Raw genomic sequence first — 115343 nt, forward strand, 5'->3', positions numbered from 1 at the left:
AATGGTGCCTCGACCCGGAATCGAACCAGGGACACGAGGATTTTCAATCCTCTGCTCTACCAACTGAGCTATCGAGGCACTTAAACAGTGCTAATTAAAAATCTTAACGGATTTTTAATGCAATTCCCAGCTAGCTCTACTGACTGGCTATCTGGGCGTGCGGCGTATTAAACGAGTTTTGCCCCTACAAGTCAACTTTTTTTTTCTTCTTTATAATCGTTTGAACGGTTTTCAAACAACTCGAGGCTATTTTCGTTAATACAGTGTATTTATCCAACAAAAGAGTTTAAAAAACGTAGTGAATTATTTTTTTTAGGTGTTACGATTGAATAATAACTTTCGGTACAGGCTTACCGTTTTAATAATAAGACCACAGGAAAACTCATGCAGAGCAAGCCCTCTTCAGCAATAAAAGGCCTACTACCTTTATTCTTAGTTAGTAACCTTATAATAACCGCATTATTTGTAGTCGCCTTTGCGCTTTATTCACAAAGCAATGCGGATAACAATACATCTGCTCCAGCCTCTACTTTATCGTTAACAAAACTTGCTGAGCGTCTTGATCAGCCTTTAGCAGAAGCATTAACAATATACGAGCAAGACAAGGTCACGCAATTACTCGATATGACCACCTTACTCAATGATGATTATAAATATACGCTCCACCGTTTTAATGCCAATAATCAAGCCGAGTTAGTTTATAGCAATAACAGTAAAGCAATTGCGCCTTTAGCTGTTAATAAACATATTAAAGAACAAAATACTCTTCATCATTTAATCTCATCAAAGGGGCAGATAATTGGAGAGCTTATTATTAAGCAAACACAGCCCTCAGTTACACCATCAAATCAACACTCACCACTAAATGCCTATGTTGTAGCCTTTGCTGCACTGGTGGTGCTGTTTGTATTAGCATTCATGTTGAATAAATACATTAACAAGCGATTACATAAAAATACAGATTCACTTACTCAAGAACTAAAAGAAATTACGCAAAATGATAACTATCAAAGCACCCTAAATGAGCAACTAGAGGGTGGTTTAGAAACGGTAGCTCAACAAGTTAATTTATTACTCAAAAAGGTGAGTAAGGTTCAAGCTGACGATCAAGCGGCAAAAAAAGAGTTAAAAAAATTACAAACAAGCCTTGAAACAGAAGTACAAAGCAGAACCTTTGAGTTAGAAAAACAAACGCAAAAAGCGCTAAAAGCCAGTGAAACTAAAACCACCTTTTTAGCCACTATGAGTCATGAAATAAGAACACCAATGAATGGCGTAATCGGTACCATTGATTTACTTCGTCAAACAGAACTTGATGGTGCACAGCAACGTTTAAGTACAATTATTCGTGAATCTGCATTTTCGTTACTCAGTATCTTAGATGATATTTTGGATTTTTCTAAAATTGAAGCAGGAAAGCTCAATATAGACCCGACTCCCTTCTCTGTTGCAGATACGCTAGAAGAAGTCGCAAAGGTGTTATCGTCTGTTGCAAAAAACCGTCACCTAGAACTCGATTTATCAATTGCACCCGATATTCCTAATAACCTTATGGGCGACTCAGTCAGGGTTCGCCAAGTACTTTATAACTTATGTAGCAATGCCATTAAATTTACCAGCACTAACGGCTCTACTCAAGGTAGGGTGAAAATATCGGTTGAAGTTGCACACAACACTGCCGATCATTTTACACTCCGTTTTTGTGTAGTTGATAACGGTAAAGGAATGAGTCAGTCTCAATTAAGGAAAATATTCAGCCCGTTTACTCAAGCTGAAAGCTCAATTACCCGAGAATTTGGCGGTACAGGACTTGGGCTTTCAATTTGTAAAAGCTTAACCGAGCTAATGCTTGGTACTATACATGTTACAAGCCATGAGGGGATTGGTAGTGAGTTTACCGTTGAACTGCCTTTTTCAACGGCAGGTAAAACTGAATTTGCTCATAAAAATACACTCAATAATAAACATGTTGTTGTTGTTAGTGACAATGCTGAACGCGGCAAGGTAATTTATCGTTACTTGTCATTCATGGGTGCCAAAATAACCTATGCCCATGAGCAAAAAGATATAGAAGATCATCAAGACACAAAGGATATTATTTGGGTTGTTGATGGTATTGACGACATGAGTAGCATTAGCACCTTGCTAAGAAGTTTACTTTACTCACTAGAAGATAATAATCAGCAAATGGTGGTATTAAGTAAGCTAGATGAAGCCGTTATTAATCATAAAAATATTTTTTATATTAATGCTTCACCACTGTGCAAATCTAACTTTATGCTTTCAATTTTGGTTGCGGCAGGCTTACATAAACCTAAGCAAATAAAAAAAGCTAAAAGCATGAATCATTACTTAAATTCAGAAGAAGCACTCGCTGCGAATAGGCTTGTTTTATTGGTAGAAGATAACTTACTAAACCAAGAGGTACTTACCGAGCAGTTACACATACTAGGGTATAGTGTGGAAGTAGCGAATAATGGTGAGGAAGGCATAGAGATGTGGCGTAAAAACAGCTATTCGCTCATCCTAACCGATTTACATATGCCGAAAATGTCTGGCTACGATATGGTTGAAAAGATTAGAGAAGAAGCAGCACTGTTAGAAGCAATCGACGCCCAACCTTATATTATTGCTGTAACAGCCAATGCCTTAAAAGGCGAAAGAGAACGCTGTTTAGCTGTGGGAATTAATGACTTTATAACTAAACCGATTGAGTTAAATGCGCTTGAGGACATATTAAATCAATGGAGCGATTTAGATAATAAACAGCCAAAACAAATTAGCTCAGCTGAAAAGCCAGCCATGCCTATTAACATGGAGTCTGCCAACAAATATATAAATGGCGATGATGCTAAAAAAATTCGCTTCTTTAAAATGTACTTAGAGCAAAGCCAAGAACAAATTAAATCAATCAACTTTGCGGTACTACAAAAGAGTCAAAGTGAAATTATAGCTGCCTGCCATCAATTGAAATCTATATCAAAAACAGTGGGGGCTAATATTGTGGCTGATTTAGCGCAGTCATTTGAGGATAAGTGTAAGGCTGATGAAATCAATGCCGATGAGTTAATTGAGATGAGAGATGAGCTCGAAATTGAATATTCAAGAGCAGCACAATTTTTAAAAGAACAAATTAGAAACCACGATCAACAAGATGACTTGATTTAACTAAACTGTTCATAGGTATGCACAACAAAAAAGGGCTTTTATAGCCCTTTTTTAACGATTATTTTTCTACTGGCTTATAGCCTTCAATCTCAACCTCTTTGCCTTCAAATAAAAAGCCAACCATTTGCTCTTCTAAAAAGGTACGATGTTCTGGGTCCATCATATTTAAATGCTTTTCGTTGATCAGCATCGTTTGTTTATGCTGCCACTGTCCCCATGCTTCTTTAGATATATTATTAAAAATCTTTTCGCCAATTTCCCCAGGATAAAGTTGAAATCCAAGGCCTTCAGCTTCTTTTTGTAACTTTTGACAAAATACAGTACGTGCCATGATTTATTCTCTCTAACGCTAAATGCTGCTAGTTTAACCTATTGGGCTCATTTGTTTAACCAACTTTTTAGTCGGTGCAGCTAAACCCACCTCTATTGATTGATCAAGTGGATACCATATTAATTGCTTGTCGTTCACCACATCAGGGATTTGCTGAACATTGAGCACATGTGGGTTTATGGTTAGCTCAAAATGTGAGAACACATGGCTAAAAGGCGCTAATATCTCAAGCTCACTTTTTAGCCCTTGCTGTGCTAAAAAAGTATCAAGCTCACTGTGCTCATTAAATTCAAAAAATCCAAATAACCCCCCCCAAATGCCACTACTTGGGCGTTTTTCCATGAGTACTTTGTCGTTATGTTTAATAATTAACTGATGACAACTTTTTTTAGGCACTGCTTTTTTAGGTTTAGAATGTGGGAACTCTTTAACCTTACCCGCATTAAAAGCACCACATTGTGTTTTTAACGGGCATGCTTCACAGTCAAAACGACTTCGTGAACAAAGGCTTGCCCCTAAATCCATCATAGCTTGATTAAACTCAGTCACATTATTTTTAGGGGTGAGTTGTTCACTTAAATGCCACAGCTGATTTTCTACCTTTTTGACGCCATACCAACCTTCAACCATGAAAAATCGTGCAAGCACCCTTTTTACATTGCCATCAAGAATAGGATGATGCTGCCCCAACGATAAAGATAAAACAGCACCGGCAGTGGAGCGTCCTATTCCGGGTAAATCCATTACCTCTTCAAGCGTGCTGGGAAACTGGCCTTGATATTTGTCTCGCACTATTTTGGCCGTTTTATGCAAGTTTCGCGCGCGTGCATAGTAACCTAGACCAGTCCAGTGATGCAGAACCTGATCTTCATCAGCATTTGCTAAAGCAATAATATCGGGAAAGCTTTGCATAAACTTTTCGAAATAGGGAATAACAGTCACAACTTGGGTTTGCTGCAACATCACCTCAGACACCCATACTTTATAAGGTGTTTTAGCTAATTGCCATGGCAATGTTTTGCGCCCATGGAGATGATACCAATCAACTACTTGGTTAGAAAACCAATCAGACTGCTGCTTTTTTAAATCCAACATATTTACTTTTTTACTAATGCTTAATGGCGGCTCAGTCTATTGTAGTTGTTGAAAAGATCAAGCTATAACGCCCTAGAGCTTGTCAAGCTTGCGCGGGTCAGGGATAATACGCAACCATTTTTAAACACACTGTTTTGTCAGGCCAATAATATGAGTGAATCAAGTAACAACAACCTTGAGCAAGCTAAGCAAGAAGGTAAGTATATCCGCACTATTCGTAGTTTTGTAAAACGCGAAGGCCGATTAACCAAAGGCCAAGCCGCTGCAATCGAAAAATGCTGGCCAACAATGGGGCTTGAGCATAAAAAAGGCCTACTTGATTTAAACGCAGTATTTGGCAATGACAATGATGTAGTGTTAGAAATTGGCTTTGGTATGGGCAAGTCATTGGTTGAAATGGCAAAAAACGCACCACATCTTAACTTTATCGGTATAGAAGTACATCGCCCAGGCGTTGGCGCGTGCTTAATGGATGCCGACGAAGCAGGCGTTACTAATCTTCGTGTATTTGAACACGACGCCGTTGAAGTCCTTGCAGATTGTATAAGTGATAAAAGCTTATCGACCTTACAATTGTTCTTCCCTGATCCATGGCACAAAAAGCGTCACCATAAGCGCCGTATTGTACAAACTGAGTTTGCAGAAAAACTACGTTCTAAATTAAAAATTGGCGGCGTTTTTCATATGGCAACCGATTGGGAAAACTATGCAGAGCATATGCTTGAAGTAATGCAAGCAGCACCTGGTTACAAAAACCAATCAGAGACTAACGACTATGTACCACGTCCTGATTTACGTCCGCTGACTAAGTTTGAACAACGTGGCCATCGTTTAGGCCATGGCGTATGGGATTTAATGTTCGAACGTACTAAATAACCGTTAATTAAATAATCAAGTAAGGTAAAGCCATTTATGAGCGTATTAACCAATCCGAGCCTATTATTACTTCGCAACAGCGAGGAGATAAAAGGTAAATCAATATTGGTGGTCAACTTTGTTCAAGATGGCTTTTTAAATGAGCTAAAAACGCTCAACCCACAAAGTAAAATAACGGCTTTTAGCTATAACCATGCAAATGGTGAATTTGCTAAAAACATATCGGGTATAAATGTAGAAGTTAATCACACGATTAGCGCCGGTGAATATGATTTAGTAATTCTTTATTACCCCAAGTCTAAGCCCGAGCTATTAATGGCATTAGACAACATACGCGCAGTGATAAGTAAAGAAGCTGAGCTGCTAGTCGTTGGCGAAAACAAAAGCGGTGTAAAATCAATTGAAAAGCAACTCGCCAATAAAACGGCGTTTAGTAATAAAATTGACTCTGCAAAACACTGCGTTTTATATTCATTTTCAGAAATAACCCTTAATTCAACATTTGATATTAGTACTTACCACAAAGAGTTTGTGGTAAACGTAAGTGATATTGAGTTTACTGCTGTAAGTATTCCTGGCGTGTTTAACCATGGCGCCCTTGATACCGGCACTAAAATGCTACTAGAAAATGCACCAAATTTAAAACACGGTAACGTTCTTGATTTTGGTTGTGGCGCGGGGCTTATTGCTACGTTTTTAGGGCTAAAAAATCCGGCTCTTACATTTACATGTAGTGATGTAAGCGCACTAGCTGCCTATGCAACAACACAAACGCTTAAACTTAATAACGTTAATGGTGAAGCCGTACTGAGCGATGGTTTAAACAGCATTGCAGGTAAGTTTGATTTAATTATTAGTAACCCACCATTTCATACCGGTATTGCAACTGACTACACAGTGGCCGAATCGTTTTTAAATAATGCTAAACAGCACCTAACTAAAACAGGTAAGCTCACTATTGTTGCTAATAGCTTTTTAAAATATCCACCTATTTTAGAAGCCCAATTTGATAGTTATCAAACGGTGTTTAAGAATAATAAGTTTGCTGTATACAGTAGCTAAAACTTATTATTAATCCCCTATCAAAACATAAATATGCGGTATATTAGCCGCATATTTACTTTATGACGTAGATTAACTGAGAATAAATAGTGTAATTAAGCTAATCTTTTTGCTTCACTTTTTCCTGTTTTTGCTAAACTAGTATTTATTACATTCACAATTGACACGGATGACCCTCTCGCAATGCCTAAAACTGTAGAGCAAAATAGCATTCGTAGCATATTGTTTAAAACCATCATGCTTATAACAGCCATCTGTTTGCTATTATCTCTTTCTATTTCTACTTACTTAAGTACACAAGAGCAAAAAAAGCAGCTGATTAGTAAACTTGTGCTGGTGTCAGAGATCATTGCCTTTGATGCAATGCCGTCATTACTAAATAAAAATAGACCTGCAGAAGAAAGGCGGTTAAAGCTTCTTCAACAAGTCTCATCGGTTACAAACTTACATATTTATGCGCTAGATGAGCAAACAAGAAAACCAGTATTTTTTACCAGTTTTAATGCCCGAAAATCGCCACCTGTACCAATCAAAACAGACAGTATTAACGACTTTATAGAACCCCAAGTAGGTGATGAGTTTATTGAATACATTACTCCAATACTCAATAATGATCAGTTACTGGGTTATGTGTATATTAGGGGCAGCTTGGATAACTTAAATGAGCTTATCACTAAAAAAATTATAATTGATATTGCCATTATCGCTTTAATACTTATTTTTATCTCTTTGATTATTTTAAGGCTACAAAAAAGGATAGCCAGCCCAATAGAAAACTTAAGCTTGTTACTGCAAAACATAGCTAAAAATCATAACTACTACGCCCGGGCGCCTTTAACAAACTTAACTGAAATAACCCGGCTTTCTAACAGCTTAAATGTAATGCTGGCGCGAACACAAAGACAAATAGAGCGCCACGAAGAAGATAAAAAAGAAATTAAGCTACTAAACTCAAATCTTGAAGAAAAAGTAAGCCAACGAACCATCGCGCTCAGAGAAGCAAATAAAGAGTTGCTATCTACACTTGAAAAGATGCACCAATACCAAACTCAAATTGTCGAAAACAAAAAAATGGCTTCATTAGGGCAAATGGTGGCAGGTGTAGCTCATGAGGTAAATACCCCTATAGGGCTTGGGATCACCGGTTCTACTTTACTAAGGGATAAACTCGCGGAGCTACAAATTAACTTTCAAAATAAGTCATTGACTGCCAGTCAATTTGAGCAATTTACTAACGATGGCATTGAAAACTTAGACCTCATCTACAGTAGTTTAAACCGTGTCGCAGAGCTTATTTCTAACTTTAAAAAAGTGGCCGTGATCAAAGATGATGAAATCACTAGCACCGTTCACTTACAGCAGCTCATAAACGATACATTATTGTCTATGGGGCAAGAATTAAGAATAAAAAATCCTAAAGTTCTTATAAATTGTCCAGCAGATTTAACCGTTGAAAGTAAAAAAGGGCCACTGCAGCAAGTTTTCCATCAACTAATTTTAAACTCCCTACTACACGGATTTGTAGCTGGCGGTGACAATGTAGTGCAAATTGATATTGTGGCAACAAACACAAAAACACAAATTACCTACACCGATAACGGCCTAGGTGTAGAGAGCAACATAAGAGCGAAAATTTTTGACCCCTTTGTTACTTCAAAACGCGGTCAAGGAGCCAGTGGATTAGGCATGCATTTAGTTTATAACTTAGTGACCCAGGCTTTGGCTGGAGAAATTGTGTTAGATACTGAGTATCAATCAGGAGCACGATTTATTATTACGCTATTTTAAAAAGTGAAATAAATCCGTTGTCTGCTCTTGAATTACGACTTTATGACCATACTAAGACAGCACTCATTGAACAGTTGTACCATTAATGCTGTATTTTCACACAATTAATGAACTTAATTGTGTTTAACATATCACATACATTGATGAAAAATTGTAAAGTGATATAATTTCGTTTTGAATTAGTCTGATTATTTTAAGTATCTTTAGGTGGTTGATGGATGTATCAATTATTAAAGGGAAATGGCTTCGACTTTATAATTCAAATTATACATCCAACGTTAAGTATCAATTAAGCCGCGGTTTTTAATAATACGTCAAAGTAGGTTTGGGCGCGCAGCTGTTTTTATCTAATTTGTTTTTACTTGTTAACATTTAGATATAATCCTATAATTCTAGTAGTCGGTTTTGATGATCACACCGATTTTAAAATAAAACACACTCCAAAAAGGTTAATTAAAAATGCAAACGCCAGTCATTCTGATCGTAGAGGATGAAGACGTAACTAGACTAAACCTCGTTAGTTTATTTGAAGCCGAAGGTTACAAAGTTATTGAAGCCATTGATGGCGATGATATGCATGATAAGCTTACAAATAACGATGACGTCAATCTTGTAGTTATGGACATCAACCTGCCAGGTAAAAACGGGCTTATTTTAGCTCGCGAATTACGCCAAAAACGCAAAGTTGGTCTTATTTTCTTAACAGGCCGTGACAACGATGTAGACCGTATTTTAGGTCTTGAAATTGGTGCTGATGACTATATTACTAAGCCTTTCAACCCGCGTGAATTAACTATTCGTGCTCGTAACTTAATTACGCGTACTGCATTAGGTGGTGAAGAGTCTGCTATTGAAACAAATGGCGTGATCACCTTTAACGGTTGGGAACTTGACGAAAACAGTCGTTGCCTTACTTCTCCAAACGGAGACGCGAAACGTCTACCTAAAGGCGAATACAGAGCACTGCGTTTAATGCTTGACTCTCCGGGTCGTATATTTAGCCGTGAGCAACTAATTAAACACATGACTGGCCGAGAGCTCCGCGCTAACGACCGTACGGTTGACGTAACAATTCGTCGTATCCGCAAACACTTTGAAAGCGACAACTCAACATCTGAGTTAATCAGCACCATCCATGGTGAAGGTTACCGTTTCATTGGTAAAATCGACAGCTAATTAGTTATTACTCTAATTGCTGTAAAAATAAATGAAGGGCCTGTTGTCCTTCATTTATTTTATCTGTTAACTCCTCAAGCCACACAGCTAACACTTCATCACTTTGCTCCAGCGCCCCATGCTCCATTTGCTTTGCATGCAACTGAACATCATTAAGACCCACCGAACCAGCGGCACCTTTTAATTTGTGCGCAACCGATTTGTACTCTTCTCTATCAGCAGCGTTTAACGAAGCTAATAGCTCTTGTTGGTACTGCGGATTTAGCTTTGCGAACAACTGGCTACTGCGTTTAAATACTTCAACGCCCATCGAATTTACAAAGTCTTCAATGGTTTCAACATCCAACAAGTCAGTATTAATTTGATTTAATAACGCTTGATTGACCACTCGTTGAGGAGCCTCGGTTAGCGCTTGCTTAATGCCAAAGAGTTCAGCGAGCATATTATCTAACTTGCTTGTGTTTATTGGTTTAGCTAGTGCGCCTTGAATAGATATACCCTCAAGCTCTTCTTCAGCACTGCGAACATTGGCCGTTAATGCCACTATTGGTAGCTGATCAAAATGACTTTGAGCGCGAATTTGTCTTGCTACTTCGTCACCATTAATATCAGGCAACTGCATATCAAGTAATACTAAATCTAAGTCATCTTCAGTTTCGACAAACGATAAAGCATCTTCACCCGTTTCAGCCCACAGCACTTCGTGTCCACGTTGCTCTAGTAGGTTAGTAGCAATTTCAGCATTAAGTGGCACATCCTCCACTAATAAAATATATAAGCTACGCCCAACATAACTATGTTCGGTAGGTGCACTACATAAATTCAGCGGAATTTGTACCGTAAAGCAGCTGCCCTCTCCTGGGGTACTATTAACCGTTATTGTGCCTTTCATTGCGCTTACTAACGCTTTGGTGACAGCTAAGCCAATACCTGAACCTATGGCATTGGTGCCTTTAAGATCTGGCGCTTTATAGTACATGTCAAAAATGCGTGTTAGTTGCTCTTGTGGAATACCTTCACCGGTATCGAGTATTTTAATAATAAGCCAAGGGCCATCTTCACGGTTTTCTCTGGCACAATCTAAGATTACGCTCCCTTGTTGAGTAAACTTAACGGCGTTATTAATTAAGTTCCACACCACTTGGCGTAAACGAGTCGGGTCAAGCAAAGCATATATGTCAAGCATGCCAGAACGCTTCACTTCAAACGAAAGCTCTTTTTGCTCAGCAATAAGGCCTGCAAAGTTAACTACATCGTTGATAAAGTCCGAAACATTAATTTCGTTGGCGGCAATATCTAACTGCTCACGGTCAATTTTATCTAAATCTATAATATCGTTGAATATGTTACCTAGCGTTTCGGCGCTTGAAAACACGGTATTACACCAACTGCGTTGCTGTTTGTTTAATTCGGTATCCAATAGCATACGCGTTAAGCCCACAATACCATTAAGCGGTGTACGTAACTCATGGCTTAATGTGGCAATAAATTTCCCTTTATCTTTATAAGCTGTTTCCAGTGCCTGCGCAGCTTCTTTACGACTGGTAATATCACGGCCAAACGCAAGTAAACCAATGTAATCCCCTTGTTCATTAATAAAGGGAAGTTTACGCAATTCAAACCACCTAATTTCACCGTTTACTGAGTACTCCACATCTATAGTTAAACCTTGGTGCGTACGCTCAACTTGCTCATCGGTTCTGAGTACTTCTGATAAAAAGTGGCTTGGGAATATTTCTTCTGCGGCTTTACCAATAAGTTCACCACTGGTTTTGCCCATTACCTCTTCAAACATTTTATTACAACCGGCAAACACCCCGTTGTTATCGCGGTAATAAAATAAATCCGGCGAGGAGTCTACTATTGAGCGCAGTAACATGCCTTGCTGTGCGAGTTCTTGTTGTGTTTTTTTACGCTCTGCAATTTCACGCCTAAGCTCTTCTATTGCTCGGTGTTTGGCATGAAAAGCCATTTTACGTTCGTCAATTTCAATATTTAAGCGGTTAATATTGTCTTTGAGGGTTTGATTTAAAAGCTTCTCTTGTTTTGTGGCACTATCTAAATAAGCATAAGAGGCATCAAGTTGCCGAATAGAGTTTAATAATATACTGATAACTAAAGGAGAAACAACCGAGGTAAAAAATACCACGGCGAGTATATCAACCAAGTTTACTTCGCCTATGGCAACGTAATAAAACATACTTGATAAAACCAGCGATATTGTTAGTAATAATGCATAGCAAATAGCAGCAGTTTTAAACTCACCAAAACGAGTTATTGAACTGGAAAGAACTCGAACCCACGGGTTCAAAGAAGAATCAGTCATATATCAGTTTTTCTCTTAGCTAAATGCTTAGGGTCTGTTGACCTTTCAAGGTTAAAGGCTAATTTTAGCATTTTCTATCAGCTATTTTCATGTTGTGCGACAAAAACAATAAAATTTCATGTTTGGTGTTATTTGCTGCATTTCAGCAAATCTTTATTTAGTGTAAAATGCGGCGTTTTAAATATTGCAAATAACGAGTAACGTATCATGCAAAAAACTATGCCAGATATTGCTAACACGGCTGCCGCATTACAAACAGGTAAATTAGACTGGGTAGGTATGGGCGATATAGAGCTGCCTTTTATTTTTGAATCTCTTGATTTAGCTCCAGTTACCGTTAATGCAAAAGCACGCGCCTTTGTTAATTTACACAAAGAAGATGCTAAAGGCATTCATATGTCGCGACTATTTTTAGCGTTGGATCACCTCTCAACTGAGCAACAGGTCAATCCACAAACCTTAGCACAAGCCTTAGATACCTTTATCACCAGTCATGAAGGCTTAAGTGATAAAGCACACATTGAATTTAAATTTGAATTGCCGCTACGCCGTAAGTCATTACTTAGTGGTAAAGCAGGTTGGAAAAGCTATCCCATTGTACTTACCAGCACTATAAATCAAGGCGTTATTAGTTTTGAGCTCAGCGTTGATGTGACTTATTCATCAACTTGCCCCTGTTCTGCAGCACTGGCTCGCCAATTAATTCAAAACGCATTCAGCGAAAAGTTTTCTCAAGAAACACTCACTCAATCAGAAGTTTTAGAGTGGCTTGGAACAACTCAAGGGATTGTAGCAACCCCGCATTCACAGCGTTCAATTGCTAATGTTAAAGTTAAATTAGCAAATAACATTGAACAGTTTGATGTGGTTAACTTAATAAACTTACTAGAAGATGAGCTAAAAACACCAGTACAAGCTGCGGTAAAACGTGAAGACGAACAAGAGTTTGCTCGCTTAAACGGTCAAAATTTAATGTTTTGTGAAGACGCAGCACGAAAAATTAAAACGACGTTAGAGTCAAAAGAGTTTAGCGATTACTTCCTGCAAATTAACCATTATGAGTCTTTACATGCTCATGATGCAGTTGCGATTGCCGTAAAAGGTATTGAAGGCGGCTATAAAGCATAATAGCGATCATCCCCATTCGTTAATAAAACAACCATAACAACTATTTGGGCACATAAATTGCTTTAGAAAAGCAGTGTCAATTTGTTGTTATGGAGTTACCGTATGGAATTCGCTTTATTATTAATATTAGTGCTAGTTGTTGGGGCATCTGTCGTTGCGTCAAAATTTAATGATGACGGCGGAAACCCTTATCCTTTTACTCGTAAGCAAAGTGTATTTACCCAAGTAGAAGGGGCGTTTCTGAATTTATTAGAGCGCGCTGTTGGCGATCAATATAAAATTGTTAGTCGCGTTAAACTAATCGATGTGATTGACTGTAAACAAGGCCTGTCTGTTAAATCTAAACGTGCGGCAATGGCTAAAGCAAAAAATAAGCAGCTAGACTTTGTTTTAGTAGATAAAGAAAAAATGACCATAGTGGCTGCGGTTGACTTAGTTAATAACGCCAATAAAGATGGCCACAAAGCACAGCGCGACTGGTTTGTTAATGGCGCATTGGAAGCCGCAGGTATTCCACATATTCGTATGAAAGTGAAGGCAGGCTACCGCCCAAGCGAAGTACGCGATGCAATTATGTTTAAATTAGGTAAGCCAGCGGCATCTAAACCTTCACGACCTACGCGTGCTAGAGTTCATAAACCTGCGGTATTGTCTCCTTCTCAAGCAAAGGCACAATCAACAGCCCTTGCTGAAATATAATCAATAAGTTTATAAAGTGCGGGCTTTTTAAGCTCGCATTTTTGTTTGTTTTACCCCACGTTATTTTTTGCAGTATAATCACCGTATTCAAACTCAGGAATTTAACACTATGAATGTTGGTATTATTGGCGCAATGGAGCCAGAAGTTAAAATTTTGCGCGAGGCGATGCAAAATCCACAAGTTTTAACCAAGGCTGGTTTTACTTTTTACACAGGCGAGCTTGCAGGCAATACCGTCACTTTAGTGCAATCAGGTATTGGTAAAGTCGCTTCGACAATCGCAACCACATTACTTATCGATAACTTCAATCCAGATTGTGTTATTAACACTGGCTCTGCCGGTGGATTCGACCCATCACTAAACGTTGGCGATGTAGTAATTTCATCTGAAGTACGTCATCACGATGTTGATGTAACAGCGTTTGGTTACGAAATTGGCCAAGTACCACAAATGCCAGCAGGTTTTACTGCTCACCCTAAACTTGTAGAAGCAGCCGAGCAAACAATTGCACAAATTAGTGAAGTAAAAACCCTTGTTGGTTTAATTTGCACTGGCGACTCGTTTATGTGCGACCCTGTTCGTATTGAAAAAGCACGCAGTGACTTCCCTACAATGCTAGCAGTAGAGATGGAAGGTGCATCAATTGCGCAAACGTGTTTTGCACTTAATACACCATTTGTTGTTATTCGCTCAATGTCTGATATTGCAGGCAAAGAGTCGCCGCAATCATTTGAAGAATACTTAGAAACAGCCTCTATAAATTCATCAAAAATGGTCGTAGCTTTACTTGAGAAATTAACGGCGGTTACGCTGTAAATGCTCAATAATATTGTTCAAAATCATTTGGACTTTATTGTATTTATTTGTGCGCTCCTTGCTGAGCGCTTTTTACCTTTAGTAAGTTGGTATCACCCTAACCACATACTCTCTGCTATTTTTAGCGCTATAAGCCAGCGTATTTATAAAAAAACAGACACCAAGCAATATCATTATTTAGCAGCCTCAATGGCAAGTACGCTTATACTTAGTACTGTGCTTATTATTGTAGTTTTACTGCTTCAGTTTGCCTTTTACCCCGAGCTGTTATCAGGTCTTATTTTATATTTATGCCTAGAAAACAGTAGCCTGAATAAAAAAGCGATACGCATAGCTAGGCTAGTCAAAAAAAATCAAAAATCGACAGCACGCGAATTATTAAAGCCACTAGTAGCCCGTGAAGTTAATGCACTTTCAAGCCCCGGGATCATTAAAGCCATTATGGAAAGTGTCATACTTAGAACGGCGCGTCATTACTTTGTGGTAATTTTCATATTTTTAGTATTGGGCCCCGTCGCCGCTCTCGCCTATCGTTTAATCACTTTAATTCAACAGGCGTGGCGAAGTGATATAGCCCCTAACAGCTCTTTTTTGATGCCGCTTAAACTGGTTCTTTTTATTGTTGAGTACATTCCCATACGTTTACTCGCGCTGACAATTGCCTCACTAAAGGCCAGTAAAAAAAGCATGCATTATATTAAGCATTATGGCCGACACTTCTATCAAACCAATACAGGCTGGTTACTTAGTGTATGTTCTGCATCTTTGGGGGTACAACTTGGTGGGCCTGCTATTTATAATACACAGCGTTTTAATAAAATGCGTGTCGGTGTAGAGCGTCTTCCCAACGCCGATGACGTACCACAACTACTCAATACACTTAACCAAACTCGCTTTTTTTGGCTTCTGATTATTATTAGCGTTGAAATTATTAAGGCTGTTCTCGTTTTTAAGTTCGTATAAAAAAACCAGCCGTAGCTGGTTTTTATAATGTCCGCAGTTTTAAGCTACGGTGATATTTGCAAATTTGCGTTTACCTACTTGGTAAATAGCCGTTGTGCCTTTTGCAATTTCCAATTTGGTATCTGTAATTTTGTCTTCGCCGTTAAGCTTTACAGCACCTTGTTTGATCATCCTCATGGCCTCTGAGGTACTCGCCACTAAGCCCGCTTCTTTAAGTAAGTTAGCGATTAAAATTGACTCTTCATTAATATTAACTGTCAGCTCAGGGATTTCATCTGGCAAGGCTTTTTTCTGAAAACGCTGAATGAAATCATCATGAGCAGCTTGCGCATCAGCTTCACTGTGAAAACGCGCAATTAGCTCTTTAGCTAATTCAATTTTAATATCGCGCGGGTTAGTACCCTGCTCTACACGCTGTTTTTGCGCTGCAATTTGCTCAATAGAAAGGCTACTTAACAAATCGTAGTAACGCCACATGAGTACGTCGCTAATTGACATGATTTTACCGAACATATCTGAAGGCGTATCAGTAATACCAATATAATTACCGAGTGACTTCGACATTTTCTGAACGCCGTCAGTTCCCTCAAGTAAAGGCATCATTAATACTGTTTGTGGTTTTTGACCTTCATCTTTTTGCAGCTCACGACCCATTAATAGGTTAAAACGCTGATCGGTGCCCCCTAGCTCAACATCTGACTCTAATGCGACTGAATCCCAGCCTTGCACCAGTGGATACAAAAACTCATGAATCGCAATCGATTGACCGCCAGCATAGCGCTTTTTAAAATCATCACGCTCAAGCATACGCGCCACAGTTTGACGCGCGGCTAATTTTATCATCCCCGCAGCGCCCAACTTCTCCATCCACGTAGAGTTAAAAGCGACGGTTGTTTTAGCCGGGTCTAAAATTTTGAACACCTGCTCTTTATAGGTTTCGGCGTTGGCAAGCACGTCATCACGTGTAAGTGGTTTACGGGTCACATTTTTGCCCGTTGGATCGCCAATCATACCGGTAAAATCACCAATTAAAAAAATAACCTCATGACCTAAATCTTGAAAGGTTTTCATTTTATTAATGAGTACCGTGTGACCTAGGTGTAAATCTGGAGCCGTAGGATCAAAACCAGCTTTAATTTTTAGCTTTTTCCCCGACTTTAATTTTTCAACCAACTCATCTTCAATTAATATCTCTTCTGCACCGCGTTTTATCTCTGCTAGAGCGGTTTGTAAATCCACTGTGTGTTACTCCAAAAAATTCTGACAACGAAGGGGTGTAATATGCTCACGGTTTATTGCTAGCGCGTTATCACAAAGCAAATAAAACTATTTAGCTAACATAACAAATTTCCACCTAATTAGAACAACTTTTTTAACTAATCGCAGCACCAACTAAAATGCAGGGTGTACGTTCTAAAAGGGGATATAAACGAGCGATTAATAATACGCCAAAAGTGTTTATCACAAACTAAAAACAGTTTACAAATTAATCACTTCTCGTAATTAAACCGTTTTATAAGCTAATTTAACATTATGATGAAAAAGCAAAGTATCCAAGAATATAAAATAGTGTAACAGTTCAACTTTAAACACAAACAGCCTGAATACCCTATGATTTTAGCCTAATTTAACTCGAGTTTAAATCTACAAAATACTAGTATTCACAGATTATTCGTTATATCCTGCAATATAACCTATTTATTATCTTGACAGCAGAAAAAGGCACGTTATGGTTCACGTGGTTAACACGCTCCCCAAAAAACACAAAATGCTTATTCTAGGTTTGGTTTCTGCTATTGTTGCCTTAGCCTTTCTTCCTTCTGAAAAAGCCACTGCATCCAAAGACAATAGTGAAAACACACTAGAAATTGGTAAGCGCTATGAATTACAAATTAAAGTAGGTGAGAACGAAAAACTCACTGACCTTAATTCAGAGCAGGCAGCACAAAAACTTCCAGAATATGATTTTGTCGATCACCAAGTTAAAAATGGTGACAACTTAGCGATTATTTTTAAGCGCGCTGGTTTTTCTGCACAAACGCTGCATAAACTTGTAAACACCAACGCTGAAACACGTAAGCTAACTAAAATTCACCCAGGTGAAACGTTAAGCTTTGCTACCGCCGAAGACGGTTCATTAGCTCAATTACGCTACGTTATTTCTAAAACGGATACGCTATTCGTCACACTTAATGACGAAGGCCAATACGACACCTCAATTGACAGCAAAGAAATAGAAACACTGAGCAAAACAGCCGGTGGGGAAATTTCAAGTAGCTTTTGGACCTCTGCAATTGCAGCAGGTTTAAGTGAACGCCAAATCATGAACTTTGCCGATATATTTGGTTGGGACGTCGATTTTGCAAACGACATTCGCAAGGGTGATGAATTTGGCTTAATTTATGAATCTCATTTTGTTGACGGTGAGTTTATTGGCACCGGTAAAATTATTGCCGCTGAATTTATAAACCAAGGTGAGCGTTACACCGCTATTCGTCACACAGACGGTAACTTTTACACCCCTGAAGGCCGTAGTATGAAAAAAGCCTTTTTGCGTGCGCCTGTTAATTTCAAATATATTAGTTCAAGCTTTAACCCTCGCCGCCTACACCCTGTTACAGGGCAAGTGAAAGCACATCGCGGCATTGATTACGCTGCACGCACAGGCACGCCAGTTGTATCATCGGGTAATGGTAAAGTAATTAAAGCAGGCTATAGCAAATATAATGGTAATTACGTATTTATTAGCCATGGTACTCAATATGTTACTAAGTACTTACACCTTAACAAGCGCCTAGTCAGAACAGGGCAAAAGGTAAAACAGGGAGAAAAAATAGGTACTGTTGGCTCAACTGGTCGTGTAACCGGTGCGCATTTACATTATGAGTTTTTGGTTAACGGCGTTCACCGTAACCCTAAAACCGTAAAACTACCTAAGTCTGAACCATTACCTCGTTCAGAGCTTGCTAAATTTAAGCCTATTGCTGATAACTTTATCGCACAACTAGAGCGTAATCGTGAGCTACAACTAGCACTTAGATAACCACTTCACTGATTAAATAAAAAAGCCTTTGTTGGGGTTACCCGCAAAGGCTTTTTTGTGTGTGATATTTAAGTTTCAATCTTAATTTACAAGTACATAAATTAGCTGCACAACCAAAGATATCATGACTAATGGCCAAATATACTTGCTGTATTTGGTAGCACCCTCTAGCCCCATTTTACTTTGGTACTTTTCTAGCAAAGGAATAATGATCACCAAAGCAATTACTAAGCTAATTAAAATGACAAATATATTCATATCAACACCTTTGTATTATACCAATTCGTTTAAATAATATTGAAACGGGTATTAACTTACGGCAAAGCGCAGCCTTTCGCGCTAATATATAACTCATACCAATGCTCTCGACTTAAGTTAATATTAATTGCATCACTCGATGCCTTAATACGATCTACATTAGTTGTGCCTATAATTGGCTGAATCGATGCAGGATGGCGAAGTAGCCATGCCAATACAATAGCTTCTGCACTTGTGCCATATAAAACGGCAAGCTTACTAACTAAAATACTCGTGTTTACATCCGCTTGTGACGCTTTTGATAGGTCACCGCCTGAGTATAAACCTTGGCACAAACTGCCCCAACTCTGAATTTGAATGTCATGCTCACGACAATACTCAACACACCCTGGGGTAAAGTTTATATCTTTGCCATCGGCATTACCTACATAAATGCCCTCATCAACCCACTGATGTTTTTGTAAACTGGCCTCTATTTGATTTGCTACAATTGGCATATCTAAAGCGCGCTGCAAAAACCTTATTTGATGTTGAGACATATTAGAAACTGCAAAATGACGCACTTTGCCACTTTCTTTTAAACAGCTAAATATTTGCGCAACTTCCTCCACCTCCATTAATGGATCAGGGCGATGCAACATAAGCACATCTAAGTAGTCGGTATTTAATCGTTTAAGTGAGCCCTCAACAGAACGCTCAATCCAATCAGCAGAAAAATCATAACGCTGCGGGTTTTTCTCATCAGCAAAGCGAATACCACACTTAGACTGAATATACATTTGTTCTCTAAGCTCAGGACGTTCAGCCAACGCTTTACCAAAAACGTGCTCAGCTTTGCCTAAGGTATAAATATCAGCGTGATCAAAAAAGTTAATCCCGCTTTCAAATGCTGCGTCTATGCATGAATGGGCTTGCTTTAAGTGCCCACTGTTGATGGCGTCTTTATTCCAAGCACCTCCTAAACCCATACAACCAAATACAAGCTTACTAACCTTGGGTAAATATTTTGCCAGCGGAGTGTGTAACATTTGACAGCCCTTTTAAAAAAATGAAGAGTGATTACTTTAAACAAAAAACCCTATACAAGAAACCGCTTAATCTAAAACATTAAATTTTAGGCAAAAAAAAAGCGCAGTAAACTGCGCTAATGGTTGGATTAAATATTACTTGCCAACAAGTGCTAATAAAATACCTGCAGCAACAGCACTTCCCAGTACGCCAGCTACATTAGGCCCCATGGCATGCATCAGTAAAAAGTTGTGCGGGTTATTTTCAAGACCGACTTTATTAACTACACGAGCCGCCATAGGAACAGCCGATACACCCGCTGCACCAATTAATGGATTAATTGGGGTTTTTGATATTTTATTTAAGCCTTTTGCCATAAATACACCTGAGGCCGTACCAATAGCAAACGCCATTGCGCCCAGTACTAAAATACCAATGGTTTCCACTGTTAAGAACTGCTCGGCAGCAAGCTTAGAGCCTACCGCTAGTCCTAGAAATATGGTGGTTATATTAATAATTTCGTTTTGAGCACTGTTACTTAGCCTATCGACCACACCCGACTCACGCATTAAGTTACCCAAACAAAACATACCAACCAGTGGAATGGCGGCTGGTAAAAAGAGCGCAGTTAAAGTAAGTACCATCAGCGGAAAAATAATTTTTTCCTTTTTTGATACTTTACGCAGTTCTGGCATTTGAATTTTACGCTCTTCAGGCGTTGTAAACGCACGCATGATAGGCGGCTGAATAATAGGAACCAACGCCATGTATGAGTACGCTGCTACGGCTATAGCGCCTAATAAATCAGGCGCCAGCTTTGACGCTAGAAAGATAGCGGTTGGCCCATCAGCGCCACCAATAATGGCAATTGCTGACGCATCTTGTAAACTAAACTCAAACCCTGGAATAAAGTTAAGTAAAATAGCCCCAAATAAGGTAGCAAAAATACCAAACTGCGCCGCAGCACCTAATAACAACATACGCGGGTTGGCAATTAAGGCACTAAAGTCAGTGAGCGCGCCCACTCCCATAAATATTAATAACGGAAAAATTCCGGTATCAATACCTACATAGTAAACATAATAAAGTAAGCCACCAGGGTCAGATAAACCTGCCACAGGAATATTAGTTAAAATAGCCCCAAAACCAATGGGCAGCAATAGTAGCGGCTCAAAGTTTTTAACTATAGCTAAAAATAATAACAAACAACCAACGGCAATCATGATCAGCCCAGGAAATGTAAAGTTAGCAATGCCTGTGGCATGCCAGAGGTTTAAAATACCATCCATCCTCTAATTACTCCTTAAGCTAATGCAATCATTGCATCGCCGGTTGACACTGAATCACCTTCAGAGACAAGCACGTCTGCAATTGTACCGGTATGCATGGCGCGTACTTCGGTTTCCATTTTCATGGCTTCCATAATAATCACCACATCACCTTCATTTACTACCTGACCTGGCTTTACTTTAATTTTAAAGATATTACCGGCAAGTGGCGCATTAAGAGTTTCACCTGAGGCAACTGATGCCGACTGTGGAATATGCTCAGAGTCTTTTAGCGTCACCTCTTTAAGCTCACCGCCTTGAGCAACCACGACATCGTATACTTTGCCATCTACTTTAACGCTGTATTGCTCAGCCTTAACGCCTTTATTGTTTGCCGCTGATTTTTCAGGTGCTTTATTGGAGCTATCATCAGCGCTAGGAACAGGTTCAAATGCGTCAGGGTTATTGCGGTTTTTAATAAACTTCAAACCAATTTGTGGGAATAAGGCATACGTGAGCACATCATCAATTTGCTCATCAGCAAGCGTTAAGCCTTGCTCTTGCGCAAGTTTACTTAATTCAGCCTCAAGCGTTTCAAGTTCAGGTTTGATCACATCTGCAGGGCGACAGGTAATTGCTTCGCTGCCATCAAGTACACGCTCTTGTAACTCTTTATTCATAGGAGCAGGTGTCGAACCATACTCACCTTTTAATACGCCAGCGGTTTCTTTGGTGATGGTTTTATAGCGCTCGCCAGTAAGCACATTAAGTACTGCCTGAGTACCAACAATTTGCGAGGTCGGTGTAACTAATGGAATAAAGCCCAAATCCTCACGCACCCGTGGAATTTCAAGTAATACTTCGTTTAGTTTATCAGCAGCGCCTTGTTCTTTAAGCTGATTTTCCATGTTAGTTAACATACCACCTGGCACTTGGGCTAATAAAATTCGGCCATCAACACCTTTTAAACTGCCTTCAAACGCAGCGTACTTTTTACGTACGTCTCTAAAGTAAGCTGCAATTTCTTCAAGGTGGTTTAAATCAAGCCCAGTATCACGCTCAGTACCTTCCACGATTGCAGCAATTGTTTCAGTTGCTGAATGACCATAAGTCATACTCATAGACGATACAGCCGTATCGAGCATATCAATACCGGCATCAATCGCTTTTTGATACGTTGCGGTACTTAAACCCGTTGTTGCATGACATTGCATGGCAATAGGAATTGAAACCGTTTCTTTTAAGCCTTTAATCAGTTTTTCTGCATCGTAAGGCTTAAGCAATCCCGCCATATCTTTAATACAAATTGAATGACAACCTAATTCTTCAAGCTGCTTAGCAAGTGTTAGCCACATATCCAATGTGTGTACTGGGCTTACCGTGTAAGAAATCGTACCTTGGGCATGCGCGCCTACTTTAACCGCCGCTTTTATGGCAGTTTCTAAGTTACGTACATCATTCATGGCATCAAAAATACGAAATACGTCTACGCCATTTTTGTGTGCGCGCTCAACAAACTTTTCAACAACGTCATCAGCATAATGGCGATACCCCAATAAGTTTTGACCGCGAAGTAACATTTGCTGGGGTGTATTTGGCATCGCCTTTTTAAGCGCGCGAATACGCTCCCACGGATCTTCGCCTAAATAACGAATACATGAGTCAAAGGTAGCCCCACCCCAAGACTCTATAGACCAATAACCTGCGTCATCAATTTTTTTTGCAATAGGTAACATGTCGTCTAATCGCATGCGGGTAGCTAAAAGCGACTGATGTGCGTCTCGAAGTACGAGTTCTGTTATTTTTAATTTAGCCATTGGTATGCTCCTCTAATTATTATTTGTTTTGTACTGAGCAATGGCAGCACTAATTGCAGCGATGTGCTCATTTGGCACACCTTGAGATTTAAAAGATGGTGTTCTCTGTGATACTTCAAGTTCTGGCTGAGAAAATTTGCTAGCCAGCTTAGACATAACTGTCACTGCACCAATCAATAAAGAAAGAAATACAAACACCCCCACCATACCGGTTAGCATTAAATTGCCTGCAGTTGTGAGCAAAGCCCCTATATCCATAATTCTCCCCTGTTCAAAACTGAATACATAAAAAGTCAGTTTATTTAAATAAATATTCACCAATAGTAACAAAAACTATTCTTTTGTCTACACATTGTAAATTGGTAAAACCAATTAATCTAAAAGTAACATATCACCAATAAGGTTAACACCACCTAAAATAGCTTATTTAACCTATATATATAGATGGTAAAAATGTTCGTTATAAACAAAGAATATATAAAAACCCTAATATTCTGTAAAAACACATAAAAATATACCTAATGAGCTAATCCACTAAAAACTGCCAAAGCAAATGTTAATTGGTCTTACCAAAGTAACGACTGTAAAAACTATTTATTGTCTCATCAGACACCACTGTGAATAAGTTACAGATAAAACCGTAAAAATTACCAACCTAATATAAAGCTAAACTCAAAAAGATAAATTAAACCATTGATTTAAAACAAAATAAAATACTGGCACATTACTCGCTTATATAAAAACAACACTTTAACACTTAGATAAATCAAGGAGATGACAATGTTACGCTGGACAATTACATTTTTGGTGATCGCACTAATCGCAGCCGTTTTAGGATTTGGTGGTATTGCAGGAGCCGCAGCAGGAATTGCTAAGATCATATTTTTTATCTTTTTAGTTTTACTGGTTATTTCACTTGTCTCTGGCGCTTTACGTGGTAAAAGCCCCAGGTAGATAAGAAACAACGAACTTTTTTAAATTTATATACAAGGAATTACATTATGAAATCATCAACACTTAAAGCAGCAGCTATTGGCCTATTCGCAAGTGCATTTATTATGGGTTGTGAAGACAATCATGCAGAAGAAGCAGGTGAACGCATCGACGAAGCCGTGACAGATGTTCAAAATAAAGTAGAAGATGCCTGTGAAGAAGTAAAAGAAGGTGTCAACGCTGAAGAAACAAATTGCTAATTCAGCCCCTTTTTAAAAAGCGACCATTTGGTCGCTTTTTTTTTGTGTTTAGTATTAGTCGCCAAGTTGCTACCCATTAATTATAAACTCTGAACTATTAATTCTTTTTAAGCTGCGCATTTGCCACATAGCTTGCTAAAATGATAAAAAATAGCTTTTAAGTATAGATGCATGGTATTTACGACAACCTATAAACTCGATAAACCTTACTTTTATGAATGCTTCGACCAATCGCTGCCTTATAGTAAACGCGCGCAACCTAAATATTTTTTATTAGCACTGCTTGTTGTATTGGGATTATTTGGTATTTATGGTTTAGGAGATCATTACCTAGGTACATTTTTGCTGATGCTAGCCCTACTCGAATGCATCGCCTTTTACTATCGCCGCCCATGGTGGGTAACCAGGCAAATGCTAAGCAGAGCGTCTGGTTCTGAAGTCACTCTCACCTTCGACGAAGACGGAATAAAATCAACCAATCATTACAAAAATTACCAGTTAGCTTGGCACGACATTAACGAAATTATTACTACAGATTGTGGACTATTGTTAAAAAGTAAAAGCGGTATGCAATACATTTCTAAGGCAATACTCGACGAAGAAACGATTGATTTTATAAACAAAAAAGCCACTCAATGAGTGGCTTTTACAAATGTCATAGTTATATTAACTAGCACATTTTATACTATGTTGATTAAGCATTGCCCGGATTAGGGTTAGACTTTTCAGCTTGTATGCGCATGTAAATTTCTTCACGATGAACTGATACGTCTTTAGGTGCGTTAACACCGATACGAACTTGATTTCCTTTAACACCTAGAACAGTAACGGTTACTTCGTCACCAATCATAAGGGTCTCGCCTACTCTACGAGTTAGTATTAGCATTCTCTTGCTCCCATGTTCCAATAAAATTATAAGATTCCGCACAAACATTTTAATTAAAATTAGACTAAAAAGTAAGTAAAAACTCTCAATCTATTCATTTTCTGTTAAAAATGTCTTATGTAATGCACGAACAGCCAGCTCTAGGTATTTTTCATCTATTAAAACTGAAATTTTGATCTCTGAGGTGGCAACAAACATCACATCAATGTTTTCTTGTGCTAACGAATCAAAAAATAAACTCGCTACCCCGGAATGAGATTTCATCCCCATACCCACCGCTGACACTTTCGCCACATTGGTCAATCCGTCAATTGCCTGTGCGTCAAATTGCTGTTGCTCAGCCGTTAACAAATCAAGTGCGTTTAAGTAATCATTAAAATGCACAGTAAAAGCATAGTCGACTTTTTCAACTTTATGATTAATTTGATTAATCATATCTATTTCGATGCCATTACCAGCAAAAAGTTTCAAAACTTTTGCAAGATGTTTGGTGCCTTGCGGCATTCCATGCACCTTAATTAAGCACTCATCTCGATTAAATGCAATACCCGATACGACATTGCTTGTCACGTCGCTCTCCTCAAAACTAATTAACGTGCCTTCATCGGGTTTAAAGCTAGATAACACCCGCAGAGGAACATTGTGTTTACCAGCAGATTCTACAGAGCGAATATGTAACACTTTAGCGCCTAAACTTGCCAGCTCAAGCATTTCAGCAAAGGTGACATGACTTAAACGTCGTGCGTTAGGTTCCACACGCGGGTCTGTAGTATATACGCCATCAACATCGGTATAGATCTGACACTCATCGGCTTTTATTGCACCAGCAATTTCAACCGCTGAGGTATCGGTGCCACCACGGCCAAGCGTGGTCACGTTGCCCTCAATATCGCGCCCCTGAAAGCCGGCAATAATAGCAATACGGTTATGTTCAAGTTCATGTTTTAAACGCGTTGCCGCAACTTCTTCTACACGGGCTTTACCGAACATGTTATCGGTTAATATATTTACTTGATCGGCTAGTAAGCTTACCGCTGAATGGCCGCGTTTAATAATGGCCATCGCTAATAAAGCAATAGAGACTTGTTCACCGGTACTGAGTAATACATCGAGTTCACGACTACTCGGGCGAGAGTCGATTTGTTTGGCAAGATTAATTAAGCGATTGGTTTCTCCCGACATTGCCGAAAGCACCACCACCACTTGGTGGCCTTGTTGCTTGGTTTTAACAACAAGGTCGGCGACCGCTTCAATACGCTCTATTGAGCCTACCGAAGTGCCGCCAAATTTTTGAACTATAAGTGCCACTTAAGCTTAAGTACGCTCAGTTAACCAAGCTGTTACGCTATCAAGTGCTGCAGTTAAATTTTGTGGCTCAGAACCACCCGCTTGCGCCATATCTGGACGACCGCCGCCTTTACCACCGACTTGGCCTGCCATGTGATTAACTAACTCACCCGCTTTTACTTTGCCAGTTAAGTCTTTAGTTACACCCGCAATTAGGCTTACTTTGTCGCCGCTGGCAACACCTAAGGCAATAACACCTGAGCCAATTTTATTTTTAAGGTCGTCAACCATACCGCGAAGCGCTTTTGATTCTGTGCCCTCAACGTTGGCCACTAACAATTTAACCCCGTTAATTTCAACCACTGAATCAAGTAACGATGCACCTGCCGCACTGGCTAGTTTATCGTTAAGCTGGGCAACTTGTTTTTCAAGCCCTTTCGACTTTTCAAGCAAGGCAGTTACTTTTTCAAGCACTGACGTATTGTCACCTTTTACAAGCGCTGCAACATCAGCTAATTGTTGCTCTTGCTCGCTTACATAAGCAATTGCCTCTGCACCTGTTACCGCTTCAATTCGACGAACACCAGCAGCAATACCGCTTTCAGATACAATTTTGAATAAACCAATGTCACCCGCACGCTCTACGTGTGTACCACCACAAAGCTCGATTGAGTAATCACCAATAGTCACAACGCGCACTTCGTCATCGTACTTTTCGCCAAACAGTGCCATTGCACCTTTTGCTTTAGCATCATCAATTGCCATTAGCTCAGTGTTAAGAGCAAAGTTACGACGAATTTCGTCATTCACTACGCGCTCAATTTCGCGCAGTTCTTGTTTGGTCACCGCTTCAAAATGTGAGAAGTCAAAACGCAGACGATCTGGCTGCACAAGTGAACCTTTTTGCGATACGTGCTCACCTAAAAGCTGACGCAGTGCTTCATGCAAAATATGCGTAGCGGTGTGGTTTTTCTTAATACTGTCACGGCGCGCATCGTCAATAGTTGCATCCACTTTATCGTTAACGCCAATACGCCCTTGAACTGCTCCATGGTGAGCAAAAGCATTACCCAGTTTAGTGGTATTAGTCACCACAAACTCACCGCCGGCTACTGTGATTGTTCCGCTATCACCAATTTGACCGCCTGATTCAGCGTAAAACGGAGTACGGTCTAAAACAATAATACCTTGTTGACCATCTTCAAGTAATGATACAGCTTCGCCACCGGCAAAAATTTCTACCACTGTGCCACTGTAATGAGTGCTATCGTAGCCTTTAAAGTCAGTGTGCTTGTCTGATTTTAATTGGTCATTGTAATCAGCCCCAAACTTACCCGCTTGTTGTGCAGTTTTACGTTGTACTGCCATGCATGCTTCAAAACCTTGATGGTCAATCGTCATCTGGCGCTCACGCGCAACATCGGCTGTTAAATCAGCAGGGAAACCATAGGTATCGTAAAGCTTAAATACTAAGTCACCCGGGATCACATCCCCGGTTAAATCACTTAAGCTTTCTTCTAAAATAGCTAAACCACGCTCAAGCGTTTTACCAAACTGCTCTTCTTCAATACGTAGTACTTTTTCAATAATTTCTTGTTGCTTAGCAAGCTCTGGGTACGCTTGACCCATTTGCTCAATAAGTGCAGCAACCAATTTATAGAAAAACGCACCTTTAGCACCTAACTTATTACCGTGACGTACTGCACGACGAATAATACGACGCAATACATAACCACGGCCTTCATTTGATGGCATAACCCCATCTGAAATTAAAAATGCGCACGAACGAATATGATCGGCTACCACGCGAAGTGATTTATCATCCATATCTTGTGCATTGGTAACGCTTGCAGCGGCCGCAATTAAGCCTTGGAATAAGTCGATTTCGTAGTTTGAATGCACACCTTGTAAAATAGCTGAAATACGCTCAAGGCCCATACCTGTATCAACAGATTGCTTAGGAAGTGGCTCCATAGTCCCGTCGCTTTGACGGTTGTATTGCATAAATACTAAGTTCCAAATTTCAATGAAACGGTCACCATCTTCTTCAGGTGTGCCCGGAGGACCGCCCCAAATATGCTCGCCGTGATCATAAAATATTTCAGAACATGGACCACAAGGACCCGTATCACCCATAGACCAAAAGTTATCGCTCGTTGCAATACGAATAATACGATCTTCAGGTAAGCCTATATCGTTAGCCCAGTAGCCAAAGGCTTCTTCGTCATCATGGTAAATAGTTACTAACAGCTTTTCTTTTGGTAGTTTTACAACCTCAGTTAAAAACTCCCACGCAAATTTAATTGCATCTTGCTTAAAGTAATCACCAAAACTGAAATTACCTAGCATTTCAAAAAAGGTATGATGACGTGCTGTGTAACCTACGTTTTCTAAATCGTTATGTTTACCACCAGCGCGCACACAACGCTGCGAACTGGTTGCGCGTGTGTAAGGGCGGCTTTCAGCGCCTAAAAATACATCTTTAAATTGCACCATACCGGCATTATTAAATAACAACGTGGCATCGTTACCCGGTATAAGCGAACTAGAAGGAACAACTTGGTGTTGCTTGCTGGCAAAAAAGTCTAAAAACTGTTGCCTAATTTGTGCGGTAGTCATGTGCTGCATGTGAAAGTCTCACCTGTATTTACTGTGCTTGCATTGCAAAATTTATTTGATCATAGCTAAATCCTCGATACATTAAGTAGCGCACGCGCTTAGCTTTTTCTTTGTACTCGAGGTTTGCCGGTGTCGTTGAATATTTTTTGTTGTACGCTTCCTGCGCGAGCTCAAACCAATCTATTTCCAGCTCTTCAACCACTGTTTCAAGCAGTGCTCTATCAATCCCTTTACTCATGGCCTCACTTTGAATTCGCTTTAAGCCATGGCATTTAAATATGTGTTTTCTTACAAACCCTTCACAGTAACGCTGCTCGTTAATAAAATTGTGCTTTTCGCACCAATCAAGCAGGTTTTCTATGAACTCGTCGGTTGCTTCTCTTTGCTGTAACTTTTGGGTTAACTCTCGGCGCGAATACTCTTGCCTTCCTAGTAACCAAAGCACATAGTTTTTTAACTTTTGTTTTAACGTATCATCCATTAAGCGTCAAAGCGCCCGCTTTGCTCGCTACTGAAAGGCTTAATGTTACTGTCATCACTTGGTGGCACAACGGGCATAAAAATAGCCTGATAAGAAACAAAGAAACTAATGTAGCAAATTGGCATTAAAATCAACAGCGGTAGTAGCGATAAGAACATCGACACCACAATTAATAATGCGCAAATAATACCATAAACACTCAATGGTAAAATATTATAATAAAACACCATAAACGAACTTTTTAAGGCATTTAAAATACGTTGTTCTTTATTAAAGTAAACCAGCGGTACCGCATAGGCAAACGAAGTAAAGTATATCGACAGCGCAATTAAAAACAGTGCCACATTGGCAAACGAAATACTCTCAAGCATTTGGCTAATTGCTGTATTAGGATCTAAGTCAGGCTGCGTCATAACCGCCATCGCATCGGCAAATAACCCATTGGCGAGCAGCGCAATTAAAATACCGGCACCCATTTGATAAAGCGCTAAGCGAAATAAGCCTAACCGATTTCCTTTTGCTGAAAAGGGCTTCAAAATGTCGGCTAACATAATTTTTCCGCCTTGCTGCTTGGTAAGCACGGCTTGATAAAAACCAGCGGTTAAAAATGGTGTAGCCAATGCTGCGACTATTTGTAATAACGGCAAAAATAAAGACAACAAGCCAACAATGCCAATAAACAAGTGCATAAAGATAAAGGTTAATGGCTGAGTTTTAAAAATTAGCCAACCCGCTTTAAACCATTTTAATGCCGCATCCGCTTTAAAAATTCGTAATTGTGTAGACATACTTGCTCTTAATTAAAACAAAACACGCCGAGTATAACTCGGCGTTGGTTGGTATTACAGAGGTGGCGGCGATAAATGCCGTTAATATTAGGGTCTGTTGACCTTTGCGGATTAAAATTTGTTCAAACTAGGGGCGATTTAATCGCGGCGCGAGGTTTGTAACCTAGTGGGCTAAGTAAAAACCGAGCAACAAAGAGTAAATCGCCCCTAGGCAGAACCCTTCGGGCAACGCCTGTTTGGCATTGATGCTGCGTTATCGCCTATTTATGGGGAATAACCACACCACATAGGCTCTGCCTTGCCTAAATACCAAACAGACTGCTGCAAATTTAACCTTGAAAGGTCAACAGACCCTAAGGTTTTTTAATTTTCTTAATATCTAGCATATGAGAGCCATGCTTAATTTTAGTCTCTAAATACGCCTTGTTACCTGAAAGCCCAGCTTTAATGTGTGCATGAGTGCCCACAACAGAGTCCACCTCTATGCCAGCATCTTTTAATGCGTTAAGCTTTTTAGGATTGTTAGTCATTAATTTTACATGCTTTAAATTGAGCGCATTGAGCATTAATACAGCATCCGAAAAATCACGTAAATCATCAGCAAAGCCCAAATGATTGTTGGCCTCGTAAGTGTTCATACCTTGTGACTGCAGTACATACGCATCAATTTTATTGTATAAACCAATACCACGCCCTTCTTGGCGTAAATAAAGTAAAATACCGCCTTGTTCGTGCATCATTTCAATACACTCATTTAACTGCTCACCGCAATCACAACGTGACGAGTGAAACACATCACCGGTTAAGCATTCAGAATGCATACGAATAAGCGGAACATCTTGCTCGGTATCGGCGTTTTTAAACACTAACGCAACATGCTCTTGGCCATCTTTTAAGCCACTAAAGGAAATAATTTCTGCAGGAATATCACTATTTTTGCCAACATTAAGCTGGACTCTTGCTCTTACTTGCGCCACGACCAATCCAAATATTAAAAAACTACGACACGATAAAGTGATAATATCACAAAATAGGTTAAATACACCGTAGTACAAGACTGTTTATGGCAAATATATGGCGACGGTAGCGACTATTTTCAATCTTAAACCGCAAATATATTACTAGCGAGCGTTTACCTTGATTTACCTAAAGTGATGACATATACACAAGGATTTGCTAATTTGTTATCGACAAATAATAGGGATCATTATGAAATTAAACAAACTTGCATTACTGATGGGCTTAGGTTTACCTGTATTGAGCACCACGTCATTTGCCGAACAAACAAATAACGCTCAAGCCGTTTTCAACAACGCGTATCAAAATTACTTAAATGCGATTAAAACCAAAGAAAATGTGCAACAAGCCGCGGAGCAGGCTTACACATTAGGTAAAACTGTTTACGGTGAAAATGCTGATAACACCGCAAACTTAGCGATTAACTATGCAAAATCAATTAATCGATACGGTAAACAGTGGATTGAAAAGCGTTTTTCGCTCTATCAACAAGCCTATACTATTTTAGTTGATAACCATGGTAAGCAATCGCCTGAAACCATTGATGCTTTAGTCGGTATGGCTAGTTTTGCTCCTTCTGCTCAAAAAGCGGATTATTATTTAGAGCAAGTGATAGCAATCGCAAACACACAAAACAACCCTAAGTTTGTGGCTGATATGAAACTAGAAGCGGCAACCATACTAGCTAATAAATTCAGCTATGAAAAATACCGAGAAGCTAAAAACTACCTAGAAGAAGCCGATGAGTATTATCTGGCTAACTTACCTAAAAACTCAGTTGAACAAATAAAAGCTGATTTTTTAATGGCGTCATTTGCGGAAGGTCGAAAAAGATACGATCAAGCAATAGAACGACTTAACCGTGTAGTAAATGTGTTTGATGAAAGCTTAAGTTACGATCACAACGCCGAGCTTACCGCACACTCAAGGTTAATTGGCTTGTATGAAAAACAAGGCAAAAGTGATGAAGCCACCAAACACTGCATCGCGATTGCTAAAATGGTGCCGTGGAAAGAAAGCCAAGAACAAACGCCGCTATACCGCGTTAACCCTAAATACCCTAAAAACAAGGCGCGATTTAGTAAAGATGGCAGTGTAGTTATGGAGTTTGAAGTAGATGAGTCTGGCTTTGTAAAAAATCCGCAAGTAATTAGTTCTGAAGGTGGCGTGGCCTTTGAAAAATCGGCAGTAGAAGCATTAGCGCAATGGCGTTATGCACCTAAATTTGAACATGGAAAAGCGGTTGCAGCAACTTCCAAAGTACAGCTCGATTTTAAAGTAAACCGTTAATAACATACCAAAGGCGCGTTGAGCGCCTTTTTAGTTTATTCTACTTTAACTTAGCTAAAATGTTATCGCTGGCGGCCTCTATTAAATCAAGTACCTTTTCAAAGCCATCATCACCGCCATAGTAAGGATCGGGAATTGCGCTTTGTGTTTGCTCGCCATACTCTAAAAATAACGCCAACTTATATTGCAAATGCTCGGGGCAGCGTGCGGTTAGATCCGTCAGGTTTTGTTTATCGGCTGCTAAAATTAAATCAAACTCGCTAAAATCACTACTGCGCACCTTGCGTGAAAAAATACCTTTAAAACTATAACCACGTTTCTCGCCAGCTTGCATAGAGCGTTTATCTGGCGGATTACCTTCATGATGACCAATAGTCCCAGCCGAGTCCACTAGCAAATCAATGCCTAACTCTTTAGCGCGAGCTTTTAATACCGCCTCAGCCGTCGGTGAGCGACAAATATTACCCAAACAAACAATCAGTACTTTTTTCAATGATAGCTCCTTTATTGTTTAAGATTTTGTAAAATAAGCGACATTCCAGTCACCAACATTAAAAAGCTACTTAAGCGAGGCTAATATTTTTTGCTCGCCTTCAAGCATTGTGTGCATGGCAGTGCCCTGTTTTACACGGCTATGCAATGCTGCAAGATTAGGCCAGCGCGACTCATCAAGTTGCTCACCACCATGCTCCATATTCATTAACTGGCAGCTCACAGCAATGTCGGCAAGGGTTAAGCTCTCGCCAACAAAAAACTCGTTATCCCCTAAATAACCTTCTAAATAATCAAATAAAGGCGGTAGTTTTTCATTTAATGCACTTTGCACTAAGGCTTCATCGGTTGGCTTTTGCATTGTGGGAGCAATAATACGTTGCTGAAACACCGTAAATGTTGCAAAAGGAGCCAGCTCGTAATCTGCGTATTTTTCTAACCAGCGAACGGCTGCACGTTGCTCTATAGTATCACCGAGTAAGGACGCTGAATTAGGGTGTTTTTCATCAAGATATTGGCAAATAACGCTAGAATCCGCCAAACTTAACTCGTCGTCTTTTAGCGCCGGAATTCGCCCTAGAGGGTTCAGTTCTAAAAACCAATCAGGTTGATTAAACGGCGAGACTATTTCGAGTTTATAGTCTAGTTGTTTATGCGCTAAACATACACGCACTTTACGTACATAGGGAGAAAGCGGGACACCATAGAGAATTATGCTCATTGTGATTCCTATAAATTAAAACTGCTTTAAAATTGCGTCATCGTAGTCATCGGCATTAAGAGTTAAATTATATTTAGACGCAACGCTATCTAACTCGGCTTGTTTAATCGCTAAATCATCCATGGTGATGGTGTTATCGTCAAGCTGCCATAACAAGCGTGAACCTGCATAACTATAGTGAATGGCCAATAGCGCATCAGGATTACCTTCACGTCCCGCCGCTTTAAGCTTTGCCATCTTGCGGGTAATTTTATTAAGCGCTTGCTTAAGCTCCCATACATACACCACCTCGGTCATAAAAGGATGTGTACGGTATTTATTTAACAACCAGCCAATACCAATACTAGTAACAATAACGCCTAATAAGTTCCAATGAAAATGACTACCACTTTCATCGGGGAATAATGCAATAAGCGTTTGTGAAATAGCTAAACTACCAATCGCTAAGCTTGCGGCACAACCGACTATAACGCGGTTTAAATGTTTACGATAACGAGCTTTATCTATTTGAATAAGTTGCATAGTTGCCTAAAATTAAAAAACTAAAAAATACACAGCCACCATTGTAGCTAAACCCACCACAGAGTTTCGACTCTTTTTAATAAAATACCCGTAGTTTTTGATTTAACGCCGGTTTTATACTGCTTGCAACATAAAACCAACCAACGATTTTATTTGCACCCACTTATTAGGCATAGGATAGTAGACAACAAATACGACTCAGTTTAGGACCATCATGATAAAAACACTGATTACTGCAAGCTTAATTTTTTCTTCTTCTAATGCGTTAGCTAATTTAAACACACCGCTAACCCCAGAAGAATTGCGAATTGAAAAAGCCAGCCAAGCGATGCCTAGCGTGCTAAGCGCTTTTGCCAGCGAAGTTAATCAATTTGAGCAGCAATTCAAGTCACTCTCAAGCTATGCACAAGCCGTAGATGCCGTTAATGACTACTCAAAACGATTATGGTTTAGTGCAAAAAAACGCATCGCTACAACGCAAAACTTAGATGATCGCGCACTTTACTGGGCTCGCTTACAATCAAGCAAAATTATTCGCACCACAAAGCCTGCATTTTCGCTGAGCGCGGCGCAGCAAACAGTGTTATTAACACTTCTAGAGAATGGCAGCCGGGGTCGCACCGATCTTAGCTACTCACAAAACACCTCTAAAAAAATATTATTAACTGGATTTGACCCGTTTTTACTTGATAGAAATATAAACCAAAGCAACCCATCGGGTGTTGCAGCACTGCTTCTTGATGGCCAAGTAATTAACTATAAAGGTATTAGTGCTGAAATAAACACAGTGATGGTGCCTGTGCGTTATGAAGACTTTGATCACGGTATTATAGAATCCTTACTTGCCCCTTATTACGCACTTAATAATGTTGATATGGTGGTTACCGTTAGCATGGGTAGTAAAGACTTTGACCTTGAGCGCTTTCCAGGCAAGCGCCGCAGTGTAACAGCGCCCGACAACGCCAATGTAGTGTATGGAGGCAGTAAAACAGCGCCGCTCATTCCAAGCTTGAACGACCGCCCATTACCAGGTACTGAGTTTGTAGAATTTAGCTTACCCGTTAGCGCTATGTTAAGCGCAAAAGGCCCTTTTCCTATTAATGATAACCATCATGTTATTACCCTAAAAAAAGACTTTGAGCCTAATAGTTTCGATGAATTAAAAGACGCTATTGCAGTGCGAGGCGGTGGCGGTGGTTATTTGTCTAACGAAATTTCGTATCGCAGTATTCGCCTGCGAAATCAGCTAAATTCAGATATTCCGACAGGGCATATTCACACCCCACGAATTGCTCAGTTTGAACCCGAAACTGAAGCTAAAATAGTAAAGCAAATTCAAACTATGTTAGAGCGCAGCTTAGTCGCACTCTAACATCGTTTGCTTTTTCAACTTCAACGTTAGAACGACTATTAATTAATAAACGTAGGAGCACTTAAATGCTTCTACGTTTTTTTGCTTTAAACCGCTAAAAAAGCATGCTGAAATTACATTAAAATTAAAAGCGCTCTGTATCAATCTCGGCTATTTTATAATAAAAACTCATTACTTTAATTATTAACTAGATCTTCACAAATTGTGTTCTATGCTCATTTGAGGTACAAACCTTATTACAGGGACATAGTAATGCTCACAATTAATCACTTTTTTAATTCTTTAAATTTAACAAAAAAACTTATTTCCGCCTTTTTAATTGTTGCTCTAGTGCCAATAGCAATAATTATCACGGTCACTATCAATACAGCGTCAAACTCGATGACTGAACAGGTTTATTCCCGTTTAGATGCGGTGAGTGAAGTAAAACAAAGCGCTGTTAAGCGCTACTTTAACAATATTGAAAATAAACTAAATGCGCTGCAAGCAAATCCAGAAATGGCCACTATTGCGACAAAGTTTATAGCAGGATTTAATGATATCTCCCCTTCAGATTCATCAGCGTCGCTAAATCGCTTTTATGAAGAGTCTTTTACCCCAAAATTTAAACAGCTAAACCCAACAAATACAGTCTCTTCATCTCTATTAGAGCAAATGAATCCAAAAAGTATTGAGCTGCAATCTCGTTATCTAGCTAATAACCCAAATCTAATTGGTGAAAAACAAAAACTAACCACCACAGAGCAATCAGACAGTTACGAGCAAGCGCACCGCCAATATCATCCTTATCTACGCGATATGACTAATATAAATAAGTTCTACGATATTTTTATTATCGACCCAGCAAATGGCAATATTGTTTACTCTGTTTATAAAGAAGTCGACTTTGCAACATCGCTGCAAACAGGCCCCTACGCTGATAGTAATTTAGCGAGCTTGTTTCAACAATTAAAAGACAGCAACGACCCACAAGCAATTGCATTTGCAGATTATAAACAGTACTCCCCTTCATATAACGCCCCTGCCAGCTTTATAGGTAAGCCTATTGTTGTTGATGGTAAAACAATTGCTATTTTAGCCGCCCAATTATCGATTGAAGATGTCAATTCAATCATGAAAGAACGTGGCGGGTTGGGCGAAAGCGGAGAAACCTACCTTGTAGGTCCTGAGGGGTTAATGCGCTCTGACTCTTATATTGACCCGAAAAATCATTCTGTAGAAAGCTCATTTAGAAACCCAAATAAAGGCACAGTAAATACCTTATCTGTAATCAAAGCACTGAGAAATGAAAAAGGACAACATGTTATAAATGATTATAACAATGAAATGGTGCTATCTGCATTTGCACCTGTAAATGTATTTAATGTTCGCTGGGCACTCATAGCAGAAATGGACGAACAAGAAGCTTTTGAGTCGATAACAACACTTTCCCAACAACTCATTGTTATTCTTTTTATCACTATTTTTATTGTTACTATTGCCGCATATTGGTTTGCGAGAACACTAACAAAACCTGTACATGCACTGGCTGATACAATGAAAAAAGTGGAGCAACAAGGTGACTTTTCATTACGAGCAACTGTCTATTCAAATGATGAAATAGGAGTCAGCACTCAAGCATTTAATACTCTTTTAAATGCACTACAGCTATCAATTAGTGAAACAAACCGTGTTATGAATCAAATGGCTGCGGGTAAATTTGATCAACGTATTGAAGCACCATGTCGAGGGGAATTAGATACGTTAAAACAAGCAACCAACGATTGCGCAAGTTCACTAAACGGAGCAATAAACGAATTAAATACCATTGCGATTGCTATGGCTGATGGTCAATTTGATATTCAAATTAATGCCTCAATGTCAGGCGAGTTAGGCACCTTAAAAAGTAATATTAACGAGTCGCTTTCTTCAATAAATAACACAATGAATAGTATCGTCGATATTATGGCTAACGTAGAACAAGGTAATTTTAAAGAACAAATCACCTATCCAGCGAAAGGAAAACTTGCGCAACTAAAAGACAGCGTCAATAACTCAGTTAGTAGTTTAAGTATTGCCATAGATGGGATTAGTGACGTTATGAGTGCATTACGACAAGGCCAGTTTTCTGCGCAATTAGAGGCCCCCTTAGCTGGCCAGCTTGATATTTTAAAACAAGATATTAATTCCAGTATGGCTAATTTAAATAATGTAATGAATGAAATAGGTGAAGTCATGACCTTTGTTAGTCAAGGTGACTTTAAAAAGATGATAAAAGGTGAAGCCAGCGGTCAACTTGAGCAGTTAAAAAGTAACATCAATACATCAATCACTGCTATTGATACTGCTTTAACTGAAATTTCATCAGTCATGCTAGCAATTAGTCAGGGGCGTTTTGATCATACTATTTCATCGGCTATGACAGGCCAACTAAATAGTTTAAAAACAGATATAAACCATTCAGTAACTAACCTCGAACGTGTCATAAACGACCTCAACCAAGTAATGGCTGCGATGGCAAACGGCGATTTTTCTCATCAATTAAAACAGCCATTACAAGGCCAGTTGGAAGATTTAAAAAATAATGTTAATGAGTCTACCTCATTAGTTTCATTGGCAATAAATGAAGTCAGTAGCGTTTTATCAAACTTAGCTAAAGGTGACCTTACCAAAAATATAGAGGGACAATATCAAGGCGTATTCGATACCCTTAAAAGCGACACCAACGCGACTATCGATAAATTAACTAATGTCATTCAAGAAATTCAAGTGTCGGCTAGTCAAGTTATGCAAAATGCGGGTGAAATAGCTTCAAGTAATACTGAAATAAGCAAACGCACAGAAGAGCAAGCAGCCAACCTTGAAGAAGCAAGCTCAAGTACTGAGCAAATGCTAGATGAGCTAACTAAAGTATCTGAACAATCAAAAAGTGCCGTGGCATTGGCAAGCAATGCAGAGCAAATTGCTGAAGAAGGAAATCGCCTATCAATACAAACCGTTAGCGCGATTGATGACGTGAATGAAGCCAGTAAAGACATTAACGAAATACTTACGGTTATTGACAACCTCGCTTTTCAAACAAACTTGCTATCACTTAATGCCGCCGTGGAAGCTGCTAGAGCTGGCGATCATGGAAGAGGCTTTGCAGTAGTCGCTAATGAAGTAGGTGATTTAGCGGGGCGTAGTGCTAAATCGGCAAAGCAAATAAAAAGTATTATTGTAAATAGTAATCAAAAAATAGCGCTTGGGACGGAATTAGCAGACACCTCAGGGAAGAAATTAAAACACATAATGCAAGCTGTTAGCGATGTTAATAAAAATATCATACATATAGCGCATTCAACCTCCGCACAAGAGCAAGCGATTAAAGAGGTTAACCTTGTTGTACAACGTTTAACCGGTTTAACCCAAGCAAACTCGGCTATTACAGAAGAAACAATGGCGGCAGCACGTCAAATGGCAGAACAAGCTACCGAGATGAGAGTGCAACTCAATTACTTTAATCTAAAAAAAGAGCAACAATAGACTAAAGGCGCTGCAAGTTATTTTGCTAACACGATGCCTTTTTTAACTTAAGTAATTCAATGAGCCATTATTGAATAATGGCTCATCATAACGTTACGTTACTTTACCTGCTAAATTAAAACGTGGCTGAGTATATAGCTGGGTTTTAACCACCTCAGCCAAAATCGTGACCGCATTCCATATATCTTCAAATGAGGTATAAAGAGGTGTAAAACCAAAGCGTAATATATTGGGCGCACGAAAATCAGCAACAACCCCTTTTTCAATTAACGCTTGGCATATAGCGAACGCGTCTGTATGTGAAAACGCCAATTGGCTACCTCTTTGACAGGCATTTTCAGTAGAGCATAAACGCAAATCACTTAAGCATGAATGTGTTTGTAGCAATTTAATAAATACCTCGGCAAGTGCAATCGACTTTTCTCTTATTTGAGAAATGTCTACGTTTTGCCATACATCAAGGGCGGCATCTAACGCACTCATAGCAATTACACTGGGTGTGCCACACAAATACTGATTTATATTATCAGCGCCCTGATATTCAGCATTAAAAGCAAATGGTTTAGCATGACCCATCCAACCTGATAGTGGCTGCTTTACACTAGCCTGATGACGTTTTGCCACATATAAAAATGCGGGCGAGCCCGGGCCGCCGTTTAAGTATTTGTAGCCACAGCCAACAGCAAAATCTGCATTACAGTTATCGAGCTCAACCGGTAAAGCCCCCGCGCTGTGGGCTAAATCCCATATCACTAAAATGCCTTTTTCGTGGGCAAGCTTGGTCAGCTTTTGCATATCTAATAGCTGCCCGGTTCTAAAGTTTACCTGCGTTAATAGCAGCACCGCCACTGAATCGCTAAGGCTTTGTTCAATGTGTTGCTCTGCTACTAATTTAAGCTGACATAAGTCAGGGCCTAATAAGTCACTTAACCCTTGTACCATGTATAAGTCGGTTGGAAAGTTATCTTGCGTGGATAACACCACATTTCGGCCAGGGCTTAACGATAACGCACTACTTAACAGCTTGAACAAGTTAACTGAAATAGAGTCACAACAAATCACTTGGCCTTTTGCAGCACCAATAATCGGCGCTATTTTATCTCCTACCTGAGTGGGTAAATCAATCCATTGGTGATCGTTCCAACTTCTAATTAAGTGACTACCCCATTGTTGATTTACCACCTCTGCCACGCGCGACTTAACGGCTTTAGGTAAAGCACCCAGTGAATTACCATCGAGATAAATAGTGTCTGCGGGTAAATCAAATTCATCGCGTTTATTAGCCAGCGGGTCGGCTTTATCAAGCGCTACAATCTCATTAAAATTCATTTTTATATCTCATTTAAATTTTTTATTAGTGTACTAAATGCCTCAGTTCCTGGGTGGATCCAATCAAAATGCCCCACGCCTTCGATCATCACCACCGGGCGTTTAAGCTGCGCTAAATTAAAAGCGGGGACAATGGCATCTTTGTCGCCTTGTAAAATAATGCTTTGGGGATGAAGTGGCTGCTCACTCGGGTTAGCTTGCGTGTAAGCCTTAGGTTTATCAGTTGGCATACCTTGCATAAAATCTTTTGTCACTTTTTGACAGCTGTTATTACCACGTGCATATGCTTTTATATCAGTGATAGGGGCTAAGCCAATAACGCCTTTAAGCTGGCTTATTTCACCACCTGCAAGCAGTGCTAAATGTCCACCAGCAGAGTGCCCTACAGCAACCGAGTCAGCTAATTTAAACTCGCCATTATTGTAAGTACTTGCCGCTAAAATACCGGCTTTTATATCATTAAATGTGACAGGCCAGCCACCACCGCTTGTACCACTTCTTCGATACTCTAATGACCACACGTTAAAGCCAGCTTGTGCAAGCCCCGTACTTAACGCATACGTGTGTTTAATATCGTACTCACTAAGCCAACAGCCACCATGGAGTAAAATAACTAACGGCGTTTGCACCAGTGCTTGCTTTGCGCGCCAAAGTAATGCGTACTGTGACTCATCACTGCCGTAGGCTATTTTTTCATCGGCTAAGTTAAATCCCAATGAAGCCACTTTTGCATAAGCTACATCATTTTCAACATCAGGAAATTGAACTGGTTGCTGCGAGGCACTATTTGCTAACAAAGGCCATACACTAAAAAATAAAACCACTAAGCTCTTCAAAATAAACTACTTCCTTTTTACCTAAAAACGGTATAACAAAATAACGCTGGTCAATCGTCTACAAACATTTTGTTGTACGACCTACCAGCGCTATAACGTCATTCATAATAAAATAAATATAGTGTTTATTGTTGTTTGAAAATTACGCCTTCTTTCATCACAAAATCAACATCCATTAAAGCGCTAATATCGCTAAGTGGGCTGGAATCTAAGGCAATAATATCGGCAAACTTACCAGGCTCTATAGTGCCTAAACTCTGGCTCATATCAATTAAATCAGCAGCATTGACGGTTGCCGACTTTAAAATATCGGAGGTACTCATACCGGCTTCATACATCAATACGGCTTCTTTTGCGTTAATACCATGCTTTGATACGCCACTGTCAGTGCCAAAGGCAATTTTAACGCCGGCTTTGTAAGCCTTAGTAAAGTTGTTGAGCATATCACCCCCCACTCTCGTTGCTTTAGCCTTAATAGGTGCAGACATAAAATCTGAATTTTTTGCCATATTAACCACAGTATCGCCAGCTAATAACGTTGGTACAAGGTAAGCGCCGGTTTCTTTAAAGAGCTTAATGCCCTCTTCATCGGTGTAACTGCCGTGTTCAATACTATCAACCCCTGCACGAAGTGCGGCATTAATACCTTGTGCAGCATGGGCATGGCTTGCTACTTTTCGTCCTAACCCATGTGCAGTTTTTACAATGGCTTTTAGCTCATCGTCTTCCATTTGTTGACCTGTCCCCGTGGTGGTATCAGAAAGTACACCACCTGTAGAGGCCACTTTAATTAAATCCGCCCCATACTTAATTGCATAACGTGTTTTTTTACGACACTCAACTGCGCCATCACACACTGTTGGTGGCGTTTTTATGGTGAGTAAATCAGGACTCATACCATCAACATCTAAATGCCCACCAGTAATAGTAACTCCAGCACCGGCAATAATACGCGGACCATTAACCCAACCATTCGCCACCCCTTTTCGTAATGCGTACATTTGCTCGCTTTGGCTACCTACATCACGCACGGTGGTAAATCCCGCCATTAGGGTTTTATTAGCAAAATGTACACTGCGCATTGCTACATCTGCATCAGACATTTCAACCAGTTCTTTTTTATTATCTGGCCCAAGCTCACCTTGTAAATGCACATGCATATCCATGAGCCCTGGCATAACAAAGCTGGTCGATAAATCGATTAATTGGGCATCATCACCAAATCGAGATGCCGGTAAAAAACCAGCGGATACAGACACTATTTTGCCATTTTCTATTACTACAGTTTGTTTTTGCTGTGATTTTTCGCCAGGGACGCTTAATAGCTCTCCCGCATGAATCACTTTAGTATTGGCTTGTGCACTGCTGGCGCAAAAATTTGCGGCTAAAAAAATCGAGGTAATAACACTCAATCGAAATATGCTCATGAAAATCTCCAATGATTCGTTTTTCGTTAACAACAACGAAACAACGTTAAAATATTGTTATCCAACCAATACCTTATCAGGAAAGTCACAAAAACAAACCTGAAATACGTTTTTAGTAAAAATTCTGACCACTATTTACACTGCCTTCAAACGGAAAAAATAAAAGAAGATGTCTATACTCAACCATATTGTTGTAATACTTTTCATATGTAGGGAGCTTATGGATATTAAAGACATAAATATAGCACTGCTAGAAAAATGCAACTTTCTTTTAATGGTATTTGATAACCATCATCAGCTCAGTTATCTCTCAGATGGGTGGTCAGAGCTAAATATTACAACCAAAAACATGCCAACCATTGAAAGCCTGTATGCCTGTTGTACAACTCAAAGCAAAACACTATTACAACAACAAATTCTCGCACTAAAATCGCAACATAATGAGTTAGACCAATTTGATATTGAGCTCACATTTGCAACCGATTACTCTATTAAACTGAATTGCTGCTTACATAATGTGGATCAAAACCAACACCAATATATGGTTTTAGTTTTTAACCAGCATTTTGCCCAAGTGTCCTCTGTTATTAGTAATAACGAATTACAAACCATCATAGAAAACGCAGGCGAAGTTTTAAAAGTAGGTTATTGGCAGCTCGACTGTAATAGCAACCAATTATTTTGGACCGATGAAATTTACACTATCCATGGTGTTTCCCCTAGTCGCTATTCACCACAGTTAGATACTGCAATAAACTTTTATCATGCAGATGATAAGCCCAAAATAGCCAGCGCTGTCGAAAATGCGCTTTTAACTGGGCAAGAATGGAGTTGTATAAAATTACGTGTTGTAGATGACGACCAACAAGAACGCACGGTAATATCAAGCGGTAACGTATCAAGAAATAAAAATGGTGAAATTACTAAGCTATATGGCATTTTTCAGGATATAACAGGAAGTGAAAAAATAGCCCTTGAACGAGACTTTTTAGTCACTGCACTCAAAGAAACTACGGTAGGAATGGTCATTGCCGATAAAAATAAGCATGTTATTTGGGTTAATGGATCATTCGAAAAAATGACAGGGTATAGCCTTTTTGAAGTCGAAGGAAAAAAGCTCGGCTCTATTTTACAAGGTGAAAACACTGATTTAAAAACGATAGCTAAACTTAAAACTCATCTCAAAAAAGGGCTACCTATAAGCACCCGAATTTTAAACTACACCAAAAGTGGGGAACCCTATTGGAATGAGTTGGCAATATCGCCGATTTATAGAGATGGAAAAATCGCTTATTACTTTGCGGTGCAAAACGATGTAAGCAAAGAAATAAACATAGAACACAAACTCATAGCCCTTAATACTAGTTTAGAGCAACGAATACAGGCGCGCACTCAAGAGCTATTTACACTTAACAAAGAGTTAGAAAAACAGGCTAATGTAGACCCACTTACAGGATGTTTAAATAGGCGAACCTTATACAGGTTTCTTACCGATGAGCTATTAAAAACACAAGATGAAAATACCTATATTTCATTATTAATGCTCGATATAGATCACTTTAAAGCTATAAATGATAACTACGGCCACGAAGCTGGAGATAAGGGTTTAAAAGAACTCGCTAATATTTTACATGGCCTCACCAGAAAAAATGACGCCGTATTTCGCCTTGGCGGTGAAGAGTTTTTAATTATTATGCCTAACACAAACAAAGCCGAAGCTAAGCAAGCCGCTGAGCGTATTAAAAACGCAGTGAATGAACATAAAGTTTACTATCGTAATAAAAATATTAGCTTTACTCTCAGTATTGGACTGCTTACCCACGATGGCACAATTAGCCTACAAAGCAGCTTAAAATACGTTGATGACTATTTATACGAGGCAAAAAATAGTGGTCGAAATAAAATTGTTGATTGACTCGCTATAAGACGGATTGTTTTAAATCAATTCGTAAAAATTTAAAAGGTCATATAAGCTAAATACTTAAGCACAATAATTTAGCTTAAATTTTCAACAGTAGATAAATTCGTAAATAAAAATACACTTTAAGCAAATTGACATTAAACGCGTATTTTTTCATTTTATACTAGGGTCTGTTGACCTTTGCGGATTAAAATTTGTTCAAGCTAGGGGCGGTTTAATCGCGGCGCGAGGTTTGTAACCTAGTGGGCTAAGTAAAAACCGAGCAACAAAGAGTAAATCGCCCCTAGGCAGAACCCTTCGGGCAGCGCCTGTTTGGTATTGATGCTGCGTTATCGCCTATTTATGGGGAACAACCACACCACATAGGCGCTGCCTTGCCTAAATGCCAAACAGACTGCTGCAAATTTAACCTTGAAAGGTCAACAGACCCTAGCTAATGCGTTATTATTTTTATTCTATTACTCATTGTTAAGCATAACAAAAACAAGGTTACATAATGATAAAAGCGTCAACACCTGAGGATGAACTATCACGGCTAAAAAACTTATATGAGTATGACGTTTTAGACACTGAAGCTGAAAAATCCTTTGACGATTTAACCCAGCTTGCATCTGATATTTGTGAAACGCCAATCTCACTAATAAGTCTTGTTGATCCTGACAGGCAATGGTTTAAGTCAAAGCATGGTATTGATGTAGCCGAAACCGCACGAGATATTTCGTTTTGTTCTCACGCAATTCTAGAAAACCAAGTATTCGAAGTTCAAAATGCACTTACTGACACCCGCTTTCACGATAATCCCTTAGTTACAAACGACCCAAATATTCGCTTTTATGCAGGTGCACCTCTCATCACACCAAGAGGAAACGCTATAGGTACGTTATGTGTTATTAGCGATAAACCAAAAAAGCTTTCAAGCAAACAAATAAATGCACTCACGGTTTTGAGCAAAGAGGTCATTGCGCAATTAGAGCTTCGGCTTAATAATAAAAAGCTGTTTATGGCGTTAGAAAAACAAAAAGAACACAATAAAGAGCTAGAAAAGTTAAAAGAAGCCGCGGATATCGCCAATAACACAAAGAGTAAATTTTTGGCAAATATGACTCATGAACTGAGAACCCCATTACATGGAATTTTAAATTTAGCTGAGTTTGCGATCTCAGAGACCACCACAGAGGAAAAAAACAGTACCTTAAAAAGCATATTAAAGTCAGCACATTACTTATCAAATATTGTTAACGATATTTTAGACTTTTCTAAAATTGAGGCTGGCAAATTAGAAATTGAACATATCAACTTCAGTCTTAATGAGGTTATTAGCGATGTAATAAAACCCCAGTTACAGCAGGCATCTGCTAAAGGCATAAAGCTGATTACATCGATAGACCCTAAAATAGCAGACAATTTAAAAGGCGATCCTCTTCGGATTTCGCAAATTTTAAATAACCTGTGCTCAAATGCGATTAAATTTACCAACTTTGGCCAAGTAGAACTGAAGATAAGTGTTAAAAATAGTACATTGCAAACACAAGTACTCACCTTTGAAGTTATTGATACAGGCCTTGGTATTAATGAGACTGTTCAAGAGCATTTATTTAAAGAGTTTCATCAGGCCGACTCATCAACCTCAAGGAAATATGGAGGCACAGGTTTAGGCTTATCAATTTGCGCTCGTTTAAGTGAGTTAATGCAGGGGCACCTTAGCTTTACCAGCAAAATAGATAAGGGCTCCACGTTTACCTATGAGCAAAGCTTTGAGATTGCTTTATTGCCACCAACCTCGAAGCAGTGTACTGATATAACAAACCTTCAAGGTAGTACTGTTTTAATTGCCGAAGATAATAAAATAAATCAGCTTATTATTGTCAAAATGCTCAAAGCACATAATGCTAATTTAATTATCGCAGAGGACGGTAAAGAATGCGTTAAGTACTTCAAGGAGCACTCGGTAGACTTAATTTTCATGGATATACAAATGCCTGAAATGGATGGCATAAAAGCTACGCAAGCTATTAGAGCGCTTCCTACAGGTAAAACCGTTCCGATTATAGCTATGACAGCAAATACCCTAAAACAAGACATTGAGCATTATTTAGATATTGGTATGGATGGCTACTTAACTAAACCGTTTGATAAAGCTAAGATCAATAGCTTACTCAATGTTTATAATCCTAAAAACCTCAACCTAAAAAACTTAGCAGTAAAAATTAGCGATCCTAATGTTTCTAGCGACCGGAAGCTAAAGCAAATATGCAAAGAGTTAAAAGCGCTTATTCCCAATGCTAATCGAGTGAGCCTTTGGTTATTTAATAAGGAATACAGTACATTAAATTGCTTAATTTGCCTTGATGAAAATAATGACGTGTCAAGTGGAACTGTTCTATACACAGAAAACTCCCCTGCTTATTTCAACTATATTTTAGCTAACCAAGTACTCGACGCTTCTGATGCCAGAAATAACGAAGTAACCAAGCCGTTCTCTCACTCTTACTTTGAGCCACTCGATATTTATTCTTTACTTGATTACATTTATACACTTAATAGCAAACCGTTAGGTGTCATTTGTTGTGAAAGTGTGGGCTCAAAGGTAACTTGGAGTCAAGCTGATAAAAAGTCGTTAATCAAAGTCGCAGACGTTACTAACTTGTTTTTATCTAAACAAATAAAGTATGAATAAAACAGGCCTATTTAGTGGCTAAAATTACCACTAAATAGGGATAAAACTATTATCAGCCCTTCGTATTAAGCCTGCTCTAACTCACGCTGGGTTTGTTGTTTATCTGCTTTAACCGGCTTTATTTTAAAGAAAAAAGTATACACAACCGGAACAAACCCTAATGTTAAAATTGTTCCCATTGCAAGACCAAACGCAATAGTGCTTGCTTGGCCATAAAACAAAACATCTTTAGATAAAATGAGCGGCATTAAGCCTATTATTGTTGTACAAGTAGACATTAATATAGGTCGTAAACGTCTTAAAGAAGCGCTGATCACCGCCTCATAATTTTGCTGATTATACTGCTCAGCGGTTTGTTGTTCACTGTGCTCAATTTGTTTACGTTCAATATTGATTCGATCTATCAAAATCACCGCATTATTAATGATAATTCCGGCAAGCGCATATAGACCTAAAATAACCATAAACCCAAAGTTTGCCTGCATAATTAACAAACCAAAAGCGGCACCAATGATGATCAATGGCACAGTCAAAAACACAATACTAGTTGCACGGTAAGAGCGAAATTGCGCAATAATAATAAACACCATAATGGCAATACACAGCGGTAAGTTAGCTAAAATTGACGCTTGCGATTCAGCGGAGTCTCCAATTACACCGTCATATTCTATTTCATAACCAGGTGGTAATTTTTCTCTTATTTTATCAAGCTTTCCTTCAATTAATGGCACCATACTTTGCGCCGACATAATCTGGTTTTTAGCTTGTACTGTTACAGTACGAAATAAATTTTCACGCGCAATACGCGCAAATTGCGTTTCATAGCGGATGTCGGCCACTTGCATTAAAGGAACATTAACGCCTCGAGCCGAAGAATAAACATTTACGCTGTTAATACGGTCTAGATCGTAACGTTCACTGTTTTGTGCCCTTAACACAATGGGGAATATGTCATCACCTTCACGAAACTCAGAGATTGTGCGTCCCGAAAAGTAGGTTTCTAATGCTTGGGCAACATCGTTTGAACTAACCCCAGCACGACGAGCATTTTGCTGGTTAACCTCAACTTTAAGTGTAGTAATGCGGTTTTCCCAATCACTTTTAATATCGAATGCGCCGTCTGTATTGCGCAATAAGGTTTTAATTTCCTCGCCAATAGAATAAATATAATTACTATCTGGGCCTTTAATTTGAATCTCTATCAGTGAAGAATCTGATGGCCCTAAAAACATTTTAGTAGCGCGCCCCATAACTTCAGGAAAGTCTTGAGCAAACATGTCGCGCACGCTATTTATTGTTGGCTCAGCTAGTTTTCGCTCTCCAACATCAATCATAAAGAATGCTTTTGAAGGCTCAGGATCAATCGGTGTGAGTGACAAAACAAACCGTGGCCCGCCAAATCCACCATAAGCAGCATATTTTTTAATATGCGGAAAACGCGCTTTATCATCCAATTTTTTTAAAATGGCTTGTATCGTTGCATCAGTTTTACGCATTGACGTGCCGGCTGGCATATCTAAATACACTAAAATTTGCGCGCGGTCGGAGTCTGGAAAAAACTTAGCAGGCACTAAACTCATAGCCCAACCACCAACAAAAAACAGCCCTAATATAACAACAACAAAAATTATGCGAGCGCGCATAATTCGTCTTAATACTTTTTCATAAAGCGGACTAAGGCTATCGAAAAATCCATTAATTTTACGGCGAATAATATTTTGCTTTTGCCTCGTTTCCTTTTTCACAAAGCGATGACACAAGTAAGTAGTAAAGGTTAGGCTCAACGCCCATGAAATAAGCAATGCAATTAACACCACCAGCGAAATAGAGCGTGTATATTCACCCGCACTACTTTGCGCCAACATCAATGGCAAAAATACAAGAATAGTAGTCAACGATGAGGTTAAAGAGGGTATCGCAAGCGTACCCGAGGTATTACGAATAGCTTCGTCACGCGTTTCGCCCTCTTCGATACGCTTTTTAAAATCTTCAGCCATTATTATGCCATCATCAACCAGTAGCCCAAGCGCTATAATTAACGTGGCAAGCGACATACGCTCCAGCGGAATACCCATGAAGTTCATAATTGAAAGCGTGATTAGAATAGCTGCAGGTACAATCGAACCTACAATCAAGCCAGTGCGTAGACCTAAAAACATAATAACCACAATAGAGACAACAACAATGGTTTGTAACACACTAAAGCTCACACCAAATACAGCATCGGCAACCACATCGGCTTGGCGGGTAATATTTTTTAATTGATAGCCCGCAGGTATAGTTTGATTAATTTGAGCTATCATCGCTTCCATTTTAGGAGTGAACTTCAGCACATCCGCTTGTTCATCCTTAGAGATTGCAAAAATAATGGCTTGACGGCCATTGTAGTAACTTGTTCTTGAAGGGGGGTCGATCACTTCACGGCTTATTTTGGCAATATCACGTAATAAGATGGTTTGTGATTGATTGGGAACAGTGATCAGCGTATTGCGTATATCAGCTAGGCTTTGGTAATTCCCAGAAGGCTGGATAATAAAGTTTTCACCATCGGCATCAATAATGCCACTGGGACGTATAATATTTTGATTTTTTAAAGCCGCAATCAATTGTGTGGGTGCAATCCCTAATTGAGCGAGCTTAGCGTTTTTAGTTTCAATAAAAATACGCTCTTGCTGAATGCCTAAAATATCAATTTTTTTTGTGCCTTCGACTTGATGCATCATATCGGCAATATGTTGCGCCACATCTTGGCGATCCCCCATGCTATAAGCGGGATCTGCAATAAGTGCCACTGTTAAAACGGCAACATCACCAAAATCATCATTAATTACATAAGGTAAAGTACCACTGGGTAGCTCGCCTCGAACCGCGTTAATTTGGTCGCGCAGGATATCCCACTGCTGATCAAACTCACTTTGCTCAACACTTTGCTTGAGCTCTGCGTGAATAATAGAGCTGCCTGGAATAGATACTGAGCGAATTTCGGCAATACTGGGCATTTCACGTATCGCTTCTTCGAGTGTTTTAGTGATCAACAGCTCTACTTTTTTTGCGCTCATGCCAGGGTAAGCGGTTGTTACAACCGCCTCACGAATTTTTATTTTAGGATCTTCTTGTTTGGGGAGTTGATAATAACTAAATGCGCCAAATAGCATAAGGCCAAAGACGATGGCCAGCATCAAGCGATTATGATCAAGAGCAAGCTCTGAAATAGTAGGGATTTTCATCGTTTAAATCTCCGTCACGGGTTATGGATTAAGGCGCTTGATTTCACCCTCGATAAGCGTCACTTTTTGCCCATCGTGTAAAAAAGCCATTCCCGCATTAACAATTCGCTCCCCTTCTTTTAAATCGCCTTTAATTTGCGCTTTCTGCGCAAAAAACGTTACTACGTCCACGGTTATTTTTTGTAAAACATAACCTGCTTGTTGTGATTCAGCTTGCGCTGTAGGTAATAGCTTAAAAACAAAATGCTGATTATTTTCTTGCGCCATAATGGCACTTACAGGTACTACAAAAGCATCTGTGGCTTCCTGCTGTTGTTTAAATTGTACTTCAGCACTCATACCCGTTCTAATGTCTGCAACATCATTTTCAGATATCTTTAAAATAACAGGAAACGCATTCGCGCCTTGAGCAGCTGTGCCAATTTCTTTAATTTTGGCATTCAACGTTTTATCTAATGCTGAAATAGTCACTTTAGCAGGCTTATCAATAGCTAATGAGGAGAGAATCGCTTCAGGGGCAAGGGTAGAGACTTCAAAATTTTCTTTACCTTGAATTATAAATGCAGACGTATTTGGGCTTACCTGTTGTGAAGGTTCAATATTACGTTTTGAAATAGTCCCTGCATAGGGCGCAATTAGCGTGGTATCTTGTAACTCTTCTTTTGCCATCGCTAGTCGAACTTTAGCAATCTCGACTTTATCTTTGGCACTCTCATATTGCGACTTTGCTACATCGTATTGCGCGCGTGACACAGCGCCATCATCAACCAGTGATGCTTTGCGCTCAAAATCTTGCTTAACATTTAGCAGCATAGCCTTCGCATTAGAGACCTGCCCTTCGCCCTCTTGCACTGCCAATAAATACTTTGTTTGTTCCAGCCTAGCTAACGGCTCACCTTTTTCAAAAGCCTCACCAATTTCAAAAAAAACGTCTTCGACCTTTCCGCTAACCTCAAACATTAAAGTGGCTGTGTTAGCAGGTTGGATAACACCTGATAAAATACGACTATCAAACGATTTAGTTTTATTTAACTCTATGACAGAAACAGGTTTTAATTTTTGCTCAGAAACTTGCTCTTCAGAGCACCCTGACAACATAAAAATAATAACGAAACAAACAGCTATATAATTCATAATTTCCCTTGATAAATAGTGTATTCAAACTGGTTGTACTACCAAACTAACCACAATCAATATTCACAGTGAGCCATCTAATTTAAAGTATGGCTAACATTGTTATCACCCTGAAAGCTTGGGTATAATGCAATATTCCGGCTGTATTTTTAGCCTCTAAATTGGATCTCCACATGAAAAAACTATCTGCTGTGCAAGTAAAACAACAAGCTCTCGTTCTCAATGTTGCTGACAAAATAGAAGAGCAAGGCCGTGCTGAAATCCCAGGTATGCTGCAATGCTGGTTTGATGTGGAATATCATTTATTTCCAGGTTCTTTACTAATGTGTTTTCAATTTGAAAACCAACAAGCACTTTCAGCCGCAGAGCCGGAGCTACTAAAGTGGCAAAAACGCTTAAGCGGTGCCATGCTCAAAAAAGGCGTAATTTTAAAAGATATGCGCAAACATTTAGTATTTACCCTAAAAGGACCAGACGACTAAACCACTTATTTTGTAAGCGCACTCTACTTTGGTGCGCTTTCCAAATTAAACTCATTAACGTGCTTAATCAGCTCAGGGAAAAACGCTAAAAAGAGCTCATCTAGCTCACTATAATGGCGGATTATATCTTCAGCGGTACCTGCAAAATTATTAGTAAAGCGAATACGTTTAGCAATATTATCAAGCGCCCGCCCTACCCCATCAATGCTTTCGTACTCCTTAAACCAATCGTTTTTCGTCATACTGGTTACTACACGCTGCATTTTCTGTGGCATTACAGGTATACGCCTGTCCAAAAGGTCATAACTGGTGTGCTTAAAATCAATTAGTGATTGGTTATTAAACTGCTGCCAATGCGCAATAAGAAAATAATCAAACACCACATCAACTGCCACACCTGCAAAGCGCCTGCGCTTGGCTGAAAAAAGCTGCTTAGCTTCTTTTACTAATGGATGTGTGTCAGTAAATTTATCCACTAAATAATGGTTATCTAGCGCACTTTTTACAGTTGTAGGTAGATGCGTTACCTGTCGTTGGCCACCAAAATCTCCCAGCAAATTGCCAAAATGAGAATCAGCCGTAGGCTGTGCTAAATAAAGGTGGGCTAAGTAATTCATTGGTTGCCAATATAGATTAATATACCAAACTCAGATAGTTTTAAATTCAAACACGTAAAAAGATGGAACGCAGTTCCACCTTTATACATTTTAGATACTGATAGCGCATTCTAAAATATTACGCTTTTGAAACCTTGCTTGCACCAGCATTATCAAGAATTTCTTCAACACTATTTTTGTTATCGCTGTTATATTTAACACCGACGAGTATTGAACCCTTCTCAATTGCGTCTTCATAATACTTAATTTCATGTTCTGGAATAAATGCGCCGATTGCTGCGCCTAAAGTCCCACCAACGGCAGCACCTGCGCCACCAGCTGCAAGTGCTGAAACCAAAGGACCTGCAACTAATAAGCCGGCACCACCAGAAGCGACTGCTCCAACAGCGGTAAAACCACCAATAATTGCCGCTAACACGCCACCAGATGCAGCGCCCAACAAACCGCCCTCTGCAGCTTTGGTCCCTTCATCTACAGCAAAGTCTTCCTTTGTATACGAGTCGTTAGCGACAATGCTTATATCCGCCTCACTTACACCTAAAGCTTCTAATCTATAAATTGCTAATGTTGCTTGTGATGCATTATCGAATAACCCAGTAATAACAGTACTCATAATAACTCCTTTATTTGTTTAAGAAAGTACGCTTAGTAATTAGCAACATTCAAACCAAAGTTTTAATCCTTTAAAATCAGCTAGATAAATAAAAAAGTAGAGTAAAACTCTAGGCTTTAAAGTAAAAGTTGCTAGAAGTTGTAAAAAGTTCACACACATAGGTATCACTCAAGCGATTGAAATATGAGTAGAATTACAAAGAGACTAACGTTATTAGCATTGTTCTTCTAAAAATATCAACAACCCACGTTCATAGCGACTCAGGTACTTAGTCTTACGGGGTAGTTTGTCTAAGTTATTAAAGTCCTTTAGAGCTTCCTTGCCTCCTTTACACAGCTCAATCAACTTTGGATGAATATATGAATTACGAGCTATTGCTGGGGTATTCCCTAAATTACTTGAAACGCTATCTAACATATCTTTAAGCGAAAGCTGGCCGTTTGATTTATGTAAGACTTCAAATGCCAAAACACTGGCCCGCCATGTTCTAAAATGTTTTGCACTAAATTGCTCGCCCATAACACTTTGAATAAACTCATTCACCTCTTTGGAGGTAACATCACAATACTCGCCTTCATCGATATATTGGAATAAGCTCTGCCCAGGCAAATCTTGCAACTGCTGTATGATAGAGCTAAGCACTTTATCTGTTATGTTCACTTCTCTTTGCTTACCGGATTTTGCTTTATACTTTAAGCGAATATTTTTACCCGTTAGTTTTGCATGCCGGCTACGCAATGTTGTAGCACCAAAACTATTATTATGTTTGGCATTTTTTTTAGAGCCAACGCGCAGGGCTCCAAGATCCATTAAACGTACAACGGCTGCAATTGTGCGCTGGTAATCAAGCTCATTACCTCGCAAATATTCCGATAGTTTTGCTCTTAACAAAGGCAGTTTATTTCCAAATAAAGCACATGCTTCAAACTTTTTAAGCTCTTGCTGCTCCCTAAACTCGGGATGATAAAAGTATTGCTTGCGGCCTTTGCTGTCGTAGCCAGTAGCTAAAATATGCCCATTTTCTTCTGGACATAACCATACATCTTTGTATGCGGGGGGAAAAGCGAGGCTGTCTAACCGCTCTACTTCATCTTTATCATGTATTTTCTTTCCTGCAGGATCATAATAAACCCACTGATTTTCATGCCTCTTTCGAGTAATGCCCGGCAAGTTATCATCGACATAAATTAGTTTCATTTTATTCCTTTAAATTTTTGTAATCCTCAAATAAAACGGTGCTATCAATAACAAGGGCTAGTTCTCACTAGCCCTTGTTATACGATTTATCGACTCCAATACCTAAGGTTACGAATTTTTGAGACAAACTCACTTGCGGAAATTTTATTTAAATCCAACCAGCCATCATCAAGTTGTCCATTTAAACCAGTAGCCTCGATTAAAGGAGCTGCTTTATCACTAAAGCCGATATACTTCATATGTGCATAAGCATCACTGACAAAATCTTTCGCCTCCGGTATTTCAGCAAGCTTTTTGGCGCCTTCATTAGTGGTAAGCAGAGCTATTGCGTCGTAAAGCACCGAAGGTCCGCCGTTAATCACCTGATCGGCCTCAACAATCTCGCCCTTACTATTTTTAGCACCACCAACTTGAGCCGCAATAACTTCATGGCTTGCACCTTCCTCTTTAAGGCTTTGTATTAATAAATTAAAGGTTTCAGCATCAAAACCATCACTTACTAATATACCAAGCTTCCTGCCTTTAAATGTATTTGGCGCATTTTTTAAAATGCTTAGCGCATCAGATACTGGTAAATCTTGACGGGTATCAAGCGCCGCTTCTGCCGCATCTGGCATAGTTTGTAAACCTAAACCCAATGCAACTTTCTCAGCAAGCTTGTTATCAATGTTTAACAGATGAGAAACTACGCGCTCTCTAATACGTAAATGCTCAACTTTAGATAACTCAAAAATTAAAGCATCTTGAATATGCGCTTGTTCAACCTCAGTCTGACTTAAATAAAATTGGCGTGCTTGGCTGTAGTGGTCACTAAATGTTTCTGAACGATAGCGTAACTTACTGCCATTAGTCTCAGATTCTGAGCTTTTGAACCCATGTACAGGACACTCTCGTGGGTTGTTTTCACCCCCGCTGAATGAATTAGGTTCGTAATTAACCCGGCCTTTAGGGTTCTGCATTGCCATGTGGCCATCTTGAAGAAAATGTCTCATCGGGCATTTTGCTGCATTAATAGGAATTTGTGTGAAATTAGGCCCACCTAGGCGTTTGGTTTGTGTATCTAGGTAAGAAAAATTACGGCCTTGCAATAAAGGATCAGGAGTAAAATCAAGTCCTGGTACTATATTCTGTGTGCAAAATGCAACCTGTTCGGTTTCTGCGAAGAAGTTGTCTACGACTCGATTGAGCACCATTTTACCAATAATTTTAACTGGTACTTGCTCTTCGGGTATCAGTTTAGTGGCATCAAAAACATCGAACTCGAACTCTTCAGCAAATTTTTGATCAAATACTTGAATGCCCAACTCCCATTCCGGATAGTCTCCATTATTAATTGATTCCCACATGTCACGACGATGAAAATCGGGATCAGCGCCATTTAATTTCAATGCCTCATTCCAAACCACTGACTGCATACCGCCTTTAGGTTTCCAGTGGAACTTAACAAATTTTTCTTCACCTTGTGCATTAATAAACTTAAAAGTATGAACGCCAAATCCTTCCATAAACCTTAATGAGCGCGGGATAGCTCTATCTGACATTGCCCACATAACCATGTGCATGGATTCTGGCGACAAACTTACAAAATCCCAAAAATTATCGTGGGCTGTTTGCGCTTGTGGAAAACCACGATCTGGTTCTGCTTTTGCGCTATGTATAAGGTCGGGAAACTTCATCGCGTCTTGAATGAAAAAAACTGGGATATTATTGCCTACCAGATCCCAATTACCTTCCTGCGTATAAAACTTAACGGCAAAACCTCGCACATCACGTGCTAAATCAGGCGATCCCTGATTACCCGCCACTGTTGAAAAGCGTGCAAAAACAGGTGTTTTTTCACCTTTACGTTGAAAAATATCAGCAGAGGTCAAATCATCTAAAGCATCATACGTTTCAAAGTAACCATGTGCTCCATACCCTCTTGCGTGAACAACTCGCTCAGGAATTCGCTCGTGATCAAAGTGAAACAACTTTTCTCGTAACACATGATCTTCCAATAGTCCTGGTCCGCGTTGACCTGCTTTTAATGAATTTTGATTATCACTAATAGGGCAACCTTGTGCGGTTGTCATTACGGGGTGGTCTTCATTAGCTTTTTGATGAAGCTCTCCTGCATGTCCTTTATTATTTGTGTACTTAAATGACTCTGCCATAACTTTTCTTCCTTAAATGATTTTTTGATTGCTATATTTTTAAAGGGTTAAAAAACAACAACCAAGCAAAAAAAAGACCATATCTAAATAGCTTTAAAATCAATAACTAAGAAAGGAATGAAAATATTTTACCAATACAAACTATAAAAATTACACAACTAATGTAAGCTTTCCCCAGAGCATCATTTTATTCTGATTTTCATTATTACTGTATTTTTACAATGATAGATTTAGTGAGGACTTTGTCTTTATTGAGGGCTCAGAAAGGTTTGAACGTAAATGTTACTCGGCTTTATTCTTATTTAAAATAGCGTTCTGCTTTTGTACATGTCATTTTAGGTAATAAAAATTTACTCGCTTTATCTGGGCATAGTTTCTTTAAACGGCTTACTGCATAACGCCCACACCTTGATAAAGTATATAACTCTTATTTCTCAGTAACACCTAGCGCAGATTGATAACTCAACTGATAAAGCACCTTAAGCAATAACATCTGTCTCTGCGGATGAGTGATAGATTTGACCGAGTAAATTACTATATAAACAATATAAAAGATTTTTAAAAAATGATAAAAACATCTTTATTCCTTTAAAAACGCATCTAATAGTAATTATTTAGTCAATTACCTAACTCAGTTATGCGCTGCATTGATATTAAAATATTGATGCTAATATACTTCAAAACTATCCAATCAATTACAATTGTATTTTAATAATTCAGTAAAGAGTCAGGCCAATTTTGTTATCACTGTTGTTGCATTTTTTCGGTGCTGCATGAGTCATAAAACGCCTTGCTTAGCCTTTAATACAAAATGCTATTTTCTATTGTAACCAGGGCTACTCACGCATTATGACAACAAGCTTTTTAAGTCAATCACAACAGGTCGCACTGCAACAAGCACTTATCAACAGTAAACTGTTAAACAGCGACGTAGTAACGAGTGATAACCCACCATCACAAGAACAACAAGCCTATGGCTGTATCGCTGTAATGCTCTATCGCTTTAATTTACAAAAAATCAAATGGCCCTCTTTTTTAAAAGCAGCTATAAACACTGCAAGTAATGAGTGCTCGTGGTTAACCCGCGAACTTGCCAGATGCCAGCAAAGCTACAAAGCCCAGCCTAATGACGCTGTAATAATTGAACAAAGCGCATTTTTTTGTGGCATTTTTAGCGAAGAGCTCGCTTATATTGACACTTTACTTGGAACAGGTGCACAGCCTGAATAAAGTGATGGGGCAAGCATCGTTAAGCCTGCCCCAAGGATAAATTAAAAGCTATATTTTAAGCTCAGCTTATAATTAACAGGCTCACCGGGTTGAGTCCAAATTGCAGAGTAAGAGTTTGAGTAATATTCTTTATCAAGCACGTTATTAATGTTCAGTTGTACCATCACATCTTCATTAACGTTGTAAGTTGCGAACAAATTCACCAACGTATACGAAGGTAAGTAATACGTAGGGTCTATGGTTTCACCTAAGCGTTCCCCCTCATACTGAACAGCTATACCAACGGTCGCATTTAAATCGATTAAATCATTTAATTCTCTTTTAATACGCGCATTTGCACTGTGTTTAGGAATATTAAGTAAAGGGCTACCTTTTGGTAATTTTACCCACCAATCTGTATTAACCGTGTCGTTTGCTGTTTTTGCATCGGTGTAGGTATAGGCAAAATCAAATGACGTGCGCTCTGTAATATAACCGTGTAAATCAAACTCAACGCCTTCGCTAGTTACCTCGCCTAACGCCGTCGATACGCCTGCTTGCAAATCTGTGGTCAACATATTACTTTTTTCGGCGCTAAATACAGTAAAGCTGCCATTTAGGTTATCGGTGCTAAATTTAACACCCGCCTCAATAGAGGTTGTTGATTCTGGCTTAAATGCATCACCGTTTATATCGTAACCACTGTTTGGCCTAAAACCTTCCGAGTAACTGCTGTAATACTGTATGTCGTCTGAGTAAGCATACACTAAGCCTACTCGTGGGCTAAATGTACTCTGATTGCTTTTAGACTGACTTTGATTAATGTGATTATCTATTTGCTGATCAAACCAATCATAACGACCGCCTACTTGTACTTTCCACTGCTCAGTGATGTCGATTTGATCTTGAATATAAATCCCGTAACTGTGCTGTACTTCAGTGCTGTTAAATAAAAGTGAGCCTTCGGGTGCTGTTTGCCCATACACGGGGTTATACATATTGATTGCATAGCGCGTATCTTCAAGCGTAGGGCGGTATCTGTACCAGAGTTTGTCAAAATCAAACTTGCTGGCATCTGCGCCAATTAATAAGTGATGGGTAAACCCAGCAGCAGTAACGCTACCACTTAGCTCAGTGCGCGCTGAGATGTTTTTAGTTTGAAAATCACGCTCGTTATGTTGCCGACTTAAGGTTTCGCCATCAGTAAAATAAAGCTGCCTGCTAGGGGCGAGTTCAGCATCACTCGATTCGCTTATAAATTTAGAATCGCTATAGCTAAGCCCATTTAAAAGTGACCATTGCCCTATTTGATGCTCAAAGGTCAGTTGATGAGAAATCGCATCAACCTCTGTTGGTTCATCGCTTGGCTCACCTAAAAACGTTTTAATAGGTAATGCGTCTATCTTCCCATCTAGAGCAACAATACCACGGTCAAACGTCACACTCTGATCAACATATTCTAGTTCATAATTTAATTTTGTTGTGTCAGATATTAACCAAAGAACTGAAGGTGTGATCACTGTTTTTTTATTTTCGTGGTAGTCTCTAAAACCCTCACCATCTTCAATTGCACCGTTTATTCTAAAAGCAACTTGATCATTAATTGCATTAGTGTAGTCGCCTTCAGCGCGATAACTTTGCCAGCTACCGGCTGATACTTTCAAAGAGCCTTGTTCTTCAAACTGTGGCTTTTTAGTGATGATATTAATAGTACCGCCAGGCTCAGAACGGCCATAAAGAGCAGAGCCAGGCCCTTTCATCACTTCTACATAATCAATATTGCTAGTATCGCGGGTACCACTAAAACTTCGACCCGATGAAAAACCATTAATTAAAAAGCCTGAAGGAATATTCTCATCGCCTACTAACCCACGTATTGCAAAGCTTTCCCACAATCCACCAAAATCATTTTGTTCAGAAATACTCGGCGTTAAATCAAATATATCGGTGAGTGTAGTCACTCCTGCGTCATCGAGGTTTTCTGCTGATATAAACTCAATACTTTGTGGTTGCTCGCTTAAAGGCACATCGCCACGAAAAGCTTGTCTAACCCCCGAAACCGCTATTTTCTCAATGTTATCTGATGCTGAAGCTGCGTATACAGAAGGCGCTAAAATGGTACTTATAGCAATTGTTAGGGCTGATATTTGGTATCGATTTATTAAGTTCATTCTATCTCTTAGATATCATACAAGCTTAATCGGTTAAGTTTTCACTAAAAAATTTTTTAACTAGAGCCGATTAAATAAGTACGAAATGCAAATAGTAATAATTGTTATTTGCAATAATATACAAACAGAATAAAAAGAGCTACCCTACAGCAACAAATTTTACAAAGTTATTAGGGGTTGTTTTTATTTTTGAGTTAAACGTATTCAACATCGAAAAATAAATACCTCCTAAAATTTAGAGAAAAAAATGAAAATATTACCTTTCGCCTGCATGGCATTAGTCACTTCAATATCAAGCGCATACAGCGAACAAGCACAGGCTCATGCAATATGGTTTGCAGAGCGCTCATCACAGGTAGCTTTTATATATGGCGAAGGCGCACAAGATTTAGATACCGTAAAACGACAAAATAAAATTAAAAGCATTACTGGCTATAGTAAAAACTGGCAACAAAAAAACGTAAAACTTATTGAATCAGGGCCTATGATGCTGCTAAGTGATAAAAGCGTTTATGCGATTACTGGTATGCTCGATAATGGGTTGTGGAGTAAAACAAAAGAAGGTGAATGGTTTGATAAAGGTCGAGATGAAATCCCCAATGCACTATTAAGCGAACATACTAAAAAGTACGCAGTACATCTGCGTGGCCCGCTTGCCCAAGTACCTGCACTTAAAAATCAGCAATTACAAATCCTACCTGTAGGTAACGAATATTCAGATCAAAAAGGCGCAATAGTCAGCTACCGCATAACTTTCAATAGCAAAGCGGTTCAAGGCGCTAAAGTAATCAATGATTTAGTAAACGACCCAGATCAAGAGCCAATAGTTAGTAAAGATGACGGCTTGGTCACATTGCCATTGCGTAACCAAGGCTTAAACGTAGTAGCCGCAATCTATGACGAAAAAAGCACAAATTTAAATGTATTTGATAAAACAGAGCATTTAGCCACACTCTCATTTGTTTTACCCCATGCTGCAGAATAAAAGCAAACCTCACCGCTCAACATTAAACAGCCATCTAACCAATATGTTTTATATTGGCTACACAAGAGTAACTTGTTAATTAATTGGCATAAAAAGTGGCAAATTATATTTATATAACTTGCCACTTTCTTTAGCGTATCACTGCCCTAATGGTTGGATTTTCTCTTTTAAAACATCCCGTATATAGAGCATCTGCACAGTGACAATAATTGATACTAACAACGGCGTTGAAAGCGCCAAGCCATGAATTCCAAACATAGCGCCCATTAATAATTGCCCACCAAGCATAACTGCTGGCGGCAATGAAACAGCTGTTCTTTGTACAAACGGTGTTATTACATTACTCTCGAGCACTTGTACAACACCGTACACGACTAGTACATACGCAGCTTGGGTTGGGCTATTGAGTAACGCGACTAATACCGCAGGTATCAAAGCGGCAATAGGTCCTATAAATGGCACAAACGATAACAAACCCGCAAGCAATGCCAACGCCATTATCAATTTCATATCAATAAGCCACAAACCTAACGCGGTTAAAAGCCCTACCACAATCATTGATGTTGCACGGCCCATTAACCATAACTTCAATGCATAATATACACTGTGCATTACTTCATTTATGCGGCTGCGTTTATCACTTGGAAATAAAAATAGCACCCCTTCTTTATAAGGTTTAGGGTGCAGTGCGAGGTAAAAACCAATAAATAAAATAACAAATATATCAGCAAGTGAACCAAATAAAGTAGAAAAGACCCCGGAAACTTCCCCCATCAGCTTTCTTGGTGAAAGTGGTGCTTGTTGCCATTGCCCTTGCGCCCACTGAAGTAGAGCCTCGCCCCACTCTTTACCCTTCAAGTAACCTTCTAACTGTTTTACCCCACCAGTTATTTGCTCTCTAAGCTGTAACAACTGATCCATAATAGCAGGGCCAACCAAGTAGCCAGCAAGTATTAATAACCCCAATACGGTAGCAGTAACAAGCATTACCAGTCCCCATCGAGGTAAAGGTAGCCAACGCTGTAACAGACTCGCAAGCCCTATTAAAAAAACACCAAATAAAATCCCGCCAAATATAAGCAATAACACATACGATAATTGCCATAGCAGCATAAATAAGCCTATTGCTAAAGCTGTAATGCCAATGGTTGCTAATAGTCTGCGAATATAGTTGCTATCAGAGCTCATTGCTTCTCCCTTTGCTTGGTATAGCATGCGCTTAATAAAGTTAATGCCTATACATTCAATGCAATTAAAATTATGCAAAGTACAGTTTTATCAGTTTTAGTGCTTTTTTAACAGTCTCCTATATAAAACGGCTCGTTTTGTTATGAAGGAAAGACACCATTTACAGGCTCAATTGATATAGCTTAATGCGTGAGTGAGGCTAAAAATAATACTGACACTAAACGATGACAGAGGCGATAACCAAAGGCTCAAATTCATAGGGCGTTCTTTACCCAAGCCATAGCGCGTATTCTCACCAATCGAGGCCATTACTAGGTGCGTAATCATATTTAAATTGAGTTTAAAAAGTAGGGGCGTTTGGCTTTTAGAATAAAAAGGTCAAGAAAACACAGCAGCCTGCTTGACCGAAACTTTCTAATGGATGATCACTTTGCTCTACATCGCTAGACGCTTAATTTTTAATTAATAAGGCAAATCAGCAATAAAAAAGGGCTCTGTGAGCCCTTTAAATCAGTTTTATGGATATAAATTATTGCGGAATATAGTGATATATGGCTTTACCATAATAATTGGTATAAGCGCCACCAACCGACAGCAGAGTATTACCATAGGCAACCGTTTTAAAATCACGTAAATAATAGCTAGTCGTATCTTGCACCTCAACCGCAAACGGATTAGCGGTAAGCGTTTTCCATTGCATTAAATCAAAATCAAATTCCACAAAGTTTTTTGCACTTAACAGGTATAACGTATTACCTATAAGTGTAGTGTCATAATAAACACCGGCTTCAAAATCAGGAATTAACTCTGAATTTAAAACACTTTGTGTAGCAACATCAAATTGACTTAACAGTAATTGCTCGTATTGACGTTGGATAACAAAAAGCGCATCACCTTTGCTAAAACAATGCTGTATTTCATTCAAACTCTCAGGTAGTTCTGTTGCTTGCCAGCTGTTATCCACTGTATTTAAACGATTAAGGCGTTGCTGTTGACCATTTTTAGAAAACGCAATGACCTCATCATTAAATGAACAACTCGCTTGTAGCGGATTAATAAACGGCGCAAAGGTAGGTGCTACAAACGTCTGCCAGGTTTTTTCTTGTGTATCATACACTTCCATATTAGCTTGTGCATTTGCCCCACTTGCACACGCCTCGGTGCCACCAAAGAGATAAAGCTTTTTATCAACAAGTTCTGATTGATAATAATAACGACTCGATTGCGGTGAGCTCAGTTTTTGCCAGCTATTTTGTGCTATATCCCAATGTGACAACCTCGGAGCGCTCGGTTCGGCACTTGAACATATAGAAGCAGCAGCAATCGCAAAGTTATGTGTCACTGCATACAGATCATCACTGGTTGACTGAACATTTAAATGCGTACCTTCAAAGCCCGGTAAATCACCGAGTTTAACCCAAGATACTGCAGTCACTTCAATATCAAATGCAGGTAAAGCAGCTTCAAATTCACCATCTGAGACACGAATAACAATACCACTGGTTTTACCTGCATGCTGATTTGAAGGCATACCACTTAATACCCCAGTTACAGTATCAAACGTCGCCCAATCAGGTTTATTGTCAATACTAAAACTCAATTGCTCAGAATCAATATCTGAAGCCGCGGCAGCAAAATGATACGTTTCATTAGCTTGCACAGTAGCAGCAGGAGTTCCTGTAATTACTGGCGCATCGTTAACAGCCGCAAGGGTAATATTAACTTTTACCGTGCTACTTTCTTTAGTGCCTTTTTTTAGTTTAAAGCTAAAGGTATCGTCACCAAATTGGTCTGCCACCGGCACGTAGCTTAAATTTGGATATATACCCGATATCTCACCAAGCGTAGGTTGATCTACTAATTCTAAAACTATGACCTCAGCGCCATCAGGGACTTTATTGGCATTAATGATTATAGCTGATGGGCTATCTTCCTTGCCCGTAACCGTCATTAATGGCTGGATCTCAAACACACTTTGGACTACGGTCGGTGTGCTTTTTTTATCAGAACCCCCACAGCCAGTTAACAATACAGCCGATATAGCTAAACTTAAAATTTTGATTTTCATAATATAAAACCACTTCCGATGTGAAAAGTAATCTAATGGGCCTTCCGTTCCTCATCTTTGCCATACCATTGACGAGCAATGAACAACAAAAGGATAGAACCTCATTAAATACTAAAGTTTTTTTAGGTACAAGAATTCATGTCAATCCATTGTAAATAAATGTATAAAAAAACTGCAAAAATCACGAAAACCAAAAACCAAATGAAACCAAATGAAACTAAATGAAAACCAAATGAAAACCAAATGAAAACCAAATGGGGTCAAAACCAAATGGGGTCAAATCTTGACTTCAGACATCAAACAATCTCGAAGTTTTCCGTATTGTGAAAACCAAATGTAAACCAAATGGGGTCAAATCTTGACTTCAGACATCAAACAATCTCGAAGTTTTCCGTATTGTAATTTAACCTTTTTATCTTCAACCATTAATGTATTCAACCTACCGACAGCTTTCGATATTGCCGAATAGTGTTCAACATTAAAAACATCTGCTAAAGCCTGCAAATTTAATCCCGTTAAATCTTGGCATAATTTAATAGCAAACCAGCGTGGTAAATTTTTCTCTTTTCGCCCCTTTTTAACCGCTATAATCTCATCAACTTCAACATTAAAGTATTGAGCTAAGTAAGCTATAACATCATCTGCTGAGTGCTTTTTACTAACAAGCTTTCTTTCGCTATCTGACTTGGCAATATAGTCTTTTATGTTTTCAATAAAGTCCTCACAACCCAAAACCGACAACAACTTTTTAGCACTATAAAAAGCGCTTATTTCTTTATTATTTTCAAATTCAACAAACTGTTTATAAGCAGCATATTTACGCTTTTTGCCTTGCAGCGAAAATATAAAGTCTCGAACGAGCCATTTAGGTGTGGCTACCCTTTTAATGAAAGCTGAATAGCTAGACCATTTATACTTAGCAAGGTCTTCTACCAACGGTGTACTCGTTTCAATTGGGTTACGGTGAATGTACCGACTAACATGTAATAAATAGTTATCTGCATCCACAAGCACCGCTTTGTAGCGCCCTCTAAACAACGCACCATCTGTATTATGTGTTCTATTAAAGTATTGAGTATAAAGGCCATTAATATGCTTCATGGCTCGGCCTAAATTTGCATCGGGGGTTTTGATTAGCAGGTGGTAATGATTGGTCATTAAACAATATGAATGCACTTCAATATTAAAGCGAAGGCTTGCTTGCTCAATGCAATGTAAAAAATACTTAAAGTCGTTATCACTTAAAAAGATATTTTCGCGCCCTCTTCCACGATTCATTACATGATAAAACGCATTTTCATACTCTATTCGCAGCGGCCTAGACATAGTAATTCACTCAATGAGTAGTAAACTATAAATCTAGACCTTTGATGTCTGAAGTCAAGATTTGACCCCTTTGGTTCCAGCCAGAAACTGGACTGACATTGGTACTAAACGATGACTGAGGCGAAAGCCAAGGGCCTTAATTAATCATCAATAATGCTTAATTAAACTGCCTAAATTCATATGGGTGACTGGTGCATATTCACACCAAACGACGTCATTACTGGATGTATACCATATTTAAAGTGAGTTTAAAAAGTAAGAACACTTGGTTTTTTAAATGAAATACCAAGAAAACACAGCTGCCTGCTTGACCGGAACTTTCTAATGGGTGACCCCTTTGGTTTTCTTTGGTTTTTCAAAGTGAGTTTAAAAAGTAAGAGCACTTGGTTTTTTAAATTGAAAGATCAAGAAAACACAACTCTGCCTGCTTAACCGGAACTTTCTAATGGGTGACCCCTTTAGTTTTTACTCTTCCCAAGCCTAATTCAAATTGACAAGAATAAATTGCTTTATGTTTTATATCTTCAATTTTATCTGTCAGAAATTTTAGTAATTCAAAGTCATCTGAAAGCCTTTCTTGCACTTGATAATCTAACTCAACAACATTACTTTCTAAACACTTAAAGCTTTCGACTCTCACAGTTTTTGCTAAATTTGTATTTCGTACTTTATCTGCTAATTTGTCAAGGCAAAATATAGCATTATGGAAATTAGAACGTTTAACGTCCCCACCCTTTATAGCATTTAATAAACATACTACCCCCATAACATACTCGTTATTATCAGTACAGAGCTTATATATATCAGCTGTTATCTCAACTGAACGTTCAATTAATGGTTTTCTTCTGCTGGCTCTTGTAAGCTTAATCTGTTTATTGACCAGCTCATGAACTTCAATTAACAATTTCACTTTTCTTTCAAATTGATTAGTATTTACAGCCTTTCGTTCTTTTGCGTCAGCCAATCGCTCAAGCCAATCAAGCTTCAAACCAAGGACTTCTAATGCCAGCTTCGATATTTCGATAACTCCAGAGTCAGTACCTTTCTCTAATTGATATAATAAGTCAAATAATTCTTCTTTTTTCTGACCATTTTCATAGGCTTCCTGCAATTGCCTTTTAACAATTCTATTATCGACTCTGGGATCATAAAAGTTCAATCTTGCTTTCATCAGTAATAAATCTTTATTCTTATGGAATGAAACTTTTTTTAGTAATGCATCTACTGTTTTCATAGCCCCATCATAATCTTTCGCATACATCAGAGCTAAAGATTGATTAATTGCCTTCCCAACCTCATTATGCATTTCGGATTTTTGATTCCTAAGTAAACTTTCGTACTTTGCTTGGTAGCTTCGAAGAATAGTACCGCCCTTTGGTAAATATTTTTCAGGGTTAGTCTGAAGCAATTCCTTCAGGGATAAACTGATATTAAATCTAGGCTGTTCTTCTATAATTCTATTATCTTGGATTAAGAATAAAGAGCCTAACTCTTGAATTATGTCATCTAATTCCTGCATATCTATTTCAGATATCCTAGCAATTTCTGGTTGGGAGGCTGTTCCTGAGACACATAAAACGAATAAAACTTCCTTGCTTAGAGTTGATAGCTGGCTAATTTCCCGATCTAAAGCAGCATTTCTTACAGCATCACCTGAATGCCCTTTCCATTTATCAAGCGCTGAAGTAAGGGAGTTACCCGTTTTTAGTAATCTAAATACTGACTCAGTGAAAAGAGGGGATCCTTCTGAAGCCAACTCTAATTTATCTATATTACTTTTACTAAATACCGGGCGCTTATATCTTTCGCACAAACTTTCCGTATATTCTGAGTATTCATCCCCCTTAAGACCAGGTACTTCTATAGATGTATCAGACGAATAACTCACATTAGCTCTTGTTGTTAGTAAAATCTTCGTTTTATTTGTACCTGTAATTTGACGGGAAACTTCTAATATCCGTCTTTGCTCGTTTGGTTCTGATGAGTCCACATCATCAATTATTATAAGAGATGGAATTATTTGCAATTGTTGAGCTGCAATTCTTTTTAATTCGTTTAATGATAATTCCTCTAGATCTTTATCTAAAGAGCCAGTACGTTTACAGATCTCAGTCAATAGGGTCTCAGCATCATAAAAATGCGTTTCTGGTGTCGATACATATTCATTCATTTCAGCCCTAAATTGTTGTTTCTTAGCTGTTAGCCATATCAACTGCTCAAATACTCGTGCTCCAGAACCGACAACCAACTGGCTGAATTCATAAGCAATCGATGTTTTCCCTCTGCCACCTTCACCAGCCAAAACTTTCGCATATACAAATTCATCTGATAACCAAGACCATAACTCTTGTATAATTTCATCTCTTCCTATAAATTCAGGGCAAATAAAAGTCTTATCTGGCAAGTTATGAGAAATAACATGACGAGAAGTATCACTAATTTTATCATCCGAAAAAAATACCCTATCGCCCATAATGAACTCAAAATCTGATTGAGTTGAGGCTCGAATGCATTCATCATAACGGCGAAAAAAAGTTGCATGTTTTGGGAAAATTTGTAAAGTTTTTTTGCTTTTATTCTCCTGTGCTTCCTTAATCGTTGATAACGATTGTTTGTCGATCTCCCTCTTTGGTATTAAAAGTAAACCAACCGTGACACCTTGAAAGCTAACATCTTGAAAAACTATATTAATTCTTTCACCTAAGAACTTAGATAAATTACCTTTTAAGCTTTGCAAATCAAGTAACTCTGAATTTATTCCAGAAAGAATAAATTTTTTCTCACTCTCTATTTCGTGTACACCAAAAATTAAATACCCACCATAAGTGTTATACATGCTTACAATTTGTTTAACTGTTTTAGCGGAATCAGCATTAGATGAATCATAGCTATGTTTATAATCCCACAGCTCACATTCATGAGCTAAAAAGCAATCACCATTGTATAACGCCTCAATAACTTGAACACCAACAGTGCCCTTTTTTATATAATCATATATTTGTTTTTTCGCTTCAATAACATCCATGCTTATAGGCCAGGTTAGTTTAAATACTTAACATCGAAATAAATTAGCATGGATTTATTTAAAAACAACAAGTTTGAATAAATTTATATTTTGAAATAAATCAATAACAAGCAGAATTCTGAAAAATACAGAGAGTCAGGTCTTGCTTCTTGCCAGAATCAAAGCTCCAATCTCACGTTAACACCCTTCCCGCCATCATGCCCTGAAAATAATCAATTGATGAGTAATGCATTTCATGGATGAAATGAAAGCCATGCTTGCACATGGATGTGCTTTCATGGCGTTTACGTTCACATCAATTGTGCATTGAAGGATTAAGGGTGATGCTCGGGTGCGCTGGGAGAGTCCAGAGAGGGGTCAGCGGCAGCCCCTCTTTGTCTGCCGTCGCCAGCGCGACAAAACCTTGAATAAGGTTTCTATTCTCTAAAAACAAACGCATTCAGGATATCAGTGATATATGCTAAAACACTAATCCGGTTTATGCCCGCGCGCCAGCAAGCTGTGCGCCTACGGTGGTTAACTTACCACTGGTGTTAAATCATTCCTGCCTAAAGCCGACTCCTATAACAAAATTTACCCTCGCTGTAGCGCGAAGCGCCTCTGTGATCTCTGTGGTGAAATTCTTTTTCTCGCTTTTTTTGCCCTAAAGGACGACCTACAAACAATGCATATTTACGTGCTTGGGAGGTGGTAATGATATTGGAGAATCGTTGGGTTTCGTTTCACTCTACCCAACCTACCCCATATAATTTATGGCGAATCACCACACACAAAAAAGCCGTTGCATTGCTGCAACGGCTTTTATTGTTTCGATAAATCCCACTCTACAGTGGAACTTACTACCCATTAAAGTTCAAAAATTAGTCGCGGTATGTCTCAATCGGAGGACATGCACATACTAAATTACGGTCGCCGTATACGTCATCTATACGTGTAACGGTTGGCCAGAACTTGTCTTTAGCAACTGCTGGCACTGGGAAAGCAGCGTAAAAACGGTCATACGCACGATCCCATTCATTACCTAACACATCGGCTTGCGTGTGCGGTGCAAAAACAAGCGGGTTGTTTTCGATAGACCATTCACCTGAAATGATTTTATCGATTTCACCTTTAATCGATACCATCGCTTCGATAAAGCGGTCAATCTCGCCCTTAGACTCAGATTCTGTTGGCTCAATCATTAATGTGCCCGCTACTGGAAACGACATTGTTGGTGAGTGAAAACCGTAATCTTGTAAGCGCTTAGCAACGTCCATTTCAGTAATGCCTGAGGCTTCTTTTAATGGGCGTAGGTCAATAATACATTCGTGAGCAACGCGATTATTACGGCCACGGTATAAAATTGGGAAGTGCTTGCTTAGCTCATTGCTTAGGTAGTTAGCATTTACAATCGCCATTTCTGTTGCTTGTTTTAAGCCCTCAGAGCCCATCATGGCAATGTAAGCCCATGAAATAGGTAAAATAGCTGCAGAGCCGTAAGGCGCTGCCGATACTGCGCCGTTACCAGCATTAGTACCTGGTACGTTAATTACACTGTGGTTTGGCATAAATGGCGCTAGGTGCGATTTAACACCAATTGGGCCAACACCTGGGCCACCGCCGCCGTGTGGAATACAGAAGGTTTTATGTAAGTTTAAGTGCGATACATCTGAGCCAATAAAGCCTGGGCTAGTAACACCTACTTGGGCGTTCATATTTGCGCCATCCATGTAAACTTGGCCACCGTGCTGGTGAACAATTTCACATAGCTCACGAATCGTTTCTTCGTATACACCGTGGGTAGATGGGTACGTTACCATGGCACATGATAGGTTTTCAGACACCTCAGCAGCTTTGGTTTTTAAGTCTTCCATGTCGATGTTGCCGTGTTTATCACAGTTAACAACTACAATTTTCATGCTCGCCATTTGTGCCGACGCTGGGTTAGTACCGTGCGCAGAACTTGGAATTAAACATACATTACGGTGCGCATCCCCTCGTGACTCGTGGTATTTACGAATGGCGATTAGGCCTGCGTATTCACCTTGCGCACCTGAATTTGGTTGCAATGAAACTGCGTCGTAACCGGTAATGTTAACTAGCCAATCGTGTAGCTCGTTAATCATTATTTGGTAACCTTCTGCTTGGTCTAGCGGGCAGAATGGGTGAAGGTTTGCAAATTCAGGCCAGGTAATTGGGATCATTTCAGCGGTCGCGTTGAGTTTCATGGTACATGAACCTAACGAGATCATAGAGTGATTAAGCGCTAAATCTTTGTTTTCAAGGCGCTTAATATAGCGAAGCATGTCTGTTTCGCTGTGGTAGCTGTTAAAGTTTGGATGCGTTAGAATTTCATCATCACGCACTAGGCTTGCAGGAATAGAGTCACTGCCATTTGCTTCAACATCCGCAGCAATTGCATCTACGCTTAGGCCGTGGCCTTCGCCTAAAATAATATCAAATAACTCGGCAATGTCTGCACGTGTTGTGGTTTCTGATACTGAAATTGAGTATTCACCCGCATGGTTAGCAGCAAAGTTAACACCTTTAGCCACAGCACGGGCAATCACGTCAGCTCTGTTTTCATCAACAACAGTTAATGTATCAAACCAGGTAGTGTGCTTAAGTGCCACGCCTTTTGCTATTAAGCCAGTTGCTAAAATATCAGCAAAACGGTGTATACGCTGCGCGATGGTTTTTAAGCCTTGCGGGCCATGGTATACCGCGTAAAACGCCGCCATGTTCGCTAGTAATACTTGCGCAGTACAAATGTTTGAATTGGCTTTGTCGCGGCGAATATGTTGCTCACGGGTTTGCATTGCCATACGCAGTGCATCGTTACCTAAACGGTCTTTTGATACACCAATAATACGCCCTGGTAATGAACGTTTGTAAGCATCACGTGTTGCAAAAAATGCAGCATGTGGACCACCGTAACCCATAGGCACACCAAAACGCTGAGCAGAGCCAAGTACTACGTCGGCGCCTAATTTACCTGGTGCTTTTAATAGTAGTAAGCTCATGATGTCGGCTGCCACACAGGCAATCGCTTTTTTGCTTTGTACGCCAGCTATTAGGTCAGTTATATCAACAATTTCGCCTGATGTTGACGGGTATTGGAATAACGCACCAAAAATGTCGTGGTTCACGGCATCTGCGGCTTTACCTACAATAATTTCAAAACCAAATTGCTCTGCACGGGTGCTCACTACGTCAATGGTTTGCGTGTGTACGTCGTCGGCAATAAAGAACGCATTGGCTTTTTTAGCTTTAGATACACGTTTTGCAAGGCCCATTGCCTCAGCTGCAGCGGTTGATTCGTCAAGTAATGAGGCACTTGCTAAATCTAGGCCGGTAATATCTAGGGTCATAGTCTGGAAATTTAATAGTGACTCTAAACGCCCTTGTGCAATCTCTGGCTGATACGGTGTGTACGCTGTGTACCAACCAGGGTTTTCAAGTACGTTACGTAAAATTACGTGCGGTACGTGAGTTGGGTGGTAGCCTTGGCCAATATACGATTTGAAAACTTTATTTTTGCTTGCTACTGATTTTAAGTAGCTTAGTGTTTCAACTTCGGTGCGGCTTTCGCCGATATTAAGACCTTGCTCAAGACGAATACCAGCAGGTACAGTTTGACCGATCAGCTCTTCAACGCTCGATACTTCAAGAGCGCTAAGCATGTCGTTTACTTGCGCTGGGCTTGGCCCAATATGGCGGCGAATAAAATCTTGCTTTTGCTCTAATTGTTCAAGAGATTTGGCGTTTGACATGTGTCCAGATTCCTATGATCCTAAATACTAATGGGTAACTAGTATTGATTAAAATATGTGATGATTTGGCAACTTACTGAGTATGGTAATAAGCTGTAAAATCATAAAAGCCCCAATGTTTTAAATAGAGGGGCTTTTAACTAACTAACGATTACTCTTCGTCAATAGTGTGTGCGTAGCCTTCTGCGTCGAGCAAGTTATCAACTTCAGATTCGTCAGATGCTTTAATGCGGAATAACCAACCGTCGCCGTAAGCGTCGTTGTTTACTGTTTCTGGAGAATCTTCTAGCTCTTCGTTAATAGCAACAACTTCACCGCTAATTGGTGCGTAGATGTCTGACGCCGCTTTTACTGACTCAGCTACTGCACAGTCTTCGCCTGCATCGACTACGTCGCCAACTTCTGGTAATTCAACAAATACCATGTCGCCAAGCAGCTCTTGGGCGTGCTCAGAAATACCAACAGTGTAAGTGCCGTCGCCTTCATTACGAACCCACTCGTGTGAAGGTGCGTATTTTAACTCGCTAGGGATATTGCTCATTTTGTTTCATCCTTTGGTTTAGATTGGGAGAATACCAATAAATGAGGGTGACCTATTTACTGGTATAACCAAATTATTTAGATTATTGATTTACCGTTACGTACAAAGCCCGATTTAACTACTTTTACGTTAACTAATTTTTTACGCATTTCTACTTGAGCTGTGTCGCCGGTTGAACGTGGCACACGTGCTAATGCAACACTATAGCCCAATGTTGGTGAGAATGTGCCAGATGTAATAACACCTTCGCCACCATCAACAATTACTTTAGAACCACTGCGTAGTACGCCTTTTTCTTCAAGAATAAGACCTACTTGCTTGTGAGTACTTTTTTCTGCACGTTGTTTTACCAAAACATCACGACCAATAAAGTCACGATCTTCTGGTTCCCATGCAATAGTCCATGCCATGTTAGCTGCCAGTGGTGATACGCTTTCGTCCATATCTAGGCCGTAAAGGTTCATACCTGCTTCTAAACGTAGTGTGTCGCGCGCGCCTAAGCCCGCAGGCGCTACACCGGCATCAAGCAATTGCTGCCATAAATCGGCTGCTTGCTCGTTTGGTACTACAATTTCGTAACCGTCTTCGCCAGTATAACCTGTTGTAGCAATAAATAAATCACCGGCTTGAACACCAAAAAATGGCTTCATGCCTTCAACTGCAGCTTGCTGGTCTGCGTTTAAAACCTGGGCAGTTTTAGCGCGTGCATTAGGGCCTTGAACCGCAATCATGGCGAATTCTGGGCGCTCAGTAACCGTTACTGCAAAATCGCTCGATACCTTAGCTAAATGTGCTAGGTCTTTTTCACGGGTCGCTGAGTTAACCACTAAGCGATAAAATGTTTCGCTAAAGTAGTAAATAATTAAGTCGTCAATTACACCACCTTGCTCGTTAAGCATGCCGGTGTAAAGCGCTTTGCCAGGTACTGTTAATTTAGCAACGTCGTTAGCCACAAGCTTGCGTAAAAATGCTTGTGCTTGCTCACCTTGTATATCAACAATGGTCATGTGCGATACGTCGAACATGCCCGCATCGTTACGTACGGCGTTGTGTTCTTCTATTTGTGAACCGTAGTTAATTGGCATTTCCCAGCCATGAAAATCAACCATTTTTGCGCCGGCTTCAATGTGCTTTGCATGTAATACTGTTTTAGAAGTCATAATATTCCTTCACTTTTAAATTAACCCATGTGTGTGGGCGTGGCCTCAATTGAATGAGGGGGAATAACATGGTAGCCATTAATACGCCTACCAAATTGTAATCTTTAACAAAAATATGTTTAACGAATTAAACAGCTTAGGTGTTAGTAACACTAAAGCCTTGTTGCTGCATATACTGTTGCCACTTATCAAGCGTAGGCGTTTTAGCAATCACTATAAACTGCTGCTCGTTGTTTTTATCTACCGCGGTAACAAACACTTCGCCACTTTGCGCGCCATAACAAAGCTGCGCATCAGCAAGGCGTAAGCCAGGGGTTAATTTAAACGCATCAACTAAGGTATCAAAGGCGTTGCTACCGGTTAAGGAAAAGGTTGCTAAATCGGTGCGTACCACAAAGTCGATATCGTACCTAAGTTGTTGCTCGTTAATGAGTGCTTGTAATTGCAAGCTGGCACTTACTGGGAGTACAAATCGAAAGGCGGTTTCGGTAAAGTAGTAAACGGCGTAGCTAAAATCAGAATTTAAATCGCCATCCAATGTGCCTTTGAAACCAAAGCCACTGGCGGTTAGTTTGGTGAGGTCATGACCTAAAATCGCACTTAAAAATACCGATGCTTCACTGCCGCTAAAATCAATAACAACGTGGCTGTTATTAGCTTGTAAGGCATTAATAACCGCGCTGTTAGCGTTGCTATGGCGGGCAAACATTATCGGGTTAAAAGTCATAACAAATACCTATCTATCTTTAATAGCAAAAGTATATTGCGCAAGGCTTACAACAACAAATTGTAATTACTTATCAATTGATAAATAATACTTATATATATAGCCATATAAATAGTAATTTTAAATATGAAAAACATTTCAACCGACAGTTTACGCACATTTGTTATGGTGGTTGAGGTAGGTGGATTTGCCAAAGCAGGCGATTTACTTGGCCTTTCGCAACCGGCGGTAAGCTTACAAGTAAAACGTTTAGAAGACTTATTAGGCTATAAATTATTTAAAAAGCAGGGACAACGCCAAGTACTTAATCAATATGGTGAACTGTTACTGCCTATGGCAAAACAAATGGTGCAACATAACGATGCCATTTTACAGTTATTCACCTCAGAAAGTGTGACTGGTAAAGTGCGCTTAGGGATCCCTAGCGAATTTGCAGCACGTATTTTACCCTCTATTATTGGCGACTTTGTGGCGCTCTACCCTGATGTATCGTTAGAAGTGAAGTCACGTTTGAGTAAACACTTACTTTCGGATGAGCGCCAAGATCAATTTGATTTAGTACTGGCGCTAAATGAGCAGCTTGACTCAGAAAAGTTCCCTATTTTTATTCAAGACCAATTAGTGTGGGTTGGCGATCTTTCAATGGCGCAAAATGAAACCGTTACCTTAGTAACAGCACCTGAAGGCTGTATTTATCGCCGCAGAGCAACCCAAGCGCTTGAAAAAGCAGGTATTAAATACCGTATTGTTTACAGCAACGCCGATTTAACCGGTTTAATTGCGGCATTAAAAGAAGGTTTAGGTATTACTGTATTGGCAAGAAGTACGGTGCCGAACGATTTAACCTATCAATTACACACTAAAAATTTACCTGCGCTCGGTAGCATTGGCATTAGTTTAGTTAAAACTGCCCGCGAACCTGAAAACGCCGTGTTTAAACTCGCTGAGTTTATTAAGCTACGCTTAGGTTATCCCACTGCTTAAATAACCTGAACTCTGGATAATAAATCTATCTCAAACAGCGTTCAGGTTAAATGAACCGCCACCAGCCAATACATTATCCCTGTTTTTATAAAACAAAAATAAACACCTAGTTAAAAATGTTATAAAAACAGCCTGTTTTTACGACAAATGTAAATGATAGTAAAACTTAATAATATTGATTCTCATTCGTTAACATGTTTAAATTACGCCAATTTCAGTAGTTGAACTATTTTTAGGGTAATCAATGTCACATAAATTTTTAGTTTCTTCGTTAACTGCAGCTGTTGCGCTGTCTTTAAGCACAACAGCAATGGCAAAAGATGCCGACAAAGTTGAGCGTAACTTTGAACAAATTACCGTTATTGGCTCACAAGCCGCTATTAACGATATTCCAGGATCTGCTACGTTTATTTCAGATGCAGAATTGCAAAAATTCGAATTTACCGATATTTCTCGCGTATTAGCATCTGTACCAGGTGTATACGTTCAAGAAGAAGATGGCTACGGCCTGCGCCCTAATATTGGTATGCGCGGTACAGGTACTGGCCGTAACGACAAAATTTCTGTGATGGAAGACGGTGTACTTGTTGCTCCGGCTCCTTACTCTGCGCCATCGGCTTACTACTTCCCTACTATGGGGCGTATGGAGTCAATTGAAGTACTAAAAGGTGCTGCCTCTGTTAAATACGGCCCGCGTACAACCGGTGGTGTACTAAATTTACTTTCTCGCAGCCTGCCAACTGAGCCAAATAGCTCAACAGGCATGCTAGATGCAGCCCTTGGTAGCGATGGTTACTACAAAGGTCACGCTTACTTCGCAAAAGAAAAAAACAACACTGCAGGCTTAATTGAAGCGTTTTCTTACGGCGCTGATGGCTTTAAAGAATTGCCAGTAGGTGATGACAACACTGGTTTTGAAAAAAACGATGTATTGGTAAAGTTTGGCCATACCTTTGGTGAAAACGATGCGCATAACATTGAGTTCAAAGTAAAGTACTCTGAAGAAACATCAGACGAAACTTACATGGGTTTAACCGATGCCGATTACCAACAAAACCCGTACCGTCGTTATGCGGCATCGCAAAATGATGAAATGAACACTCGCCATAATGCATACCAAGTAAACTATGCATACCGTTTTGGTGAAGGTTATGAAGTTTTAGCAACCGCTTATCTAAACGACTTCCACCGTAACTGGTATAAAGCAAGCAGTGTTGGTTCAAACACACTTGAGCAATACAGCGAGTTTGAAGCAAACCCAACAGCTGCCGGTATTGAAAATATAGGTGTTAAAGCCAATAACCGTGACTACCAAGCCAAAGGTGTGCAGTCTGAATTACACATCCCAGCGGGCGCTCACTACATTACGGTTGGCGTACGTTACCACGAAGACGAAATGGATCGTTTCCAGTGGGAAGACAAATACACGCTTAATCAAGATTTAAGCATGACTCTTACCTCACAAGGCGCTCCAGGCTCTAACAGCAACCGTTTAGACAGTGCAAAAGCAAGCACGCTATTTATTCAAGACGAATGGACAATGGATGCATTAGTAGTGAGTGCTGGTCTTCGTTATGAAGACATAACTATTACCCGTGAAGAGTGGGCTAAGTCAGATCCAACCCGTAGCCTAGGCTTAACAAAAGATATCTCTAATGATACTGAAATTTTAGTACCGTCTTTAGGTGCTACTTACACACTTAACGACAATGTTACGTTACTTGCTGGTATTCAAAAAGGTTACGCCCCTGCAGCACCGGGTAATGCCGACCAAGACGAAGAAGAAAGCGTCAACATCGAGTTTGGCTCTCGTTTTAATGCGGGCGGTTTTAACGGTGAAGTAATTGCGTTTTACTCTGATTACGACAATATGCATGGTAACTGTACTGCATCAGTAGGTTGTAATGACGATAACATTGGTGACCAATACAACTACGGTGAAGTAGAAGTATCGGGCTTTGAATTTAGCGCAGGTCGTACGTTTAATACTGCATCGGTTGCGTTCCCAGTAAAATTAACTTACACCTACACAGATTCAGAATTTAAAAACACGTTTGATTCAGAAATTTGGGGCTCAGTAGAAAAAGGCGATGCAATGCCTTACGTACCTGAGAACCAGGTTGCTTTATCGTTTGGCGCAGAAGTGAATAACTTTGTGGTAAATAGCCAAATACGTTACGTGTCTGATGCACATGCTGATTTAACTAACTCAGGCTTAAATGCGATTGATAGCCGTGTTGTATGGGATTTAGCTGCTAAGTACTTAATCGACGAAAACCAAAAAGTATACCTAAGCGTAGATAACTTGTTTGATAAAACCTACATTGCTAACCGTGCAAATGGCGGTATTCAACCTGGTAAGCCACGTTCAGTACAAATGGGCTACTCTTACAGTTTTTAATAAAGTGCTAACTTAAAAGTACAAAAAAGCCGAGGTTGATTAAATCAATCTCGGCTTTTTAATGCCTATGTAATTAATAGGCTTAATTTGTTTCTGCGCGCTGGCGTAATACTTCAAATAAACAAATACCGGTTGCAACCGATACATTTAAACTTGAAACAGTGCCCGCCATTGGAATTTTAACGAGTACATCACAGTGCTCACGGGTTAAACGGCGCATACCCTCGCCTTCAGCTCCCATCACAATCGCCATTGGGCCTGTTAAGCTGGCATCAAATACATGTGTGTCGGTTTCACCGGCTGTGCCTACAACCCATACACCTGCGTCTTTTATTTCACGTAATGTACGTGCAAGGTTAGTTACCTGAATAAGCGGTACCGTTTCTGCTGCGCCACAGGCCACTTTACGTGCCGTGCCATTAAGCTTTGCTGACTTGTCTTTAGGAACTATCACCGCATGAACACCGGCAGCATCGGCGCTACGTAAGCAGGCACCTAAATTATGCGGATCGGTAATGCCATCAAGTACCAGTAAAAACGGGGTGTCTTCGCGTTCAATGATCTCATCAAGATCTTTTTCGTTAAACACACGTGCCGCTTTCACGTTGGCGATAATGCCTTGATGTTGTTCATCTTTCGCTTTGTTATCAAGCGCTTTTCGTTGCATAAACTGTACTGAAATACCAAACTGACGCGCTTGCTCAATCACCGGCGATAAGCGCTTATCATCACGTCCTTTAAGGGCGTATATTTCTATAAAACGCTCTGGCTCTTTTGCCAAAATTGCTTCAACAGAGTGAAAGCCAAAAATTAATTCATTACTCACGAATTGTTTGCTCCTGGGCTACTACGTTTACGGGCATTTTTACCTGGTCTTTTAGGCTTTTTGACCGCTTTCTTTTTGGTTTTTTTCTTAGCGGTGGTGTCATCCGCTTTTACTTTTGATTTGCTCGCTGATTTGCCTTTTGCAGCAGGCTTTTTACTCGCCTTTGGCTTTTTGTCATCACTTGCTGACTTTTTACCCGGGATTTTACCGGCTTTAAGCTGCGAGCGAACGCTCGCTGGAGCATTTTTTTTAGGTGCACGACGACGCGCATAACGATCTTGGGCAACATCGCCTTTAAGCGTTAAGTTTATACGACGATCATCTAAGCTTACCGAGGCAACTTGTACAGTGACTTTGTCGCCTAAACGATAAACCGTATGTGTGTGTTCACCCACCAAGCAATGTTTAGCTGCATCATGCTGGAAATATTCATCACCTAAATTAGTAACATGAATTAATCCATCAATTTGTAAGTCATCTAAACGAATAAATAAACCAAAGTTAGTAACCGATGAAATAACCCCGTTAAACTCCATGCCTACATGATCTTGCATGTATTCACATTTTAACCAATCGGCTACTTCACGGGTGGCATCATCTGCGCGGCGCTCAGTAGTTGAACACTGCTCACCAAGTTGATCGACTTCATCATCGCTATAAGCGTATTCACCAGAGGTTTGCTGCCCTTGTGCTTTTAATACGGCTTTAATTGCACGATGCACCACTAAATCTGGGTAACGGCGAATTGGCGAGGTAAAATGTGCGTAAGCCGATAATGCTAAACCAAAGTGGCCTATGTTATCTGGCTGATAAACCGCTTGCTTCATTGAGCGTAGCAACATGGTTTGAATAAGTTCAGCCTCTGGGCGGTCACCTAAACGAGCCAACACATGGGTAATTTCTTTTGGGGTTGGTTCATCACTTAGCGTGCTTTCAATCCCCAGCTCAGTTAAAAACTGAGTAAAGTTACCCAGCTTTTCACTATCGGGTTCATCGTGTACTCGATACAGTGCGCTGGCTTCGTGTTTTTCAAGTAATTTAGCCGCCGAAACATTGGCTAAAATCATACATTCTTCAATGAGCTTATGCGCATCGTTACGAATAACTGGCACAATTGATTCTATTTTACGCTGTGCATTAAATACAAAACGGGTTTCGAGTGTTTCAAACTCAATCGCACCACGCTCTTGGCGCGCTGCTTTTAATGCCATGTACATTTGCTGCAAATCAGTTAAATGCGGCACTACAGCTGCGTATTCTTTACGTAACTTTTCATCGTTTTGTAAAATGGCATTTACTTTGGTGTAAGTTAAACGTGCATGTGAGTTCATCACCGCTTCGTAAAACTTATAACCTGAGAGCTTACCCTCTTGCGATACGGTCATTTCTGCAACCATACACAAGCGATCAACCTCAGGGTTAAGCGAGCACAAACCGTTAGATAATACTTTTGGTAGCATTGGAATAACTTGCTCAGGGAAATACACTGAGTTACCGCGCTCTATCGCTTCTTTGTTAAGCGGCGTGTTCATACCTACATAATGTGATACATCGGCAATGGCTACCCATAAGCGCCAGCCACCCGACTTTTTAGGCTCACAGTATACGGCATCATCAAAATCACGAGCGTCTTCGCCATCTATGGTCACAAGCGGTAAGCCGCGTAAATCAACTCGACCTTGTTTATCGGCTTCTTCAACAAATTCACCTAAGTGGGCAACTTGTTGTTCAACCTCTTCAGGCCATACGTGTGGAATATCGTGATTACGCAGCGCAACTTCAATTTCCATACCCGGCGCTAAATGCTCGCCCAGTACGTCGATAACTTTACCTACCGCATTCATATTACGGCTTGGATTTTGGGTTATTTGCACTTGCACCATTTGGTTATGACGCGCGCCTTTTTCGTTACCCGGTAGAATAATAATGTCTTGGGTAATGCGCGGATCTTCAGCCACAACAACGGCAATACCATGCTCAACAAAATAACGCCCTACAATGGGTGCGCGCTCGTTAGTGAGTACTTTGATGATGCGTGCGTCGCATTTTGAGCCTGAGCCGCGTTTAGTGCCTTTGGCAAGAACGATGTCACCGTGTAGCACCATATTCATTTGATGCTTGGCAATAAACCAATCTTTGCTCTCGCCTTCAACTTCTAAAAAGCCAAAACCGTCTCTGTGACCGACTACTTTGCCTTTGGTTAAACCGGCTTCGTCAATCAGGGCATAACATTTAAATTTATTAAAATACAGCTGCCCATCACGCTCCATGGCGCGAAGTCGGCGCTTAAATGCTATTTGTCGTTCTTCATCGTTGACTGCGAGTTCTTCACATAGTTGTGCGTAGTTAGCAGGTTTGGAACGCTCTTGCAGGTGAGTAAGTATAAACTCACGACTAGGGACTGGGTTTTCGTACTTTTCTTGTTCTCGACTGAGATTTGGATCTTGGTTTGACATTCACTATCTTGTTAGTTGGTTATGTAAGTATTTTAACTCATATACTCGCAATGAGACAGGTAAAAGCCATTAAACTTTTAATAAAGCGTTATTACCTTTTGCATTTTGTGAAAATATAACTAAATAACGCTTAACATGTACTTAATTTAAGAGCTTAAAAGTGAGTAAAATAGCAATGCTGATGTTTACTCACTTTTATATAAACAGCTTACTTTTGCTGTAGTTTCTTCCACAATAGCGTGCTGATGTGTTCAATAAAAGCCGCATCTTGTGCAGCCATAACATCGAGTATTGGTTTGTTCATTTGGCTTTTGTTTTGAGAGTATATCCAGCGATCTTTATTAAAGCTTTGCGCAAACTCTAACACACCCGTTTGCAAGGCTTGCTCATCAGCAAAGGTGGCCTCTATAACGTTATGTTGTAATAATTTTTGCGCATCAACGCGCTCACCGGTCATGGCTAAACGATTAAAAAATTGCTGATCTATGGCTTTATTAATAATAGGAAACATAGACGGTACAAACGGCACTAATACATCGACTTCGGGGAAACAAAAGAAGCCTTTGTCTGATTTCATAAATCTAAAATCACAGGCACACGCCAGTACCGAACCATTACCATAAGTGTGGCCGTTTAGCGCGGCAATAATAGGCATAGGAAAAGTTACAATACGTTTAAACAAGGCACCTATCGAGTTCATAAAATCGGCAATTATTTGTGGTGTGTTGTCAGGGTTTGCCATCCACTGTAGATCAATGCCTAACGACCAACTTTTATCGCTACTTGAGGTTAGCACCACCGCTTTAATATGCTCGTTAGCCTCAATCGTATGTAGGTGTTGATTAAACTCGTTTATAAAGGTTGGATTATGGCGGTTTTCTGCTGTATTCATAGTAAGGATAGCCGTGCTTCCTTGCGTGGTAATTTCTATTAATGCTGTCATTAGACCCTCATTTAGTGCTTTTAGCTGCGCTTTTAGCACTTTTCATTACTTTTATAATTATAAATAGAATAGTAATACGTTGTATGAAATTTATAAAGCGTCTATTTTTGTAACCATTAAAGGAGCGAGAGCTTAAGCCATAGCGTTTAAATATTCGCGCAATTACAACCACCCTTTTTGTCGGGCTATACGTGCTGCATCAATTCGGTTTGTGGCATTGAGTTTAGCAATTGCATCGGATAAATAATTACGCGTTGTGCCTTCACTTATATAAAGCTGTTTTGCTATTTCGCTGGTTTTTAATCCATCACTTGCAAGTTTTAACGCTTTGCGTTCTTTATCTGTGAGTGGATCGGTATCGTCTAATGCGTTAATTGCCAGCTCTGGGTCAATCACCTTTTGCCCTTGCATTACTTTTTTAAGCGCATTGATTAGCTCTTCGCTTGGCGCTTCTTTTAAAATAAAACCTTTAACACCCGCACTTAAAGAACGCCTAATATAACCGGCTCGCGAAAAGGTGGTCATAATTACCATGTTAATTGCAGGGTGCTTAGCGGCTATTTGTTCACTAAGCTCAATACCATTCATGCTTGGCATCTCTATGTCTGTTAAAACAATATCTGGGTGTAAGTCTTCACTAAGCGCGTTGATTTCATTTAACGCATCTTGGCCATTACTTGCTTGACCAATCACCTCAATATTGAAATCAAGGCTTAATAAGGCTGCAACTGCGTCGCGAACCAGCGCTTGGTCTTCAACTAAATATACTTTGATCATTTTAAATCCTCAGCACTCAGTGGCAGCACAACAGTTAAAGTAAATGTGTCGCCACAGGTAAATGTTGCATTGCCATTTAATTGCTCAGCCCGCTCTTTAATGCCATTTAAACCATTACCTGCTTTTAATGTAGTGCATGGCGCATTATCAATAACGTTGATAATTAATTGCTGCTTTGTTTGCTCTATATTGATAGAGCCGTTTTTTGTACTGCTATGGCGTAATAAATTAGTAACCGACTCTTTAATAATAAGGCTCGCAATGCCCTCTACTTTAACGGGTAAGGTCGCTAAATTAACGTTAAATTTTATGTTAAAACCTTGCGCTATAAGCGTTTGTTTTAGCTGTGCGATTTGGCTCACTAGATCGAGTTGCTTTAAATCGCTTACCGCGCTTCTTACATCACTAAGCAATTGCCTTGCAAGGTTTGCTACTTGGGCAATTTCGTTATTGGCCTGATCGTATCGCTCGCCTTGATTTAGTTTATTCGCAAGCTCAGCTTTTAAAGCTATTGACGACAATGAATGACCTAAAATATCGTGTAAATCTCGGGCTATGCGCTCACGCTCAGCAATGGCTGCTAGCTGCTCTAATTGCTTTGCGCTTTCTTGCTCACGAATTTTATGTAAATGCTCTCTTTTTGCCGCTATACCATAGCTAAATAGGGCCGCACATAAAATTAAAGCCACCGCTAAAAAGTACTCAAGCTTAGCTATGTCACCCACATAGGAGCTTAGCAAAACAGTTAAAATTATCGCTAATGCGGCATAAACTCTTTGATAATTGCTATATGTATAGCCCGCGACATAAGCTATAAAGCCAAATAAGGTTGGTGTACCAGCGCTATAAAAAGTGGCACTAAAACACACCAGTAACATAGCGATAAATAACTTAGTTACTCCCCCATTTTTGCAATTTATTGCTTTTACATATAACAATATAAACGCAATATAAAAGGCTAAAGACAAGGTGATTTGATGAGCCGTAAAGTTAGCAAAATCAATGATCATCGGGAGTAAATAAAAACCGGTAAAAACTAAATGACCATATTTCCAAAAATCTTTATCGCTTTGCTGAGAAAACCTGTTAACCGAGCTCATACCAATACCTCTGGCCTATTATTTTTATTTATAGCACTCTTTTTATTAATAAATACAAATAACATAAAAATGCATACGAACATAAAACAATCTACATAAGTGATGGTAAAACTTAGTGTTTCTAAAAAATCGCTAATGCTTAAGCTTGTTAAAATTAAAGAATTCATAACACCCTCCAATATAAGTAAGGTAACTATGCCAGTGGGTAAAATAGATAAGAGTGTGAAATGTCATTAACTTGGCTGACATTTGTCATGAAATAGAAAAATTCATCTTCTGAGTGTAAAAGCAATGCTAATATAGCCAAAAAAAGTGACCTGGAAATTTAATGCAGTCCCAACAACAAAGCTTAATTTACTTACACATTGCCGTACTTTTATTTGGCGGTACCGCCTTATTCGCAAAGCTAATTGGTTTGAATGCATTAGATATTACCGCTTATCGCGCGGCTATCGCTGGGCTGGCAATTTGTGTGCTACTAACTTTGCAAAAAAAACCAATTAAGCTGCATCGCGCTAAAGATTATGTGATTGCCATTTTATTAGGCGTTGCCGTAGGTATTCACTGGGTAACCTATTTTGCAGGCATGCAATTGGCGGGAATTACCGTGGGCATGTTAGCCTTTTTTACCTATCCCGTGATCACGGTATTTTTAGAACCCCTATTTAATAAAAGTAAGCCCAAAACAAAAGATATAATAAGTGCTGTGGTGGTGATTTTTGGCATTTATTTATTGATCCCTAACGTTAATTTAGGCGATGACATCACTTTAGGTGTTGTGACGGGCGTGGTATCAGCATTATTTTTTGCTCTTCGTAATATTACTCATAAACGCTACTTTAGCGAGTATGGTGGACCGCAAACCATGTTTTACCAAACCTTAGTGGCAAGCCTGATGCTGTGTGCTTTTATTGAAGTGCCCATAACAGAAATTAATGATACTGATTTAATATTGCTGCTTATTGCCGGTGTGGTGTTTACTGCGATGCCGCATTCGTTATTTGCAGCGAGTTTAAAACATTTATCAGCAGCGACCGCTGGATTGATTTCTTGCTTACAGCCCCTTTATGGCACAATACTGGCTATAATTATTCTGCACGAACGCCCCTCAGTGATGACCCTGATTGGTGGCGCACTGATTGTTAGTGCTGCGTGCTTTGAAACTTGGTCAATTTCACGGAAAAAGCAGCCATGAAAATATTTGCACATAGAGGCGCAAGCACACACTTCCCCGAAAATACGCAAAGCGCCATTATAGCGGCGTTAAAAGCGAATGTAGATGGCATTGAGGTTGATGTACAAAGCGCGCTTGATGATTACGTTATTATTCACGATACCTACCTCGATAGAACCACTAATGGCAAAGGCAAAGTGTGCGACTTTAGTGCCCAGCAAATTAAACAGTTTGATGCAGGAAATGGCGAACAAGTCCCTACTTTGCAGCAATTAATAGACTGGAATAATAACCAAACCTTACTCAATTTAGAGCTAAAGCATACCTTTGAACTTGAAAAGTTTGCAACCGTGCTTGAAAGTAACATTGCGAACAAAAAAATAACCGCAGACAATATTTTAGTTTCATCATTTAATCATCATCAACTACACTGGCTAAAGAGCCGTTTATCGTGGCTTAAAATTGGCGCACTTACTGCATCAATTCCATTGCAGTATGCAAAGTTTGCACAAGACTTACAGGCCTACAGCATTCATATTGACAAAAACTTTATGAACAAACCGTTTGTAGACGATGCCAAAATGCGCGGTTTACAAGTATTTGCTTACACCGTAGATGAAGTCGAAGATATTAAACTGATGCTTGCCTGTGGTGTTGATGGTATTTTTACTAACGACCCTGAACGAACTAAGCATTATTTAGCGCAATTAAATGAACTATAACTAATTATTTAATTGCCATTTATGCTATAAAAACAATAATTTAGTAGGTCACTATTTAATGAGTAGCTACATGCATATTTATAATTTTTTAGAACAAACACTGTTTTATACTTTAACCCGAAAAATAGTTGGGAATTTAAGTTTTGTTTTTTTATTTCAAGCCATTACTTTGTTTTGGTTACACAGTAGTTTAACCGAAAACCAGCAAAGCACTGGCTTATTTTGGGCACTTGCGCTACTTATTATTGCAGGCTTTATTTTTACTATTTTTTATATGCGCTTTTTAATTGTGCGCCCGGTAAAAGCAATGCGCGATACGCTCATTAATATTAATCAACAAGATGCGAATTTAGCAGCCAAATTACCCCATTTCACGTTTGATGAATTTAGAGACTTAAGTGAGCAATACAATCAATTTACTACCCATTTAAATAGTTTATTAAGCACTACCTATACCAGCGCCCAAGAGAGTGTGCAGAGTAACAGCCAAGTAACGCAATCAATGCAACACACTGAACAATTGAGTGAGCAGCAAATTAATTTAAGCCACACCATTATTAATGCCAGTAATCAAATTACCCAAAGCCTGCAGGCTATAGTAAGCAACACTGATAGCGTACATCAGGTCAATAATGAACACCTTAATTTTGTAAAGCTCTCTGCTGGTGAGCTATCAAAACTAGTTGAGCAGGTAAGGCTTATTAATGAAATGCTGGGTAGTTTTTCTAAAACGATTGCGGGCTTGAAAGAGAACAGCGAAAACATTCGCAGTATTTTAAAAATGGTTGAAGAGTTTTCGGATCAAACTAACTTATTAGCACTAAATGCAGCCATAGAAGCGGCACGCGCTGGTGAAGCGGGGCGAGGTTTTGCCGTGGTTGCCGATGAAGTTCGTACCCTATCGGTAAAAGTAAGCGACGCAACACGCCAAATTAGTGATTTTATTACCCAAATGAATGAGCTCGTTAATGAAACGAATAAAGAGTCAGAGCAATTAATAAACCACTCAAATAATGCGCAAACATCAATTAACACCACCTCTGATGGGTTTGGTAAAATGCTCAATGAGTTTGAACTTAATCAACAACAATTGCAGCAAATAGCCAATGCCGTACACTTGCTCGAAGATACCCAAAACCAAACGCATGAATCGGTTGAGCAAATTGTGGCGCTAGGCGAACAAGCCAAGCAACAAATAGATACAGCACTGCATGATTCTGAACAATCACAAAAGCTAAGCCAACAAACCCAACAACAGTTAAAACGCTTTGTAGATTAGGCAATAATAATTTCACCCAAGCCGCGATTATGCTAAATTAAGCGGCTTGTCATTTAACTGTGTGAAGTATGTGAGCGACGTAAAACCAAACTATGAACAGCTAGCCCAGCAAATAAAATTATGGGGCCAACAACTTGGCTTTAGTGAAGTGGGCATTACTGACATTGATTTAACTAAGCATGAAGCACAGCTTCAGCGTTGGCTTGATGCAGGGTATCATGGTTCAATGGATTACATGGCTGCACATGGAATGAAACGCGCCCGCCCTAGCGAGCTAGTCCCTGGCACGCAACGAGTTATTTCAGTAAAAATGAATTACCTGCCGCCAGATTCAGGCTTTGCCAAAAACCTTAAAAATAACGAGAAAGCCTATATCAGCCGCTATGCGCTTGGCCGTGACTATCACAAATTAATGCGTAATCGGCTCAAACAATTAGGTAAAAAAATTGAACAGCAGGTAGGTGACTATGGCTTTAGGCCTTTTGTTGATTCAGCGCCAGTGCTTGAGCGTCAATTAGCTGAAAAAGCAGGGCTTGGCTGGCGAGGTAAACATTCTTTATTAATCAATAAAGAGGCTGGTTCTTGGTTTTTTTTAGGCGAGTTATTTGTAGATTTACCACTGCCTATTGATGATGAAAACACGTTCGAAGGTTGTGGTAAATGTGTTGCCTGTATAACCCTTTGCCCTACCGGCGCTATTGTAGAACCTTATGTGGTAGATGCACGTAAATGCATATCGTATTTAACCATAGAGCATCAAGGGGCTATTCCAGAGCAATACCGAACCTTAATGGGTAACCGCATTTATGGTTGCGATGATTGCCAGTTAGTGTGCCCATGGAATCGCTATGGACAAATTACCGACGAGCAAGACTTCCACCCCCGTACACAATTAAAAAATAAAGACTTACTCGCGTTATTTGCCTGGGATGAAACTACCTTTTTAACAAATACCGAGGGCAGCCCTATTCGGCGCATTGGCCATGAGCGTTGGTTACGAAATATAGCGGTTGGCTTAGGCAACGCAGATTTTAGCCCAGCGATTATTCATGCACTTGAAGATAAACGCAAAACGGTCAGTGACATGGTGAATGAGCACATAGAATGGGCACTTACCCAGCAACATGATAAACAAAGACAAAAGCTGCGCAAAACAGCACGGCTAATACGGATTGTTGAAAAAGGCCTACCCAGAGACGCGTAAGCCTATTGCCTAAAAAAACGCGACATAATGTCGCTGATACAAGCTATCTGCCTAATCGTAGCGACGAGTTTAGCCCGCGCCTCGCAGCCCGTAACCCGCACCTTTAACCTTTCAACAATAAAGCAAGATCTTGCTCTATTTCTGCAAAGGCTTTTTTAACTTGATCTACTGACTCCTGACGTGCAACCGAGTTTTGTATGGTTTCGTCTACTTTTTTATAAATAAAAATTTCTTGGTCTTCATCCAATCCCATAGTTGGGATCCGCTCTTCGAGTTCTTCTTGTAAATGCTTAAATACTTTTTCATTATTAATACGACTGTCGTTCAACATCCCAATTAAACGATGAAACTTACTATGCACAGTACCGGCAACTTTATTTAACCGCTCCTGCTGCGATACCAGCATCTGCTTAGTGGTAATGGCTCGTAATTGTTGCTCGGTTACACTTACAATAAAGCAAATATGATCACGTATGCGTCCGTGCTTTTGCTCGTCATGCTCTGGCATATTTAAAATCAGTAAACTCACAAGCTCGTAGTTCACCAAAATGCGATGAGAAAACTCATGCAGTCGTCCTTTGCTTTTAAGCATTTCAAATAACTCAATTACAATTGGCGAACACACCCCATTGAGCGCAAAGTGCGACTTAGTATCGTTACATCTAAATTCAATATTACTTTGTAAGCCAAATGCCTGTAAGCATTCTACTAATGCTTTTCCTAGCTCTTGTACATCGTTAATAAAACCAATATTTTCAATGTAATTTACTATCTGACCCATTTCGCTGCTATTTGCCATAGCATTAAAGGCGGTAGAGGTCGCTTCTTTTACTTGCTTTTCAAGCTGTTGTTTTTCTATTAAGACTTGATTTAGTTTATTCAGTTTTTGCTTTAATTCGTCGTGCCCAAACGGTTTTACAATATAGTCTTCCGCGCCTACTGAATAACCTTCCATGCGCTCCTCAACCGTACCTCTTGCAGATACAAACATCACGATGATGTCATGGGTATTGGGGTTAGCTTTAAGCTCTTTACATACTTCATAACCATTCATTTTTGGCATACTTACATCAAGTAATATAACTTGAGGCATATACTCTTCAACCATACTTAAGCATTCAGGGCCGCTTGAAGCTAGCTTAAGTTCAAAATCAAGATCCTCTAATATTTCTTCAATTATTTCGAGGTTAAATGGTTCATCGTCGACTGCAAGAATTTTAGTTAAAGCCATAATTTTTCATCCATATAAATTAAAACAATTCGATTGTTAGCCGCTATTTTTCACTAATTGCTCATCAGCTAGGTATTCATCTAAGTTTATTTCTAAAGGAACTTGTATCGAAATTGTTGTTCCACCAAGGCTGTTATTGCATGCTTTAATACTGCCTTGATGCAATGAAACAAACTCACGACACAAGGTAAGACCCAACCCGGTTCCACCTGCACCACTATTCGTTTTACTGCTTTGCTCAAATTTATTAAAAACCGTTTCAAGTTCCTCTTCAGGTATTCCTATACCGCTATCTATCACTGCAATGTTTGCATTGTCATCGTCTCTTTGCATTATAACTTCAACAGTACTGTGCTCTTCACTAAATTTGAGTGCATTACTCAATACATTTCTCAAAACCTGATTTATTTGCTCTTCATCGCACTGTGCAACAATCGGCGCGTTATCAGAGCTAAAAACAATATTTATATCTTTTTCAATAGCAATACCGGCAACATCATCAATACTGGTTTTAACAATAGTCGCTAAATCATAAGCCCGTGGGTTGAATGGAAATTTACCAACATCTAATTTAGAAAGGTCGAGTAAATTATTAAGTAACGATAGTAGTCTTTGCCCACTTGATTCAATACGAGTTAAATACTTCAAAAGTTTATCTTTGCTAAAATCACCCTCTTGTAACTTGCTAATACCAAAACGTGAAAAGCTCAATATAGAGTGCATAGGGGTTCTTAGCTCATGCGACATATTTGCCAAAAACTCTGATTTACTTAGATTAGCCGCTTCGGCAATATTTTTCGCATGCTCAAGCTGTGAAGTACGTGCCCTTACTTGCTCTTCTAAAAGATCTTTGGCTTCCAACAGTAGATCTTCTTTTTGTTTTAAATGGCTAACATTTTTAAAAATAACCGCTAACGCTATTTCGCCATGGTGGTCTATTTCATTAAATGATCCAACTAGCGGAATTTTACTTCCGTCTTTATTTACAATGTGTAAGTCACAACTAAATTGACGATTACTGTTTAATGTAGAGATTTTATCTTTTATTGCCTGCACCGAGTCATCATCTAAAAAATGAAATAACGAGTGAGCAATGAGCTTTTTAAACTTTAAATTAAATAATTTTAAGCAGGCATCATTGGCCTCGACTATCTTGCCTTTGCGTTCAAATAATAAAATAGGATCGGGGGTATTTTTAAAAATGACCTGCAGTAGGCTGTCTTTTTCAATCAGCACATCAACTGTTTCTTGTAATCTTTCTACTAGCTCAGCATTGTGACGTTTTAGCAGCTCGGTTTGCCATAATTTATGTACAGCCTGTAGTAACACATTGTCATTTAAAGGCTTAATTAAAACATCTTCAACACCTTGGCGAATGGCTTCTAACATAGATTGTTCAGGGCGTGAGGTTACTAACAAGCAACGACTATGCGGTTGTATTTTTTTTAAACTCGAAAATATCTCTAAACCAGAACCCGGTTGTAAGCTAAAGTCACTGATTAAAATATCAATACTCCTGAGCTTGGCAATATTAATTGCTTCATCATGGTTTGTTGCGGTGTATACCTCAATATGAGCGCCATAAAGGCTACTTTTGAGTGACTCTAATCGCTCATTAACATGGTCAACGAGTAAAATTGTCGGCAGTTTAAAAATGTGATCTGGACCTATCTCTAATAAGGCCTCAATTAAAGACGTTATTTCTTTATTGGAAAAGAAGGGGTAGATAATGGTGGCATTGGGTATCAAGTCATTTAATTTGGAAAATGCGCTAAGCAACTCCCCTGATTCTGCTTTTGGCGCTAATAACAAAAATGATTGAGAAGTCGCTTTTTCAACAACTATCGATACAACATCGGTTGGCACACCTTGAGAAAATACCAGCAAGTCATAAATGTCTATGTCTGTATTTTCATCAAACATAGCAAAGTGGACTAATTCAACTTGGCAGCCAATTAGTTCTAATAACACTTTTAAGCGCATAGCAATCATGCTACTGCTATCAATAATAAGTATTTTTCTCGCCATTTAGACACACTTTAAAGAGTTAATTAAACACCTTTTCAGCATAGTCTAGAATTTTTGGTTTAGCATAATCACCTACGTAAAAGTGAATTTTGCTGCCTTTTGTTATGGTACTAGGTTAAATGCTTACCAAAAATAGTCAGGCTGTACAGCTGATTGTCCATTCTTGCTACGTTAGGCAGTTCTCCCCATACTGCAAAATCAAAATGCTTAAATAATTTAATGCTCGGTTCGTTGTGACTAAAAATAAACCCAAGTAATACTTCGATATTAAGCTGCTTGGCTTGTTGTTGTGCAAATTGCATCAGCTTTTTACCCAACCCTTTTCCTTGGGCTGCTGCCGTAATGTAAATGCTTAACTCAACGGTGCCATCGTAAGCTGGGCGGCCATAAAACGATTTATAACTAAGCCACGCTAATACTTGGTTATTCTCACAGTAAACAAAAATAGGGCGTTGAGCAGTATGGCTATCAAACCAAGGTTGTTTATCAGCGACGGTCACCTCTTCGGTATCGGCGGTGACCATTCGACTAGGGATAGTTTCATTGTAAATAGCAACAATGGCAGTTAAATCATCAGGTTTTGCTAAACGTATAGTCATAGAAAATAAAGTAAAATTGATCAATTTAGCCTATAGTAGCGTATGATAAGTTACATAAATACTCTAAAAACGCACTTAAGGTAATAGCATGATAAAAAAAATAATACTTGGTTTAACCCTCGCATTAAGTTGTGTTTCGCTAAATACATATGCCGCAGACTCGCCCCCTCCTTCATTAGATGCAAACACCTGCAATGACTTCACGAATGTTTCACTTAGAAAGTTGCGCTCAACTGAAACCATTAACTTATGCGATTTTAAAAACCAGCCTCTTTTAATTGTTAACACTGCGAGTAACTGCGGTTTTACGCCGCAATTTGAAGGTTTAGAAGCGCTTTATAATAAATACAAAGACGAAGGCTTGGTGGTATTAGGCTTTCCATCAGATGATTTTTTTCAAGAAGAGAACGATGAAAAAGATACCGCAAAAGTGTGTTATGTAAATTATGGTGTTACCTTCCCTATGCTGGCCACCAGTGCAGTACGTGGTAGTGACGCAAACCCTATTTTTAAGCATTTAAACGCCCAAACCAGTTCACCAAACTGGAACTTCTATAAATACGTGGTATCGGCCGATCGCAAAACGATTACGCGCTTTAACAGCCGCGTAGCACCGGATTCGGCAAAACTAGAAAGCGCAATCAAAAGTGCATTTTAACTTTGTGTTTTCAGTTTAACCTTACTAAGATGTTGCTATCAAATTTAAAAACTAAACTTACAGGTAGGAGAACTTATGGCAGTTGCAAGTGCAAGGCACATACTCGTAGACAGTGAAGCACAATGTTTAGACCTTAAAGATAAAATTGAGCAAGGTGAAGACTTTGCAGAACTCGCTAAACTGCACTCTAATTGTCCATCAGGTCAAGATGGTGGTGCATTAGGTGAGTTTGGCCCAGGTATGATGGTGCCTGAATTTGACAAGGTGGTATTTTCAGCGCCGCTAAATCAAGTACAAGGCCCTGTACAAACACAGTTTGGTTACCATTTATTAGAAGTAACCAGCCGCTCAGAGTAAGTAAATCGATTTATTAATAAAGCCGCATCAGCGGCTTTTTATTTATGTGGAGTTGGCAAAAGCCCCAATATGCAATTACTTGGCTCTATTTCTTCCCCTTATGTTCGCCGTGTCAGAATTTGGGCACAACAAAATAACTGTGAGCTTGAGTTTATAAATCTCGACATTTTCTCAAGCGATGACCGCTCTTTAATGATGTCGCACAACCCGGCAGCTAAAATCCCTATCTTAATTGATGGCTCGCTTAACTTAAGCGACTCAAACAATATACTGCGTTACTTACTTGAAAAAACACAGCAGAACCCGCTAACTTGGCCGCAAGAGCATTTTTTAACTAGCATCAACGCCTGTAACGATTCATTGGTTGAGTTATTGATATGTCAGCGTTCTGGGTTTGACACGCAAGCCGATAAGCTGTTTTTTAATCTGCAAAATGAGCGAGTTGCGCAAACATTACACTATTTAAATGATCATTTATGCGATGATGAATTTAAAAGCTGTGAATGCCTCAACATCAGTTTATACTGCTTACTTGATTGGATATGCTTTCGTGAACTAGCCGATTTTAGCGCGCAGCCGCAATTAGTTAAGTTTCATGAGGCGTTTAGTCAGCGTCAAGCGGCTAAAAATACCAACCCTCGACTTAAATTTTAAAAGGTGGATACATGAGCGATATCGAAATTGAATCACAACTAGTTAGCTTTGTAGAAAAAGTACGTGTTAGTGAGCAGATCTGGGCACTGGGTGCCGATGATGGTGGCTTTGTTGTATGTGAGTCAAATCAGTTTGACGACACCGATGTACTTTTACTGTGGGAATCACAAGACGCAGCACAAGCACAATGTAAAGAAGAGTGGCAAGACTACAGTCCAGTAGAAATAAACCTTGATGAGTTTTTAGATGATTGGGTTGAAGACCTAAAATCTGATGATGCATTAGTGGGTTTAAATTGGAATGACGATCAGGTGTGTGTAGAAATTGAACCGGTTGGTTTAGCTCGCGCGCTAAGCGAATAAGTTTTAGGCGTTAGTTCGCTGACATTATCCCAACTAACAGCAACGGTTAGTTGGGGTATAAAAATAATAAAAACTGTCAAGGTAATACGTTGAAAACCCATCTTGGTCGTCGTCCATTTTCAGCTATGGAGCTGCATACGCTCTATAACGGATATATTTATAGTGATACACGGCTTGCCCGCGAACAAGCTAAACACTGGCATTTCTGGCTGCCCTTAATTGCTTATTACAGTGGCGCTTACAGTGATGAAATTGGCTGCTTAACCCTTGATGACCTAATACTTAAAAATAATATTCTCTGTTTTAGTTTTCATACCCACGGTAAAATTAAACCCCGTTTGGTACCTGTTCATCACGCTCTTATTAGCGCTGGGTTTAATGACTATTTAGCTTATGTAAAAGCACACAATCACTCCCGTTTAATGTTCGATCTTCCTGCTAAAACAGGGCGCTATAGCGAAAAAGTGCGCATATGGTTTTCAGGAGAGGGTGAACGCGCAGGATATTTGCAAAAATGTGCAATTCCTTCTGTAGATCAACTCGGTATGAAAACCGCAATTAGTAGTTTACGGCTTAACTTTGAACAACAGATTCGTATTTATGCCCTGCAAGCAGGCAACAAAGACTGCTTTAATTACTTAATGGGCTTTAATGATTACCCTCATGATAACTTTAACGATATAGCCTTGTTAAATAAGGTGCTACAACAGATCCGGGTTATCAATTCCCATATTCATTGGCAGCGGTTTTTAGCCCGAGATAGCCACTGACAAACTTTGTTACTCTTTTCCTTAGCGATCTGCGCTTACTCTAGTAAAAAAAGCTGTTAGGATGAAGTGCAGTCTATATGACTGTTTCTAACAACAAAAAATCTAGGGATAACTATGTTTTTAAAAAGCCTCTTAACCGTGAGCGTTGCGCTTGCGATGAATGCTGCTCACGCTAACGAATTCGTCATTGAAAAACTCGCAAAGCCAAGTTCACAAAAAGTCGCTTTAACGCTCGACCCAAGTCAGGATACCTTTACAGGAATGACCGAGATCAGCTTAGAAGTGCTCAAACCAACACACTACATTGAGCTCAATGGCGTTGATTATGCAACTAAAATGGTGCAACTACTAGGTGAGCAAAACTGTGATTTAAACAGCGAAATGCTTAAAACAGGTAAAGTTAAATTTAGCTGTGAAGAGCAAATTCAGCCAGGTAAATACACCTTAAAAATAGATTTTTCAGCGCCTTATAACCGCCAGAGTGTGGGGTTATATAAAACCCTAGATCAAGGCGTTCCGTACTTGTTCACGCAATTTGAAATGAGTGATGCGCGACGTGCATTTCCGGTGTTTGACGAACCAAGCTATAAAATTCCGTTTCAGTTAACCATTACCGCCCCCACCTCACAAAAAGTGTATTCAAATACACCTGAGCTAAAAACGACGGTGAATGGCGATATGACCACCCATTACTTTGATAAAACGCCACCAATTCCATCTTACTTAGTGGCTATGGCTGTAGGTCCATTTGAAGAGCTAGAAATTAAAGGCATGCCTATTCCTGGGCGTGTGATCACCCCACAAGGTAAAATTCATTTAGCGCAATATGCAAAAGAGAACATGCCTAAAGTACTGGGCGCACTTGAAGAGTACTTTGGTATTCCTTATGTATATAAAAAGCTAGATTCAGTGGCTGTTCCAGAGTTTCCGTTTGGCGCTATGGAAAACTCAGGCTTAGTGACTTACCGCGAAGATATTCTTCTGGTTGATTTAGAAGCTGCAACGCGTAGTAAAAAACAACGTAATGTCTCTATTATTGCCCATGAATTAGCTCACCAATGGTACGGTAACTTAGTGACTATGAAGTGGTGGAACGACTTATGGTTAAACGAGGCGTTTGCAAGCTGGATGGCGGCAAAAATTACTAAGCAGCTTAATCCTGAGTTTGAATCACACCTAGATTTACCACAAAACAACGTAATGGCGTTAGATGCACGTTTAAGCACTAAGCCAATTCGTAAACCAATTAAAACCGAAGCCGATATTATGGATGGTTTAGGCCTTGCCTACAGCAAAGGCAGCTCAGTACTGGCGATGGTTGAAAACTGGATTGGCGAAGAGGCATTTCAAGCTGGTATTCAGAACTACTTAAAAGAATTCTCCTATAAAAATGCAGAAGCTGCCGATTTATGGGAAGCACTTGGTAAGGCTTCAAATAAAGATGTAGCGAGCGTTTTAAAATCGTTTATTGAACAGTCGTCATTCCCGCTAATTAACGTTAAGCAGCAAGGTAAGAGCATTACGATTTCGCAAAGTCGTTTTGCCAATGCCGGTGTTGAAGCTCCTGCTCAACTGTGGAATGTACCGGTTGCGATTAAATATGGTGCTGGCGATAAAGTACAAACAGCCAATGTATTATTAAATAAACAAAGCCAAACGCTAGCATTAGACTTTGAACCAGAGTGGATTTATCCAGATCAAGGCGCGCTAGGTTATTACCGTTGGGTAATGGATGATGCGCAATTTAATGCGCTAATAGATAATGCAGCTAGGGTATTAAACGACCGTGAACGCTTAGCCCTATTATCGGCAACAGATGCCCTACTTGATGCCGGTGTCATTTCAGCGGCTAAATTAATGCAAACGCTTGAAGTATTTGCCAGCGATAGTCATCCGCGTGTTGCTAATACTGCTTTAGGTTATTTAGCGTCACAGCAGCGTACTTTTAAAGACGATAGCAATAAAGATTTATGGCCTACGTTTATTCAAAATGCGGTGATGCCTGCCGCTAAAAAATATGGCCTAGAAGCAAAAATGGGCGAAGATGGCGCAGTAGCTCAACTTCGTGCCGCGGTGGTATCACGCTTAGGGTTTGATGGTGAAGATAAAAATGTGATCAATAAAGCCAAACAGCAAACACAAGCTTACTTAAACGATCCACAAAAGGTAGACCCTTATTTAGCAGGTACTTATTTACGTCTTGCGGCTTTTCATGGGGATAAGGCGTTGCTAGATCAGTTTATGACAACCTTTAAAACCACCAAAGATCCACAAGTGCGTACCAATATGCTGGCAGCAATGGGTTACTTTGGTAAACCTGAACTACAAAAAGCGGTACTGGCGTATAGCTTAACAGACGAAGTAACGGCTTCTGATATGCGTACTATTTTATCGGGTCAAAGTTACACCGATGAACGCCAAGCACTGTTTATTGATTGGATTTATAACAACTACGATAAAGTAACAGCAAGCTTGCCACCATTTTTTGTGCCTAACTTACCTTACTTTACTACCGCCAGCTGTGACGCTGACAGTTTAGCTACAACGCAAAGTTTCTTTGACGCTAAACTGGATGCTGTACCCGGTTATGCGCGTACGTTAAGTAAACTTGCAGAGAGCACCAATGACTGTATTGCACTTAAAAACCGTGAACTGAAATCAGTCAATAGCTTTTTAAATAGCAAATAAGTTAAAGTTTAAAGGATGGCGGGCTGCGGGCGACGAGTAACGGGCCGAAAACCTCAAACTCGGGCTAATGGCTGATGTTTTCTCATTTACTTCTCATTGTCTTCTCTTTGTGTAATAAGATCTTAAAAAATTTATTCACAAAGAGGTTAAGAGGCGCTGCGCTTTTAGAGGTAGTAATTAAAGACAAAGGTTAAGGGTTAAAGGTTAAAGGTTAAAGGTCAAAGGTCAAAGGTTAAAGATTTTATCTTGCACCTTTTGCCTTTAGCCCTGCACCACTCTATTAACCGCCAATAATCATCGTTAGCTTTGCTATAAACTCTTTCGCTGCTTGCTCAGAGTTAATTTTAAAAGCGACACCATAATGAATAGGCTGCGTACTTTTATAAATACGGGTAGGAAAACGGGTCATTTCACTGCTATGAAAATAGCCTTGAGTACGCACAACCCCATCAATATCAGTAAAGTCATCGCTAAACACTTCAAATGCCGGGCGGATCACAATTTTACCTTTACCTGCTTCAGCATGGGTATAAAACGCCTCTTTAGAGTTTACTAGCATATACTCAGCTATGTTTTTTATTTTAAAGTTACTTCTACACTCTAGTTTGATCAGCTGCTCGGTTAACTCGTCTGCACTAAATGCCACGTGACTTTCCTTTTTATTTAATAGGGGGTTAGGGTCTGTTGACCTTTCAGAGTTAAATTTGCAGCAGTCTGTTTGGTATTTAGCCAAGGTAAAGCATATGTAATGTGGTTATTCCCCATAAATAGGCGATAACGCAGCATCAATGCCAAACAGGCACTGCCCTTCGGGTTCTGCCTAGGGGCGATTTACTCTTTGTTGCTCAGTTTTGACTTAGCCCACTAGGTTACAAACCTCGCGCCGCGATTAAACCGCCCCTAGTTTGAACAAATTGTAATCCGCAAAGGTCAACAGACCCTAGACTAACTCATGCATGAGTGAAAGTCCGAAATTTATTTATTCACTACACACAAAAGCTAATTGCTGATTTTTATAACTCAACCGGCTTATTTCAGTATCGCAATATTGGCTTAAATCAAGCCACTGCGATATAGCAGAGCCGCGTGTTAATTTACGCTGGTAAACACGGTTTTTAATTGCGTAAGCAATGGTATTTTCATCTTTTAAGATGAAGTCTTGTACTTGGTTTGGCAGTCTAAGTATATCGGTAACTTGCTTAGTTTGTGGATCAAAACGCGCTAAGTGATGCTGCCCGTGTTTACTATGGCTAAATAAAAACTCAGCCTGCGCTTTATTATAAATAAGCGTGCGACCAATATCGCTTGCTACCACCTCACCTTTTGCCGCAGCAACCGAGGTATATTGCAAAGTGTGTGGTTCGCCTAAAATAAACATCACTAAATCGTTGTTACTTCCCCAAGCGTGATAGCCTACAGGTTCAATCCAATCAAAAATACGACTTGCAGCCAACTCGGGTGCCAACGGATATTGCCATAGCTTTTGTTTACCATCATCTTCAACGACAATCGCCGATAAGTGCTGCCCATCCGGTGTTAAAGTGGGCGAGTATTCACTTTGTGGCGTATTAGTGACCATAGACGTTTGTTTTGATGATAAGCTGTAAAGCGCAATATCTGTTTGACTCTGGTCATTACTGATTATTTCTCGGGTATAGTATAGGCCGGTGTCGGTTAAATGGGGTTGATTGTTATAGCTCGTTTTATCACTAACAATGCTTACACGTATACCATGTGGAGTATTTAAATCGGCGAGCAAAATTTGGCTTTTAGGCATACTTGCCTGAGCAATATCTAGCGTTAAAGCATTTATAGCTATAAGCCCTAACAACGGTTTAATCAGTTTCATGCTTTCTCTCGTTTTAATTTTAAGCACCTCATGATAACGTTATTTACTGATGACGTCACTTGACCTAAGTCAGTCAACTCTTTATAACTAACGGGTCATAAAAAAGAGAACAAACATGTCAGCTAAACACCCTATTATTGCAATCACCGGTTCATCTGGAGCGGGCACAACAACCACCACTAACGCCGTGAAGCATATTTTCCGTAGCCTTGATATCAATGCGGCATTTATCGAAGGTGATAGCTTTCATCGTTATACACGCCCTGAAATGGACAAAAAAATTCGTGAAGCACAGCAAGAAAGTAAACACATTAGCTATTTTGGCCGAGAAGCTAACGACTTTGGCGCCTTAGAAGACTTATTTACTAAATACGGTGAAACCGGCGAAGGAAAACTTCGTCGTTATTTACACACCTTTGATGAAGCCGTGCCTTATAACCAGTTACCTGGGACATTTACCCCATGGCAAGAACTTGAGCAAAATACAGATCTGATGTTTTACGAGGGTCTACATGGCGGTGTAGTTGATGAAGATCATGATGTTGCTAAACATGTTGATTTACTCATAGGCATGGTGCCTATTATTAACCTTGAATGGATCCAAAAGCTCATTCGCGACACCTCAGAACGCGGCCACTCTCGTGAAAAAGTCATGGACTCTATTGTGCGCAGTATGGATGACTACATTAATCATATAACGCCGCAATTTTCTCGTACCCATATTAACTTTCAGCGAGTCCCCACCGTTGATACTTCCAACCCATTTAGCGCTAAAGATATCCCCTCCCTTGATGAAAGCTTTGTTGTGATTCGCTTTAGGGGGATTGATGATGTTGATTTTCCGTATTATTTGCGGATGATTGAAGGCAGTTTTATGTCGCGTATAAACACCTTAGTGGTGCCTGGTGGTAAAATGGGTCTCGCGATGGAACTAGTGCTCACGCCTCTGATAAAAGATATTATTTTGAAAAAACGCGCCTTAGCAAAGTTAGCCCCGCCTGAAATTCCTATTTAGACTCTTTTTTGTGAACTCTAACTCACGTACACTGCTGATTTTAAGTATGACGAGTTTAATATGTCGCAATCAATTAAAATTATTGTTGGGTCTAAAAACCCAGTAAAAATCAATGCCGCTAAACATATTTTTGCGATGTATTTTCCTGAGCGTGTAATCGAATGTAGTGGTGTTCACGCGCCCTCAGAAGTACCCGATCAACCCTTAGGTGAAGAGCAAACCTGCTTAGGGGCACAAAATCGCGTTAATTACTGTAAAAACCACTATCAGGCAGACTACTATGTGGCGATGGAAGGTGGTGCAGCGCAATTTAGCTATGGTGCGGCAACCTTTGCCTATGTAGTTATTGATAATGGCGCACAGCAAGTTACAGGCCGAAGCAGTAACTTACCTTTGCCTCCGGTTTTTTATAAAGCATTGCTGCAAGGTGAAGAGCTTGGTGACGTGATGGATAAGGCTTTTAATACCACCAATATTAAACAGCAAGGGGGTGCTATTGGCTTATTAACTGATCATCATGCAACACGAGAAAGTACCTATACTCAAGCGCTGACACTCGCCATGGCGCCTTTTCTTAATCCCACTCTATATAATCAATAACGGATGTTTTAATGAAGTATAACTACGTATTATTTGATGCCGACGAAACCTTATTTAGCTTTAATGCCTTTGCTGGCCTTAAAAACATGCTAGCAACCTATGACATGGATTTTACCGAGGCAGATTATGCCCATTACCAAAACACTAATAAGTCATTATGGATTGCTTATCAAAACAACGAGATCACCTCAAGTCACTTACAAGTAACTCGTTTTAGCGAACTGGCAAATAAACTAGATGTGCCAGCTCAACAGCTCAATGATGATTTTTTATCAGCAATGGCCGAAATTTGTATGCCTTTACCCGGCGCCGTTGAATTATTAAATGCCCTTAAACCCCATGCCAAGCTGGGCATTATTACCAATGGTTTTTCTCAGTTACAAGCACGTCGCCTAGCGCATACGGGGCTGCAAGATATGTTTGACTGGTTAGTTATTTCTGAGCAAGTCGGCATTGCTAAACCTGCAAAAGAGATATTTGAGCACACCTTTAACTTAATGGGTAATCCACCGAAAGAGCAAATTTTAATGGTCGGTGATACCGCCAGCAGTGATATTCTTGGCGGTCAAAATGTGGGAATTGACACTTGTTGGCTGCAACATCCTGGCGTGAACTTGCCTGAGGGAATTAAACCAACATATCAGGTAACCCAGCTTAAACAGTTGCAAACTATATTAGGACTTTGATAATAAAAGCCTGAGTGTAATTTAGCTTTTTAGCTAATTAACAAACAAAAAAAATGACGCTAATAAGCGTCATTTTTTATAACTGTATATAAGTGATTAACTAATTAGGCGTTAGCTAGCTCAAGGCCGGGTGCAGGCATCGTCACAGGCGTTTCAAAGGTTGCCCACTCCCATGCTGACTCAGTTGCCATAATTTTGCGTAGTAACTTATTATTTAAATCATGACCTGATTTAAATGCGGTTACTTTGCCTAAAAGGTTGTGACCTGTCATAAACATGTCACCTACACAGTCTAGAATCTTATGCTTGACGAACTCGTCTGCGTAACGCAAACCGTTCGGATTTAAAACTTTAAATTCATCAAGTACCACTGCGCTATCCATGCTGCCCCCTAGTGCTAGGTTGTTCGCATGCATGTATTCAATGTCTTTCATAAAGCCAAAAGTACGCGCACGGCTTATCTCTTCAGTAAAGCTTTGTGCCGTAATATCTAAACCAACACGTTGGCGGCTTTCATTGATTGCAGGGTGATCGAAGGCAATTTCGAAATCGATGTGGAATCCGTCGTAAGGTTCTACTTCGGCCCATTTATCACCTTCTTCAATACGTACTTTTTCTTTAATACGAATAAAGCGTTTTGCAACATTTTGCTCTTCAATGCCGCCTTTTTGTAATAAATAAATGAATGGCAATGCACTACCATCCATTATTGGTACTTCTGAGCTATCAAGTTCAACAATTAAATTGTCGATTCCCATTGCCGCAACCGCCGCAATTAAGTGCTCAGTAGTCGATAAGCGAACGCCATCTTTGTTAATTAAACAGGTACACAATTGCGTATCACCAACGGCTTCAGGTGTTGTTTCAAAATCAACAACCGGATCAAGGTCGACACGACGAAATACAATCCCAGTATTTGCGCTCGCAGGTCGGAGAGTTATTGTGACCTTCTCACCTTTATGAAGTCCAATTCCTATGGCTTTGACTACTTGTGCAATCGTACGCTGTTTAATCATAGGTTCGCTCACTTTAGTATATATTACAGTTAGACGGCGGAGTGTAGCATAAATACGGTATAACTACAATATTCGTTCACATTTCGCACAAAAGTACTGTTTTTTATTAATCTGCTTGTTTACGTAAAAAAGCAGGGATGTCGAAATAATCGCCACCTTCAGATTTATCTGTTTTCTTAGCACTACTTGACGACGTATTCGCTGAAGAACTTGAAGAGCTCGTCGATGTGCTTTGCTCTTTTGATTCTGTTTGCGATGTCGTGGCAGGCTCTTCTGTACTTGCGCCTTGGCTTGCAAAGCTAGGAACATACATGCTGCTTGTTTGCGTGCTTGAACTCGCTACATCAGAACCTGATGCTTTTTTAAAGCCGTTATCTACAATACCAAACTGCGGACGACGATCGCCGCCTAAGCCAGTTGCAACAACCGTTACACGTAGCTCGTCTGTCATTTCAGGGTCGATTACCGCACCCACAACCACCGTTGCATTTTCAGACGCTAGCGCCTTAACGTGATTACCCACGATTTCAAATTCTTCAATCGCGATATCCATGCCGGCAGTAATATTAACCAAGATACCTTTAGCACCGGTTAAATCAACGTCCTCTAGTAATGGGCTTGAAATAGCCGCTTCTGCTGCTTCTTGTGCACGATCAGGACCCGAGGCAGATGCAGTCCCCATCATGGCTGTACCCATTGCAGACATAACAGTACGTACGTCGGCGAAATCCACGTTAATTAGACCCGAGCGTGTGATTAGCTCAGCAATACCCTGTACCGCACCAAATAATACGTCATTTGCTTTAGCAAACGCATCCAGTAAAGTTGTCCCTTTACCTAATACTTTTAGTAATTTGTTATTTGGAATAGTAATTAACGAGTCCACGATTTCAGACAATTCGCTAATCCCCTGCTCTGCAGCAGCAGCACGTTTTTTACCTTCAAAATCAAACGGACGAGTTACTACTGCCACGGTTAGAATGCCCAGCTCTTTAGCAATTTTAGCCACGACTGGCGCTGCTCCGGTCCCTGTACCGCCGCCCATACCTGCCGCTATAAATACCATATCGGCGCCTTCAAGGCTGGCACGAATCGTTTCTGCGTCTTCTTCAGCCGACTGACGGCCTACTTCAGGGTTTGCACCCGCACCTAACCCAGAGGTTATTTGCGTACCTAATTGTACCGTTACATCAGCGGCTGAATTACGTAATGCTTGTGCATCCGTATTCGCTGCAATAAAACGAACACCTTCTATTTGTTGTTTTACCATGTGCTCAACTGCGTTACCGCCGCCGCCACCAACACCGATTACTTTTATTACAGCTTCTTCGCTGTGTTGTTCCATTATATCAAACATATTTACTCTCCGACTTGAGTACTAAAACTCGCCTTGAAACCATTTTGTGATGCGGTTCCACCAATTATTATTATCATCCGCTTTCGACTTTTGTGCATTCATCGACTGCATAGTACGCCCGTATTGTAACAAACCTACAGCGGTTGCGTACGATGGATCATCAACATAATCAGTTAAACCTACTACACCAATTGGTTTACCTATTCTTACTGGCATCTGAAAAATATCTTCAGCCACTTCCATTGCGCCAGTCATTTTAGCAGTTCCGCCAGTAATGACGAGACCTGCTGCAATTTGGTCTTCTAATCCTGAACGACGAATTTCTTCCATCGCCAGTTCAAATAATTCTCTAAAACGTGGCTCAACCACTTCTGATAACGTGTGCCTAGACATCAGTCTTGCTGGTCGCCCACCTACGCTTGGCACTTCAATCGTGTCTTCGCTGCTCGCCATTTGGCTACTTGCACAGGCATATTGTACTTTGAGTGACTCAGCATGTGATATAGGTGTACGAAATATTTTTGCAATATCACCGGTTACTTGGTTACCTGCCACCGGAATAACCGCCGAATGACGCAGCGCACCATTAATATAAATAGTAATATCCATAGTACCACCACCAATATCAAGCACCGCAACACCTAACTCTTTTTCGTCATCCGTCAGTACGGAATAACACGAAGCAAGCGCTGTGAATATAAGTTGGTCAACTTCAAGCCCGCAACGTTCAACACATTTTTCTATATTTTTAGCCATGTCGTTGGAACAGGTAATAATGTGCGCGCGTGCTTCCATGCGCACACCGCTCATGCCGAGTGGGTTTTTAATCCCCTCTTGCATGTCAATGCTGTACTCTTGCGGCAAAGCATGCAACATTTTGCGTTCAGCTGAAATTGGCACTGAACGAGCAATGTGTATTACATTTTCAATGTCTTCATCGGTTACTTCGGTGTTATTAATAGCCACAACACCGCTTTCGTTCTGACACTGAATATGCTTGCCAGAAATACCCAAATAAACCGAGCTAATACGACAATCAGCCATCAATTCGGCTTCATCTATAGCGCGGCGAATAGACTCAGACACTAAATTTAAATCGTTAACACCGCCTTTATCCATTCCATGAGATACTTGGCTCCCCACGCCAACAATGCTGAGCTTGTTATCTGTGGTGATTTCACCTACCGTGGCCACTACTTTAGAAGTGCCAACGTCTAATCCAATCACTAGGTTTCTTTCTGCTGACTTAGTCATGCCTTACTCTTTATTATAATTGCTGTTCTTGCAGTGGCTTATAGCTCACTGCAAGGCCGGTATCGTAGCGTAAATCAATTGCATCTATCTGTGCATCAGCACGTTTTTCTATACGTGAATAAACGTCTATAAAACGTTGTACACGTTTGGCTTTATCTTTGCGTCCTAAATTTAAACGCACACCGTTATCTAACCAAAGTTGCCACGAAAACCGCTCAGATAGCGCAAGGCTAGTGAGCGTTAATGCATTGACTTTGAGCATTTCATCAAACTGTTTAAACGCTACCCATGCTTCTTTTTCACTGCCCTCTGGCCCATATAGTTGGGGTAAAGTGGCACTTAATTTATCACTTTTTGCTTCAAACGCGTCACCGCTTTGATTAATCAGCAAGTCACTATTCCAGTGAGCAACCGCTTGATGTTCTACCACGTAAACTTGAATGGTATCAGGCCATTGCTTTCTTACCGATACCGTTGCAACCCAAGGCAGCTCTTGTACTAAATGCTGAACTTGCTTTACGTTTAGCTCAAAAAAACTGCTTAAATCTGCTTTTTTTATTGCCGCTGTTATTGCTTTTTCATCGGTGTACTTAGGGTTCCCCAGCACCGTTAAATGCTTAATTTGTGCATCTTTATTTTCAACTAACCAGTGCGAAACCCCACTGGTTATTTCAATTAACCCTATCACCACGGCTAGAAAAAAACTCACTCCAAAAATCAGCGACCAGTTAAGTTGCTGTTTTAGTTGCTGCGCTTTCTCTAAAAAGGGATGCATATTAAAGGGTTTGCTCCAAAATGCGAACAACTAATTGCTCAAAACTTGCCCCGTTGGCTTTTGCTGCCATTGGCACCAATGATTTTTCTGTCATGCCTGGTACGGTATTCACTTCTAGTAAGTAAAAATATCCTTGTTCATCTTGCATCGCATCGACTCGTCCCCAGCCACTTGCACCTACTAAATCAAAGGCATCAAGCGCCATCGCTTGTAATTTTTGAGTATCCGATGGTGATAAATCAGCAGGGCAATGATATTGCGTACTACTTGACTGATATTTAGCTTGGTAGTCATAAAATCCGTTTGGGGTGCTCATTTCAATCACAGGTTGTACTTCATCACCCAAGACCGTAATGGTAAATTCACGACCCGTGATCCACTGCTCTACCAATACTTGGCTGTCGAACTTAAATGCATTAGTGAGCGCATCTTCAAGTTCTTCTGCAGAGCTTGCTTGCGCCATACCGATACTGGAGCCCTCGTGCGATGGCTTAACCATTACCTTTTTAAATTGCGCCATAATGGCATTGGCATCAAAGCCTTTTTTAGCATCAACCACGGCATAAGGTGCGGTGCTTAAGCCTGCCGATTTAAACAAATGCTTACAACGAATTTTATCCATTGCCAGTGCCGAACCCAGAACATTACTGCCGGTATACGGCAGGTTCATAAATTCTAGAGCACCTTGTACCGTGCCGTCTTCACCACCACGCCCATGTAAAGCAATAAAAACGCGATCAACGTTTAACGACTTTAATTCCCATAACGAACGATTTTGTGGATCAAACGCTATCGCATCAATGCCAACTTCTAACAGCGCATTTAATACCGCTTGACCAGATTTTAATGACACGTCACGCTCTGCTGAGTTTCCACCTAGCAGCACCGCTACTTTACCAAACTGGGAATTTACCTGTGTCATACTTCACCTTGCTTTAATTCTTCTATCGACATATTCGTGGCTGCTAAATTTTTAACAAGCTGACCTATGTTACCCGCACCTTGTGTGAGCACTAGGTCGTTATTTTGTAGGCAGTTGGCAAGTACGCCCGCAAGCTCTGAGCTTGAGGCTACATGTAATGGCTCTTTGCCACGCTGGCGCAAACTACGGCATAAACTTTTACTATCAGCGCCAACAATAGGCTCTTCGCCTGCACTGTAAACATCGAGTAATAAAAGCTGATCAACCTCAGCCAATACCTTAACAAAATCTTCGTATAAATCGCGAGTACGCGTATAACGGTGCGGCTGATACACCATTACTAAACGCTTATCAGGCCAGCCTTCTCGTGCTGCGGTGATAGTAGCGGCCACTTCTGACGGGTGATGGCCATAGTCATCAACAAGCATCACGCTACCGCGTTCATTTTCAAATTCACCGTAGTGCTGAAAACGACGGCCAATACCTTCAAAAGTATCTAAAGCCGCTAAAATTGCATGATTCGCAATATTTTGATCTTTAGCCACGGCAATCGCTGCGGTTGCATTAAGGGCATTATGTTTACCCGGCATATTCAGCTTAGCGGTTAAACTCTCACCTTGTTTATTAGTCACCGTAAATTGGCATGTGTTCGCTGTTTGGCTAAAGTCACTCATTCGATAATCAGCCTCGTGTGACTCACCGTAAGTGATCACCGGACGACCAAAACGGGGGATCAATTCAGCAGCAACGTCTGAATCAATGCACACCACCGCTAACCCGTAAAACGGCAGGTTATGAATGAATTCAACATAAGTATCTTTCATTTTTTCTAAACTACCGCCGTAGGTTTCCATGTGATCTTCTTCAATATTAGTGATCACCGACACCATAGGCTGTAAATGCAAAAATGAGGCATCGCTTTCATCTGCTTCGGCGATTAAAAAGTCACTTTTACCTACCTTAGCATTGCTGCCAGCACTATTAAGCAAACCACCAATAATGAAGGTTGGATCGAGCCCGGCTTGTGCATAAATGCTCGCAATTAAGCTGGTTGTGGTCGTTTTACCATGGGTGCCCGCAATGGCGATACCGTGGCGAAAGCGCATCAGTTCAGCTAACATTTCTGCTCGACGAACCACCGGAATACGTGCAGCTTGCGCGGCTTGAATTTCAGGGTTTGTTTTATCTATTGCACTTGAAACCACCACCACATTAGCGTCTTTTACATTATTTTCATGATGGCCAATAAATACTTCAGCACCGGCTTTAATTAAACGCTCAGTCATTGCGCTGTGAGCTATATCTGAACCGGTAATACGGTAACCTTCAAAAGCAAGTACTTCTGCAATGCCACCCATGCCTGCACCGCCTATCCCTACAAAGTGAATAGTTTCAATGCGGCGCATCGCTGGGCGTGTATATTTTTCTTTTGCTAATGTCTGTTTCACTTATGTTCTCTTATTTGTTACTTGCTCACAGTGCATCGCTACGCTTGCTGTGGCATCTAAAATAGCTTGCTGTTTTGCTTTGGCAGCCATTTTAGTTATTAATAAAGGTTCGGCTAAATAGGGGCTTAAAAGTTCAACAATACTGCGCTTATTAAATTGCCCCTGTGGCATTAATAACGCCCCTTCTGCCATTACTAAATACTGAGCATTGGCTGTTTGATGGTCATCAACCGCGTGTGGAAACGGCACAAATACCGCCATTTTACCCGCTGCGGCAATTTCACTTACCGTAAGCGCACCCGCACGACAAATCACAATATCTGCCCAGCTATAAGCGGTATCCATATCATCAATAAATTCAGCAACGGTCACTTGCTCATTGCCCATTTGTTGCTGCTGGTAACTTTCACTTACACTAGCAAGGTGCCCTTTACCGGTTTGATGCCAAATATTAATGGCACAGGTGTCATTTAAGCGCTTAAATGCTTCAGGTAGTATTTGGTTGAGCACTTGCGCACCTAACGAACCACCCACCACTAAAATATTTATAGGGCTGGTTACTTCGCGCTCAGTAATCTCAACCACGCTCTGGCGCACAGGATTACCCACCAGCTCTGCTTTGCCATTGGCAAAAGCACTGGGGAAAGCCGCTAACACGCGATTAGCACATTTAGCCAACCACCTATTACTCATGCCTGCTACGGCGTTTTGCTCATGAATCACCAAAGGAATACCCAGGCTTTTTGCCGCAATACCTGTTGGGCCAGTTACATACCCCCCCATAGCTAAAACGACGTCAGGGCGTTGTTGTTTTAATACCTTACGCGCTTGCAATATTGCATTAATAACCATGAATGGCGCTTTAATAAGGCGTTTTAAACCATTCCCTCGCACGCCTTTTACATCAATAAAATCAATTTCTATGTTGTGCTTGGGCACGACACTGGCTTCCATTCTATCTGGGGTGCCTATCCAGCTAACTTGCCAACCTTGCTGTTTGAGATAATCAGCAACGGCAATCCCTGGAAAAATATGTCCACCTGTGCCCCCTGCTACAACGACTATTTTTTTACTCATCGCTTAGCTCCACCTGACGTGGCTTGTTTCGTTGCCATCTTGGTCTCAAAATCTACACGTAATAAAATACCGGTTGCTATGGTCATCATTAATAAACTTGAGCCACCATAAGAAATAAACGGCAAGGTTAATCCTTTGGTTGGTAAAATACCGGCACTGGCGCCCACATTCACCATGGTTTGAAACGCAAACCAAATACCAATTGCTAAGGCTAAGTAGCCTTCATATTCTTTGCCGTTTTTAAGCGCGTTTTGGCCAATGAGTAAAGCTCTAAATACTAAAGTACCCAGTACCATTAAAATGCTCAGCACCCCCATAAAACCCAACTCTTCAGCAATAACAGCAAAAATAAAGTCGGTGTGCGCTTCTGGTAAATATTGTAATTTTTGTACGCTGTTTCCTAGGCCTTGGCCAAACCAATCGCCTTGACTATAAGCCATTAGTGATTGCACTAATTGGTAGCCTTTGCCAAAAGGGTCATCCCAAGGTTCTAAAAAGCCAACCACACGCGCCATACGATATGGCTCTAACACAATAAGCCCAACCACTAGCGCAATACCGGTTAAAATAAGTGCAAAAAACTGCCAAAGCTTGGCACCGGCTAAAAACAACAAACCAACCGTAGTAACAAACATCACCACCACAGTCCCTAAATCGGGCTGCATTAAAATAAGTGCTGCATAAACTGCAAATACCGCTATGGGTTTAGCAAAGCCTTTTATGTTTTCTTGAACTTCATTGCGCTTACGTACTAAGTAGCCTGCGATATAACTAAAGAAGAACAACTTAGCGAGCTCCGAGGCTTGAATATTAAACGGTCCTACGGGTATCCAGCGGGTCGAACCATTGACTTCACGTCCTACAATAAGTACCACTAATAACAGTACTAAACCGATTAGTAATAAATAGGGGTTAGCTTTTTTCCACCACGACATAGGTACTTGAGTACTAATGCAAAATAAACAAAACGATAGCCCTAAAAAAATGCCATGGCGGATAGTAAAATGATAAATATTACCAAACAGTCTATCGGCTGTCGGCATTGAGGCACTGGTTACCATCACAAAGCCCACACCAATCAGCATTAGCATGCAATAAAGCAGTGGCACATCATAAAGCTGCGCTGAAGGTTTAGGGGTGAGAGCCTCTTTAATATCCGCAAAAGCAATCATGACTGCCCCTGCAATACACATTGCACAAAATCATCGCCGCGTTGCATATAATTGTTATACATATCAATGCTGGCACAGGCAGGTGCGAGTAAAACGGTATCGCCCGATTTACTTAATTGCTTTGCAAACGCCACAGCCTCAGACATATTATTGGTTAAATGACCTTTAGCACTCAGTGCCACTAAATCTTTGGCATCTTTACCAAAACAAATCAGCGCTTTTACATGCTTTTCAATATAAGGCTTTAACACCTCTAAATCCGCACCTTTAGCATCACCACCAGCAATAACGACTAGGTTTTCGTGCTTACCCGCTAAACTATCTATTGCCGCCACTGTTGCGCCTACGTTGGTGGCTTTAGAGTCGTTAAAGTATTTAACGCCATTAAACTCACCCACAAACTGACAACGGTGCGCTAAGCCATTAAATTGAGATAATGCGGTTTTGTAATGCGCCTTAGTAATTGTAAATGGGCTGAGTAACGCCATCACTGCCAAGGTATTTAAATAGTTATGCTTACCCACAACGGCTAAAGTACTTACTGGTAAATAAGCTTCGTCCTTTACCATAAAGTGCGCTTCGTTATTGTGCTGTGCTAAGTGGTAATTGCCTTGTGTTTCACCAAAGCTCAGTTGTGGTGCTAACGTGCGACTCACAGGGTGTGTTTGCTTATCGTCAGCATTAATCACTAAGTGTTCAGCACCGTTATAAATACTTAATTTTGAATCTATATAGGCTTGGTAACTATCATAACGATCGAGATGATCTTCTGAAATATTAAGCACGGTTGCACTGGTGGTTTTTAGGCTGCGTGTGGTATCAAGCTGAAAACTCGATAGCTCTAATACAAATACATCAAAGTCACCGTCAAGCAAATCCAGTACCGCTGTGCCAATGTTGCCACCGAGTGCCACCTTATAACCTGCGGTTTTTAATACTTCGTAGGCAAGTGTTACTACGGTTGATTTACCATTAGAGCCGGTTACAGCAACGACTGGTTTGCTATTAATGCGCGCAAATAACTCAACATCACCAATAACTTCAACGCCTGCGTTAATTGCCTTCGCAACCGCAGGGGTTTTTAAGCCCAGCCCGGGACTAATAATAATCATATCGCAAGCACTGAGCGCCGCATTTTCTAAGTCACCAAAGTGAGTTTTTAATTGAGGTGCGTGCTGATTGAGCCAATCAACACCTGGCGGATTCTCTCTGCTATCAACCACATAAGGCTGTATTGATTGAGATAATAAAAAACGCACAATGCCCAGACCGGTTACACCGAGTCCGAGCACTGTTATGTGTTTATTTTTTATCTCGTTTAAATACTGCATTTATCGGATCTTTAATGTCGCAAGGCCAGCGAGTACCAGCACAATAGAAATTATCCAAAAGCGCACAATAACGCGTGGCTCCGGCCAACCTTTAAGTTCGTAATGGTGATGAATAGGCGCCATTCTAAAAATGCGTTGCCCACGTAATTTGTAAGAGCCAACTTGTAAAATTACCGATAGCGCTTCCATTACAAACACGCCCCCCATAATAATCAGTAACAGCTCTTGGCGAACAAGCACGGCAATAATCCCCAATGCACCACCCAGTGCTAATGAGCCTACATCGCCCATAAATACTTGCGCCGGATACGTGTTAAACCATAAAAAACCTAACCCAGCCCCTACAATAGCGGTACATACCACAACCAACTCACTCGCCAGTGGTAAATGCGGAATATGCAAATAAGCCGAAAAATTAATATTACCCGTTAAGTAAGCAATAATGGCCAGTGCTGCAGCCACTAAAATAGTAGGTACAATGGCTAAACCGTCTAGACCGTCGGTTAAATTAACCGCGTTTGACGTGCCCACCAACGCAAAGTAGGTGATCACGATATAAAACAGCCCCAGCTGTGGCAGTACATCTTTAAAAAATGGCACAACAAGAGATGTTTCTGTCGCTTGTGTGCTGCTCATGTAAAGCGCAGTGGCTACAACCAGTGCAATTACCGATTGCCAAAAGTATTTCCACTTTGCAATAAGTCCTTTTGGATCTTTGCGGATCACCTTACGGTAATCATCAATAAAGCCCACAATACCTAATGAGCCAATTACAAATAAAGTGGCCCATACGTATTTATTAGACAAGTCTGCCCATAATAATGTGCTGGTAAAAATAGCTCCTAAAATAAGTAAGCCACCCATGGTCGGTGTACCCGATTTAGATAGGTGCGATTGCGGACCATCATCACGTACTGTTTGCCCTATTTGCATGCGTTGCAACGCACGAATTAACTTAGGACCAAAATACAACGACATCATCAATGCGGTTAAAATACCTAAAATGGCACGCAGGGTTAAATACGAAAAAACATTAAAGCCACTATAATATTGAGTTAAATACTCAGCCAGCCAAACTAACATGATGATACTCCATTGATGGCTTGTTGCTGGCCATTAACTAAATCGGTTACTAAAAGCTCCATGCGAGAACTGCGTGATCCTTTCACGACAAGGGTAATTTTTTTATCTACTTTGCTAATGCTGTTTTGAATTTGCTGCAGCATTTGCTCACGATTAGAGAAATGGCGATTTGGCAGCCCAAATACATCACTGGCACATTTACTTAATACTCCGAGTGTAAATAACTCATCAATGCCTTGCGCTAATGCGTATTCACCGACTTCTTGATGATATTTACGGGCATCTTCGCCAAGTTCACCCATATCACCGAGTGCCAAAATACGATGACCTTGAATATCACTAAGTAAATCAATCGCAGCTTTCACCGACTTTACGTTGGCATTGTATGTATCATCGATAATGGTGAGTGAATCACTGGCTTCAATTAGGTTAACCCGTCCTTTAACTTCACCCATGGTCGCTAACGCGCTGGCAATGTCCTCAAGTGACACGTCAAACTCACTTGTTAACGCCGCAGCAATAAGCGCGTTACTAATATTATGTTTACCTGGCAGTGCTAACTTAACCGGCACACTGTGTTGCTTGGTGCACAAAGTAAAGCTTGCGCGAGCTTGTGCATCTAGGCTGATGTCTTCAGCCCAAATATCGAGCTTTTCACTACTCGAAAAACATTTAATATTGCGCTTTGCTAACTTATCAAGCCAATATTGACTAAAGTCACTATCGCAATTGACGATGGCGATGCCATCCTCTTTTAATCCGTCGTAAATTTCACCTTTTGCTTGTGCCACACCTTGCAGGCTACCAAAGCCTTCCAAGTGGGCAGCAGCAACATTACATACCACAGCTACATCCGGTTTGGTCATCGCGGTGGTGTACGCAATTTCACCTATGTGGTTAGCGCCTAATTCAATAACCGCAAAGCGATGTTGTGGCTCTAATCTGAGTAAAGTTAACGGTACGCCAATGTCGTTGTTAAAATTACCTTTAGTGGCTAATACATCCCCTTTACTTGATAAAATAGCGGCACACATTTCTTTAACTGTTGTTTTACCTACACTGCCAGTAATAGCGATAGTTTTAGGTGCAACTTGCGCCATCACTGCTGTACCAATTGTGCCTAATGCAATACGGGTATCGGCAACTACAAATTGAGCAATATCGGTATCAACAGCGTGATCGACAATCACGCCTATAGCGCCTTTTTGTTTTGCTTGTTCAATAAATTTATGGCCATCAAAATTTGGGCCCTTAAGCGCCAAAAACACTTCACCATCACACAAAGTACGGGTATCGGTGTTTATATTTATCACCTTGCGATTATCACCTTGATAATCGGTTGCTAGCACATTAGCTAGCCAATCAAAATCCATTGGGATCATGCTTGAGACCCTCTTACTGCTTTTTTTAATTGTTGTTGTACAAATTGGCGGTCGCAAAAATCGATGCATTTATCGCCTATAATTTGATAGTCTTCATGCCCTTTACCGGCAATTAAAATAACCTCACCGGCTTTTGCGTTATCTATAGCAAATTGTATCGCGGCACCGCGATCGGCCTCTAAATGAGCGTTTTCTGGATGCTCTAATCCCGCAGCTACATCATTAATAATGTCATTAGGGTCTTCAGAGCGTGGGTTATCACTGGTAATGATCACTTTGTCTGCAAACTGCTCAGCAGCTTGTGCCATTAGTACACGCTTTCCTTTATCTCTGTCGCCGCCACAACCAAACACACAGCTCACGCCACCTGGTACATGTTGCTGCAGCGCTTGTAACGCTAAAG

Annotated in this window: 94 protein-coding genes and 1 tRNA gene (1 of these 95 cut by a window edge); 36 read left to right on the top strand and 59 right to left on the bottom strand. The window is 40.0% G+C overall.

From position 1 onward, the window contains the following. Positions 1-2 precede the first annotated feature (2 nt). Positions 3-78 (bottom strand) — tRNA-Phe (locus tag BM380_RS12510). Positions 79-384: 306 nt separating this feature from the next. On the opposite strand from BM380_RS12510, the gene BM380_RS12515 reads away from it, so the two are divergent. After that, a complete protein-coding gene (locus tag BM380_RS12515) occupies positions 385-3168 on the top strand; it encodes an ATP-binding protein (RefSeq protein ID WP_090494636.1) in 2784 nt (927 codons plus the stop codon). Between the two features lie 58 nt (positions 3169-3226). On the opposite strand, the gene BM380_RS12520 is transcribed toward BM380_RS12515, so the two are convergent. Together BM380_RS12520 and mutY are read right to left on the bottom strand one after the other, a co-directional pair. Beyond that, a complete protein-coding gene (locus BM380_RS12520) occupies positions 3227-3499 on the bottom strand; it encodes an oxidative damage protection protein (protein WP_013464143.1) in 273 nt (90 codons plus the stop codon). Positions 3500-3532: 33 nt separating this feature from the next. Then, entirely contained in the window at positions 3533-4594 is a 1062-nt protein-coding gene (gene mutY, locus BM380_RS12525) for an A/G-specific adenine glycosylase (RefSeq protein ID WP_090494637.1), read from the bottom strand. Positions 4595-4744: 150 nt separating this feature from the next. Between mutY and trmB the strand changes: the two genes are divergently transcribed. From trmB to arcA, 4 genes are all read left to right on the top strand, one after another. Beyond that, positions 4745-5470, top strand: a complete 726-nt coding sequence (trmB, locus tag BM380_RS12530; RefSeq protein WP_090494639.1) for a tRNA (guanosine(46)-N7)-methyltransferase TrmB — start codon at positions 4745-4747, stop codon at positions 5468-5470. A 36-nt stretch (positions 5471-5506) separates the two neighbouring features. Next, the gene (locus BM380_RS12535) at positions 5507-6532 is read left to right on the top strand and encodes a methyltransferase (RefSeq protein WP_090494641.1); all 1026 of its coding nucleotides are present in this window, start codon (positions 5507-5509) and stop codon (positions 6530-6532) included. Between the two features lie 183 nt (positions 6533-6715). Beyond that, positions 6716-8320 carry an ATP-binding protein gene (locus BM380_RS12540; RefSeq protein ID WP_028834378.1) on the top strand — a complete coding sequence of 535 codons (1605 nt, stop codon included), beginning with the start codon at positions 6716-6718 and terminating at the stop codon, positions 8318-8320. Between the two features lie 459 nt (positions 8321-8779). After that, positions 8780-9496, top strand: a complete 717-nt coding sequence (gene arcA / locus BM380_RS12545) for a two-component system response regulator ArcA (protein ID WP_008110444.1) — start codon at positions 8780-8782, stop codon at positions 9494-9496. Between the two features lie 7 nt (positions 9497-9503). Here arcA and arcB read toward each other — a convergent pair whose 3' ends face one another. Then, positions 9504-11822 carry an aerobic respiration two-component sensor histidine kinase ArcB gene (arcB, locus tag BM380_RS12550; RefSeq protein ID WP_058154214.1) on the bottom strand — a complete coding sequence of 773 codons (2319 nt, stop codon included), beginning with the start codon at positions 11820-11822 and terminating at the stop codon, positions 9504-9506. Between the two features lie 207 nt (positions 11823-12029). Here arcB and folE2 point away from each other — a divergent pair, with 207 nt between their 5' ends. From folE2 to BM380_RS12570, 4 genes are all read left to right on the top strand, one after another. Continuing rightward, positions 12030-12950, top strand: coding sequence for a GTP cyclohydrolase FolE2 (folE2, locus tag BM380_RS12555; protein WP_016900622.1), 921 nt, complete (start codon positions 12030-12032; stop codon positions 12948-12950). Between the two features lie 102 nt (positions 12951-13052). Next, positions 13053-13649: a DUF2726 domain-containing protein gene (locus tag BM380_RS12560; protein WP_013464137.1), complete on the top strand. Its 597-nt coding sequence runs from the start codon at positions 13053-13055 to the stop codon at positions 13647-13649. Between the two features lie 109 nt (positions 13650-13758). Beyond that, on the top strand, positions 13759-14466 hold the full coding sequence (mtnN, locus tag BM380_RS12565; RefSeq protein WP_016900621.1) for a 5'-methylthioadenosine/S-adenosylhomocysteine nucleosidase: 708 nt from the start codon (positions 13759-13761) through the stop codon (positions 14464-14466). After that, the gene (locus BM380_RS12570) at positions 14467-15429 is read left to right on the top strand and encodes a cobalamin biosynthesis protein CobD/CbiB (protein WP_090494643.1); all 963 of its coding nucleotides are present in this window, start codon (positions 14467-14469) and stop codon (positions 15427-15429) included. Between the two features lie 39 nt (positions 15430-15468). Here BM380_RS12570 and tyrS read toward each other — a convergent pair whose 3' ends face one another. Then, positions 15469-16668 carry a tyrosine--tRNA ligase gene (gene tyrS, locus BM380_RS12575; protein WP_016900619.1) on the bottom strand — a complete coding sequence of 400 codons (1200 nt, stop codon included), beginning with the start codon at positions 16666-16668 and terminating at the stop codon, positions 15469-15471. 490 nt (positions 16669-17158) lie between these two features. Here tyrS and BM380_RS12580 point away from each other — a divergent pair, with 490 nt between their 5' ends. Next, complete coding sequence (locus tag BM380_RS12580) at positions 17159-18472, top strand: peptidoglycan DD-metalloendopeptidase family protein (protein ID WP_013464133.1); 1314 nt, start codon at positions 17159-17161, stop codon at positions 18470-18472. Positions 18473-18553: 81 nt separating this feature from the next. Here BM380_RS12580 and BM380_RS18345 read toward each other — a convergent pair whose 3' ends face one another. From BM380_RS18345 to BM380_RS12600, 5 genes are all read right to left on the bottom strand, one after another. Then, positions 18554-18730, bottom strand: coding sequence for a hypothetical protein (locus BM380_RS18345; protein ID WP_013464132.1), 177 nt, complete (start codon positions 18728-18730; stop codon positions 18554-18556). A 56-nt stretch (positions 18731-18786) separates the two neighbouring features. After that, the gene (locus BM380_RS12585; RefSeq protein WP_016900618.1) at positions 18787-19758 is read right to left on the bottom strand and encodes an aldo/keto reductase; all 972 of its coding nucleotides are present in this window, start codon (positions 19756-19758) and stop codon (positions 18787-18789) included. Between the two features lie 135 nt (positions 19759-19893). Further along, positions 19894-21027, bottom strand: a complete 1134-nt coding sequence (locus BM380_RS12590) for a sodium ion-translocating decarboxylase subunit beta (RefSeq protein WP_090494646.1) — start codon at positions 21025-21027, stop codon at positions 19894-19896. A gap of 14 nt (positions 21028-21041) precedes the next feature. After that, positions 21042-22823: a sodium-extruding oxaloacetate decarboxylase subunit alpha gene (gene oadA / locus BM380_RS12595; protein WP_016900617.1), complete on the bottom strand. Its 1782-nt coding sequence runs from the start codon at positions 22821-22823 to the stop codon at positions 21042-21044. Positions 22824-22835: 12 nt separating this feature from the next. Further along, the gene (locus tag BM380_RS12600; RefSeq protein WP_013464128.1) at positions 22836-23081 is read right to left on the bottom strand and encodes an OadG family protein; all 246 of its coding nucleotides are present in this window, start codon (positions 23079-23081) and stop codon (positions 22836-22838) included. Between the two features lie 522 nt (positions 23082-23603). Here BM380_RS12600 and BM380_RS12605 point away from each other — a divergent pair. From BM380_RS12605 to BM380_RS12615, 3 genes are all read left to right on the top strand, one after another. Beyond that, the gene (locus BM380_RS12605; RefSeq protein ID WP_002961939.1) at positions 23604-23777 is read left to right on the top strand and encodes a DUF1328 domain-containing protein; all 174 of its coding nucleotides are present in this window, start codon (positions 23604-23606) and stop codon (positions 23775-23777) included. A 47-nt stretch (positions 23778-23824) separates the two neighbouring features. Continuing rightward, positions 23825-24016, top strand: a complete 192-nt coding sequence (locus tag BM380_RS12610; protein WP_013464127.1) for a hypothetical protein — start codon at positions 23825-23827, stop codon at positions 24014-24016. Between the two features lie 171 nt (positions 24017-24187). Continuing rightward, positions 24188-24655, top strand: coding sequence for a YcxB family protein (locus tag BM380_RS12615; protein ID WP_008115132.1), 468 nt, complete (start codon positions 24188-24190; stop codon positions 24653-24655). A 55-nt stretch (positions 24656-24710) separates the two neighbouring features. Here the strand turns inward: BM380_RS12615 and csrA are convergent, their stop codons facing one another. The 6 genes from csrA to ribA all read right to left on the bottom strand — a co-directional run bounded on the left by csrA (position 24711) and on the right by ribA (position 31054). Next, entirely contained in the window at positions 24711-24902 is a 192-nt protein-coding gene (gene csrA, locus BM380_RS12620) for a carbon storage regulator CsrA (RefSeq protein ID WP_004587515.1), read from the bottom strand. A gap of 90 nt (positions 24903-24992) precedes the next feature. After that, on the bottom strand, positions 24993-26210 hold the full coding sequence (locus BM380_RS12625) for an aspartate kinase (RefSeq protein WP_090494648.1): 1218 nt from the start codon (positions 26208-26210) through the stop codon (positions 24993-24995). A gap of 6 nt (positions 26211-26216) precedes the next feature. Beyond that, positions 26217-28817, bottom strand: coding sequence for an alanine--tRNA ligase (gene alaS, locus BM380_RS12630; protein WP_090494650.1), 2601 nt, complete (start codon positions 28815-28817; stop codon positions 26217-26219). 19 nt (positions 28818-28836) lie between these two features. After that, positions 28837-29289 (bottom strand): regulatory protein RecX, encoded by a 453-nt coding sequence (locus tag BM380_RS12635; RefSeq protein WP_008115122.1) that lies wholly within the window; start codon positions 29287-29289, stop codon positions 28837-28839. Continuing rightward, on the bottom strand, positions 29289-30077 hold the full coding sequence (locus BM380_RS12640) for a BPSS1780 family membrane protein (protein WP_090494652.1): 789 nt from the start codon (positions 30075-30077) through the stop codon (positions 29289-29291). Before BM380_RS12640 ends, BM380_RS12635 begins: the two co-directional genes overlap by 1 nt. 353 nt (positions 30078-30430) lie before the next feature. Further along, a complete protein-coding gene (gene ribA / locus BM380_RS12645) occupies positions 30431-31054 on the bottom strand; it encodes a GTP cyclohydrolase II (RefSeq protein WP_008465954.1) in 624 nt (207 codons plus the stop codon). A 232-nt stretch (positions 31055-31286) separates the two neighbouring features. Here ribA and BM380_RS12650 point away from each other — a divergent pair, with 232 nt between their 5' ends. Continuing rightward, positions 31287-32384, top strand: a complete 1098-nt coding sequence (locus BM380_RS12650) for a TonB family protein (protein ID WP_090494654.1) — start codon at positions 31287-31289, stop codon at positions 32382-32384. Between the two features lie 40 nt (positions 32385-32424). Here the strand turns inward: BM380_RS12650 and BM380_RS12655 are convergent, their stop codons facing one another. From BM380_RS12655 to BM380_RS12665, 3 genes are all read right to left on the bottom strand, one after another. After that, positions 32425-32877 carry a low molecular weight protein-tyrosine-phosphatase gene (locus BM380_RS12655; protein WP_013464121.1) on the bottom strand — a complete coding sequence of 151 codons (453 nt, stop codon included), beginning with the start codon at positions 32875-32877 and terminating at the stop codon, positions 32425-32427. 66 nt (positions 32878-32943) lie between these two features. Continuing rightward, positions 32944-33597, bottom strand: a complete 654-nt coding sequence (locus BM380_RS12660) for a glutathione S-transferase family protein (protein ID WP_090494655.1) — start codon at positions 33595-33597, stop codon at positions 32944-32946. 15 nt (positions 33598-33612) lie between these two features. Further along, positions 33613-34119, bottom strand: coding sequence for a DUF3087 domain-containing protein (locus tag BM380_RS12665; RefSeq protein ID WP_090494656.1), 507 nt, complete (start codon positions 34117-34119; stop codon positions 33613-33615). A gap of 214 nt (positions 34120-34333) precedes the next feature. On the opposite strand from BM380_RS12665, the gene BM380_RS12670 reads away from it, so the two are divergent. Continuing rightward, positions 34334-35491 (top strand): hypothetical protein, encoded by a 1158-nt coding sequence (locus BM380_RS12670; RefSeq protein ID WP_090494658.1) that lies wholly within the window; start codon positions 34334-34336, stop codon positions 35489-35491. Positions 35492-35743: 252 nt separating this feature from the next. Beyond that, positions 35744-38995, top strand: a complete 3252-nt coding sequence (locus BM380_RS12675; RefSeq protein WP_090494660.1) for a methyl-accepting chemotaxis protein — start codon at positions 35744-35746, stop codon at positions 38993-38995. 93 nt (positions 38996-39088) lie between these two features. Here BM380_RS12675 and kynU read toward each other — a convergent pair whose 3' ends face one another. The 3 genes from kynU to BM380_RS12690 form a co-directional block, all read right to left on the bottom strand. Next, positions 39089-40324: a kynureninase gene (gene kynU / locus BM380_RS12680; protein ID WP_090494662.1), complete on the bottom strand. Its 1236-nt coding sequence runs from the start codon at positions 40322-40324 to the stop codon at positions 39089-39091. A gap of 2 nt (positions 40325-40326) precedes the next feature. Next, positions 40327-41160 carry an alpha/beta hydrolase family protein gene (locus BM380_RS12685; protein WP_090494664.1) on the bottom strand — a complete coding sequence of 278 codons (834 nt, stop codon included), beginning with the start codon at positions 41158-41160 and terminating at the stop codon, positions 40327-40329. A 125-nt stretch (positions 41161-41285) separates the two neighbouring features. After that, positions 41286-42587: a metal-dependent hydrolase family protein gene (locus tag BM380_RS12690; RefSeq protein WP_090494666.1), complete on the bottom strand. Its 1302-nt coding sequence runs from the start codon at positions 42585-42587 to the stop codon at positions 41286-41288. Between the two features lie 220 nt (positions 42588-42807). Here BM380_RS12690 and BM380_RS12695 point away from each other — a divergent pair, with 220 nt between their 5' ends. After that, positions 42808-44502 carry a GGDEF domain-containing protein gene (locus BM380_RS12695; protein WP_090494668.1) on the top strand — a complete coding sequence of 565 codons (1695 nt, stop codon included), beginning with the start codon at positions 42808-42810 and terminating at the stop codon, positions 44500-44502. Positions 44503-45004: 502 nt separating this feature from the next. Further along, positions 45005-47185, top strand: coding sequence for a GAF domain-containing hybrid sensor histidine kinase/response regulator (locus BM380_RS12700; protein ID WP_090494670.1), 2181 nt, complete (start codon positions 45005-45007; stop codon positions 47183-47185). A 65-nt stretch (positions 47186-47250) separates the two neighbouring features. Here BM380_RS12700 and BM380_RS12705 read toward each other — a convergent pair whose 3' ends face one another. Both BM380_RS12705 and BM380_RS12710 read right to left on the bottom strand, forming a co-directional pair. After that, positions 47251-50412, bottom strand: a complete 3162-nt coding sequence (locus BM380_RS12705; RefSeq protein WP_090494672.1) for an efflux RND transporter permease subunit — start codon at positions 50410-50412, stop codon at positions 47251-47253. Positions 50413-50433: 21 nt separating this feature from the next. Next, entirely contained in the window at positions 50434-51546 is a 1113-nt protein-coding gene (locus BM380_RS12710; protein ID WP_090494674.1) for an efflux RND transporter periplasmic adaptor subunit, read from the bottom strand. Between the two features lie 173 nt (positions 51547-51719). Between BM380_RS12710 and BM380_RS12715 the strand changes: the two genes are divergently transcribed. Further along, entirely contained in the window at positions 51720-52028 is a 309-nt protein-coding gene (locus BM380_RS12715) for a hypothetical protein (protein ID WP_090494676.1), read from the top strand. Positions 52029-52051: 23 nt separating this feature from the next. Here the strand turns inward: BM380_RS12715 and BM380_RS12720 are convergent, their stop codons facing one another. The 4 genes from BM380_RS12720 to BM380_RS12735 all read right to left on the bottom strand — a co-directional run bounded on the left by BM380_RS12720 (position 52052) and on the right by BM380_RS12735 (position 56608). Further along, positions 52052-52645 (bottom strand): acyl carrier protein phosphodiesterase, encoded by a 594-nt coding sequence (locus BM380_RS12720; protein ID WP_090494678.1) that lies wholly within the window; start codon positions 52643-52645, stop codon positions 52052-52054. 118 nt (positions 52646-52763) lie between these two features. Beyond that, positions 52764-53258 (bottom strand): general stress protein, encoded by a 495-nt coding sequence (locus tag BM380_RS12725; protein ID WP_013464109.1) that lies wholly within the window; start codon positions 53256-53258, stop codon positions 52764-52766. Positions 53259-53471: 213 nt separating this feature from the next. Then, complete coding sequence (locus BM380_RS12730) at positions 53472-54455, bottom strand: DNA topoisomerase IB (RefSeq protein ID WP_090494680.1); 984 nt, start codon at positions 54453-54455, stop codon at positions 53472-53474. A gap of 86 nt (positions 54456-54541) precedes the next feature. Beyond that, complete coding sequence (locus tag BM380_RS12735) at positions 54542-56608, bottom strand: catalase (protein WP_090494682.1); 2067 nt, start codon at positions 56606-56608, stop codon at positions 54542-54544. A gap of 849 nt (positions 56609-57457) precedes the next feature. On the opposite strand from BM380_RS12735, the gene BM380_RS12740 reads away from it, so the two are divergent. Continuing rightward, on the top strand, positions 57458-57838 hold the full coding sequence (locus tag BM380_RS12740; protein WP_090494685.1) for a hypothetical protein: 381 nt from the start codon (positions 57458-57460) through the stop codon (positions 57836-57838). A gap of 41 nt (positions 57839-57879) precedes the next feature. Here BM380_RS12740 and BM380_RS12745 read toward each other — a convergent pair whose 3' ends face one another. After that, complete coding sequence (locus BM380_RS12745; RefSeq protein WP_090494688.1) at positions 57880-59988, bottom strand: TonB-dependent siderophore receptor; 2109 nt, start codon at positions 59986-59988, stop codon at positions 57880-57882. Positions 59989-60235: 247 nt separating this feature from the next. On the opposite strand from BM380_RS12745, the gene BM380_RS12750 reads away from it, so the two are divergent. Beyond that, complete coding sequence (locus BM380_RS12750; RefSeq protein WP_090494691.1) at positions 60236-60973, top strand: DUF4198 domain-containing protein; 738 nt, start codon at positions 60236-60238, stop codon at positions 60971-60973. Positions 60974-61111: 138 nt separating this feature from the next. Here the strand turns inward: BM380_RS12750 and BM380_RS12755 are convergent, their stop codons facing one another. From BM380_RS12755 to BM380_RS12790, 8 genes are all read right to left on the bottom strand, one after another. Next, positions 61112-62161 (bottom strand): AI-2E family transporter, encoded by a 1050-nt coding sequence (locus BM380_RS12755; RefSeq protein WP_090494693.1) that lies wholly within the window; start codon positions 62159-62161, stop codon positions 61112-61114. A gap of 529 nt (positions 62162-62690) precedes the next feature. After that, the gene (locus tag BM380_RS12760) at positions 62691-64229 is read right to left on the bottom strand and encodes an Ig-like domain-containing protein (protein ID WP_090494695.1); all 1539 of its coding nucleotides are present in this window, start codon (positions 64227-64229) and stop codon (positions 62691-62693) included. Between the two features lie 351 nt (positions 64230-64580). Further along, a complete protein-coding gene (locus tag BM380_RS12765) occupies positions 64581-65555 on the bottom strand; it encodes a transposase (RefSeq protein WP_090494697.1) in 975 nt (324 codons plus the stop codon). Positions 65556-65997: 442 nt separating this feature from the next. Next, positions 65998-68580, bottom strand: coding sequence for an RNA-binding domain-containing protein (locus BM380_RS12770; protein WP_090494699.1), 2583 nt, complete (start codon positions 68578-68580; stop codon positions 65998-66000). 860 nt (positions 68581-69440) lie between these two features. Further along, positions 69441-72332: an aminomethyl-transferring glycine dehydrogenase gene (gene gcvP, locus BM380_RS12775; RefSeq protein WP_090494701.1), complete on the bottom strand. Its 2892-nt coding sequence runs from the start codon at positions 72330-72332 to the stop codon at positions 69441-69443. Between the two features lie 151 nt (positions 72333-72483). Beyond that, the gene (gcvH, locus tag BM380_RS12780) at positions 72484-72873 is read right to left on the bottom strand and encodes a glycine cleavage system protein GcvH (protein WP_013464091.1); all 390 of its coding nucleotides are present in this window, start codon (positions 72871-72873) and stop codon (positions 72484-72486) included. A 77-nt stretch (positions 72874-72950) separates the two neighbouring features. Next, positions 72951-74033, bottom strand: a complete 1083-nt coding sequence (gene gcvT / locus BM380_RS12785; protein WP_024601227.1) for a glycine cleavage system aminomethyltransferase GcvT — start codon at positions 74031-74033, stop codon at positions 72951-72953. A gap of 136 nt (positions 74034-74169) precedes the next feature. Then, a complete protein-coding gene (locus BM380_RS12790; protein ID WP_090494702.1) occupies positions 74170-74760 on the bottom strand; it encodes a hypothetical protein in 591 nt (196 codons plus the stop codon). A 126-nt stretch (positions 74761-74886) separates the two neighbouring features. On the opposite strand from BM380_RS12790, the gene BM380_RS12795 reads away from it, so the two are divergent. Together BM380_RS12795 and BM380_RS12800 are read left to right on the top strand one after the other, a co-directional pair. Then, complete coding sequence (locus BM380_RS12795) at positions 74887-75744, top strand: LysR family transcriptional regulator (RefSeq protein ID WP_024601225.1); 858 nt, start codon at positions 74887-74889, stop codon at positions 75742-75744. 244 nt (positions 75745-75988) lie between these two features. After that, on the top strand, positions 75989-78145 hold the full coding sequence (locus BM380_RS12800) for a TonB-dependent receptor family protein (RefSeq protein WP_090494704.1): 2157 nt from the start codon (positions 75989-75991) through the stop codon (positions 78143-78145). 82 nt (positions 78146-78227) lie between these two features. On the opposite strand, the gene rlmB is transcribed toward BM380_RS12800, so the two are convergent. From rlmB to BM380_RS12825, 5 genes are all read right to left on the bottom strand, one after another. Next, positions 78228-78971, bottom strand: a complete 744-nt coding sequence (rlmB, locus tag BM380_RS12805; protein WP_008112440.1) for a 23S rRNA (guanosine(2251)-2'-O)-methyltransferase RlmB — start codon at positions 78969-78971, stop codon at positions 78228-78230. After that, positions 78968-81427, bottom strand: a complete 2460-nt coding sequence (gene rnr, locus BM380_RS12810; RefSeq protein WP_033104350.1) for a ribonuclease R — start codon at positions 81425-81427, stop codon at positions 78968-78970. Before rnr ends, rlmB begins: the two co-directional genes overlap by 4 nt. A 208-nt stretch (positions 81428-81635) precedes the next feature. Further along, on the bottom strand, positions 81636-82370 hold the full coding sequence (locus BM380_RS12815) for an enoyl-CoA hydratase/isomerase family protein (protein WP_175527465.1): 735 nt from the start codon (positions 82368-82370) through the stop codon (positions 81636-81638). A gap of 162 nt (positions 82371-82532) precedes the next feature. Beyond that, positions 82533-83147, bottom strand: coding sequence for a response regulator transcription factor (locus BM380_RS12820; protein ID WP_013464084.1), 615 nt, complete (start codon positions 83145-83147; stop codon positions 82533-82535). Further along, on the bottom strand, positions 83144-84247 hold the full coding sequence (locus tag BM380_RS12825) for a sensor histidine kinase (RefSeq protein ID WP_090494707.1): 1104 nt from the start codon (positions 84245-84247) through the stop codon (positions 83144-83146). The genes BM380_RS12820 and BM380_RS12825 overlap by 4 nt, the downstream gene beginning before the upstream one ends. A 328-nt stretch (positions 84248-84575) precedes the next feature. Between BM380_RS12825 and BM380_RS12830 the strand changes: the two genes are divergently transcribed. From BM380_RS12830 to queG, 4 genes are all read left to right on the top strand, one after another. After that, entirely contained in the window at positions 84576-85442 is an 867-nt protein-coding gene (locus BM380_RS12830) for a DMT family transporter (RefSeq protein WP_024601220.1), read from the top strand. Then, on the top strand, positions 85439-86143 hold the full coding sequence (locus BM380_RS12835) for a glycerophosphodiester phosphodiesterase (RefSeq protein ID WP_013464080.1): 705 nt from the start codon (positions 85439-85441) through the stop codon (positions 86141-86143). The genes BM380_RS12830 and BM380_RS12835 overlap by 4 nt, the downstream gene beginning before the upstream one ends. 58 nt (positions 86144-86201) lie before the next feature. Then, positions 86202-87422 (top strand): methyl-accepting chemotaxis protein, encoded by a 1221-nt coding sequence (locus BM380_RS12840; RefSeq protein WP_090494709.1) that lies wholly within the window; start codon positions 86202-86204, stop codon positions 87420-87422. A 70-nt stretch (positions 87423-87492) separates the two neighbouring features. After that, positions 87493-88626: a tRNA epoxyqueuosine(34) reductase QueG gene (gene queG / locus BM380_RS12845; RefSeq protein ID WP_033104344.1), complete on the top strand. Its 1134-nt coding sequence runs from the start codon at positions 87493-87495 to the stop codon at positions 88624-88626. A 103-nt stretch (positions 88627-88729) separates the two neighbouring features. Here the strand turns inward: queG and BM380_RS12850 are convergent, their stop codons facing one another. The 3 genes from BM380_RS12850 to BM380_RS12860 all read right to left on the bottom strand — a co-directional run bounded on the left by BM380_RS12850 (position 88730) and on the right by BM380_RS12860 (position 92484). Continuing rightward, positions 88730-89857, bottom strand: coding sequence for a response regulator (locus BM380_RS12850; RefSeq protein ID WP_090494711.1), 1128 nt, complete (start codon positions 89855-89857; stop codon positions 88730-88732). A 36-nt stretch (positions 89858-89893) separates the two neighbouring features. Next, positions 89894-91885 (bottom strand): ATP-binding protein, encoded by a 1992-nt coding sequence (locus BM380_RS12855; protein ID WP_090494713.1) that lies wholly within the window; start codon positions 91883-91885, stop codon positions 89894-89896. Positions 91886-91995: 110 nt separating this feature from the next. Next, on the bottom strand, positions 91996-92484 hold the full coding sequence (locus tag BM380_RS12860) for a GNAT family N-acetyltransferase (protein WP_013464075.1): 489 nt from the start codon (positions 92482-92484) through the stop codon (positions 91996-91998). Positions 92485-92572: 88 nt separating this feature from the next. Here BM380_RS12860 and BM380_RS12865 point away from each other — a divergent pair, with 88 nt between their 5' ends. From BM380_RS12865 to BM380_RS12890, 6 genes are all read left to right on the top strand, one after another. Next, positions 92573-93142, top strand: coding sequence for a glutathione peroxidase (locus tag BM380_RS12865; RefSeq protein ID WP_013464074.1), 570 nt, complete (start codon positions 92573-92575; stop codon positions 93140-93142). A gap of 75 nt (positions 93143-93217) precedes the next feature. Continuing rightward, positions 93218-93499: a peptidylprolyl isomerase gene (locus BM380_RS12870; RefSeq protein ID WP_008114778.1), complete on the top strand. Its 282-nt coding sequence runs from the start codon at positions 93218-93220 to the stop codon at positions 93497-93499. 69 nt (positions 93500-93568) lie between these two features. Continuing rightward, positions 93569-94153, top strand: coding sequence for a glutathione S-transferase family protein (locus BM380_RS12875; RefSeq protein WP_090494715.1), 585 nt, complete (start codon positions 93569-93571; stop codon positions 94151-94153). Positions 94154-94164: 11 nt separating this feature from the next. Continuing rightward, complete coding sequence (locus BM380_RS12880; RefSeq protein WP_013464070.1) at positions 94165-94515, top strand: DUF2750 domain-containing protein; 351 nt, start codon at positions 94165-94167, stop codon at positions 94513-94515. A gap of 89 nt (positions 94516-94604) precedes the next feature. Further along, positions 94605-95285, top strand: coding sequence for a site-specific integrase (locus tag BM380_RS12885; RefSeq protein WP_090494803.1), 681 nt, complete (start codon positions 94605-94607; stop codon positions 95283-95285). A gap of 114 nt (positions 95286-95399) precedes the next feature. Continuing rightward, positions 95400-97973, top strand: a complete 2574-nt coding sequence (locus tag BM380_RS12890; RefSeq protein WP_090494716.1) for a M1 family metallopeptidase — start codon at positions 95400-95402, stop codon at positions 97971-97973. A gap of 280 nt (positions 97974-98253) precedes the next feature. Here BM380_RS12890 and BM380_RS12895 read toward each other — a convergent pair whose 3' ends face one another. Together BM380_RS12895 and BM380_RS12900 are read right to left on the bottom strand one after the other, a co-directional pair. Further along, positions 98254-98619 (bottom strand): hypothetical protein, encoded by a 366-nt coding sequence (locus tag BM380_RS12895; protein ID WP_013464067.1) that lies wholly within the window; start codon positions 98617-98619, stop codon positions 98254-98256. Between the two features lie 333 nt (positions 98620-98952). After that, positions 98953-99822, bottom strand: a complete 870-nt coding sequence (locus tag BM380_RS12900; RefSeq protein WP_013464066.1) for a TolB-like translocation protein — start codon at positions 99820-99822, stop codon at positions 98953-98955. Positions 99823-99937: 115 nt separating this feature from the next. Here BM380_RS12900 and BM380_RS12905 point away from each other — a divergent pair, with 115 nt between their 5' ends. The 3 genes from BM380_RS12905 to yjjG are packed head-to-tail and all read left to right on the top strand — an operon-like array spanning position 99938 to position 102123. Further along, positions 99938-100837 carry a phosphoribulokinase gene (locus BM380_RS12905; RefSeq protein WP_008114793.1) on the top strand — a complete coding sequence of 300 codons (900 nt, stop codon included), beginning with the start codon at positions 99938-99940 and terminating at the stop codon, positions 100835-100837. A gap of 60 nt (positions 100838-100897) precedes the next feature. Further along, positions 100898-101437 (top strand): inosine/xanthosine triphosphatase, encoded by a 540-nt coding sequence (yjjX, locus tag BM380_RS12910; RefSeq protein ID WP_090494718.1) that lies wholly within the window; start codon positions 100898-100900, stop codon positions 101435-101437. 11 nt (positions 101438-101448) lie between these two features. Further along, complete coding sequence (yjjG, locus tag BM380_RS12915; RefSeq protein WP_013464063.1) at positions 101449-102123, top strand: pyrimidine 5'-nucleotidase; 675 nt, start codon at positions 101449-101451, stop codon at positions 102121-102123. A gap of 104 nt (positions 102124-102227) precedes the next feature. Here the strand turns inward: yjjG and lpxC are convergent, their stop codons facing one another. The 12 genes from lpxC to murE all read right to left on the bottom strand — a co-directional run. Beyond that, complete coding sequence (lpxC, locus tag BM380_RS12920) at positions 102228-103139, bottom strand: UDP-3-O-acyl-N-acetylglucosamine deacetylase (RefSeq protein WP_013464062.1); 912 nt, start codon at positions 103137-103139, stop codon at positions 102228-102230. Between the two features lie 106 nt (positions 103140-103245). Next, positions 103246-104496 carry a cell division protein FtsZ gene (gene ftsZ / locus BM380_RS12925; protein ID WP_090494719.1) on the bottom strand — a complete coding sequence of 417 codons (1251 nt, stop codon included), beginning with the start codon at positions 104494-104496 and terminating at the stop codon, positions 103246-103248. Between the two features lie 21 nt (positions 104497-104517). After that, the gene (gene ftsA / locus BM380_RS12930; RefSeq protein ID WP_013464060.1) at positions 104518-105750 is read right to left on the bottom strand and encodes a cell division protein FtsA; all 1233 of its coding nucleotides are present in this window, start codon (positions 105748-105750) and stop codon (positions 104518-104520) included. A 13-nt stretch (positions 105751-105763) separates the two neighbouring features. Further along, positions 105764-106525: a cell division protein FtsQ/DivIB gene (locus BM380_RS12935; protein ID WP_013464059.1), complete on the bottom strand. Its 762-nt coding sequence runs from the start codon at positions 106523-106525 to the stop codon at positions 105764-105766. 1 nt (position 106526) lies between these two features. Then, positions 106527-107447: a D-alanine--D-alanine ligase gene (locus BM380_RS12940; protein ID WP_090494721.1), complete on the bottom strand. Its 921-nt coding sequence runs from the start codon at positions 107445-107447 to the stop codon at positions 106527-106529. After that, the gene (murC, locus tag BM380_RS12945; RefSeq protein ID WP_217644051.1) at positions 107444-108853 is read right to left on the bottom strand and encodes a UDP-N-acetylmuramate--L-alanine ligase; all 1410 of its coding nucleotides are present in this window, start codon (positions 108851-108853) and stop codon (positions 107444-107446) included. The genes BM380_RS12940 and murC overlap by 4 nt, the downstream gene beginning before the upstream one ends. Before the next feature lie 42 nt (positions 108854-108895). After that, entirely contained in the window at positions 108896-109972 is a 1077-nt protein-coding gene (murG, locus tag BM380_RS12950; protein WP_090494724.1) for an undecaprenyldiphospho-muramoylpentapeptide beta-N-acetylglucosaminyltransferase, read from the bottom strand. Continuing rightward, positions 109969-111144: a cell division protein FtsW gene (ftsW, locus tag BM380_RS12955; RefSeq protein ID WP_008465286.1), complete on the bottom strand. Its 1176-nt coding sequence runs from the start codon at positions 111142-111144 to the stop codon at positions 109969-109971. Before ftsW ends, murG begins: the two co-directional genes overlap by 4 nt. Continuing rightward, positions 111141-112475, bottom strand: coding sequence for a UDP-N-acetylmuramoyl-L-alanine--D-glutamate ligase (murD, locus tag BM380_RS12960; protein ID WP_090494726.1), 1335 nt, complete (start codon positions 112473-112475; stop codon positions 111141-111143). The genes ftsW and murD overlap by 4 nt, the downstream gene beginning before the upstream one ends. Next, positions 112476-113558, bottom strand: a complete 1083-nt coding sequence (gene mraY / locus BM380_RS12965) for a phospho-N-acetylmuramoyl-pentapeptide-transferase (RefSeq protein WP_008110692.1) — start codon at positions 113556-113558, stop codon at positions 112476-112478. Then, entirely contained in the window at positions 113552-114940 is a 1389-nt protein-coding gene (gene murF, locus BM380_RS12970) for a UDP-N-acetylmuramoyl-tripeptide--D-alanyl-D-alanine ligase (RefSeq protein ID WP_090494727.1), read from the bottom strand. Before murF ends, mraY begins: the two co-directional genes overlap by 7 nt. Further along, on the bottom strand, positions 114937-115343 hold the 3' portion of the coding sequence (murE, locus tag BM380_RS12975; RefSeq protein WP_175527466.1) for a UDP-N-acetylmuramoyl-L-alanyl-D-glutamate--2,6-diaminopimelate ligase. It continues 1072 nt past the right edge of the window; only the last 407 of its 1479 coding nucleotides appear in the window; the start codon falls outside the window, past its right edge; its stop codon occupies positions 114937-114939. Before murE ends, murF begins: the two co-directional genes overlap by 4 nt.

The organism is Pseudoalteromonas sp. DSM 26666, from assembly GCF_900116475.1.
GTDB classification, from domain to species: Bacteria; Pseudomonadota; Gammaproteobacteria; order Enterobacterales; family Alteromonadaceae; genus Pseudoalteromonas; species Pseudoalteromonas tetraodonis.

Bases quoted from the DNA above. Each gene is read 5' to 3' on its own strand.
- BM380_RS12560 (WP_013464137.1), top strand. From the start codon at position 13,053: ATGGAATTCGCTTTATTATTAATATTAGTGCTAGTTGTTGGGGCATCT.
- mtnN (WP_016900621.1), top strand. From the start codon at position 13,759: ATGAATGTTGGTATTATTGGCGCAATGGAGCCAGAAGTTAAAATTTTG.
- BM380_RS12765 (WP_090494697.1), bottom strand. From the start codon at position 65,555: ATGTCTAGGCCGCTGCGAATAGAGTATGAAAATGCGTTTTATCATGTA.
- BM380_RS12675 (WP_090494660.1), top strand. From the start codon at position 35,744: ATGCTCACAATTAATCACTTTTTTAATTCTTTAAATTTAACAAAAAAA.
- BM380_RS12695 (WP_090494668.1), top strand. From the start codon at position 42,808: ATGGATATTAAAGACATAAATATAGCACTGCTAGAAAAATGCAACTTT.
- mutY (WP_090494637.1), bottom strand. From the start codon at position 4,594: ATGTTGGATTTAAAAAAGCAGCAGTCTGATTGGTTTTCTAACCAAGTA.
- BM380_RS12820 (WP_013464084.1), bottom strand. From the start codon at position 83,147: ATGATCAAAGTATATTTAGTTGAAGACCAAGCGCTGGTTCGCGACGCA.
- ftsA (WP_013464060.1), bottom strand. From the start codon at position 105,750: ATGACTAAGTCAGCAGAAAGAAACCTAGTGATTGGATTAGACGTTGGC.
- kynU (WP_090494662.1), bottom strand. From the start codon at position 40,324: ATGAATTTTAATGAGATTGTAGCGCTTGATAAAGCCGACCCGCTGGCT.
- BM380_RS12650 (WP_090494654.1), top strand. From the start codon at position 31,287: ATGAAATTAAACAAACTTGCATTACTGATGGGCTTAGGTTTACCTGTA.
- BM380_RS12720 (WP_090494678.1), bottom strand. From the start codon at position 52,645: ATGAATTACTTAGCCCACCTTTATTTAGCACAGCCTACGGCTGATTCT.
- BM380_RS12880 (WP_013464070.1), top strand. From the start codon at position 94,165: ATGAGCGATATCGAAATTGAATCACAACTAGTTAGCTTTGTAGAAAAA.
- BM380_RS12640 (WP_090494652.1), bottom strand. From the start codon at position 30,077: ATGTCTACACAATTACGAATTTTTAAAGCGGATGCGGCATTAAAATGG.
- BM380_RS12690 (WP_090494666.1), bottom strand. From the start codon at position 42,587: ATGAGCATATTTCGATTGAGTGTTATTACCTCGATTTTTTTAGCCGCA.
- BM380_RS12730 (WP_090494680.1), bottom strand. From the start codon at position 54,455: ATGAAACTAATTTATGTCGATGATAACTTGCCGGGCATTACTCGAAAG.
- BM380_RS12760 (WP_090494695.1), bottom strand. From the start codon at position 64,229: ATGAAAATCAAAATTTTAAGTTTAGCTATATCGGCTGTATTGTTAACT.
- BM380_RS12705 (WP_090494672.1), bottom strand. From the start codon at position 50,412: ATGAAAATCCCTACTATTTCAGAGCTTGCTCTTGATCATAATCGCTTG.
- BM380_RS12660 (WP_090494655.1), bottom strand. From the start codon at position 33,597: ATGAGCATAATTCTCTATGGTGTCCCGCTTTCTCCCTATGTACGTAAA.
- BM380_RS12755 (WP_090494693.1), bottom strand. From the start codon at position 62,161: ATGAGCTCTGATAGCAACTATATTCGCAGACTATTAGCAACCATTGGC.
- trmB (WP_090494639.1), top strand. From the start codon at position 4,745: ATGAGTGAATCAAGTAACAACAACCTTGAGCAAGCTAAGCAAGAAGGT.
- BM380_RS12585 (WP_016900618.1), bottom strand. From the start codon at position 19,758: ATGTTACACACTCCGCTGGCAAAATATTTACCCAAGGTTAGTAAGCTT.
- gcvH (WP_013464091.1), bottom strand. From the start codon at position 72,873: ATGAGCAATATCCCTAGCGAGTTAAAATACGCACCTTCACACGAGTGG.
- BM380_RS12875 (WP_090494715.1), top strand. From the start codon at position 93,569: ATGCAATTACTTGGCTCTATTTCTTCCCCTTATGTTCGCCGTGTCAGA.
- folE2 (WP_016900622.1), top strand. From the start codon at position 12,030: ATGCAAAAAACTATGCCAGATATTGCTAACACGGCTGCCGCATTACAA.
- yjjX (WP_090494718.1), top strand. From the start codon at position 100,898: ATGTCGCAATCAATTAAAATTATTGTTGGGTCTAAAAACCCAGTAAAA.
- BM380_RS12940 (WP_090494721.1), bottom strand. From the start codon at position 107,447: ATGACACAGGTAAATTCCCAGTTTGGTAAAGTAGCGGTGCTGCTAGGT.
- BM380_RS12800 (WP_090494704.1), top strand. From the start codon at position 75,989: ATGTCACATAAATTTTTAGTTTCTTCGTTAACTGCAGCTGTTGCGCTG.
- gcvP (WP_090494701.1), bottom strand. From the start codon at position 72,332: ATGTCAAACGCCAAATCTCTTGAACAATTAGAGCAAAAGCAAGATTTT.
- BM380_RS12715 (WP_090494676.1), top strand. From the start codon at position 51,720: ATGAAAAAACTATCTGCTGTGCAAGTAAAACAACAAGCTCTCGTTCTC.
- murC (WP_217644051.1), bottom strand. From the start codon at position 108,853: ATGCGCCGCATTGAAACTATTCACTTTGTAGGGATAGGCGGTGCAGGC.
- BM380_RS12905 (WP_008114793.1), top strand. From the start codon at position 99,938: ATGTCAGCTAAACACCCTATTATTGCAATCACCGGTTCATCTGGAGCG.
- BM380_RS12750 (WP_090494691.1), top strand. From the start codon at position 60,236: ATGAAAATATTACCTTTCGCCTGCATGGCATTAGTCACTTCAATATCA.
- arcB (WP_058154214.1), bottom strand. From the start codon at position 11,822: ATGACTGATTCTTCTTTGAACCCGTGGGTTCGAGTTCTTTCCAGTTCA.
- BM380_RS12795 (WP_024601225.1), top strand. From the start codon at position 74,887: ATGAAAAACATTTCAACCGACAGTTTACGCACATTTGTTATGGTGGTT.
- BM380_RS12515 (WP_090494636.1), top strand. From the start codon at position 385: ATGCAGAGCAAGCCCTCTTCAGCAATAAAAGGCCTACTACCTTTATTC.
- BM380_RS12840 (WP_090494709.1), top strand. From the start codon at position 86,202: ATGAGTAGCTACATGCATATTTATAATTTTTTAGAACAAACACTGTTT.
- BM380_RS12600 (WP_013464128.1), bottom strand. From the start codon at position 23,081: ATGGATATAGGGGCTTTGCTCACAACTGCAGGCAATTTAATGCTAACC.
- csrA (WP_004587515.1), bottom strand. From the start codon at position 24,902: ATGCTAATACTAACTCGTAGAGTAGGCGAGACCCTTATGATTGGTGAC.
- BM380_RS12610 (WP_013464127.1), top strand. From the start codon at position 23,825: ATGAAATCATCAACACTTAAAGCAGCAGCTATTGGCCTATTCGCAAGT.
- BM380_RS12590 (WP_090494646.1), bottom strand. From the start codon at position 21,027: ATGGATGGTATTTTAAACCTCTGGCATGCCACAGGCATTGCTAACTTT.
- BM380_RS12540 (WP_028834378.1), top strand. From the start codon at position 6,716: ATGCCTAAAACTGTAGAGCAAAATAGCATTCGTAGCATATTGTTTAAA.
- BM380_RS12740 (WP_090494685.1), top strand. From the start codon at position 57,458: ATGACAACAAGCTTTTTAAGTCAATCACAACAGGTCGCACTGCAACAA.
- ftsZ (WP_090494719.1), bottom strand. From the start codon at position 104,496: ATGTTTGATATAATGGAACAACACAGCGAAGAAGCTGTAATAAAAGTA.
- gcvT (WP_024601227.1), bottom strand. From the start codon at position 74,033: ATGACTTCTAAAACAGTATTACATGCAAAGCACATTGAAGCCGGCGCA.
- rnr (WP_033104350.1), bottom strand. From the start codon at position 81,427: ATGTCAAACCAAGATCCAAATCTCAGTCGAGAACAAGAAAAGTACGAA.
- BM380_RS12725 (WP_013464109.1), bottom strand. From the start codon at position 53,258: ATGAGTACTGTTATTACTGGGTTATTCGATAATGCATCACAAGCAACA.
- BM380_RS12870 (WP_008114778.1), top strand. From the start codon at position 93,218: ATGGCAGTTGCAAGTGCAAGGCACATACTCGTAGACAGTGAAGCACAA.
- BM380_RS12665 (WP_090494656.1), bottom strand. From the start codon at position 34,119: ATGCAACTTATTCAAATAGATAAAGCTCGTTATCGTAAACATTTAAAC.
- BM380_RS12830 (WP_024601220.1), top strand. From the start codon at position 84,576: ATGCAGTCCCAACAACAAAGCTTAATTTACTTACACATTGCCGTACTT.
- murD (WP_090494726.1), bottom strand. From the start codon at position 112,475: ATGCAGTATTTAAACGAGATAAAAAATAAACACATAACAGTGCTCGGA.
- BM380_RS12700 (WP_090494670.1), top strand. From the start codon at position 45,005: ATGATAAAAGCGTCAACACCTGAGGATGAACTATCACGGCTAAAAAAC.
- BM380_RS12860 (WP_013464075.1), bottom strand. From the start codon at position 92,484: ATGACTATACGTTTAGCAAAACCTGATGATTTAACTGCCATTGTTGCT.
- BM380_RS12710 (WP_090494674.1), bottom strand. From the start codon at position 51,546: ATGAATTATATAGCTGTTTGTTTCGTTATTATTTTTATGTTGTCAGGG.
- BM380_RS12790 (WP_090494702.1), bottom strand. From the start codon at position 74,760: ATGACTTTTAACCCGATAATGTTTGCCCGCCATAGCAACGCTAACAGC.
- BM380_RS12865 (WP_013464074.1), top strand. From the start codon at position 92,573: ATGATAAAAAAAATAATACTTGGTTTAACCCTCGCATTAAGTTGTGTT.
- BM380_RS12935 (WP_013464059.1), bottom strand. From the start codon at position 106,525: ATGCATCCCTTTTTAGAGAAAGCGCAGCAACTAAAACAGCAACTTAAC.
- murF (WP_090494727.1), bottom strand. From the start codon at position 114,940: ATGATCCCAATGGATTTTGATTGGCTAGCTAATGTGCTAGCAACCGAT.
- arcA (WP_008110444.1), top strand. From the start codon at position 8,780: ATGCAAACGCCAGTCATTCTGATCGTAGAGGATGAAGACGTAACTAGA.
- mraY (WP_008110692.1), bottom strand. From the start codon at position 113,558: ATGTTAGTTTGGCTGGCTGAGTATTTAACTCAATATTATAGTGGCTTT.
- lpxC (WP_013464062.1), bottom strand. From the start codon at position 103,139: ATGATTAAACAGCGTACGATTGCACAAGTAGTCAAAGCCATAGGAATT.
- BM380_RS12520 (WP_013464143.1), bottom strand. From the start codon at position 3,499: ATGGCACGTACTGTATTTTGTCAAAAGTTACAAAAAGAAGCTGAAGGC.
- BM380_RS12770 (WP_090494699.1), bottom strand. From the start codon at position 68,580: ATGGATGTTATTGAAGCGAAAAAACAAATATATGATTATATAAAAAAG.
- BM380_RS18345 (WP_013464132.1), bottom strand. From the start codon at position 18,730: ATGAATATATTTGTCATTTTAATTAGCTTAGTAATTGCTTTGGTGATC.
- murG (WP_090494724.1), bottom strand. From the start codon at position 109,972: ATGAGTAAAAAAATAGTCGTTGTAGCAGGGGGCACAGGTGGACATATT.
- BM380_RS12580 (WP_013464133.1), top strand. From the start codon at position 17,159: ATGGTTCACGTGGTTAACACGCTCCCCAAAAAACACAAAATGCTTATT.
- BM380_RS12825 (WP_090494707.1), bottom strand. From the start codon at position 84,247: ATGAGCTCGGTTAACAGGTTTTCTCAGCAAAGCGATAAAGATTTTTGG.
- BM380_RS12835 (WP_013464080.1), top strand. From the start codon at position 85,439: ATGAAAATATTTGCACATAGAGGCGCAAGCACACACTTCCCCGAAAAT.
- BM380_RS12850 (WP_090494711.1), bottom strand. From the start codon at position 89,857: ATGGCTTTAACTAAAATTCTTGCAGTCGACGATGAACCATTTAACCTC.
- BM380_RS12535 (WP_090494641.1), top strand. From the start codon at position 5,507: ATGAGCGTATTAACCAATCCGAGCCTATTATTACTTCGCAACAGCGAG.
- oadA (WP_016900617.1), bottom strand. From the start codon at position 22,823: ATGGCTAAATTAAAAATAACAGAACTCGTACTTCGAGACGCACATCAG.
- BM380_RS12855 (WP_090494713.1), bottom strand. From the start codon at position 91,885: ATGGCGAGAAAAATACTTATTATTGATAGCAGTAGCATGATTGCTATG.
- alaS (WP_090494650.1), bottom strand. From the start codon at position 28,817: ATGCAGCACATGACTACCGCACAAATTAGGCAACAGTTTTTAGACTTT.
- BM380_RS12605 (WP_002961939.1), top strand. From the start codon at position 23,604: ATGTTACGCTGGACAATTACATTTTTGGTGATCGCACTAATCGCAGCC.
- BM380_RS12815 (WP_175527465.1), bottom strand. From the start codon at position 82,370: ATGACAGCATTAATAGAAATTACCACGCAAGGAAGCACGGCTATCCTT.
- BM380_RS12900 (WP_013464066.1), bottom strand. From the start codon at position 99,822: ATGAAACTGATTAAACCGTTGTTAGGGCTTATAGCTATAAATGCTTTA.
- BM380_RS12570 (WP_090494643.1), top strand. From the start codon at position 14,467: ATGCTCAATAATATTGTTCAAAATCATTTGGACTTTATTGTATTTATT.
- BM380_RS12735 (WP_090494682.1), bottom strand. From the start codon at position 56,608: ATGGCAGAGTCATTTAAGTACACAAATAATAAAGGACATGCAGGAGAG.
- BM380_RS12615 (WP_008115132.1), top strand. From the start codon at position 24,188: ATGGTATTTACGACAACCTATAAACTCGATAAACCTTACTTTTATGAA.
- BM380_RS12890 (WP_090494716.1), top strand. From the start codon at position 95,400: ATGTTTTTAAAAAGCCTCTTAACCGTGAGCGTTGCGCTTGCGATGAAT.
- yjjG (WP_013464063.1), top strand. From the start codon at position 101,449: ATGAAGTATAACTACGTATTATTTGATGCCGACGAAACCTTATTTAGC.
- ftsW (WP_008465286.1), bottom strand. From the start codon at position 111,144: ATGATTGCTTTTGCGGATATTAAAGAGGCTCTCACCCCTAAACCTTCA.
- BM380_RS12745 (WP_090494688.1), bottom strand. From the start codon at position 59,988: ATGAACTTAATAAATCGATACCAAATATCAGCCCTAACAATTGCTATA.
- BM380_RS12635 (WP_008115122.1), bottom strand. From the start codon at position 29,289: ATGGATGATACGTTAAAACAAAAGTTAAAAAACTATGTGCTTTGGTTA.
- BM380_RS12670 (WP_090494658.1), top strand. From the start codon at position 34,334: ATGATAAAAACACTGATTACTGCAAGCTTAATTTTTTCTTCTTCTAAT.